The 115343-nt window shown below is 38.2% G+C and carries 88 protein-coding genes, 1 other RNA gene, 1 pseudogene and 1 riboswitch (2 of these 91 only partly in view); of the genes and pseudogenes, 37 read left to right on the forward strand and 53 right to left on the reverse strand.

Features of this window, described 5'->3' with window-relative positions:
• On the forward strand, positions 1 to 904 hold the 3' portion of the coding sequence (locus CXF79_RS20210) for a sulfatase-like hydrolase/transferase (protein WP_101157492.1). It extends 257 nt beyond the left edge of the window; 904 of the gene's 1161 nt are visible here — the last part of the coding sequence; the start codon falls outside the window, past its left edge; it ends in the stop codon at positions 902 to 904.
• Positions 904 to 2040 (forward strand): alkaline phosphatase D family protein, encoded by a 1137-nt coding sequence (locus CXF79_RS20215; RefSeq protein WP_101157493.1) that lies wholly within the window; start codon positions 904 to 906, stop codon positions 2038 to 2040. Before CXF79_RS20210 ends, CXF79_RS20215 begins: the two co-directional genes overlap by 1 nt.
• 155 nt (positions 2041 to 2195) lie before the next feature.
• On the opposite strand, the gene rnpB is transcribed toward CXF79_RS20215, so the two are convergent.
• Together rnpB and rsmI are read right to left on the reverse strand one after the other, a co-directional pair.
• Positions 2196 to 2631: RNase P RNA component class A (gene rnpB / locus CXF79_RS20220), an RNA gene on the reverse strand.
• Positions 2632 to 2684: 53 nt separating this feature from the next.
• Positions 2685 to 3533: a 16S rRNA (cytidine(1402)-2'-O)-methyltransferase gene (gene rsmI, locus CXF79_RS20225; protein WP_101157496.1), complete on the reverse strand. Its 849-nt coding sequence runs from the start codon at positions 3531 to 3533 to the stop codon at positions 2685 to 2687.
• Positions 3534 to 3694: 161 nt separating this feature from the next.
• On the opposite strand from rsmI, the gene CXF79_RS20230 reads away from it, so the two are divergent.
• Genes CXF79_RS20230 through CXF79_RS20245 form a run of 4 tightly spaced genes read left to right on the forward strand, consistent with a single transcriptional unit; the run spans position 3695 to position 7363 of the window.
• Positions 3695 to 5734 (forward strand): penicillin-binding protein activator, encoded by a 2040-nt coding sequence (locus CXF79_RS20230; protein ID WP_101157498.1) that lies wholly within the window; start codon positions 3695 to 3697, stop codon positions 5732 to 5734.
• Positions 5721 to 6110, forward strand: a complete 390-nt coding sequence (locus CXF79_RS20235) for a YraN family protein (RefSeq protein WP_011045162.1) — start codon at positions 5721 to 5723, stop codon at positions 6108 to 6110. The genes CXF79_RS20230 and CXF79_RS20235 overlap by 14 nt, the downstream gene beginning before the upstream one ends.
• 53 nt (positions 6111 to 6163) lie before the next feature.
• Positions 6164 to 6754: a phosphoheptose isomerase gene (locus tag CXF79_RS20240; RefSeq protein ID WP_011045163.1), complete on the forward strand. Its 591-nt coding sequence runs from the start codon at positions 6164 to 6166 to the stop codon at positions 6752 to 6754.
• Positions 6755 to 7363 carry a BON domain-containing protein gene (locus CXF79_RS20245; protein WP_101157500.1) on the forward strand — a complete coding sequence of 203 codons (609 nt, stop codon included), beginning with the start codon at positions 6755 to 6757 and terminating at the stop codon, positions 7361 to 7363.
• Positions 7364 to 7770: 407 nt separating this feature from the next.
• On the opposite strand, the gene CXF79_RS20250 is transcribed toward CXF79_RS20245, so the two are convergent.
• From CXF79_RS20250 to rplM, 7 genes are all read right to left on the reverse strand, one after another.
• The gene (locus tag CXF79_RS20250; protein WP_011045165.1) at positions 7771 to 8250 is read right to left on the reverse strand and encodes a ClpXP protease specificity-enhancing factor; all 480 of its coding nucleotides are present in this window, start codon (positions 8248 to 8250) and stop codon (positions 7771 to 7773) included.
• Positions 8250 to 8891 carry a stringent starvation protein SspA gene (gene sspA, locus CXF79_RS20255; protein WP_011045166.1) on the reverse strand — a complete coding sequence of 214 codons (642 nt, stop codon included), beginning with the start codon at positions 8889 to 8891 and terminating at the stop codon, positions 8250 to 8252. Before sspA ends, CXF79_RS20250 begins: the two co-directional genes overlap by 1 nt.
• Positions 8892 to 8983: 92 nt before the next feature.
• A complete protein-coding gene (locus CXF79_RS20260; RefSeq protein ID WP_011045167.1) occupies positions 8984 to 9742 on the reverse strand; it encodes a cytochrome c1 in 759 nt (252 codons plus the stop codon).
• A complete protein-coding gene (locus CXF79_RS20265) occupies positions 9742 to 11019 on the reverse strand; it encodes a cytochrome b (RefSeq protein WP_198560109.1) in 1278 nt (425 codons plus the stop codon). The genes CXF79_RS20260 and CXF79_RS20265 overlap by 1 nt, the downstream gene beginning before the upstream one ends.
• Positions 11019 to 11609: a ubiquinol-cytochrome c reductase iron-sulfur subunit gene (gene petA, locus CXF79_RS20270; RefSeq protein WP_011045169.1), complete on the reverse strand. Its 591-nt coding sequence runs from the start codon at positions 11607 to 11609 to the stop codon at positions 11019 to 11021. The genes CXF79_RS20265 and petA overlap by 1 nt, the downstream gene beginning before the upstream one ends.
• Before the next feature lie 457 nt (positions 11610 to 12066).
• On the reverse strand, positions 12067 to 12459 hold the full coding sequence (rpsI, locus tag CXF79_RS23540; RefSeq protein ID WP_011045171.1) for a 30S ribosomal protein S9: 393 nt from the start codon (positions 12457 to 12459) through the stop codon (positions 12067 to 12069).
• A 3-nt stretch (positions 12460 to 12462) separates the two neighbouring features.
• On the reverse strand, positions 12463 to 12891 hold the full coding sequence (rplM, locus tag CXF79_RS23545; protein ID WP_011045172.1) for a 50S ribosomal protein L13: 429 nt from the start codon (positions 12889 to 12891) through the stop codon (positions 12463 to 12465).
• A 782-nt stretch (positions 12892 to 13673) separates the two neighbouring features.
• Between rplM and CXF79_RS20280 the strand changes: the two genes are divergently transcribed.
• From CXF79_RS20280 to yacG, 7 genes are all read left to right on the forward strand, one after another.
• Complete coding sequence (locus tag CXF79_RS20280) at positions 13674 to 14138, forward strand: pilin (protein WP_101158270.1); 465 nt, start codon at positions 13674 to 13676, stop codon at positions 14136 to 14138.
• 315 nt (positions 14139 to 14453) lie between these two features.
• Positions 14454 to 16154, forward strand: coding sequence for a type IV-A pilus assembly ATPase PilB (pilB, locus tag CXF79_RS20285; RefSeq protein ID WP_101157502.1), 1701 nt, complete (start codon positions 14454 to 14456; stop codon positions 16152 to 16154).
• Between the two features lie 117 nt (positions 16155 to 16271).
• Positions 16272 to 17531: a type II secretion system F family protein gene (locus CXF79_RS20290; RefSeq protein ID WP_101157504.1), complete on the forward strand. Its 1260-nt coding sequence runs from the start codon at positions 16272 to 16274 to the stop codon at positions 17529 to 17531.
• 93 nt (positions 17532 to 17624) lie between these two features.
• The gene (locus CXF79_RS20295) at positions 17625 to 18533 is read left to right on the forward strand and encodes a prepilin peptidase (RefSeq protein WP_269801489.1); all 909 of its coding nucleotides are present in this window, start codon (positions 17625 to 17627) and stop codon (positions 18531 to 18533) included.
• A 316-nt stretch (positions 18534 to 18849) separates the two neighbouring features.
• Positions 18850 to 19458 carry a dephospho-CoA kinase gene (gene coaE, locus CXF79_RS20300; protein ID WP_101157506.1) on the forward strand — a complete coding sequence of 203 codons (609 nt, stop codon included), beginning with the start codon at positions 18850 to 18852 and terminating at the stop codon, positions 19456 to 19458.
• 60 nt (positions 19459 to 19518) lie between these two features.
• The gene (gene zapD, locus CXF79_RS20305) at positions 19519 to 20271 is read left to right on the forward strand and encodes a cell division protein ZapD (protein WP_101157508.1); all 753 of its coding nucleotides are present in this window, start codon (positions 19519 to 19521) and stop codon (positions 20269 to 20271) included.
• A gap of 108 nt (positions 20272 to 20379) precedes the next feature.
• A complete protein-coding gene (gene yacG / locus CXF79_RS20310) occupies positions 20380 to 20616 on the forward strand; it encodes a DNA gyrase inhibitor YacG (RefSeq protein ID WP_011045181.1) in 237 nt (78 codons plus the stop codon).
• 26 nt (positions 20617 to 20642) lie between these two features.
• Here the strand turns inward: yacG and mutT are convergent, their stop codons facing one another.
• From mutT to CXF79_RS20325, 3 genes are all read right to left on the reverse strand, one after another.
• Positions 20643 to 21077 carry an 8-oxo-dGTP diphosphatase MutT gene (mutT, locus tag CXF79_RS20315; RefSeq protein WP_101157510.1) on the reverse strand — a complete coding sequence of 145 codons (435 nt, stop codon included), beginning with the start codon at positions 21075 to 21077 and terminating at the stop codon, positions 20643 to 20645.
• A 67-nt stretch (positions 21078 to 21144) separates the two neighbouring features.
• The gene (gene secA, locus CXF79_RS20320) at positions 21145 to 23826 is read right to left on the reverse strand and encodes a preprotein translocase subunit SecA (RefSeq protein ID WP_101157512.1); all 2682 of its coding nucleotides are present in this window, start codon (positions 23824 to 23826) and stop codon (positions 21145 to 21147) included.
• A 90-nt stretch (positions 23827 to 23916) separates the two neighbouring features.
• Complete coding sequence (locus tag CXF79_RS20325) at positions 23917 to 24813, reverse strand: M23 family metallopeptidase (RefSeq protein WP_101157515.1); 897 nt, start codon at positions 24811 to 24813, stop codon at positions 23917 to 23919.
• A 69-nt stretch (positions 24814 to 24882) separates the two neighbouring features.
• Here CXF79_RS20325 and CXF79_RS20330 point away from each other — a divergent pair, with 69 nt between their 5' ends.
• On the forward strand, positions 24883 to 25389 hold the full coding sequence (locus tag CXF79_RS20330) for a DUF721 domain-containing protein (protein WP_101157517.1): 507 nt from the start codon (positions 24883 to 24885) through the stop codon (positions 25387 to 25389).
• Positions 25390 to 25738: 349 nt separating this feature from the next.
• Here the strand turns inward: CXF79_RS20330 and lpxC are convergent, their stop codons facing one another.
• The 17 genes from lpxC to CXF79_RS20420 all read right to left on the reverse strand — a co-directional run bounded on the left by lpxC (position 25739) and on the right by CXF79_RS20420 (position 46834).
• Entirely contained in the window at positions 25739 to 26656 is a 918-nt protein-coding gene (lpxC, locus tag CXF79_RS20340) for a UDP-3-O-acyl-N-acetylglucosamine deacetylase (protein ID WP_011045186.1), read from the reverse strand.
• Between the two features lie 270 nt (positions 26657 to 26926).
• Positions 26927 to 28087, reverse strand: coding sequence for a cell division protein FtsZ (ftsZ, locus tag CXF79_RS20345; RefSeq protein ID WP_011045188.1), 1161 nt, complete (start codon positions 28085 to 28087; stop codon positions 26927 to 26929).
• A gap of 125 nt (positions 28088 to 28212) precedes the next feature.
• Positions 28213 to 29448 (reverse strand): cell division protein FtsA, encoded by a 1236-nt coding sequence (gene ftsA / locus CXF79_RS20350; RefSeq protein ID WP_101157520.1) that lies wholly within the window; start codon positions 29446 to 29448, stop codon positions 28213 to 28215.
• A gap of 21 nt (positions 29449 to 29469) precedes the next feature.
• Complete coding sequence (locus CXF79_RS20355; protein WP_101157522.1) at positions 29470 to 30330, reverse strand: cell division protein FtsQ/DivIB; 861 nt, start codon at positions 30328 to 30330, stop codon at positions 29470 to 29472.
• A 9-nt stretch (positions 30331 to 30339) separates the two neighbouring features.
• The gene (locus CXF79_RS20360) at positions 30340 to 31293 is read right to left on the reverse strand and encodes a D-alanine--D-alanine ligase (RefSeq protein WP_101157524.1); all 954 of its coding nucleotides are present in this window, start codon (positions 31291 to 31293) and stop codon (positions 30340 to 30342) included.
• Entirely contained in the window at positions 31293 to 32804 is a 1512-nt protein-coding gene (murC, locus tag CXF79_RS20365; RefSeq protein ID WP_101157527.1) for a UDP-N-acetylmuramate--L-alanine ligase, read from the reverse strand. Before murC ends, CXF79_RS20360 begins: the two co-directional genes overlap by 1 nt.
• Entirely contained in the window at positions 32801 to 33964 is a 1164-nt protein-coding gene (gene murG, locus CXF79_RS20370) for an undecaprenyldiphospho-muramoylpentapeptide beta-N-acetylglucosaminyltransferase (RefSeq protein WP_101157529.1), read from the reverse strand. The genes murC and murG overlap by 4 nt, the downstream gene beginning before the upstream one ends.
• Positions 33964 to 35277 (reverse strand): cell division protein FtsW, encoded by a 1314-nt coding sequence (gene ftsW / locus CXF79_RS20375; protein WP_011045195.1) that lies wholly within the window; start codon positions 35275 to 35277, stop codon positions 33964 to 33966. Before ftsW ends, murG begins: the two co-directional genes overlap by 1 nt.
• Positions 35268 to 36683 (reverse strand): UDP-N-acetylmuramoyl-L-alanine--D-glutamate ligase, encoded by a 1416-nt coding sequence (gene murD / locus CXF79_RS20380; RefSeq protein WP_101157531.1) that lies wholly within the window; start codon positions 36681 to 36683, stop codon positions 35268 to 35270. Before murD ends, ftsW begins: the two co-directional genes overlap by 10 nt.
• 52 nt (positions 36684 to 36735) lie before the next feature.
• The gene (mraY, locus tag CXF79_RS20385; RefSeq protein WP_101157533.1) at positions 36736 to 37818 is read right to left on the reverse strand and encodes a phospho-N-acetylmuramoyl-pentapeptide-transferase; all 1083 of its coding nucleotides are present in this window, start codon (positions 37816 to 37818) and stop codon (positions 36736 to 36738) included.
• Positions 37818 to 39374, reverse strand: a complete 1557-nt coding sequence (locus tag CXF79_RS20390; RefSeq protein ID WP_101157535.1) for a UDP-N-acetylmuramoyl-tripeptide--D-alanyl-D-alanine ligase — start codon at positions 39372 to 39374, stop codon at positions 37818 to 37820. Before CXF79_RS20390 ends, mraY begins: the two co-directional genes overlap by 1 nt.
• Positions 39371 to 40963 (reverse strand): UDP-N-acetylmuramoyl-L-alanyl-D-glutamate--2,6-diaminopimelate ligase, encoded by a 1593-nt coding sequence (locus CXF79_RS20395; RefSeq protein ID WP_101157537.1) that lies wholly within the window; start codon positions 40961 to 40963, stop codon positions 39371 to 39373. Before CXF79_RS20395 ends, CXF79_RS20390 begins: the two co-directional genes overlap by 4 nt.
• Entirely contained in the window at positions 40956 to 42731 is a 1776-nt protein-coding gene (locus CXF79_RS20400; RefSeq protein ID WP_011045200.1) for a peptidoglycan glycosyltransferase FtsI, read from the reverse strand. Before CXF79_RS20400 ends, CXF79_RS20395 begins: the two co-directional genes overlap by 8 nt.
• Positions 42732 to 42869: 138 nt before the next feature.
• Positions 42870 to 43178 carry a cell division protein FtsL gene (ftsL, locus tag CXF79_RS20405; protein ID WP_011045201.1) on the reverse strand — a complete coding sequence of 103 codons (309 nt, stop codon included), beginning with the start codon at positions 43176 to 43178 and terminating at the stop codon, positions 42870 to 42872.
• 2 nt (positions 43179 to 43180) lie between these two features.
• On the reverse strand, positions 43181 to 44131 hold the full coding sequence (rsmH, locus tag CXF79_RS20410) for a 16S rRNA (cytosine(1402)-N(4))-methyltransferase RsmH (RefSeq protein WP_101157539.1): 951 nt from the start codon (positions 44129 to 44131) through the stop codon (positions 43181 to 43183).
• Between the two features lie 59 nt (positions 44132 to 44190).
• Positions 44191 to 44649, reverse strand: a complete 459-nt coding sequence (gene mraZ, locus CXF79_RS20415) for a division/cell wall cluster transcriptional repressor MraZ (RefSeq protein ID WP_011045203.1) — start codon at positions 44647 to 44649, stop codon at positions 44191 to 44193.
• A gap of 376 nt (positions 44650 to 45025) precedes the next feature.
• Positions 45026 to 46834, reverse strand: coding sequence for an acyl-CoA dehydrogenase C-terminal domain-containing protein (locus CXF79_RS20420; RefSeq protein ID WP_101157541.1), 1809 nt, complete (start codon positions 46832 to 46834; stop codon positions 45026 to 45028).
• Between the two features lie 293 nt (positions 46835 to 47127).
• Between CXF79_RS20420 and CXF79_RS20425 the strand changes: the two genes are divergently transcribed.
• A complete protein-coding gene (locus CXF79_RS20425) occupies positions 47128 to 48195 on the forward strand; it encodes a hypothetical protein (RefSeq protein ID WP_101157544.1) in 1068 nt (355 codons plus the stop codon).
• A gap of 71 nt (positions 48196 to 48266) precedes the next feature.
• Here CXF79_RS20425 and CXF79_RS20430 read toward each other — a convergent pair whose 3' ends face one another.
• From CXF79_RS20430 to CXF79_RS20440, 3 genes are all read right to left on the reverse strand, one after another.
• The gene (locus tag CXF79_RS20430) at positions 48267 to 49196 is read right to left on the reverse strand and encodes a Dyp-type peroxidase (protein ID WP_101157546.1); all 930 of its coding nucleotides are present in this window, start codon (positions 49194 to 49196) and stop codon (positions 48267 to 48269) included.
• 213 nt (positions 49197 to 49409) lie between these two features.
• On the reverse strand, positions 49410 to 50330 hold the full coding sequence (locus CXF79_RS20435; RefSeq protein ID WP_101157548.1) for an RT0821/Lpp0805 family surface protein: 921 nt from the start codon (positions 50328 to 50330) through the stop codon (positions 49410 to 49412).
• Between the two features lie 7 nt (positions 50331 to 50337).
• Positions 50338 to 53268 carry an ATP-binding protein gene (locus CXF79_RS20440; protein ID WP_232769263.1) on the reverse strand — a complete coding sequence of 977 codons (2931 nt, stop codon included), beginning with the start codon at positions 53266 to 53268 and terminating at the stop codon, positions 50338 to 50340.
• A gap of 313 nt (positions 53269 to 53581) precedes the next feature.
• Here CXF79_RS20440 and CXF79_RS20445 point away from each other — a divergent pair, with 313 nt between their 5' ends.
• Positions 53582 to 54475 (forward strand): glucosaminidase domain-containing protein, encoded by an 894-nt coding sequence (locus CXF79_RS20445; RefSeq protein WP_011045211.1) that lies wholly within the window; start codon positions 53582 to 53584, stop codon positions 54473 to 54475.
• 162 nt (positions 54476 to 54637) lie between these two features.
• On the opposite strand, the gene CXF79_RS20450 is transcribed toward CXF79_RS20445, so the two are convergent.
• Positions 54638 to 57862, reverse strand: coding sequence for an efflux RND transporter permease subunit (locus CXF79_RS20450; protein ID WP_101157552.1), 3225 nt, complete (start codon positions 57860 to 57862; stop codon positions 54638 to 54640).
• A gap of 2 nt (positions 57863 to 57864) precedes the next feature.
• Positions 57865 to 59097, reverse strand: a complete 1233-nt coding sequence (locus tag CXF79_RS20455) for an efflux RND transporter periplasmic adaptor subunit (RefSeq protein WP_101157554.1) — start codon at positions 59095 to 59097, stop codon at positions 57865 to 57867.
• Positions 59098 to 59825: 728 nt separating this feature from the next.
• On the opposite strand from CXF79_RS20455, the gene CXF79_RS20460 reads away from it, so the two are divergent.
• Positions 59826 to 60680 (forward strand): CvfB family protein, encoded by an 855-nt coding sequence (locus CXF79_RS20460; RefSeq protein ID WP_011045216.1) that lies wholly within the window; start codon positions 59826 to 59828, stop codon positions 60678 to 60680.
• 165 nt (positions 60681 to 60845) lie between these two features.
• Here CXF79_RS20460 and CXF79_RS20465 read toward each other — a convergent pair whose 3' ends face one another.
• Positions 60846 to 63362, reverse strand: coding sequence for a TonB-dependent receptor (locus CXF79_RS20465; RefSeq protein ID WP_101157556.1), 2517 nt, complete (start codon positions 63360 to 63362; stop codon positions 60846 to 60848).
• A gap of 278 nt (positions 63363 to 63640) precedes the next feature.
• Positions 63641 to 63958, reverse strand: coding sequence for a hypothetical protein (locus CXF79_RS20475; protein WP_232769264.1), 318 nt, complete (start codon positions 63956 to 63958; stop codon positions 63641 to 63643).
• Positions 63959 to 64148: 190 nt separating this feature from the next.
• Here CXF79_RS20475 and traF point away from each other — a divergent pair, with 190 nt between their 5' ends.
• Positions 64149 to 65414: a conjugal transfer protein TraF gene (gene traF / locus CXF79_RS20480; RefSeq protein WP_101157562.1), complete on the forward strand. Its 1266-nt coding sequence runs from the start codon at positions 64149 to 64151 to the stop codon at positions 65412 to 65414.
• A 150-nt stretch (positions 65415 to 65564) separates the two neighbouring features.
• On the opposite strand, the gene CXF79_RS20485 is transcribed toward traF, so the two are convergent.
• From CXF79_RS20485 to CXF79_RS20495, 3 genes are all read right to left on the reverse strand, one after another.
• Entirely contained in the window at positions 65565 to 66695 is a 1131-nt protein-coding gene (locus CXF79_RS20485; RefSeq protein WP_101157564.1) for a succinylglutamate desuccinylase/aspartoacylase family protein, read from the reverse strand.
• A gap of 13 nt (positions 66696 to 66708) precedes the next feature.
• Positions 66709 to 67956, reverse strand: coding sequence for a PLP-dependent decarboxylase (locus CXF79_RS20490; RefSeq protein ID WP_101157566.1), 1248 nt, complete (start codon positions 67954 to 67956; stop codon positions 66709 to 66711).
• Between the two features lie 181 nt (positions 67957 to 68137).
• Positions 68138 to 68887: a 2,3,4,5-tetrahydropyridine-2,6-dicarboxylate N-succinyltransferase gene (locus CXF79_RS20495; protein WP_011045222.1), complete on the reverse strand. Its 750-nt coding sequence runs from the start codon at positions 68885 to 68887 to the stop codon at positions 68138 to 68140.
• A gap of 173 nt (positions 68888 to 69060) precedes the next feature.
• Positions 69061 to 69306: riboswitch (Lysine riboswitch) on the reverse strand.
• Between the two features lie 179 nt (positions 69307 to 69485).
• On the opposite strand from CXF79_RS20495, the gene CXF79_RS20500 reads away from it, so the two are divergent.
• The 3 genes from CXF79_RS20500 (at position 69486) to arcA (ending at position 73045) form a co-directional block, all read left to right on the forward strand.
• Positions 69486 to 70547, forward strand: a complete 1062-nt coding sequence (locus CXF79_RS20500) for a methyltransferase (RefSeq protein WP_232769265.1) — start codon at positions 69486 to 69488, stop codon at positions 70545 to 70547.
• Positions 70548 to 70575: 28 nt separating this feature from the next.
• On the forward strand, positions 70576 to 72207 hold the full coding sequence (locus CXF79_RS20505; RefSeq protein ID WP_232769266.1) for a sensor histidine kinase: 1632 nt from the start codon (positions 70576 to 70578) through the stop codon (positions 72205 to 72207).
• A 136-nt stretch (positions 72208 to 72343) separates the two neighbouring features.
• Positions 72344 to 73045, forward strand: coding sequence for a two-component system response regulator ArcA (gene arcA, locus CXF79_RS20510; protein ID WP_011045225.1), 702 nt, complete (start codon positions 72344 to 72346; stop codon positions 73043 to 73045).
• A 70-nt stretch (positions 73046 to 73115) separates the two neighbouring features.
• Here arcA and CXF79_RS20515 read toward each other — a convergent pair whose 3' ends face one another.
• Positions 73116 to 73472 (reverse strand): Hpt domain-containing protein, encoded by a 357-nt coding sequence (locus CXF79_RS20515; protein ID WP_232769267.1) that lies wholly within the window; start codon positions 73470 to 73472, stop codon positions 73116 to 73118.
• Between the two features lie 247 nt (positions 73473 to 73719).
• Between CXF79_RS20515 and folE2 the strand changes: the two genes are divergently transcribed.
• The 3 genes from folE2 (at position 73720) to CXF79_RS20530 (ending at position 81000) form a co-directional block, all read left to right on the forward strand.
• Complete coding sequence (folE2, locus tag CXF79_RS20520) at positions 73720 to 74646, forward strand: GTP cyclohydrolase FolE2 (protein WP_011045227.1); 927 nt, start codon at positions 73720 to 73722, stop codon at positions 74644 to 74646.
• Between the two features lie 440 nt (positions 74647 to 75086).
• Complete coding sequence (gene gltB, locus CXF79_RS20525) at positions 75087 to 79547, forward strand: glutamate synthase large subunit (RefSeq protein ID WP_011045230.1); 4461 nt, start codon at positions 75087 to 75089, stop codon at positions 79545 to 79547.
• 25 nt (positions 79548 to 79572) lie between these two features.
• On the forward strand, positions 79573 to 81000 hold the full coding sequence (locus CXF79_RS20530) for an FAD-dependent oxidoreductase (protein WP_011045231.1): 1428 nt from the start codon (positions 79573 to 79575) through the stop codon (positions 80998 to 81000).
• Between the two features lie 507 nt (positions 81001 to 81507).
• Here CXF79_RS20530 and CXF79_RS20535 read toward each other — a convergent pair.
• From CXF79_RS20535 to rplU, 9 genes are all read right to left on the reverse strand, one after another.
• Entirely contained in the window at positions 81508 to 82815 is a 1308-nt protein-coding gene (locus CXF79_RS20535; protein ID WP_101157568.1) for a hypothetical protein, read from the reverse strand.
• A gap of 967 nt (positions 82816 to 83782) precedes the next feature.
• Positions 83783 to 84295, reverse strand: coding sequence for a type 3 dihydrofolate reductase (gene folA / locus CXF79_RS20540; protein WP_101157570.1), 513 nt, complete (start codon positions 84293 to 84295; stop codon positions 83783 to 83785).
• Positions 84296 to 84396: 101 nt separating this feature from the next.
• Positions 84397 to 86544, reverse strand: a complete 2148-nt coding sequence (locus tag CXF79_RS20545) for a peptidase domain-containing ABC transporter (RefSeq protein ID WP_101157572.1) — start codon at positions 86542 to 86544, stop codon at positions 84397 to 84399.
• Between the two features lie 27 nt (positions 86545 to 86571).
• Positions 86572 to 87300 (reverse strand): CPBP family intramembrane glutamic endopeptidase, encoded by a 729-nt coding sequence (locus tag CXF79_RS20550; protein ID WP_101157574.1) that lies wholly within the window; start codon positions 87298 to 87300, stop codon positions 86572 to 86574.
• Between the two features lie 141 nt (positions 87301 to 87441).
• Positions 87442 to 87603, reverse strand: coding sequence for a hypothetical protein (locus tag CXF79_RS23440; RefSeq protein WP_157825908.1), 162 nt, complete (start codon positions 87601 to 87603; stop codon positions 87442 to 87444).
• A gap of 187 nt (positions 87604 to 87790) precedes the next feature.
• Positions 87791 to 89047, reverse strand: coding sequence for an HlyD family efflux transporter periplasmic adaptor subunit (locus tag CXF79_RS20555; protein WP_101157576.1), 1257 nt, complete (start codon positions 89045 to 89047; stop codon positions 87791 to 87793).
• A 281-nt stretch (positions 89048 to 89328) separates the two neighbouring features.
• Positions 89329 to 90492, reverse strand: a complete 1164-nt coding sequence (gene cgtA, locus CXF79_RS20560; RefSeq protein ID WP_011045239.1) for an Obg family GTPase CgtA — start codon at positions 90490 to 90492, stop codon at positions 89329 to 89331.
• A 152-nt stretch (positions 90493 to 90644) separates the two neighbouring features.
• Positions 90645 to 90902: a 50S ribosomal protein L27 gene (gene rpmA, locus CXF79_RS20565; RefSeq protein WP_011045240.1), complete on the reverse strand. Its 258-nt coding sequence runs from the start codon at positions 90900 to 90902 to the stop codon at positions 90645 to 90647.
• A 15-nt stretch (positions 90903 to 90917) separates the two neighbouring features.
• Positions 90918 to 91229 carry a 50S ribosomal protein L21 gene (gene rplU, locus CXF79_RS20570; RefSeq protein WP_011045241.1) on the reverse strand — a complete coding sequence of 104 codons (312 nt, stop codon included), beginning with the start codon at positions 91227 to 91229 and terminating at the stop codon, positions 90918 to 90920.
• A 273-nt stretch (positions 91230 to 91502) separates the two neighbouring features.
• Between rplU and ispB the strand changes: the two genes are divergently transcribed.
• Positions 91503 to 92486 (forward strand): octaprenyl diphosphate synthase, encoded by a 984-nt coding sequence (gene ispB, locus CXF79_RS20575; RefSeq protein ID WP_011045242.1) that lies wholly within the window; start codon positions 91503 to 91505, stop codon positions 92484 to 92486.
• A gap of 110 nt (positions 92487 to 92596) precedes the next feature.
• Here the strand turns inward: ispB and mdh are convergent, their stop codons facing one another.
• Positions 92597 to 93532, reverse strand: coding sequence for a malate dehydrogenase (mdh, locus tag CXF79_RS20580; protein WP_011045243.1), 936 nt, complete (start codon positions 93530 to 93532; stop codon positions 92597 to 92599).
• Positions 93533 to 93771: 239 nt separating this feature from the next.
• Here mdh and argR point away from each other — a divergent pair, with 239 nt between their 5' ends.
• Entirely contained in the window at positions 93772 to 94245 is a 474-nt protein-coding gene (gene argR, locus CXF79_RS20585) for a transcriptional regulator ArgR (RefSeq protein WP_011045244.1), read from the forward strand.
• A 7-nt stretch (positions 94246 to 94252) separates the two neighbouring features.
• Here the strand turns inward: argR and CXF79_RS20590 are convergent, their stop codons facing one another.
• Complete coding sequence (locus CXF79_RS20590; protein ID WP_101157578.1) at positions 94253 to 97666, reverse strand: PAS domain-containing hybrid sensor histidine kinase/response regulator; 3414 nt, start codon at positions 97664 to 97666, stop codon at positions 94253 to 94255.
• A 181-nt stretch (positions 97667 to 97847) separates the two neighbouring features.
• Here CXF79_RS20590 and CXF79_RS23760 point away from each other — a divergent pair.
• Positions 97848 to 98048 (forward strand): annotated as a pseudogene (locus CXF79_RS23760) (hypothetical protein); the annotation flags it as partial.
• A 28-nt stretch (positions 98049 to 98076) separates the two neighbouring features.
• On the opposite strand, the gene CXF79_RS20600 reads toward CXF79_RS23760, so the two are convergent.
• Entirely contained in the window at positions 98077 to 99498 is a 1422-nt protein-coding gene (locus CXF79_RS20600; protein WP_049758064.1) for a PhoH family protein, read from the reverse strand.
• 274 nt (positions 99499 to 99772) lie between these two features.
• Here CXF79_RS20600 and rapA point away from each other — a divergent pair, with 274 nt between their 5' ends.
• From rapA to CXF79_RS20615, 3 genes are all read left to right on the forward strand, one after another.
• Entirely contained in the window at positions 99773 to 102700 is a 2928-nt protein-coding gene (gene rapA / locus CXF79_RS20605) for an RNA polymerase-associated protein RapA (protein WP_101157582.1), read from the forward strand.
• Between the two features lie 81 nt (positions 102701 to 102781).
• Complete coding sequence (locus tag CXF79_RS20610; RefSeq protein ID WP_101157585.1) at positions 102782 to 103465, forward strand: pseudouridine synthase; 684 nt, start codon at positions 102782 to 102784, stop codon at positions 103463 to 103465.
• Positions 103466 to 103559: 94 nt separating this feature from the next.
• A complete protein-coding gene (locus CXF79_RS20615; protein ID WP_232769268.1) occupies positions 103560 to 104501 on the forward strand; it encodes a DUF3530 family protein in 942 nt (313 codons plus the stop codon).
• 135 nt (positions 104502 to 104636) lie between these two features.
• Here CXF79_RS20615 and djlA read toward each other — a convergent pair whose 3' ends face one another.
• The gene (gene djlA / locus CXF79_RS20620; RefSeq protein ID WP_011045251.1) at positions 104637 to 105464 is read right to left on the reverse strand and encodes a co-chaperone DjlA; all 828 of its coding nucleotides are present in this window, start codon (positions 105462 to 105464) and stop codon (positions 104637 to 104639) included.
• 433 nt (positions 105465 to 105897) lie between these two features.
• Between djlA and CXF79_RS20625 the strand changes: the two genes are divergently transcribed.
• From CXF79_RS20625 to CXF79_RS20655, 7 genes are all read left to right on the forward strand, one after another.
• Positions 105898 to 108213, forward strand: coding sequence for an LPS-assembly protein LptD (locus tag CXF79_RS20625; protein ID WP_101157589.1), 2316 nt, complete (start codon positions 105898 to 105900; stop codon positions 108211 to 108213).
• Positions 108214 to 108235: 22 nt separating this feature from the next.
• On the forward strand, positions 108236 to 109561 hold the full coding sequence (gene surA / locus CXF79_RS20630) for a peptidylprolyl isomerase SurA (RefSeq protein WP_269801500.1): 1326 nt from the start codon (positions 108236 to 108238) through the stop codon (positions 109559 to 109561).
• On the forward strand, positions 109561 to 110541 hold the full coding sequence (pdxA, locus tag CXF79_RS20635) for a 4-hydroxythreonine-4-phosphate dehydrogenase PdxA (protein ID WP_101157591.1): 981 nt from the start codon (positions 109561 to 109563) through the stop codon (positions 110539 to 110541). Before surA ends, pdxA begins: the two co-directional genes overlap by 1 nt.
• A gap of 18 nt (positions 110542 to 110559) precedes the next feature.
• Positions 110560 to 111465 (forward strand): 16S rRNA (adenine(1518)-N(6)/adenine(1519)-N(6))-dimethyltransferase RsmA, encoded by a 906-nt coding sequence (rsmA, locus tag CXF79_RS20640; protein ID WP_101157593.1) that lies wholly within the window; start codon positions 110560 to 110562, stop codon positions 111463 to 111465.
• Between the two features lie 326 nt (positions 111466 to 111791).
• Entirely contained in the window at positions 111792 to 112649 is an 858-nt protein-coding gene (locus tag CXF79_RS20645; RefSeq protein WP_101157595.1) for a symmetrical bis(5'-nucleosyl)-tetraphosphatase, read from the forward strand.
• 143 nt (positions 112650 to 112792) lie between these two features.
• On the forward strand, positions 112793 to 114811 hold the full coding sequence (locus CXF79_RS20650) for a methyl-accepting chemotaxis protein (protein ID WP_011045257.1): 2019 nt from the start codon (positions 112793 to 112795) through the stop codon (positions 114809 to 114811).
• 441 nt (positions 114812 to 115252) lie between these two features.
• Positions 115253 to 115343 carry the start of a cold-shock protein gene (locus tag CXF79_RS20655; protein ID WP_011045258.1) on the forward strand. Its footprint extends 116 nt past the window's final position, so the window shows 91 of its 207 coding nt (coding positions 1-91); the start codon lies at positions 115253 to 115255; its stop codon lies beyond the right edge, outside the window.

Raw genomic sequence — 115343 nt, forward strand, 5'->3', positions numbered from 1 at the left:
ATTAATGCCCTTTTTTTGGAATACCGTGGTAAAAGAAGGCATGGTCATTGGCAATCGTAAGATAGGTTCAAACATGTCGATTGCTAACCAATGGCACTTCTCCTACCCAGGTTACAGTGAGATTTTTACTGGTGTGGTTGATCACTCCATCAATAGCAATAAAAAAAAATTAAACCCACAAATTTCTTTTTTAGAATGGCTTAATACTAAAAATGAATACCAACACAAACTTGCAGCATTTGGCAGTTGGGATGTATTTCCGTATATTTTAAATAAAGATCGTAGCCAGCTTTATATTAATGCAGGATTTGATTCAGCCGAAGGTTATGCTTTGTCAGAGCAGGCCAAGTTACTCAATAATTTACAAACAGAAATTCCCAGCCCTTGGCACAATGTTCGCTTAGATAGTTTCACTTATCGTTACGCTAAAGATTATTTATTAACGGTTAAACCTAAAGTCATGATAATCGCTTTAGGTGAAACAGATGACTTTGCACACGACGGCCATTACGACAGTTACTTAAACTCTGCTCATCAAACGGATAAGTTTATCGCTGACTTATGGCACACCCTACAAACAACGCCAGGCTATCAAGATAATACCGTATTAATGATCACCACGGATCATGGCCGAGGTAGTAATGCCGACGATTGGCAACACCATGCTTCAAAACTAGCAGTACAAGGTTATATGAAAAGTCTCAAAGCGTTTCCAAATGGCATAGTGGGCTCAGAAAATATTTGGTTTGCTGCCATGGGCCCTGGTGTGATTGCACGTGGTGAAATAAAAACCACACAAGAAGTTAAGCAAAAACAAATTGCTGCTACCGCATTGACCTTGTTAGGTGAGGACCCCAAGGTATTCAATCCAAATGCAGGCTCTGTTATTAAGGAGGTTTTTTAATGAAATCATCATCATTTGTTCTACTATGTATGACCAGCTTTAGCCTATTCATAACCGCACAAGCTACGCAATTAAATCAGTTACTTCACTTAGATAGGTCAGACAAGTTAAAGAACTCACCACAAAAAATTCTTTTTGGCTCCTGTTCACATCAAGACAAAGCTATGCCTATTTTAAAGTCTATTAATAATGAGGCTGCAGATTTATTCATTTTTCTGGGTGATAATATTTATGGTGATACAAAAAACATGCAAGACATGGCCGACAAATATCAACGTCTAGGTAATAATCCAGACATACAAGCACTGCGCTCAGCCACACCAACCATCGCCATTTGGGATGACCATGACTTTGGTGAAAATGATGCAGGTGCTGAATATCCTCAAAAAGAACAATCAAGAAAGTTAATGTTAGACTTCTGGCAAGAGCCACAGAATTCAGCCAGATATACTCAAAAAAATGGTATTTACACTGCTTATATGTATGGAGAAGAACACAATAAAGTGCATGTTATTTTACCTGATTTACGCTGGAACAGAGATAAATTGAGCAGTGTCGATAGACTAAATTACCAAACAAAACGTAAGCCGAAGAATATGGGACCTTATAGTCCTAGCTCACTAAAAAACGCCTCAATGATTGGTGAAACTCAATGGCAATGGTTAGAAAAAGAATTACAAAAACCATCAAAAATTAAAGTGATTGCCTCTAGTTTACAGCTATTACCTGAATTTACTGGTTGGGAGTCTTGGGCCAATTTTCCTCATGACAGAGAACGCCTTTTTGCTTTAATTAAAAAGCACCAGGTTAATGGCATCATAATCATTAGTGGTGATACCCATTGGGGAGAAATGTCTAAGGTATCAGACAAGCTAGATTATCCATTATGGGAAGTAACAAGCTCAGGCTTGACGGAGGAATGGAAAGAAGTAAGCCCTAACAAACATCGCATAGGAAACTTTATTAACAAAGTAAATTACGGTGAGTTACTCATTGATTGGCAGCAAGTCGACCCGCAAATAACGCTGAACTTAAAAGACGTAGATGGCAAAGTATTTAGTCAACAAAAAATGCCGTTATCTTCAATTAGTCCTTACGAGAAAAAGTCAAAAACAGCTAGTATGGATCTGCAATAAAAATGATGAAATAACAATAGATATAGTGTAATTCAGAGAGTACTATTTTTGAATTTATCGGCTTGAAGGTAAAGATTTGAGTTTAGCGTTATTCTTTTGAAAGGCTCTAGAAAACCGCTTGTTTTGTAATATAAAAACAAGCGGTCTTACCAAAATAAGTGAGTTGACCACATAAGCCGGGTTTTGTAGCTCCTTTACTAAAAGTAAAAGAGATGACAATCATTCGTCTAGGCTATAAATCGCTCTATAGCTCAAGCAACCTACCCGGTTTCCACGCGAGCCACGCTTATATTATCAAAACTTGCGTTTTAATAATCATGAAACCCTATTTGGTCTTGCTCCAGGTGGAGTTTACCCTGCAATTACTGTTACCAGCAATCCGGTGCGCTCTTACCGCACCCTTTCAGCCTTACCTGTTCCGCAAGCGGCCATCGGCGGTCTTCTCTCTGCTGCACTTGTCGTCGGCTCACGCCGCCCAGGCGTTACCTGGCACCCTGCTCATTGGAGCCCGGACTTTCCTCCCCTCTATCTGTCTAGTTCAAATCGAAATTTAAACTACAACGATAAAGCAGCGATTGTCTGGTCAACTCGGCGCGCATTTTACCTTATTCAATCGAAAAGTCTATAACCTTTGCCAAATGACCTTATTTAAGGCCTAAAGCAACTTCATATAATGCATTTTTCTTCACACCATAAATTTCAGCCGCAATAGCACACGCCTTTTTAGGCTTCATCTCTGCAAGTAGTAATTTCAGCGTATTAATCACCTCTGCTGAAATTTCATTTTCAGTTGCTTTATAACCTTCAATGATCAACACCATTTCCCCCTTTAACTGATTAGCATCTTGTTCCAGCCAAGCAAGTAGGTTTTCAGCGGTGTCGCTGTGAATAGTTTCAAATGTTTTTGTTAATTCTCGAGCGATAACAATATAGCGATCACCGCCCAAAGTCGTAACAATATCTTGAACCGTGTCGATAGCCCTGCGTGGTGCATCATAAAAAACCATAGTGCGAGATTCATCTGCCAACGCAGTTAACGTTGCTTGTCTGGCACCAGACTTAGAAGGTAAAAACCCCTCAAAGCTAAATCTATCCGTTGGTAAACCCGCAACCGATAAAGCAGCTATAGCAGCACAGGCACCTGGGATAGGTGAAACTTGCAAGCCTAGGCTTCGACAATGGCGAACTAGATGAAAACCAGGGTCACTGATTAAGGGTGTTCCTGCATCGGATACAAGCGCAATAGTTTTGCCCTCTTGTAACATACTAGCCACTTGATCCTGGCGTTGACGCTCATTATGGTCATGTAATGACATGGTTTTATTTTTAATAGAAAATGCAGACAGCAATTTCCCCGTGTGTCGAGTATCTTCACACGCAATAACATCAACTTGCGTTAATATATCAATTGCCCTTTGGCTGATATCGCCTAAATTACCAATTGGGGTGGCGACAATATAAAGAGTCGATGGGGTTAGGGTTGTTTCACTCATGTAAACTTACTTCACTTGATTAGGCGGATTTAGTTGTGACTAACTTCGTAGGCGTTTATTATAACCCCATACTGATAGCAATATGCACGGATTTATTTATTGTGTTAAAAACAGCGTGCTTACTTGTAAGATTAAAGCCAACAAAGGTAGATAACTTTTCAATGCATTTTCACCATTTTAAATCTCGAGTATTACCTGCCCTATTGCTTATTTTTCTTGCTAGTTGCAGTACTAAGCAAGCTCCCGATCCTACAACACAGACTCAAGCACCCACTGAAATTAAAGAAATTGATGTCGATGCAGGAGCCTTGTCTGCTGAGCAACACGTTGAACTTGCTAAAACATCAAACACCAACGGCGCAGTAAATGAATTATTGATTGCAACCAAACTATTTTATCAGCAAGAAAATTATGTAAAGGCACTTTGGCTTGCAGATAAAACCATGCCATTGGTCGATGACAATCTAATTAATTATAGTCATGAGAAAGTTCAGTTAGCTCTGATTAAAGCAAGTAGTTTTCAGCAACTCGGTTATTACCCTGAGAGCCATATAGAACTTAATCAACTTGAGCAATACGCTACTAAAAATAGCATTCTACTTACTGCGAGCTATTACCGATTATTAAGTGCTGCGTTCCAAGAGGAGGAGCAACCTATATCTGCTTTAAATGCCCAGTTGTTCGAATTTTCAGTAACTCCAGCTAACACACAGAGCCAACAGCAAATATCGGATATTTGGAATAACTTTCAGACCCTATCCCAATGGCAGCTCAACATGCTTTCGTTGGATAAAGCGCCTGAGAGTAAAGGTTGGTTAATGTTAACTAACTTAGCGAATAAGTTTGGTGGCAATCAAGCACAAATGAAATACCATTTGAGCACATGGCAGAAAAAATTCAAACTCCATCCAGCGAATATCATCGCAAAACAGCTTTCTTCTCAAGCGATCTCAACGAAAGATATAAAAAATATAGCAGTGATTTTGCCCTTAAGTGGTAAACAACAATCTTCTGGGCGAGCAATCCAACAAGGTATTTTGGCCAGCTTTGCCAACGACAACACTAAAAGCCTGCACTTTGTCGATAGTAATACAGTCAACTGGTACGGGTTAACTAATGATTTTACAACATTAAAAATCGATTATGTGATTGGGCCATTACTTAAATCTAATGTTGATAAATACATCAGCCATACCAGCGCACAAACACAATCGAAAAATGATGACTTGCTTAATGCCAGTTCGGGTTTATTTGATATCAATAAAACCGAGGGTGCCTTAGACACATCATCAATTAGCCAAAATAAAACAGCTGATTATATCACTGCTATCGACAGCGATTCTGCGATAAAGAGCTATTTAGAGCCAACACAAGACAGTAAAGCGATAGATACTTTACTGTTAAATATCCCGGCAAAATCTTCTTTAACACGTCATCATACTGTGCTTTCTATGCGCCCAGAAGACGAAGCTAAACAAGCCGCAGCAACGCTGAGTCGTCAAAAATTTCAGCATCCCGTGGTATTAAGCCAAGAAAATATTGTCAGTAAGCGAATTGCTCAAGCTTTTGTCAAACAGTGGCAGCGGATTACAGGTAACACCATTGAGGTTGTCTATTATGATACTGGCGCTCAAATGCAAGAGAATATTAAAGCCAGTTTATCGGTAGATAAAAGTAAGACTCGTATTACTAAACTCAAAAGCCGTTTGAACCAGAGTATTAAAACTAAAACCCGTAATCGACGTGATATAGATATGATTTATCTCGTTGGCACCCCCGAGCAAACGCGCTTAGTAAAGCCGTATATCGAAGTCAACATAAGTGAATTTGCTGAAATAATTCCTGTTTTTGCTAGCTCACGAAGCCACAGTACTCAAACTGATTACAGCAGTAATAGCGACTTACAAGGATTAACGTTTACCGAAATCCCTTGGTTGCTAGCCAGCGAGCAAAACGTAGAATTGGCGGTTCTTAGTCAAGAACTTTGGCCAAAGCGTAGTGATGGCTTATCTCGACTTTTTGCGATGGGATATGACAGCTACCAACTCATTAATAAGATTCCATTAATGCAACAAGCGCCTTATCTCCATCACTGGGGACAAACCGGAGTACTCAAGCTCAATAAAAATAGCATTTTGACACGCAGCTTACTTTGGGGTGTTTACAAGAAAAACAGGGTGGTTTCTATTGTTATGGAATAATAAAACCTCAGCCAAAAATACAAGCAGTACCGATAAAGGACAAGTTACGGAAAGCTATGCACAGCAGTATTTGTCTAAACAAGGCCTAAGGTTTATTGAAAGAAATTTCCACTCTCGCCAAGGTGAAATTGATCTTATTATGCTTGATGGTGATACTTATGTTTTTGTTGAAGTAAAATATCGTAAAAGCAAAGGCTTTGGTGGTGCAATTGCCGCTATTTCAGCGAGTAAACAAAATAAGGTTAAACATTGCATAACATTTTATCTACATCAAAACGGATTAAATGAATATAATACTCCCTGCCGCGTAGATGTGGTAGCGCTTGAAGGTGATATTACTCAGCCACAAGTTACTTGGTTAAAAAATGCCTTTTAGCTTTTTACAATTAACTCATTACTCATTTTAAATAGTCACGGAGTCATTTTTCCATGCTAGAACAGATCAAAAACAATTTTACCGAGAGCATTCAAACACAAATAGCTGCTAGCGAGTTGTTAGGACCATCTATTGAACATGCTGGTATGATGATGGTTCAATGCCTGCTTGGCGGCAATAAAATTATCTCTTGTGGCAATGGTGGCTCTGCTGGCCATGCCCAACATTTTTGTGCCCAATTACTCAACAAATATGAAACTGAACGCCCTAGCCTGCCAGCAATATCTCTAAACAGTGATATATCAACCATTACTTCAATCGCTAATGATTACCAATATGATGAAGTTTTTTCCAAACAGATAAGAGCCCTTGGTCATAATGGCGATGTATTATTAGCTATTTCTACCAGTGGTAACTCACGAAATGTAGTTAAAGCTATTGAGAGTGCAGTATCTCGTGATATTCCAATTATTGCCTTAACAGGATTCGACGGTGGTGATATTTCAGGATTATTAGGTGAGGGCGATGTTGAAATCCGCGTTCCATCAGCAAGAACCTCTAGAATTCAGGAGGTTCATTTAGTTGTATTGCATAGTTTATGTGAGATTATTGATACTACCCTATTCCCTCAAGGTGATTCATAAATGCTTATTCTAAAAAATGGCTTATCTGCATTGGCTAACAGAAAAACTGCACGAATTGCAGGACTTCTCATGCTCGCTTCAACGTTGCAAGGGTGTGCCGTTGCAACGGTAGTTGCCGTTACCGCTGGTGCCACTATGGTGGCAGATAGGAGAACTTTTAGTAAACAAATTGATGATCAAAGTATTGAGTTTATCGCTCATAATGAATTAAATAAACAAAAGGCATTGTCTAATAACACGAACTTACATGTGATTAGTATGAATGGCACTGTTTTAGTTATTGGCCAGGCTCCTAATAGCTACCTGAGAGACCTCGCGATAAAAACCATCCAAGATGTTCCTGACATTGTAACGATACATAATCAGGTCCGTATTGGCTCGACAACAGCGATATCGACACAGAGCAATGATATTTGGCTAACCTCTAAAGTCAAATCAGCTTTGCTTACCAATGGCGAAGTAAATGCCAAAGATATTAAGGTTGTCACTGAAAATTCTGAAGTATTTCTTTTAGGTTTGGTCACTAAGAAAGAAGCGAATATTGTGGTAGAAATCACGCGTAACATCAACGGTGTCAGCCGTGTATTCAAGGCTTTTGAGTATATTTAATACTCATACCAAGTCCATTAAGTTATTTCCCACTCAGCGAGAATTAAAAGGCTTAAAGGCAAGGCATTGATTGAAGAGAATGGTTCTTCAGGAGAATATGCTCCTGCATTCTCTAATAAGCTGCATCCATGCAGCGTCCTTCTCAAAATCAATAACATAGCATACAAGCCTTTTAAACTCGCCCTTGGGAGCTTGTCAGAAAAGCAATAACTGCACAAATTTGTGAGATATAGAATGACTATAATAGCAAAAATTTTGTTTGCTATGACTCTTCTGACATAGCTCTGAGGTGGGAATAAATTTAATGGAATTGGTATTATTTAGTTTATTGAAATTAAAACAAAAAACCCGTAAATATCATTGATATTTACGGGTTTTAAAATTTAATAACACTAACAATATGTAAATTATTTAATAATTTTTAGGCTAGCTTTACTTTTTCCTTTGGGCTTGCTCGACTTTTCTGTCTCACTACCCGTTGAAGCAACACTACTTAAAGTAGACTTTGGTTTTTCAGGAATCACATCAACCACGTCATCTTCATCCTCGACAGGATGTTCGATTGGTAATGAAGTTCCTGCGCCATTTTCTTTAGCGTATATAGCACCTACAGCACCATAAGGTACCGTGATGTGCTCTAACTTACCGCCAAAACGGGCACTAAACTCAATAGCTTTATCACCCAATGCGATAGTACCAACAGCTGAACTGGCAACATTTAAAACAATCTGTCCATCTGCAACGTAACTCATCGGCACTAAGACACCATAAACATTGACGTCTACCATGATGTATGGCGTTAGGTCATTGTCTGAAATCCACTCATAGAAAGCCTTAACTAAATAAGGCTTATTCGAGCTCATTGAGTTAGGTGTTGCGTCATCCATTAGGCTGGATGACCAAAGCGTAATTCACGTTCTTCTTCAGTCAATGAAGCTTGGAATGATTCACGTTCAAATACACGTAACATATAGGTTTTAAGTTCTTTTGAACCTTGACCAGTCAATTCAATACCAAATACAGGCAAACGCCATAATAATGGTGCTAAATAACAATCAACCAAACTGTACTCTTCGCTCATAAAGTATGGTGCTTCGTTTAAAATTGGCGCAATACTTAGTAAGCTCTCTTTTAATTCTTGACGCGCTTTTGCTGCTTCTGTTGCAGTGCCAGACATAATCAATTTAGTAAGGCTATACCAATCTTGCTCCATACGATGCATCAATAAACGGCTACGACCACGTGCTACAGGGTAAACTGGCATCAATGGTGGATGTGGAAAACGTTCATCTAAATATTCAACAATGATTTTAGCTTCATATAGTGCTAATTCACGATCAATTAAAGTCGGTACTGTACCATATGGATTCAAGTCCAATAGGTCTTCAGGCAAGTTAGCTAAATCAACTAAGTTGATGTCTACACCAACACCTTTTTCTGCTAGAACAATGCGTGTCTGATGACTGTACATATCATCGGCATGAGAGAACAACGTCATCACAGAGCGTTTATTTGCTGCTACGGCCATAGAGCCTCCTAAAATCGTTTACTTTAAAAACTAACAAAGGGGAATTCGACATTTGACTATCGAATTCCCCTGAAACTTATTGCAATAATAACTTAGTGTACGTCTTTCCAATATTCTTTCTTAAGGAAATAAGAAATAATAAAGAAGAAGAATAAGAAAGCTAATACCCAATAACCAAGGGCTTTACGCTCAAGTTTATTCGGCTCACCAACATATTCTAAGAAGTTTGTTAAGTCACGTACTACTACATCATACTCTTCAGCAGTTAAACTACCACCCATTGCTGGTGATAAGCTAGAGACTTCGTGCTCTTCGCCATGTTCGTCAAGCTCTTTATGTACAACTAAGGTACTTACACCTTGCAAACTTTGTAAAACGTGCGGCATACCTACATCTTTAAATACTGTGTTATTTACGTCAAATGGACGTGATTCATCAATATAAAAAGAACGTAAGTAAGTATAGATCCAATCAGGACTACGTAAACGTGCTTCCAACGTTAAATCTGGTGGCGCGCTACCAAACCATTTTGCCGCTTCTTTTTCCGGCATGGTATTTAGAATGTGACCACCAACTTTGTCACCTGTAGGCATGAAGTTAGCCACACCATCAGCTTTATCAATACCTAAATCGTCAAAAGTACGATTATAACGTTGGTATTGTAACTGATGACAGCCTAAACAATAGTTCAAATATGTTTTAAAACCTTTTTTCAAAGACTCTTTATCTGATAAATCATTATTCGCTTTATCTAGATGAATACTAGGCCCTGAAGCCACAGCAGTGAACGACAACAGTGTCGTTACGCTGAAAAGTATGCCGAAAGTAGCGGCTATAATTAATTTTTTCATTAGTCTGCAATCCTTTCTGGAACTGGTTTAGTATTTTCATTTTTGCTATAGAACCACAAAGCAATAAAGAAACCAAAATAACCAAAACTAGCAATCACACCAATTAAATTAGCCGTTGGTGTTGCTGGCATAGTACCTAAAGCACCAAGAACAACAAAACAGATAGCGAATTGAATTAAGTTAACTAAATGTAACTTCGAACGATAGCGAACTGATTTAACAACACCACGATCGAACCATGGTAAAGCAAATAACATCACGATAGCGCCAAACATTGCAACCGCACCTAATAACTTATCAGGAACAACACGTAATATTGTATAGAAAGGACCAAAATACCATACAGGTGCAATATGCTCAGGTGTTTTCAAACCATTCGCAGGGGTAAAGTTTGGTGCTTCCATAAAGTAACCACCACCCTCTGGTGCGAAGAACATTACCCAACAGAATAAGAATAAGAAACCAGCAACGCCCATAATATCTTTAACAGAGTAATAAGGGTGGAAAGGAACAGCATCAACAATATCGTATTTTTCACTATATTGTTTATGGAAAGTAAACTTACTTAGTTCTTCAGGTTTAACACTGCCTTTAGGCTTTTTAATGTCAACACCTTCAGGGTTATTTGAACCTACTTCATGCAAGGCAAGAATATGCAAGAACACTAGAACAACCAATACCAATGGCATAGCAATAACGTGTAAAGCGAAGAAACGGTTTAAGGTAGCTCCCGAGATTACGTAATCACCACGTATCCAAAGTGTTAAATCATCACCAATAATTGGTACAGCGCCAAACAAGGAGATAATTACTTGCGCACCCCAATATGACATATTACCCCAAGGTAATAAGTAGCCCATAAAGGCTTCAGCCATTAATACTAAGAAGATCAACATACCGAAGATCCATAGTAATTCACGAGGCTTTTGGTATGAACCGTACATAAGACCACGCATCATGTGCATGTATACGACGACGAAAAAGGCAGATGCACCCGTAGAATGCATGTAACGTAATAACCAACCGAAGTCGACATCACGCATAATATACTCAACAGAGGCGAATGCTCCATCACCAGATGGTTCATAATTCATTGTTAACCAAATGCCGGTAACAATTTGATTTACTAGTACTAACATGGCTAGAGAGCCAAAAAAGTACCAAAAGTTGAAGTTTTTTGGTGCTGGATACTGAGCTAAATGCTTATTCCAAGCATCTGTTACAGGTAAACGTTTGTCTATCCAACCCATGAAATCAGTAGCTAATTTCATTAACATTACGCATCTCCTTGAGCAACACCAATAAGTAAAGTGTCATCATTGATATAAGAATGCTCTGGAACCACTAAATTTAATGGTGCTGGAACGCCTTGAAATACACGACCAGCCATATCAAATTTACTACCATGACATGGACAGAAGAAGCCATTGGGAACGCCTTCAACAAACTGATCGAAATCACCAGCATGGTGAGTAGGAGCACAACCTAAATGAGTACAAACACCTAAGGCAACTAAGAATTCAGGTTTAATTGAACGATAGGCATTAGTTGCATAAACAGGTTGCTGGGCTTTTTCAGAATCAGGATCACGCAACTGGTCATCGTGTTTAGCTAAATTACTAACTGTTTTTTCCGTTCTACGTACTATATAAACGGGTTTACCACGCCATTCAGCACGGATTAATTGACCAGGCTGTATTTTACCTATATTGACTTCAACTGGAGCACCCGCAGCTTTCGCGCGAGCACTTGGATTCCAGGAAGCAATAAAAGGCACAGCAGCCCCAGCCACACCAACACCACCAACAACTGCAGTAGCAGCGGTTAGGAAGCGTCTGCGGCCGTTATTTACAGGCACATTGCTCATTCATACTCTCCAACTAAGACACTAACAAAACAATTATTTTTATGACTAACTAAGCGATAAATTTATAATAACCAGCAAGCACAGCGTTTGTTTTTGTTAGATCAAATTCATACCAAGTGGTATATCGACAAAAAATTTTTACGATCATAAAGAAATAGCGTGTTTTTTACAAGGTAAAAAGGGGCTTAGGCACTGTAAAAACAGAAATAATTTGAAATACTTTGAAATAGAATAAATAAAGTATATTTAGACAGAGTTAATAGGAATTATTAACAAAAAATTAGCTTTAATTAGAACATAAAAAAACCGACACAAGGTCGGTTCTTTAAATGCATATATTCTAGATATTCTGGATTTAGACAAAGCGGTCAAGTTGTGAGCCCCTGAACTTAGGTTAACTAAGTGACTGGGGCGAACAGCGCAGACAATGCTGTATAAATCCTGAATATGACGAATATTAACGTTTTGAAAATTGTGGCTTCTTACGTGCTTTATGAAGACCAACTTTCTTACGCTCAACTTTACGCGCATCACGAGTAACGAATCCAGCTTTACGTAGTTCACCACGTAAAGTTTCATCAAAAACCATTAATGCACGAGTAATACCGTGACGAATCGCGCCAGCTTGACCTGAAATACCACCGCCTACTACAGAGATGTTAAAGTCAAATTTTTCTAACATTTCAACTAACTCTAATGGTTGACGAACAACCATACGAGCAGTTTCACGACCGAAGTACTCAGAAATGTCACGTTTGTTAATTGTGATTGCACCGTTACCAGCTTTCATGAACACACGAGCAGTTGAGCTCTTGCGACGACCAGTACCGTAATATTGATTATCAGCCATTGCTTAAAGCTCCAAAAGTTGTGGTTGTTGTGCTGTATGTGCATGCTCTGGGCCTGCATATACTTTTAATTTGCGGAACATTTCACGACCTAAAGGACCTTTAGGTAACATGCCTTTCACTGCAAATTCAAGAACGCGTGTTGGAGCTTTTTCAATTAACTTTTCAAAGCTAATTTGCTTAAGTCCACCAGGGAATTCAGTATGCGAGTAGTAAATTTTACCTTTCGCTTTGTTACCTGTTACACGTACTTTCTCAGCATTGATAACAACGATATAATCGCCAGTATCTACGTGAGGTGTATATTCTGCTTTATGCTTACCGCGTAAACGGGTTGCAATTTCAGTAGCGATACGACCTAAAGTTTTATCTTCGGCGTCCACTAAGAACCATTCGCGTTGTACGCTTGCTGGTTTTGCTACAAAAGTTTTCATTAAAAAACCCAATCTTAAAAATGTTACTTAAATGATAATTTAAAAATTTAAACTACCGGTTAAATGGACTACGCCATTGCCCCTTCGAGCATCGAGCCCAGCGCCACTATTTATAGGGAACTATTCACATAAAAGTAAAAAGAAACCACCAAATAATAGGCTTTTGTAACGTAGGGAGCGCGGATTATACAGAAAGAACTATCTAAAATCACCTATATTTGTTGAAAAAATAGTTAATTATTTAAATTAGTAACGTCATTGCTATTAATTACTAGGGTTTTAGTCACTTTAATCGTGTAATGGGTAAGTAGCTGACTGATGTAAGCCACTACTATATTATAAGATATATCGCATATATTTACTTTGAATAATAAAATACAAGATTAAGCTTGGGTTTGGTAAAACCTATTCCCGATTATTGAGTTCCATGCGGTGCGTTCAATTAGATTAATAATGAGTACTTACTAAATATTTCAACAGCAATTTCCAACAATCGTTAATACTCATTAAAATTGCTTATCAATTGTAATGCTATTCCTTATAAAAGATAAATTTTCTTCTATATTAAAAAGACTTAGCGTGATTTACGTTAAAAAGTCTAAATTAACAAAAAGGTTAATGCGCAGTTAACAACGGGTTACAAAACAACCACTTGGTGGTTGACCAGCAAAAAAATAAAAAAAAGTCGAAACAAAATTTTACATTTGTGAAGTTTTGTCGCAGTATGAAGTCAGCCCCCGTAAAAATTAAATGGAACTATAAATATGAAAAACTTACAAAAAATGAAGAATAATGCACAGAAAGGTTTTACGTTAATTGAATTAATGATCGTTGTAGCGATTATCGGTATTTTGGCAGCTGTTGCGTTACCTGCTTACCAAGACTATACCAAGCGTGCTGAGTTTACTGAAACAACCTTAGCGGCAGCAAATATAAAAACGGCTATCGCTATCTGTGCCCAAACACAAGGCCTTCCGAATTCTGGCAACTGTGAAAAAGGTAAATTTGGCGTTCCTGCTGATGTAACAGCAGCCGCAGACATTGCTGGTACAGCCTTAACGGGAACTGCTCCAGCTGTTGCAGCAGGTTCTGGTGTTGCGGGTGGTACATTTATTATTACCGCTACTGCAGCAACTAATTCACCAAATACTGCTGAAACTTATACATTAACAGGGACATTACTAGCTAATGGTTCTGTTAGCTGGGCTCCTGGTGTTTGTAGTAATACTAAAGCTAACTTGTGTTAATCATTGTATTTACTTAATTCTTAACTACAACAAACCTAAGAGTTAAGTAGTTATCTGAAAGCTCCTTTATTAGGGGCTTTTTTTTCATCTAATTATCTATAGTACTTAAACATGAGAAATTACCGCTAAACACTTGCTCTATTATATTAAGAATATGAAAAGTCTATGACTTAATCTACATTCAATAAAAGCCGTACTTATTCAAGATTTTCTCGTTTAGAATATAAATCTCTTTGTGCTTTATATTCTGTTATAAGTTACACTGAATCTAATAAATACAATCCCAACATTTCCAAAAGGTTATCTCTAAAAGTTATGAAAGGAAATCACCAGCAAGCGAGTCTGCTATCTGCACTATCAAAGCAGAACCTCATTCCTTTAGCATCAATCGATGATATTACGGCTGACTTCGTTGGTAAGAATATACCTTTTATTCGTTTTTTGATTGAAAACAAAAGTATTGATGGAAATAGTATTGCTAAAGTACTTTCTAAAAGCTTTGGCTACCCACTAATTCAGCTGAAAAGTTACGATACTAGCCTAATTCCGGATGGCATACGAAACGAAAAGCTCATTGCTAAGCATAATGCATTACCGCTGTACTTAAGAGGCAAAGTACTTTTTGTTGCAATGTCAGACCCGACAAATTTAGATGCTTTAGAAGAAATACAATTTAATACCGGTTACAGTACCGAATTAGTATTATGTGACGAGAAGAGTCTACAAGCTTGTATTGAAAAAGTACTAGAAGATGAAAGTGATGCACTAAATATAAGTGACATCGATGCAGATGAGTTAGCTGGTATCGATGTTGAAGATGTTAGGAAAGACGAAGATAACGCTACCGGTGAAGATGATGCGCCTATTGTTGTTTTTATCAATAAAATATTACTTGATGCGATCAAAAAAGGTGCATCCGATTTACATTTTGAACCTTATGAAAAGTCATTTCGTATTCGTTTTCGTATTGATGGCATTTTATCTGAAATAGCTAGGCCGCCAGTAAGTCTGTCTTCTAGAATGGCAGCCCGCTTGAAAGTTATGTCGAAATTGGATATAGCAGAGCGTCGCGTACCACAAGACGGCCGGATAAAGCTCGCATTATCCAAGAAAAAATCTATTGATTTTCGTGTCAGTACTTTACCCACCATGTGGGGTGAAAAAGTAGTTATGCGCATACTAGATTCATCAAGCGCTATGCTGGGTATAGACATGCTGGGTTATGAACCCGCTCAGAAAAAAATATACATGGAAGCATTAGAGCAACCGCAAGGTATGATTTTAGTTACTGGACCAACAGGTTCAGGTAAAACGGTATCACTTTATACCGGTTTAAATATATTAAACACGCAAGAACGTAATATATCTACCGCGGAAGACCCTGTCGAGATCAACCTTGAAGGTATAAACCAAGTACAAATCAATAATCGTGCTGGTTTAACTTTTCCAAGTGCTTTACGTTCATTTTTACGACAAGATCCCGATATTGTCATGGTGGGTGAAATTCGAGATTTAGAAACCGCTGAAATCTCGATAAAAGCAGCACAAACTGGTCACTTGGTTCTATCAACCCTGCATACAAACTCAGCAGCTGAAACACTTACTCGCCTACTTAATATGGGTGTTCCTTCTTATAACGTCGCCAGTTCAGTTTCTATTATCATCGCCCAACGTTTGGCAAGACGATTATGCCCACAGTGTAAAGAAGAAGAGCCTTTATCAGAAATGCAATTAGCCGAGCAAGGTTTTCCTGCAGATAAACTATCTGAAATTAAATTATTTAAGCCAGTAGGCTGTACTCACTGTACCGGTGGTTATAAAGGACGCGTAGGTATTTATGAAGTAATAAAGATTAGCCCCACCATAGCTTCTATCATTATGGAAGGAGGTAACTCTCTAGACATTGCTAAACAATGCCAAAAAGAAGGTTATAACAATTTACGTCAGTCGGGATTAATTAAAGCAATGAACGGAATGACAAGTTTAGAAGAAATTAACAGAGTAACTAGCGCATAAAGTGACTTTCAGTTAATTTACAAACACTAACAAAATAATTTACTTATTACTCATATATTACTTTACTAACTTTATTAAAAGAACAAAAAGTAAAGTATTCATGGATCAGGGTTAACTATGGCTATCACGACAAAAAAAAAACCGGCTAAAGATAAAACTAAAATCAAAGAGCAAGATATCTTTGTTTGGCATGGAGTAAACCGTAAAGGAAAAAAAATTAACGGTGAACTCCCTGCTAATAACATAATCGAACTAAAGTCACAATTACGTAAGCAAGGTATAACCCCAAGTCGTGTGAAGAAGAAAGCTAAAGCATTATTTGGCTTAGGAAGTGGAGATAAAGCAATAACTCCTATGGACATTGCTGTTATTACCAGACAAATAGCCACTATGCTAGGTGCTGGTGTACCATTAGTGCAGACTATTGAAATGATAGGCAAAGGACATAATAACGGAAAAATACGACAACTACTGGGAGATATTGTTACTAAGCTTTCTTCTGGCATCCCTTTATCTGACTGTTTGCGTGATCACCCACTATATTTCGATGACCTTTATTGTGATTTAGTTGCCTCTGGAGAGCAGTCAGGTGCTTTAGAAACCATTTATGGACGTATTGCTACCTATAAAGAAAAAGGCGAAGCACTAAAATCAAAAATAAAAAAAGCAATGACTTATCCTATAGCCGTTTTAGTAATAGCATTTATTGTAACATCTATTTTGCTTATCTTTGTCGTACCCGTCTTTCAGGAAATTTTCTCTAGCTTCGGTGCTGAATTACCAGGGTTCACTCTTTTTGTTATTGGTATATCTGAGTTTATGCAGGCCTATTGGTATTTTGGTTTAGCTGGACTATACCTAGCATTCTTCTTATTTAAGCGTGCCCACAGAAATAGCCAAAAGTTACGTGATAATGTTGATAAAAATATACTTAAAATACCTGTTATTGGGGATTTATTAGAGAAAGCCGCCGTTGCTCGCTACGCGAGAACATTATCAACAACTTTTGCTGCTGGTGTTCCATTGATTGACGCTTTAGATTCTGCTGCTGGCGCCTCAGGCAATGCCGTATTTAGGGATGCAATACTAGAAGTTCGTGCTGAGGTATCTTCAGGTATGCAGATGAACTTAGCCATGAGAAACTGTAACATTTTTCCTGATATGGTTATTCAAATGGTGGCTATTGGTGAAGAGTCAGGAGCAGTTGATGATATGTTATCTAAAGTGGCAAATGTCTATGAGCAGCAAGTTGATGATGCGGTAGATGGTTTAACCGCTCTTTTGGAGCCGATGATTATGGCTGTATTGGGTGTCGTTATTGGTGGTTTGATTATTGCTATGTATTTACCAATTTTTGAAATAGGTAATGTCGTATAATCTATATAAGAATTGAGCTGCTATATACTAATGCAGCTCTATCTTAAATATTCCAAATCATCTATAACTGCAGTTTTAAACATGGAAGCCACTTTGTTATATTCTAATTTTTTATCTTTTTTCGCCAACTTATCCCAGTTATTCATTCAATCACCTGCCTTTTTCTATATTGCGGTTGCCCTAATTTCATTGATCATAGGTAGCTTTCTTAATGTTGTCATTTATCGTACCCCTAAAATGATGGAATATGTCTGGTATCATGATTGCCGAGAGTTTTTAGCTGAGGAAGTTGCTAATGTTAAAGCAAAAAAACTCACTAAAATCACCTTATCTAAACCTGACTCTACCTGCCCCAACTGTGATCATAAAATTCGCTTTTATGAAAACATCCCAGTATTAAGTTGGTTATTACTAAAGGGGAAGTGTAGCCAGTGTACTAATAAAATTTCGGCCCGTTACCCTATAATTGAACTTTCTACCATGTTACTAAGCCTTATTGTTGCTCAGCATTTTGGGGTAACAATATCTACACTGTGGGTTTTGTTACTCACTTGGTGTTTGATTACACTTACCATGATAGATTTTGACCACATGTTATTACCTGATCAAATTACACTACCACTTTTATGGTTAGGTTTACTGATAAACATAAACGGGACTTTTATCCCATTAACCGATGCTGTCATTGGAGCAGTCGTTGGTTACATGAGCCTATTCTCTATCTTTTGGCTCTTTAAAGTAATAACAGGTAAAGAGGGCATGGGTTATGGCGACTTTAAATTGTTTGCTGTTTTTGGTGCTTGGGTCGGTTGGCAATTACTACCTGTTCTGATTTTAATGGCATCCGTTGTTGGAGCAATTGTTGGTATTACTTTAATGCTATTCAAAAACCATCAAAGAGAGCAAGGCATCCCTTTTGGCCCATATTTAGCGGTAGCTGGTTGGATAACTTTATTATGGGGTGATGGTATTTGGTCATGGTATTTACAAAAAATTCTTTAATTCACAAGTTAAGTTATAATACCATTCCATATAAATAAGTGAGCACTTAGAATAGCATGGGCGACATAAGAGCAAACAAAATGTGAGTAGATATAGTTATTCTACATCAAACAAATTTTGTGCAGTTATCATGGTGTCCATGCGTTCCCGAAGGGCGAGTTTTAAAGGCTTATATGCCGCGTTATTGATTTTGACAAGGGAATTCCATTCTCTGCAATCAATGTCTTGCCTCTAAGCCTTTAAACTCTCGCTAAGCGATCACTTTTTTATACGGATTGGTATAAGTTACACTCAACATGTCTGAGCTATTTTAATTATGTCTAAACTAGTTATTGGTCTTACTGGCGGAATAGGTAGTGGTAAAACCACAATTACCAATTACTTTCTAGCATTGGGTATTGAAATTATTGATGCTGATATTATCGCTAGAGAAGTTGTTGCAGTTAACAGCCCTGCATTAAAAGCAATTGCCAAGCACTTCGGCGATGACTATATTCAAGCTGATGGTCACCTGAATAGACCTTTATTACGCAGTCGAATATTTAGCAATAAAGCTGATAAGCTTTGGTTGAATAAGTTATTACACCCCTTAATACGCGTTAAGATTGTGACGCAGACTAAAGAAGCAAAAAGCCCGTATTGTATTTTAGTTGCCCCTTTACTCATTGAAAATAACCTACTTGAATTAGTTGATCGTGTATTAATTGTTGATGTGAGTGAGTCAACTCAGATAACACGCACCCTAGTACGAGATAGTAGTTCTGCACAAGAAATCAAAGCAATAATAGCAAGTCAGACAAGCCGTGCTGCCAGAGTAAATGTTGCCGATGATATTATTAACAATGATGATTCGCCTTTGTCAGAAATCAAAGAGGCTGTTCTATCGCTTGATAAAAAGTATTTAACCTTGACAAAAATGGTTTAAAAATCAACAATGAAATAGTTCTTTATTTACATTTTTGGTTAACTGGTTACAAAACTTTGTATGTCTACGGTCTTATATGAACATCCGCTCAATGAGCGAATACGAAACTACCTAAAACTTGAGCAACTCTTCGCTCAGGCTTACTCATGCCTTAGTGGTGATCTCAGTATACTGACTAGCCATCAAGTTTTTTTTAATGCCTTATTTTCCATATTAGATACCTTAGAGCGGAATGATACCCGTGGTGATTTAATCAAAGATTTAGAGAAGCTAGAGCAAAATCTTGTTGTTTGGTCAAAAGTTCCTGACGTAGACACTAGTGCACTTCAAAAGAATTTGTCTGAAACGGTTAAATTAGTTAGTCACTTGAGAATTCCACGACCCACTTGGTGGTTATTAAAAGAAGATAAATTACTTTCTTGCTTAAAACAACGTTTTGCCATTCAGGGTGGAAGCTCTAGTTTTGACTTGCCACAATTGCACTTCTGGCTTCACCAAAATGAAGTACAAACAAAACAAGAAGTTCAGCAATGGCTCAATCTATTAAGTGATATATCGTCTGCTCTAGCAATAGTGCTTAAATTTATCCGACTACGCGCTGAGTTTGAGTTAATAGAAGTGGATAGTGGTTTTTATCAAGATAACGGTGAAGGGCTTTTATTATTGCGAATAAAGTTAGCAAAGGATGCTGCATATTATCCAACAGTTAGTGGTAACAAATTCCGCTATTCCATCCGCTTTATGTTGCCTTGTCAACATACTGGGCGCAGGTACGCTAACCAAGCTACTGCCTTTCAATTAGCTCGCTGCTAGCCAATTATCCTTTACTGCTTTATATACACTACCAGCCTTCAAATGATTCCATGCAACTAGCTTTCGTGTATAATTAGAAATACTTTAAAATTTAAATAAAATACGACCATGACCTTAAAAGTTCCTTGCCCGCAATGTCAAAAAACTGTTGTATGGCAAGCAAGTAGCGAATTTAGACCTTTTTGTAGTAAACGCTGTCAACTCATTGATCTTGGAGAGTGGGCAGAAGAAAGTCATAAAATCAGCCAAAACATTCAAGTTGATACTGTTTTATCAGAAGAAATGCTGGATGCAATGGAAGACGAATTTTTACTTAATAACAAATTTTTTGTTGAGCCAGAATAAACCATAGCCGAACGAGAAAGGCCTCACTAGAGAGACCTTTCTACGAGCTTATCAATAATGGTTTTATTGGCTTCTGGAAAGTCTAGCTTCTCAAGTTCATTCAAACTATACCAGCCCTGACCTTGCCCCTCTTGTGCACTTGGTTCACCGGTGAAGTTATCAACGATAAAAACATCCAAACAAACACTCTTATCTCCTTTGTCTTCTCCCTCTTTACTTCGGTATGTATGCTCAATTTTAATGAGTGGCTGACAAGATAACACGTCAATCGCTACTTCCTCTTTAAGCTCCCTAGCAAGTGCTTGAGCAACTGTTTCGTTGTTTTCCACCTTACCACCTGGAAACTCCCACTTTCCGCCTTGATGGGCCTTTTCTAGTCGCTTAGTTAAGAAATATTGACAACTTTCATCTTCACTTGCCCTTGTGATAACTCCTACCGCAACGTGCACAACTTTACTCATAAATTCATTTCTCTAAAATAAAAATGCCAGTCTTATGACTGGCATTTATTAATAACTAGGCTAGCAACTAGGCAAGCTTGCCATGACATTGTTTATACTTTTTACCTGAGCCACATGGACAAGGTTCATTACGACCCACGCGAGGAGTTTGTGCTTGCTCACTAGGGCTTGATGCTGATTGGTGTTGGAAATCCATTGGCACTTCTTCAGACTTTCTATGTTGCTCTTCTACCGCTTCAACATCAGACTCAGCACGAATTTGTACTTTAGATAAAATACCTACAACGTCATACTTTAAGTTATCTAACATTTCAGTAAATAATTCAAAGGATTCACGCTTGAATTCTTGTTTAGGATTCTTTTGTGCGTGAGCACGCAACCCGATACCTTGACGCAGGTGATCCATGGCTGATAAATGCTCTTTCCAATGTGAATCTAAGCTTTGTAACATCACTGCTTTTTCAAACTGACGTAAAACATCTACGCCAACAGCTTCTTCTTTATCTTTATAAGCTTGTTCAAATTCAGTAATGATTTTTTCGCGTAAGCTTTCTTCATGAAGTTTACTATCATCTTCAAGCCATTTAGCGATGGTCAGTTCAGTTGCATACTCACCCTTTAATTGTTCTTCAAGGCCTTCGATATCCCACATTTCGTCTAATGATTGACGCGGAATGTGCTGATCGATTACACCATTAATCACATCACTGCGAATTGCTTCAACAACTGAACCAATTTCTTCATTATCAAGTAATTCATTACGTTGCTCATAGATAACACCACGTTGATCATTAGCAACATCATCATATTCTAATAATTGCTTACGCATATCAAAGTTACGGCCTTCAACTTTACGCTGTGCATTTTCAATACTACGAGTAACCCAAGGGTGCTCAATAGCCTCACCCTTTTCCATGCCTAACTTACGCATCATATTTGAAATACGTTCTGAAGCAAATATACGCATCAATGAATCTTCCATTGATAGATAAAAACGCGTTGAACCTTCATCACCTTGTCGACCTGAACGTCCACGAAGTTGATTATCGATTCGTCTAGACTCATGACGTTCTGTAGCAACTATATGTAAACCACCCAACTCAAGTACACGTTCATGGTCAATTTTCCACTGAGCTTTAGCTTTAGCGATATCATCTTCGCTAGGGTTAGTTAATTTAGCGATAGTGGCATCTAAATTGCCACCTAAAACGATATCAGTACCACGGCCAGCCATGTTGGTTGCTATTGTGACTGCATTTTCTTTACCTGCATCAGCGACAATTTCAGCTTCTTGCTGATGAAATTTAGCATTAAGTACTTTGTGCTTAATTTTTGCCTTTTTCAAGAAATCAGATAAGAACTCAGAAGTTTCAATCGCAATAGTGCCGACAAGAACAGGCTGCCCTCGTTTCACGCAATCTTGTATATCAGCTAAAATAGCTTCAAATTTTTCTTCTGTAGTTAAGTAAATCAAATCAGACAAATCTTTACGAACCATTGGCTGGTTAGTAGGAATAATAACAGTCTCTAGACCATAGATATGATTGAACTCGAAAGCCTCAGTATCTGCTGTTCCGGTCATACCAGATAATTTTTCATAAATTCTGAAATAATTTTGAAAGGTGATAGAAGCTAGCGTCTGATTTTCATTTTGAATATTAACGCCTTCTTTGGCTTCTACTGCCTGATGGAGACCTTCAGACCAACGACGACCTTCCATTGTTCGACCCGTATGCTCATCAACAATAACTATCTCATCATCTTTTACGATATAATCGACATCTTTTTGAAACAATTTATGAGCACGAAGTGCTGCCATAACATGGTGTAATAACGTTATATTGGCCGCTGAAAATAAAGTATCACCCGCAGTGAGTAACTCTTTTTCAACCATGATCTCTTCAATATGAATTTGACCACGCTCTGTTAAATAAACTTGCTTGGCTTTTTCATCAATAGTGAAATCACCCGTGCTTTCTTCACCTTCTTTATCTTCTTCTTCTTGCTGTTCAAGCGTCGGTACTAAAGTATTAATTGTCTTATAAAGTGCAGAGCTATCTTCAGCTTGACCTGAAATAATCAGTGGCGTTCTAGCTTCATCAATTAGGATTGAATCTACTTCATCTATAATGGCAAAGTGTAGTGGTTTTTGAGAGCGCTCTTGCGGTGAGAACACCATATTGTCACGTAAATAATCAAAACCAAATTCATTATTTGTGCCGTAGGTGATATCTGATTGATAGGCAGCTTGTTTATCTTGAGTTGTCATTCCGGCAACATTACAGCCAACAGTTAAGCCAAGAAATTCAAATAAAGGACGACTCCAATCTGCATCACGAGTAGCTAGGTAATCATTGACAGTAATAACGTGAACACCTTTATCGGTTAACGCATTAAGGTATGACGGCAAAGTTGCCGTTAATGTTTTACCTTCACCAGTACGCATTTCGGCAATCTTGCCTTCATTTAGTACCATGCCACCAATCATTTGCACATCGAAATGACGCATGCCAAACACTCGTTTACTGGCTTCTCTAACGACAGCAAAAGCTTCAACTAACAATTGTTCTACTGTTTCGCCTTGAGTAAATCGTTCCTTAAACTCTGTGGTTTTGGCTTTTAATTCTTCATCACTTAACGCTTCTAATACCGGTTCAAGTGCATTTATTTTAGTTACTTCTTTGCTCATTTGTTTTAGTAATCTATCATTTCGACTACCAAACATTTTTGTTAACAAATTTCCAAACATCTTATTTAAACCATTTAGTGAGAATTATTAGTAGCTACGTTCGCCACCTTTCGTGAATGTATAATGATAACCGCTTAATGTCTTTGTCGGTTATTTCCCTTTGCGATAAACAAATTTAATTGGATTAATTTGTTTATTATTTCTTAATATTTCATAGTGAACATGCGGGCCTGTTGAGCGGCCAGTACTGCCCATACGCGCAATATTTTGCCCTTTATTTACAACATCACCAACATTTACCAGTAAATCTTTATTATGACCATAGCGAGTAGTTAATCCCCCACCGTGGTTTATTTCAATGAGTTGCCCATAGCCGTAGCGTTTACTTGCCCAAGTAACTACGCCTGAAGCAGTCGCAATAATAGCGGTATTTTCTTTCCCAGCAAAATCAACGCCTTTGTGCATTGTAGGTTTACCATTAAATGGGTCTTTACGTACGCCATAATATGAAGATAACCAGCCTTTAGTTATCGGTCTACCTGATAAGTAGCCATTATTTTGTATATGGTGACCAAAAGTCAAAGATTCAAGCATTAGAAGCTGTTTTTCTTCATAATTTATCTCACTTTCAAAACGCTCAATTTCAATAAAGAGTTGTTCTAGTGTTTTATCATTCACTAAAAAAGTATTCGAAGCTGGCCCACCGCTAACGGGGAGCTGGTTGAAGTTAAATTCTTTTTCAGGAATGCTAGCATCATCAGCCAAACGATCACCCAAAGCATTTAAACGTAATACTTGGCTTTGTAATTCAGCTAATTTAATTGTTAGTGCGGTAATTTGTTGATCTTTCACCTGAATCGGAGCTAGATGATTTTGAGATAAAACTTGGTACTTATCGCCATTAGGTTGTGATTTATTACTGGCAATCAGATGAACAATTAACCCAGAAATTAGTGCAAAGGCACATACCGCTGACAACCAATGCAATTTAGTAAGCCGCATTGAAAATCGGACGTTCTTTCCTCGGTATAGTAGTGTTAAACTCATAGGTATCTATTTCGGTTAATTTATTCAATAAGCATTATTATTGAATTTTGCTAATTTTTGGTGACAACAATGGCTAGAAAATCAAAAGTCCCTATTAATATGTCAGCGCTATTGCAAACAACGACTGGCACTTTGGCACATATTCAGACAAAAACCAACTCTTTGACCATCTTAGCGGACATTGTACGGCAAATTTGCCCTGATTTGCCAGCAGATGCTTGGCATATTGCAAATTGCCGAAAAGATACTCTAATTATAGAAGTGAAGTCTCCTGTTTGGGGACAAAGATTACAGTTTGAACGCAATACTATTTGTAATGCATTAACGAGTAGCACTGAAGGTAACTTTCATAAAATAGAAATTAAAGTCAATCCACAGGGCTTTCGTCAGCAACGCCACGAAGTTACCGAAAAAACACGCACTGATCTTTTACAATCAGTACCTGTAAGATCTCCCCAAAGTAATACTGTTGTTAACGAGAAAACCGCTAAGCAATTTTTAGAGATCGCAAAAAATGCCCCTAAAGGCTTAAAAGAAAAATTAGAGAAATTAGCACGGGTTGCAGGAAGAAAGTAAGCTGGGCAACAAATTAAAATATGCGAACACTCTACCCTAAAGGGTTATATACCCGCTCCACCTGAAGATGCTCGTTTCAGGAAGTCTGAGCGATTCATAATTAAGGCACATTTTTTTATTAAGGGTTATTCCCTTAAAAAGAAATGTAACGCAGAGTATGATTTGCCCAGCCTTCCCCAAGGGGCTGGTTTAGAAACGTTTTATGCTACCTTATTGATTTCGACAAGGGAACAACCATTCTCTTCAATCAATACCTTGCCTAAAAGGCGTTTCTAATTCCAGCTGAATCATGCCTCTTCAAGTGGAACGGGTATAGATCAATGTCCGCATTTCGTGAAGCGTGGAAGATTTAAAATGCAGTGGCGTTAACTTCTTGATATTCTATCGGTGAAGTTTTATCACCTTCATAGGTTACCCATTCCCAGGAATCAGTCCGTTTAAAGACTTCTCTAAGCAACAGATTATTTAAACCATGGCCTGATTTAAAAGCGTTTAATTCACCCAAAATACTGGCACTGCCCATATAAAGATCACCAATAGCATCAAGTATTTTATGCTTTACAAATTCATCATCATAACGCAATTCATTTTTATTAAGCATTCTATAATTATCAAGTACTATGGCATTTTCTAAACTGCCACCCAACGCCAAATTATGAGAGCGTAAGAACTCAATGTCTTTCATAAAACCAAAGGTTCTAGCACGACTAATTTCTTTAATAAAAGAACAACTAGAAAAGTCCATACTCATGGTTTGACAAGTTTTCTCAATAACGGGGTGTTCAAATTCAATAGAAAAATTGACCCTAAAACCTTCATAAGGCAATAACTCTGCCCATTTATCGCCTTCTTCAACACGAATAGGTTTCTTAATACGCAAAAAGCGTTTTGGCGCATTTAATGTCTCAATACCTACCGATTGAATTAAGTAAACAAAAGGTAAGGCACTACCATCCATAATAGGAATTTCAGCTGAATCCACATCAATAATTAAATTATCGATGCCTAAGCCTGCAACAGCTGAAAGTAAATGCTCAACTGTTGAAACCTTAACTTGCTGTTCATTAACTAAACAGGTACATAACGTTGTTTCGCCCACAGCTTCTGGTGACGCTTTGATATCAACCACAGGGTCAAGATCAACACGACGGAAAACAATACCGGTGTTTGCTGGCGCAGGACGGAGAGTAACCTGCACTTTTTCACCTTTATGTAAACCAACACCTACTGTTGAAACACTCGTTTTTAATGTACGTTGCTTAATCATATCAGCCTCGCTTACTTTGCTTTTTATTGGTTAATAAATGCAATTGCTTTTATAAATATTTTACTTAGCGCGAGGCCAAATAAAGTCATTTACATGCAGCATTTTATCCCATTATTAAAATGAACTACCTACTCCCTATTAAATCTAAGCATGGATTTAGGAATAAAAGTAGCTAAGCTCTTTTCAGGGCGCATAATATATCAAAAAAAAGCGCTAAAATCAAAAATACCAATAACAGTTAAACTTAATTCAGATCTAATACCTAGAGAATTAATCCGCTTGCTTACGTAAAAAAGCAGGAATATCTAAATAAGTATCCAAGTCGGTTGCTGCTGCTTTCTGCGCATTGCTATCAGTCATAGCTATTGCTTCAGTCGCTAAATTTGCCTGTGGTGCAGCTGGTGTATAATCCCCACCGACAACTTTTGCTTCAGCCATTGGCATAGGATTTACTAACGTAATGTCAGGCTTACTTTCAGCGCCAATACCCGTAGCAACAACAGTCACACGAAGCTCATCTGTCATATCCATATCAATAACAGCACCAACAACAACAGTCGCATTTTCAGAAGCGAAAGCTTTGACGGCATTACCAACAGTTTCAAACTCATCGATACTAATATCCATACCTGCGGTAATATTAACTAAGATACCGCGTGCACCAGCTAAATCGACATCCTCTAATAAAGGACTTGAAATAGCAGCATCAGCAGCTTCTTGTGCTCTATCATCGCCAGAAGCAGTACCAGAACCCATCATGGCAGTACCCATCTCAGACATAACGGTACGTACATCGGCAAAATCGACATTTATCAAACCAGGACGAGTAATTAATTCTGCAATACCCTGCACTGCGCCAAGTAGCACGTTATTTGCTGCTTTAAAGGCATCTAATAAGCTTGTTCCAGGGCCAAGTACTTTCAGTAACTTTTCGTTAGGAATAGTAATAAGTGAATCAACACTTTTAGATAAAAACTCAATACCTTGATCGGCATAGTTCATTCGTTTTTTACCTTCAAATGGGAACGGTTTGGTTACAACAGCAACCGTTAAAATCCCCATTTCTTTTGCAATTTCAGCAACTACAGGCGCCGCACCAGTACCGGTCCCCCCCCCCATACCAGCTGCGATAAATATCATATCGGCACCTTGCAAGGCTTGCTTAATAGTTTCTCGATCTTCTTCAGCTGCACAACGGCCAATTTCAGGGTTTGCGCCAGCGCCTAACCCTTTAGTGACATCAGCGCCAAGTTGTAAAGTGACATCTGCAGAAGAATTACGTAACGCTTGCGAGTCAGTGTTTGCTGTAACAAACTCTACACCTTCAATCGTTTGTGAAACCATGTGTTCAACGGCATTACCACCACCGCCACCAACGCCGATAACTTTAATTATCGCTTCTTCGCTATGGTCTTCCATTAATTCAAACATTTTTCTCTCTCCGTTTTACTTACAATAACTTAAAATATTTAATAAACTGTTGTTATTTGTTACTTTAATTAACAACAATTCGAGATAACTGTTATTTCCATGTAACAGCTCACCACACAATTTTTTTAAAACTCGCCCTTAAACCAGGCGTGTATTCTTGACCAAAAGTCACTAACACTTTCTCGTTTTTTCGCCGAACTATTCACTTCACTCGTCGCCTGCATACCATAATGTAGAAGGCCAACAACTGTGGAGTAAGTAGGATCGTTTACATACTCTTTTAATCCTTGTACTGATAACGGATTAGCTATACGAACTGGCATTTGGAAAATTTCTTCGGCAAATTCAAGTACGCCTTCCATTTTCGCCGTACCACCTGTTAGTACATAACCGGCAGCAATTTGATCTTCTAGACCAGACTCTCTAATTTCGTCTTGAATTAACTCGAATAACTCTTGATACCTAGGTTCAACCACTTCAGATAAGGTATGACGCGACATTGAACGAGCAGGACGACCACCAACACTTGGCACATCAATACTTTCTTCCATGCTAACTAATTGTTTTAAAGCACAGGCGTACTGCACCTTAATATCTTCAGCATGACTTAGTGGTGTTCTAAATATTTTAGAAATATCACTAGTTACCTGATTGCCTGCTACAGGTATTACCGCGGTATGTCGTAAAGTGCCACCAGTAAAGACTGAGATATCCATTGTGCCTGCACCCATATCAACAACACACACACCTAATTCTTTTTCATCATCCGTTAACACTGCATAGCTTGAAGCTAATGCAGAAAAAATCAATTGATCTGCGGTCAAATCACAGCGTTCGACACATTTAACTAAATTTTTAGCCATGTCATTGGCACAAGTAACGATATGAACTTTAGCTTCCATACGTACACCAGACATACCTATCGGACTTTTAATACCGTCTTGACAATCAATGCTGTATTCCTGCGGAAGGACATGCAGCATACGGCGTTCGGCTGAAATAGGTACTGAACGCGCGGTATGAATGACATTATCGACATCTTCTTGAATAACTTCTTTGTCATTAATTGGCACCATGCCATTTTCATTTTGGCAACTAATATGCTTTCCTGAAATGCCTAAATAGATTGAGCTTATTTGGCAATCAGCCATCAATTCAGCTTCATTAATGGCGCGTTGTATTGCTTGAATAACTAAATTCAAGTCGTTAACACCGCCTTTATCCATACCACGAGCAGGTTGATTACCAACACCAATAATACTCAATTGGTTGTCTGGCGTAATCTCTCCTACTGCGACAGATATTTTGGAGGTGCCTATATCAAGGCCAACCACTAATTTTCTTTCTGCTGCTTTAGACATTTAACTTAAACTCTTAACTAATTATGTTAATTTAGGGTGATTTTTATTGTTATTTTTTTGCAATTTAATTTGTGTCTTATGTTGGGTAATACTATCTACAGTTTTCCAACCAACAGCCAATCCCGTATCATACCGCAAATCGATGTAATCAACCGCCTGATTTTGCTGTTTTTCTGTAATTTTTTTTGCCTTTAGCTGTGCTTTAATTATTGGATAAACATCCATAAACCGTTGAATACGTTCAACTCGCTCTTCACGGCCTAAATTTAAGGTCACGCCATCATCCAACGTTAGCTGCCAAGAAAAGCGTTCACTCAGTACTAACTCATCAATTTTTAGTGCTTTATAGTCAAGTAATGCATTGAGATCTCTATAGTTTTCTAAAGCTAACAACTCGCTTCCTTCAGGACCAAAAAAGTTAGGAAGGTAATGATTAATACGTTCAATATCAGCCTGAAACACTTGACCAAGTTGATTGATCAAAAAGTCGCCATTCCATAGTGCTATCGGATTTTGGTCAACCACATATATTTTCAATTCATTAGGCCACTGCTTTCTTACGGCGACTGAGTAAACCCAAGGTAAAGTCAGTACATAACTTTGTACTTCATTAACATCAACTTGAAAGAAATTCCCCATATCAACCTGATCTATCGCATTAATAATATCGCTACGCTTGCTGTAAGGCATTTCTCCAGAGACTACGATTGAAGTTACCGGTGCACTTTCTTGTCCAATAAAATGTTGAGTAAGCCAATAACTGACAGTTATTAGGCTAAACAGCACGACAATAAAAAACACCAAACCCAAACCAAAAGACAAAGTGCTGTCTTGGCCTAGTTGTGCTGTTTTTTTACTATTGTCTTGCTGTTTTTTCGTCATAGTCGTTTATTACTCTTTGACACTAAGCTGTAAAATTTGAGTTACTAACTCACTAAAGTTCAAACCGAAGACTTTTGCTGCTTTTGGCACGAGTGACGTTTCTGTCATCCCTGGTACAGTATTGACTTCTAATATCTGCCATTCGCCAGTTTTATTTCGCATGATATCAACCCGTCCCCAACCCAGAGCACCCGTTGCATTAAATGCTTTCATTGACAAAGATTTTATTTCATTCTCATCACGTTCATTTAAACCACAGGGGCAGTGATATTGTGTACTTGTAGATTGATACTTTGCCTCATAATCATAAAATTCACGTGGCGTTTCCATGTGAATAGCGGGTAAAGCCTTATCTCCTAAAATGGTAACGGTATATTCTGGACCATCAATCCATGCTTCAAGTAAGACTTGGGTGTCAAAACCAAACGCTTCAATTAACGCGTTACGCAATTGTGCGATGGTTTTTGCTTGTGCCATACCAATACTTGAACCTTCATTAGCTGGTTTGACCATCACTCGACCGCCTAAATCAGCGAGAATTTTTTCTAATGATAACGTTGAAAATTCAGCTTTATTAACTACGGTAAAAGGTGCTGTTGGTATGCCGCACGCTTTAAAAATTTGTTTGCTTCTTACTTTATCCATTGAGAGCGAGGAACCTAAAACATTCGAGCCCGTATAAGGAATGTCTAAATACTCAAGTGCACCTTGCAAACAACCATCCTCTCCACCTCTACCATGTAAAGCAATGAAAACTCTGTCTATTTTTTTACTCACTAAATCAGTTAACGGCACTACTTTAGTATCGATTAACACAACATTAAAACCAGCTTCTTCTAAACCTTTGGCAATAGCTTGTCCTGAATTGAGTGAAACTTCACGTTCTGCTGAATTTCCACCATAAAGCACAGCAATATTCTCTTGCTTGAGCAATGCTAGTGAGCTATCCAGTGCCTTAACCATTATTTGTCACCCTTAACTTCAGATTGAGCATCAGGCTGAACTGAACAACTAGTATGCAACAAACTATGATCAGCTAAGTTGCGAGCAACTGCACCAATACTCCCGGCTCCTTGTGTAATAACCATATCGTTATCTTGCAACTGAGTTGCTAATAATTGCGGCAGTTTATCTACATCACTGACATAAACAGGCTCTATTTGACCACGTAGACGAATTGACCGTGCTAAGCTTTTGCTATCAGCAGACGAGATTGGTGTTTCTCCTGCAGCATAAACATCAAGCAAGAATAGACAGTCAACTTCTGACAATACCTCAACAAAATCTTCATATAAATCACGGGTTCGAGAATAACGATGTGGTTGAAAAACCATAACTAAACGTTTATCTGGCCAACCTTGACGCATAGCTAGGATTGTCGCTTTCACTTCACTCGGATGATGACCGTAATCATCAACCAAAACCATATCACCAGCAGCGGTACTAAAATCAGTTAGTTTTTCAAAGCGTCTACCTATACCTTCAAATTCGGTTAATGCTTTACAAATTGCTTCATCATTAACACCCTCATCTTTGGCAACGGCTACACCAGCCAAAGCATTTAAAACATTATGCTGACCAGGTAAATTTACACTCATGTCTAGCGGCTCTTGTCCTTCAACCTCTACGGTGAAATGACTAACGGCACCATTTTGTTGGTAATTTACTGCTCTCACATCCGCATCTTTAGAAAAACCATAGGTGATCACTTGGCGACTAATGCGTGGTAATAGTTCACGGACAACTGGGTTATCAATACAAACAACCGCTAAGCCATAAAAGGGCAAGTTATGTAAAAACTCTATGTAGGTATCTTTAAGTTTTTCAAAGTCACCTTGATATGTTTCCATATGGTCGGCATCGATATTGGTAATAACCGAAACCATAGGTTGTAAATGTAAAAACGATGCATCACTTTCATCGGCCTCTGCAACCAAGTAGCGACTGCTACCTAATCTTGCATTAGTACCTGCACTATTAAGTAAGCCACCAATCACAAACGTTGGATCTAATTTACCCTGTGCAAAAATACTGGCAATCAAACTGGTTGTAGTTGTTTTTCCATGCGTACCCGCAATAGCAATGCCGTGACGAAAACGCATTAATTCAGCTAGCATTTCTGCGCGTCTAACCACAGGAATACGTAATTCTTTTGCCTTAACGAGTTCAGGGTTTTCACTATTTATCGCAGTTGATACTACTATTACGCTGGCTTGAACCACATTTTCTGCTTGGTGGCCAATGACAATGGTCGCCCCTAGAGCTCTCAAGCGTTTAACCACTTGATTTTCACCAATATCTGAACCCGAAATTTGATAACCTTCATTAAGCAATACCTCAGCAATACCGCCCATACCAGCGCCACCTATGCCAACAAAATGGATACGTTTTACCCGGCGCATTTCAGGTACCTGAGCTGCAGTTGAGTTGTTGCTATTAATTGAGCTATTACTTACGTGAGTTTGCTTAATCATATTTTCTCTTCATTATTTCTAAGTTTTGCGCCATTCGATATTGAAAGCTGTTGGCATAATTTTGCTACTTTCTGACTTGCATCACTAGTTGCAGCACTCAAAGAAGCTTTAGCCATGTCAGCTAAAGTTTGAGGCTGATCAAACAGCTCGATTATTAACGACGTGATACTCTCATTATTTAGTTCTGCCTGTGGCAATAACTTTGCTGCATCTCGCTTGACGAGGTACAACGCATTTTTTGTTTGATGATCATCTACTGCATGCGGTAGTGGTACAAAAATGGCTGGTGTTGCTGCCATGGCTAATTCTGAAACGGTTAGCGCTCCCGCACGACAAATCACTATATCAGCCCACTGATATGCAGCAGCAATATCAGTAATAAATTCGGTAACTCTCACTTTTCCAGTATCAATATATTCCTGTTTATAAGATGCGGTGACTTGTGCTTGGTTATTGTCGCCCGTTTGGTGCCATATACAATATTTCTCATCACTTTCTGATAAATCCTTAAAGCTATCCGGCATCACCTTATTTAAGACTTGAGCGCCTAAACTACCACCTACCACGAGAATATTTTTACTACCTTCGTGGCTTTGATCTATATTTTCTGAAACCACTGCTTGCTGACCGATTGACGCGCGTAAAGGATTACCAACCACTTCAACGTCAATTCCGCTAACAAATGCATTAGGAAAGGCGCAGCATACTTTATTGGCGATACGCGCTAACAAGCGATTACTTAATCCGGCAGCAGCATTTTGTTCATGAACGATTAGCGGTATTTTACTTAGCCAAGCGGCCAAACCACCCGGAGCACTTGCATAGCCACCCATGCCTATAACAACATCAGGTTTCACTGTTTTAATCACGCGTCTCGCTTGAAAAAGCGACCTTAACAATTTAAAAGGCATAACAAGCGTTGTTAATAGATTTTTACCACGCAGACCACTTATATTGATAAACGAAATATCATAACCATGCATAGGTACAATTTGAGCTTCCATACGATCGGCAGTTCCCAACCAATGGATTTTCCATCCTTGCGCTTTCAGCTCATCGGCGACCGCAATACCAGGGAATATATGTCCACCGGTGCCACCAGCCATGACTAACAAAGTTTTTGCTAAATCTTTATTACCTTGGCCATGATTAGCGCTCATTATTTATCACCATTTTGCTTAGTTATACTCTTAAGCTCTTTCTTAGTAGCTCTTTTTGAGCTAGTAGCCTGAATACTCTGTAAACGAATTTCATGGTCAATACGTATTAAAAGAACCAGCGCTAAAGTCATGATTATCATCGAGCTACCACCATAACTAATCAGTGGCATGGTCAATCCTTTCGTTGGCACAATACCTGCACTTGCGCCAATGTTTACTGCTGCTTGAAAACACATCCAAATACCGATGGAGTACGCTAAAAACCCTTCAAAGTATTTTTCTTTAGCCAGTGCATAACGCCCTAAAATAAGTGCTTTGTAAACCAAAGTCATACTCAGTAGTAGCACTACACTGATACCGACAAAGCCGAATTCTTCAGCCAAAACAGCCATAACAAAATCGGTATGCGCTTCTGGTAAGTACTCTAATTTTTGTATGCTATTACCTAAGCCCTGACCTAATACTTCACCACGACCATAAGCCATTAATGATTGGGTTAACTGATAACCACTGCCAAACGGGTCTTGCCATGGGTCTAAAAAGCTAGTCACTCGTCGCCAGCGATAGGGTTCAAAATAAGCCAACATTCCCAATGATGTTGCGCCAACTAACGCCATAGCGATAAATTGCCATAACTTAGCACCCGCTAAAAATAACAAACCGAACGTGGTGACAAACATTACGATAACTGTACCTAAATCAGGCTGTAATAATAACAATGCCGCCATAACACCAAATACAATTAACGGTTTAATAAAACCTTTTAGGTTCTCCATTACTTGTTCACGGCGACGTACTAAATAGGCAGATAAATAACAAAAGAAAAACAATTTAGCTGGCTCTGCTGCTTGCACTGTAATTGGGCCAAGCACGATCCAACGTGTTGAACCGTTTACTGAACGACCTATGAGCAACACAGTAACCAGCAAGACAATGGCAAAACCTAATAAGTAACTACTATTTTTATGCCACCAAGACATGGGGATTTGTAAGGCAACCCCTGCAACAGCAAGGCTTAATCCAATATAGATACCGTGGCGAATAACAAAATGGAATGGATTATTAAATAAGCGTTCCGCTACCGGTATAGACGAAGAGGCGACCATGACTAGTCCAACCATATACATGGTCAATCCCAACACGATAAAGCTTCGATCAAAGGCATTTGCACCATATTGATTTGAGCCTGCCATTAGGCGATTAATCCACTCTGGTAGTGGTGGTACAGGCACTTGTGATAGAGTTTTTGTTATTGCCTGAGTTGTCTCTAAAGACATTGTTCTGGCTAAGGTCATGGTTTTTTCTAACGACATGAGTCCTCCTTAGCTTGTACTGCTGCAATGAATTGCTCGCCGCGTACTTGATAATTTTTGAACATATCAATACTGGCGCACGCTGGTGAAAGTAAGACCATGTCACCTGGTTTGGCTATCTGCTTAGCTTGCTCTACTGCTTCCCTAAGGGTATTAACTTGAATAGCATCACTCACTAAACTAGCAATCTCAGCGCCGTCCTTACCTAAAGTAATCAGCTGATTTACATCACAATTTAATATTGTTGTTAGCGCTGAAAAATCAGCACCTTTGCCATCACCGCCAGCAATAAGAATTAACTTATTTTGGCCTGTAAGCGTCGGGACTAAACCAGTAATAGCGGCGAGTGTTGCACCAACATTTGTCGCCTTAGAATCATTAATCCATTGAATGTAATCTTCACTCGCTACGCGCTGGCAACGGTGAGCTAACCCCATAAATCCGGCAAGGTTTTCTGTCATAGCTGATAATGACCAACCAGCGCTATAACCAAGCGCTAAAGCTGCCATATAATTGAGCGCATTATGCATACCGGCAAGAGGTAATTCATCAATTGAAATTAAAGCTTGTTCACCAAACATCATTACCATTTTATTATCAATAGCTTGCAGACCAAAACAGTCTTGCTCTGGTTTATTTAAACCAAAAGAAATTATTTCTTGAGCGGCAACTAAAGTATTTGATGCTTGATCTTCTCGACTCACCACGGCAATTTTTGCTTGTGGATAAATACTTTGTTTAATAGCCTGGTAATTCGCTAAGGTCTTATGCCTGTCAAGGTGATCATCACTTAAATTAAGCACACTCGCAGCAATAGCATGCATACTGGATAACGTTTCTAGTTGGAAACTCGAAAGCTCGACAATGACAATGTCTGGTTGATTAGCAAGCTGAGAGTTATAGACATTTTCTCGATGAAGTAGATTAAGTATTGGCTCTCCGATGTTACCTGCCAAGGCAGCATTAACTCCGATAGCTTTTGCTAGAGAAGCTAATAGTGACACTACGGTAGACTTGCCATTTGAGCCAGTGACTGCCAACATTTTCATCGGGGAGATGCGGCTATTGTTAACTAGGCAAAATAATTCAACGTCACCGATAACCAGACAGTTTTCTGGGATAAGTGCTGTAATTCCTTCACTGACTAAATCAATACCTGGACTGGCAATAATTATATCAGCACTAGAAATTAAACCTTGTTGCCATTGACCGAAAACAAATTTTGCCTTTGGATAATCATTCTCGTATTGAGTTTGTTCATCCGTATTTGCAAAAGGCATAGGTCGTGAATCATTAACAGCAAATGACAAATCTTGTGCGTGCAAAAAACGTAGGCATGACAAACCTGTCATTCCAGCTCCTAGCACGACAATATTTTTATCTTTAAACGCTGTTAACCAAGTCATAACTTATTTAAATTTACCTTATTTAGTTTATCGATCTTTCTTAAAATATTATTTAGCGTAACTTCAATGTGGCTAAACCAATCAGCACTAATATCAATGAGATAATCCAGAAGCGAACAATAACTCGCGGCTCTGGCCAACCTTTTAATTCATAATGGTGATGAATTGGTGCCATACGGAAAATACGCTGACCACGCATTTTATAGGAACCAACCTGTAAAATGACCGAGACGGTTTCCATAACAAAAACACCGCCCATAATAAATAAAACTAACTCTTGGCGAACAAGTATCGCAATTACGCCAAGTGCAGCACCTAAGGCCAGTGAGCCTACATCGCCCATAAAAACTTGTGCTGGATAGGTGTTAAACCATAAGAACCCTAGTCCTGCACCGACAATGGCAGTACAGACAATAACTAGTTCACTTGTTAAGGCGATATGTGGGATATTCAAATAAGCAGAAAAGTTCACATGACCTGTAACATAGGCAAATAAAGCAAACGCTCCTGCGACCATAATGGTAGGTACAATAGCTAAGCCATCAAGACCATCGGTTAAGTTAACCGCATTTGAGGTGCCGACAATAACGAAATAGCTCATCACCACATAAAAAATGCCTAACTGCGGTAACAATTCTTTCACAAAAGGAACTAATAGCGCCGTTTCATTTGGGCCTTGTGCAATAAAATATAAAAATAGCGCCGTGCTTAAACCGATGACGGTTTGCCAAAAGTATTTCCAACGAGCTATTAGACCGTTCGCATCTTTACGAATAACTTTACGATAATCATCTACAAAACCAACAATGCCAAAGCTCACTATTACAAATATCACCACCCAAACATAAATATTGCTTAAATCGGCCCAGAGTAAAACACTAATCACAATAGACGCGAGTATTAACAGACCACCCATGGTGGGCGTACCTGATTTAGATAAATGACTTTCAGGACCATCATCTCTTACCGTTTGACCTATTTGCATTTTTTGCAAATAACGAATAAGTTTGGGACCAAAATACAATGATATAAACAACGCGGTTAGCGTGCTGATAATGGCGCGAAATGTTAAATAAGAGAAAACATTAAACGCTGAATAAAATTGAGTTAAATACTCACCTAACCACAATAACATTAAGCTTTACCTTCTGTACTTTGCTGTTCATTAACTTGAAATTTACTAGCTACATTTTTTTGGCTAGTACTTTGTTCTTGATTCATAGCTTGCTCGGCATTCATTTGTTCAAACCAATCAATAATTTCTGTCACTACATGCTCCATGTGCGCACTTCGAGAGCCTTTAACTAAAATAGCAATATCTTGCTGACCAACAGACAATTGTTGATTCAACATGGTAAATAAATGAGTCATCAAATCAGCTCTTTGATTGAAATGCTGACTTTGATCATTTCTGTGATTGTCTTTGGCAAAAGCATCACTGGCACTTTGACTTAACACACCTAACGACAAGAGAGTATTTAACTGTAAGTGCTTAGCAAATTCACCAACTTCTTGATGATAACTACGCGCTTCACTGCCTAGCTCGCCCATGTCACCTAGAATAAGTAATTGCTTACCTGGATAGCTTGATAATAATTGCGCTGCCGCTTTTGCTGATTCAAGATTTGCGTTATAGCTATCATCAATCAGTTTTACGTTGCAGCCCGTTTTTTTATTTTCTAATTGATGTAAATTTAGTCGACCTTTTACTGGCTGCATTTGGGCTAAACCTAACTGAATGTCCTCAAGACTGGCACCAAATTCTAACGCAATAGCAGCCGCGGCAACCGCATTACAAACATTATGTTTACCTGGTACCGTTAAAGTCATAACACAAGAACCTTGCTCGCTTTGCAAGGTAAAGCTGGCACAGCCATTTTTGTCTAAGCTGACCTTTTCGCTATAACAATTGGCTTTATTAACACAAGAAAAGGTACGAACCGTTTTATCCGTTAAACGCCATTGCCATTTGCTGGTGTACTTGGTGTCTTTGTTATAGAGAGCAACACCATTTTCACCAAGCCCTGAAAATATTTCACCTTTTGCCCGAGCTACGCCACATAAATCGCCAAAACCTTCTAGGTGCGCTGCAGCAATATTATTAATCACGGCAACATCTGGCTGAGTTAACGCTGTGGTATAAGCAATTTCGCCCATATGATTAGCACCCATTTCAATAACAGCAAAATCATGGCTGTTATCTAAGCGAAGTAATGTTAATGGCACGCCAATATCATTATTGAAATTACCATTCGTTGCTAAGACCTTACCTAAACGAGATAATATGGCCGCAACCATTTCTTTAACCGTTGTTTTTCCGCTACTACCGGTAATGCCCACCGTTTTTGGTGCGACTTCTTTTTTAACAAAAGCAGCAATTTTACCTAGCGCTATTCGCGTATCACTCACGATTAATTGCGCGGTATCCGTCACTGCGCTCAAATGATGATCAACGATGAGTAATTGACAGCCTTGTTTGATAACTTGCTCTGCAAAGCGGTGGCCATCAAAATTAGGTCCTTTAAGAGCAAGGAAAGCAGAACACTTGTCAGAATGCTCATTGATAGCACGACTATCAATAACTAAATCGTCGATAACTAATTCATCAAGGCTTAACGCTGTTTGTATTGCTGGAACAATGAGTTCGCCATCAGTAACTTTAACTAAAGTAGTTAGTGAAATAGTAATCATAAGTTTGCCTCATCAGACAATACGGCCAAACCAGCGTGCTTTTGATAAAAATTTTTCACGACTAAACGTTCGTTGTAAGCTAATTTCTGGGTACCAACGATTCCGCCCTGTTCATCATGCTTAGCCACAATGACGTAATCTTCGTGGCCTTTACCTGCCAACAGTACTATATCGCCAGATTTTGCTTTATTCAGAGTTTTCAATACCGCTTGTTCTCTTTCTAAAATAATCGATATTTGCTCTGCATCTGGACAGGTAAAACCGGCAACAATATCATTTGCTATCAACTGGGCATCTTCACTACGCGGGTTATCATTAGTAACGACCAAATGGTCAGCATATTTTTCTGCCGCTTGTGCCATTAAGGGCCTTTTACCTTTATCTCTATCACCGCCACAGCCAAACACAACATAAAGCTCACCTGCACAATGTTGACGACAGGCTTGCAGCGCTTTTTCCAACGCATCAGGCGTGTGAGCATAATCGACCACGGCAGTTGCTAAATTTTTAGCACTGGTTGCTTCCATTCGCCCTGCGATGGCGCTCACCTGAGAAACTAAATGAGGAAGTTCGCTTAATGGTATGCCTTGGATAAGCAGCACACTGATGGCCGCCAATAGATTATCAATATTAAAGTCGCCCAATAATGGACTGGTTATATCGATATCGCCTAAATGACTTGCTAAAGTAAAAGAGACACCATGACTATGACGATTTGTACCTTTAGCCGTTACAAAGTATTTATGGGCGGTTATAGTTTTTTCACGGCCATATAACCAAAGGGTTTGTTGCTTCGGCCAATTCTCTAGCCATTCTTTTGCTTGTTGATCATCAAAGTTCACTACCGCAACTTGGTTACAATCGGCACTGAAAATTTGCTTTTTCGCCTCACCATAACTTGCCATTGAACCATGGTAATCAAGATGGTCTCGGCTTAAATTAGTAAAGATCGCTATGTCGAATAAGTCTGCTTGCACACGTTTTTGTGATAACGCATGAGAAGATACTTCCATCGCTACGTAGCTAAATTGTTCATCGCTAAAACGATTAAACAATTGGTGTAACTCACAAGCACCGGGGGTAGTATTATCTATAGGGTATAAATCATCGATACTACCTGCACCATTAGTACCAATAACAGCACACGTTTTTTGGTAAGCACTAAGCATTTGAGCTAATAACTGACTGGTGGTAGTTTTACCATTAGTGCCGGTAATGCCCACTAGCGTCATATTATCTTGCGGCGCTTGATAGTAATTTTTTGTTAGGGTAAATAAATGCTGGTTAAGTTGATAGAACTTAACAATCGCTACCGTGTTATCGCTTGACGCAAAAGTAACATCACCATGCTCGGTAATATTCTCGCACTCAGCAACTACTAGCTTAGCCCCCTGTTTTATTGCTTGCTCAATATATTGGCGACCGTCTTGATCATGACCAATAATAGCGCAGAAAATGTCACCATCAACAATCGCTCGACTATCGTTGTGAAGATCACCGCAAAAGCCCATTAAATTAATTGAGCTAGGTAGCTCAATGGAAAATCCAGTCAAACAAGTAAACATATTTTGGCTAGCAGGTTTAGGCATGATGCTCTCCTGCTACTGGTTTTTGTGCTGGATGTGTGAGCTTGATATGCTTACTGGCTGTTCTTGATTTTTGTGCATCCGGAGCAACATTAAGAACACGTAAAGCACCTTTCATCACCCGTGAAAATACCGGTGCGGCGACTTCGCCACCATGATAAAGGTCACCACTTGGTTCGTTAATGACCACAACGACAACTATTTCAGGATTAGAAATAGGTGCAATACCGGCAAATAAAGCAACGTAATCATTACCATAACCACCAGCAACAGCTTTAATTGAGGTGCCAGTTTTACCACCGACACGATAACCATCAATTTTTGCTTTTGGTACATGTTCGTCTACCACAGCTTCAAGCATATGAGTAATAGCAAGACTATTCTTGGCAGAAAAAATTCTTTCTTGATCTTCTGGGTCAGTCGTTTTATCACTGCTTTTAACAATAGTTAATTTACGTTTTATTCCACCATTAGCCAGAGCCATGTAAAAACGTGTTAATTGCGCAGGAGTAATAGCAAGTCCCGCGCCCCAAGAGAGGGTCGCTAATTCGAACTTAGACCAACGGCTTCGATCATGCATCATGCCAACGCTCTCACCAACTAGGTTAGTGCCCGTATCATCAGCAAAACCCGCATCAAAAAATTTAGTTAATAAATAATCCTTTGGCACAGAGAGCGCCAATTTAGTGGTACCCATATTTGATGAAGTGACCAAAATTTCTTCAATTGATAACTTACCACGGTTAATAGGATCGCTTACTCGACGTCCGCCTAAACGCATCCAACCAGGGCTGGTATTTATAATAGAATTAGCTTTAGCGGAACCAAACTCTAACGCCGTTAACGCAGTGAGTGGTTTCATGGTAGATCCAGGCTCGTAGATATCAGTAATGGCGCGATTTCTAAAGCGATGAATTGCTGTGTTACGACGGTTATTTGGATTATACGATGGGCTATTCGTCATGGCCAATATCTCACCGGTATGGATATTTGCTACCACTACTGAGCCAGAAGTCGCTTTAAATGCCTGCACAGCACCTTTAAGTTCTTTATAAGCAATCGCTTGAATACGTTGGTCGATACTTAAAGTAATATCTTGCGCTTGTTCTGGCTCTTCAACAGAAATAATTTCAATTTTTCGCCCTTTGGCATCTTTTCTAAAGCGTTTAGCGCCACCTGTCCCCGTGAGTAAGTCATCATACATGCGCTCGATGCCTTCAATGCCTTTATCATCCACATTGGTGAAACCAATAAGGTGAGCACTAATTTCACCGGTAGGGTAAAAACGCTTTGATTCCTTACGTAAATGTATTCCTGGGATTTTTAATTCTTTGATGTAACTCGCCATAGCTGGTGAAATTTTACGTTCGAGATAAATAAAACGTTTACGTGGGTTTTTAACTACACGAGCGATCAATTTATTTATATCTTGATCGAGTACATCTGCGAGGGCTTGCCAATGTTTGGTCATAGCGATGGCATTATTATCCATAATAATCTTAGGATCAGCCCAAACAGTTTCAACCGGTACACTAATAGCGAGTTCAGCACCATTTCGGTCAACAATAGAGCCGCGTTGAACCGTATTAGCGGCAACGCGTAAAGAGCGTAAGTCGCCTTGTTTTTTCAGCATTTCAGGTTCAATAATTTGGATATAAGCGGTTCGCGCCATCAAACTGATGTAAATAAGAGCAACAACAGCCAGCACTAAATAATAACGCCATGGGGCGGTATTTAGTGGGTTATTGTTTTTGGCTGCTTTTTTATTCACACCGCTCCATATATATTATTGTTTTGCTGTTGCCTAACTTATGCTTGGCTTATATCTAACTCAAATTCAGCTAAAGTTTTTCTATCTTTGTTAACTATTAACTTATACTTTTAAGAAACTTGAACCCACATTCTGTTTTTATTCCAAGGTGACAATCACTTCCGAATTCCCATTCGGACGTTTCATATCCAATAAGTTTTTTGCTTTACTCTCAATTGCGCTGTGCTCAGCCAAACTACTTTGTTCTAATAATAAATTGCGCCATTCAATATTTAAGTCATCTTTTTGTGACAATAAGACTTCAAGTTCACTGGTTGTCTGTCTATTAATATGACTGTAATAGATCACAGAAAACGAAGACATCACGACAAACAACAACAAAATATAAGTAACGCTATAACGGACAATATCTTGCCAAATATCAAAAACTAAGGCACGCGCAGCCATAACTAATCAGTGTTTCTTTCTAAACGCTCTGCAACACGTAATACTGAACTGCGAGAGCGAACATTTTCTTCAACTTCCGTTTGACTTGGTTTTAACCTACGCCCAACTAAAGAAAGTTTTTTGCCCTTATTTAATTCAATTTCACTTATAGGTAAGCCACGTGGAACTTTTTTACCTTGGGAATGTTTTTTCATAAACTGTTTAACTAAACGATCTTCAAGTGAATGAAAACTAATAACAACAAGACGTCCGCCTTCTGATAGCACGTCAAGAGAAGCAACAAGGGCTTTCTCTATTTGATCCAATTCACTATTAATATACATACGAATAGCTTGAAAGCTTCGTGTTGCTGGATGCTTTTTTATTTCTCTTTGAGGAGCAGTAGTTTTAATGAGTTTTGCTAATTGACTTGTTCTAGTTAACGGTGTTTCTTCTCGAGTATCAACAATAGCATTGGCTATTCGCCATGCATGTTTTTCTTCACCAAAAGTACGTAAAACCCAAGTGATGTCCTCAACATCGGCAACCGCTAGCCATTCTGCTGCTGTCTGGCCTTTACTGGTATCCATACGCATATCGAGTGGACCATCTTTCATGAAGCTAAAACCGCGTTCAGCTTCGTCAAGTTGAGGAGAAGATACGCCAAGATCAAGCAAAATACCGTCAACCTTACCAGTTAACTCGTGCTTTTCTGCAATTTCGGCCAAAGCAGCAAAGCCTTGGTGCTCAATCAAAAAGCGCTTATCATCTTTGAACTTTTCAGCGGCGGTAATTGCTGTAGGATCACGATCAATGGCGATTAAACGTCCATTGTCTGATAACTTAGAAAGAATGACTGAAGAGTGACCGCCGCGACCGAAAGTACAATCGATATAACAACCGTCATCGGTTATAGCTAAGCCATCAACGGCTTCATTGAGCAACACTGAGATATGAGTGGTGTCTAGTTCCATGTTATATTTTTATAACCCTTGTTAACGCATTTATTTTAAAAAAGTGACTTTGGTAAAAACTAAAGTGATAAATCTAGTAGGCGTTCAGTCAATTCAATTTCACCCGATTGTATTTTGCTAATGCCCTGAAGCATTTGCGATTGCCATGCTGTGTCATGCCAAATTTCAAATTTTTTCAATTGACCAACAAGCATGACATTTTTTTCTAAACTTGCATGCTGTCTTAAAGGACCGTTTATTAATAGTCTGCCGTTTTTATCCATCTCGCAATCACTAGCATTACCTAAAATAACTTGCTGCAATAAACGCTCTTGCGGGTTCATGCTTGATAGATTGCACAGCTTTAATTCAATTTCTTCCCATTCGGGTAGCGGATAAAGTAATAAACACGGATGTTGAATATCAACCGTACAGACCATTTTTCCTTGGCAATCAGCAAATAGCTCTTCACGATACTTAGTAGGTATCGTGATCCTATTTTTGCTGTCAAGCGTAATTGCGCTAGTGCCTCTAAACATATCTGTTGTTACTTCACTCTTTTGAACAATAAATAAACAAGTGATTGATAATGTGATTCCATGATCCACATTTCTCCACATTTCTCCACTTTTTTCCACATTGCTACAGTTTAGTGAAAAAAGCAACGATCTGTCAAGTGAGGAAAACGAAAAACGAATATGGATACACTGGCTATAACACCAGTAAAATTAAGGCTTTCGAGGAAGTAGATGAAATTGTGGACTTTTGTGGCAAGTAATCCCAGAAAAGGGCAAAAAAATAATTTATTTACTGAAATGGTGTCTATTTTTAGCGACAGGGGTGATGAAGGTGCTGTTTAGGGGGCGCTTTTTCCCAAAAAGAAAAAGCGCCCCTAACAGAGCCAATCATAGGTGTTTAAAATAGCTCATCATCAATAGCAAACAAACATTCACAGCCTGATTTTGCTGATGCAATTAATGAAAGTCGACGTGGCAATAATCGAGTAAAGAAATATCGAGCAGTATGCACTTTACTTTGATAAAAATCTTCACCGCTTTCACCGTTGTTCTGTTGCTGTGACAAAGAAACTTGTGCCATTTTTGCCCAAACAAATGCCATCGCGGTATAACCAAAGACGTGTAAATAGTCATTTGCCGATGCGCCTAATTCATTTATGTCATCTTGTGACTTAGACAATAAATCAGTCGTTAACTCAGTTAAATCAGTTACGGCTGCAGCTAAAGGGGTAATAAATTCACTCATGGCTTGATCGTGTGAACAGCTTTCAATGAAAGTATTCACTTCATCAGTAAACACTTTTAGCATAGCACCTTTTGAACCAGCTACTTTGCGCATTAATAAATCCATGGCTTGAATACCATTGGTGCCTTCGTATATTTGGGTAATTCGAGCATCACGTACTAATTGCTCTTGACCCCATTCACGAATGTAACCATGGCCACCAAAAACTTGTTGACCGGCAACTGTATTTTCAAAACCTAAATCAGTGAAAAATGCTTTGGCAATAGGTGTCATCAATGCTGCTAATGTTTCACCTTTAACTTGTTCTTCGCCTTCAGCATAAGTAGCGTAATCCAGTTGCATAGAAATATAACTAGAAAGCGCGCGTGACCCTTCATTCAGTGCTTTCATATTTAAAAGCATACGACGAACATCACCATGAACCATGATAGAGTCGGCTTCTTGATCAGGATTTTTAACACCTTTAGTTTTACTATCAAGTGCTCGACCCTGTAACCTGTCTTTCGCGTACTCTAGCGCATTTTGATAAGAACGTACTGCAGCACTCAAACCTTGGATACCTACACCAATTCGTTCAAAGTTCATCATGGTGAACATACAGGCTAAGCCTTTATTTAGTTCACCAATTAAGAAACCTTTTGAATCATCAAAATTCATGACGCAAGTTGCCGAGGCATGAATACCCATTTTATGTTCTATAGAGCCACAACTAACATTGTTATATTCACCAAGCGTTTCATCATCATTAACATTAAATTTAGGCACTAAAAATAGAGAAATACCACGAGGACCTGCTGGCGCATCCGGTAATTTTGCTAAGACTAAATGAACAATATTTTCAGTAAGATCATGCTCACCGCCCGTGATAAATATTTTGTTACCCGTAATGCTATAACTACCATCATCTTGCGGGATAGCTTTGGTACGGATAATGCCAAGATCAGAGCCAGAATGTGATTCAGTTAAACACATAGATGCAGACCAATCACCCGCATACATGCGCGTTAAATAGCGCTCTTTTAATTCATCACTACCATGTTTTGCTAATGATAGTGCCGCACCTGCGGTAAGTACTGGGTAAAGCGCAAAAGATATATCGGCGCTACACAACATTTCTTCATGCATCGCAGTTAACATTTTTGGCATACCCATGCCGCCATAGTTAACATCACCGCCAAGTGCAGTCCAGCCTCCTTCAGCATAAGTATTAAACGCTTCTTTATAACCAGGAGCAGTGGTAACGACACCATCTTTAAAACTCACACCAATTTCATCACCTTGACGAGCAATAGGATCAAGTTCTTGTTCAGCAATTTTGGCACATTCTTGTAAAATAGCTTGAGCCGTTTCTTTATCAACTTGCTCCGCTAATTTAGGTAGTTTTTGCCACATATCATCCGCTTTAAATACTTCATAAAGCAAAAAACTCATCTCTTTTAACGGAACTTTATACTCAGCCATGATGACTTCCCTTATTAAATTTTTATTTCTGTGTGGTAAATACACAATTAAAACACTTGTTTGAATAATAATGTAAATCATGAAAATGTAAAGCTATATCGAACAATAGCTCGTTATTTTTTACTTAATGGGGAGGTTATTCAGATAAATAATGGTATTTACTGGTTAGAACTTTGATCGCTATTTGTTATCATCTTTAAAACTAAGTTAATGTGTTATTTAGGCTTTATATCCGTTATCAATCGAGATGCATGTTTCAGAATGCGAGAGTGATTCCAATGGTAGGGATAGATATGAAAATTAAGAAAGTGATAATAACTTTACTAACCTCTGTACTAGCGAGTAACAATTACGTGAGCATCGATTTACCTTATGCCTTTTTTAAAAAGCATCATCTTCCGTTAACGATAATGACCTTGCTATTAGTATTTATGACTAAAGCGCAAGCACAGCAATTGAGCTTTAGTAAAACTCAAGTAGACCAAGGGTATAACTTTCAATACCAATGGCTCGATCACACCAAAACCAAACAAGCCATTAGCTTTACCTTAAATCAAGATGGGTTATTTGAGCGCTTTAGGAATTTCAGAACTTACCAAGATAGTTACGCACAAAAAACGATTCTCAAGCGTATTAAGAAAAAAATGCAACAAAGCCCTATTCAGGGCGTGCAAATATTTTATCGACAACAACAAAATAGGTTTGTCATTGAAGCCAAGGGCTCAGATAGAGATAAAGTAGCGAAAGCTTATCAGACATTAGCTAGACTTGAGAATGAAGTCAGGCAACAGTATCTTGAGGATACCTATTATCAAACGTTTACCAATCATGAACAGATAAATGGTATTAAAGTAGATCATGTAAGTATTGCGAATAATTCGGTCATTGATTTAAAACCATTAAAGCCATTAATTTTAGATCATGTCTCAATTAAGAATATTCGAAAGGTCACCAACTACGTATTGGGTTTTGTACAGAATATTCCTTATAACACCTTAGACTCTCGCCTGACTTCTTCCGGTGCGGGTTTTAATCCACCATTACAATTATTGTGGGAAAACCAAGGCGATTGCGATAGTAAAATGACATTAACTGCGGCGTTATTAAGGGCTTTGATGCCACGTATTGATATGGCTTTAATCTATATTGATGGTCATGCTTTTATTGGAATTAATATAGAGGGCGAAGCAGGAGAAGTAACGATTACCCATAATAAAGTAAAGTATTTGTTAGCTGAGCCTACGGGTCCAGCGTTACTGCCTTTAGGTACGCTAGCCCCAGAGTCAGAGTTAGCTATTAATCAAGGGCACTATATTGCCCAAGATTATCATGTAGCTTTAGCTGAGCAGAAAGCTGAATAGACAATGGAGCCTAAAGAACAGTAAGTAGACTAGGACATTTGTTCATAGTAACTACCTAAAAGAATTAAGGTTTAGTCAATATCTGCAACATGAGCAAGAAAGGTCAAACTCGGCGCAAAAAAAGCACTGCCCGTTTCGGCTTGGGTATATTTAAGTAAATGATCTGAATTACCATGTCCATCACCATGAATCATGCTTTTAAGCATAGTTTCAAAGGGCTTAGGTGACTGACAATACGACACAAAAAATAAACCTTTACGCTTCATGTCACCATAAGGCATGCTTTGCCTGACAATTTCAATACTATTTCCTTGCTCATCTTTAAGACTGGTACGTTTAGTATGCGCAGTCAGTGCCTTATCTTCGCTATCATATTCAACGTTATCTAGTTTGGTTCGACCATAAACATCTTCTTGTTCATGTTCAGCCAGCGATCCCCAAAGTGTTAAATTATGTTGATACCTTTGAGTGTGCAAATAACTACCGCCAGTAAAGTTAACATCATCTTGCTCTTTAACCAAAGCGACTTCTCGACGATGTAAACCTTGAGGGTTTTCAGTACCGTCAACAAAACCAGTTAAATCTCTGCCATCTAAAAATCTAAAAGCTTGTACTTGTTCAATTAATTCAACACTATCACCGAGTAACTCACACACCTTAGTGCTGACAATATGATTAACATCAGCGCGATCACTGCGAATTTCAATATAAATATCATAACTATTTGTCGGTGCAACTCTGTCATCACTATGCATTGCAGGAAATGGCGCTAACATTGCTGGACGTGCTTGGGGATAAAATTCATCCCAATAAGCATCACCAATAGCGACAACGCCAATAAGGTTTGCTTCTGAAAACTGATCAGAATAATTATCAAAAAGCTTGGGTAAACGAGAAATTGCCGCACGAATAAATGCATTCTTATCATCGAGTGCGTTAAATAATAGATAATTTCCATGAAGGTTTGGTTCAGCACAAATACCAAATTGTTCTCTAGCCATTTTCCATTCCTATTAGCGTATTTTATATGACAAACTTATATTGTTTGTATTGTACACAATAAATATTATTTTATACTACTTTCATTAAGTTTATGATCTTGTTTTACGTAGAGAAAATAAATTAGAGCGATACTTAGACTTGGATATTTTAATCCGCATAAGCGCACATCAATTTAATAAAAGGGTTATTAGCTTGCCTTAGTCGGTAACCACTTAGATCACCTTCCATAATCCTTTATCATTTATGCACATCAACTCTTTAAGTGTTTCTTTATCGTCGCCAAAGTGATTATTAAAAGTAATATTAATACATTGTTGTTTATTACGAGTAGCCTTTTTCCCCTTTATAATAGTGCCACGATTACCACTTTTAACATTTTGCCAAACCGACTTTGTTTGATTGCTGTCATTGAGTAATGCCACTACTTTTTCCTGCATTAATGCTACATCTTGAGCGGTTAAGTACTTAGCAGAGCGAGAGTCTGCATCGACAATACCTGTTAAGCCAGACACCACTTCAAATGGCAGGTTAATTACGCCTTTAAAAAAGCCAGATACTAAACCGCTACTAGCTTCTGAGCCAACAGTCTTAGCATCAACAATAGTATTTTCAATACGTGATAGGTACTCTGGAATATAACCTCTGGAGAGCTCTATTTCTTCAAGGTAACGTGCGGAATGCGGTCGCCAACGAGCGACTTCTTCAGTGGTGTTATTGGTAGTTTTAACAACAGCATCAACACGTTTAAGCATCGCTGGCATAGACGCCTGTAGTTTTGCTACTTGCTGTTCAATGCTCGCGATTTGACTTAGTAGTGTTGGTAATTGCCTTGAATAATATTCGCTTTCAACTACGACTTGTTGCACCACAGGAAGAGAAGCCTCAACTTGCGATAAGATAGCGGGTGTTTGTTGAGCGACTAATTCCCTCACTTTACCCACTTCAATTCTGACCAAGGCGACTTCACTAACAATATCATCAACTTTCGGACTAACTAAATCGACTGTTTGTGTGGTCTTTTCAATAACGCTGATAATGGCAGGCACATGCAAAGTGAACTTGAATAAAGACAAGGCTAAAAAAGCAATTGCTAAAGCAAGCAATGCCTGAGAATAAGAAAATTGTTTCACCATACGAATACTACTGTTGCTCAATCAAATTAATTTCATCAATCAAACAATGAGTCAATTCACCAATTAATAAGTGTGCTGGCTTATCTGTCATTGATTCTCTCTTAATTATAGTCTCTAACTCTTTTGCTGCTTGATTAAGTTCCACAAAGCCAAACATTTGTGCCGCCCCAGCTAAGCGATGTGCGAGATAAGAAATTTTCTTTATATCATCATTATCGCTATAGAGAATAAGGTCTCGCTTATCGTTACTGAGGTTGGCTTTAAATTCAGCGACTAAATCGCTTAAGTCAACTTGGGATAAGCTTTTATCCACTTTATTAACAACTTCATTTGGTGTCAAAGCATGCTCTGCTGACTTATTTTTTTGGTCAGTAAATGATATTTTTTCATTATGAGCAGTAAAATACTTAGCAATAGTGGCAATAAAGAGTTTTCTTTCAATAGGTTTCTTTAAATGCCCAGTAAAACCTAACCCTAGGTATTGGCTAACTTCATGGGACATAGCGTTAGCGGTTAAAGCATAAATAGGTTGATTACAACCTAAAGCACGTAAGACTTTAAAAGCTTCAACGCCATCCATTTCGGGCATTTGAATATCCAAGAGCACTAAATCGGGTTGATGCTCAACGCAAAGTTTCACTGCTTCCTTACCATTACTGGCGACAATAACTTCTAGACCTAAACTCGTCAATAAACGAGCTATCAACCGTCGATTATCATCATGATCCTCAGCCAATAAGATTTTTCCGCTAAAAAATATTTCACTACTTTCAACAGGCGGTAAATCAGTTAAGGTATTTACACTGTCGTCAGTATCATGTTGATAAGGTAGCGTTAAACAAAAACAACTCCCCTTCCCTAACTCACTGGTTACCTCGATATTTCCTGACATTAATTTTGCTAGCTGGTTTGATAAAGTCAGTCCAAGTCCTGAGCCGCCAAAACGCCTGCTGATGCTATTATCTGCTTGAGTGAAAATTTCAAAGACTTGAGCTAAATGCTCTTCACTTAAGCCTATGCCGGTATCAGTTACCGTAAAAACGAGTTCTTCTTTTTGCTGAGTAATACTTAGCATTACCTGACCGCTTTCAGTGAATTTAATCGCGTTAGCACATAAGTTAAGTAAAATTTGTTTTAACCGTAAACTGTCAATATGAATAATAAAAGGTGCAGGTAATTGATGCTCAATAGTAAAATCCAACTGTTTTTGTTGAGCTTGAGAGGTAAAGGTATGTGACAAATCTTGAATTAATTCAGCCAAATCAAGTGGCTGCACTTCTAGTTCAAATTTATTTGCTTCAATACGGCTTAGGTCCAAAATATCATTAATGAGTTCAAGTAAATGTAAACTATTGCCATGGATTACTTCAATATCTTCATGTACTTTATCTTTATCAATATCGTCATGGATAATGGCTTCCGCATGACCAACAATGGCAGTTAGCGGTGTGCGAATCTCATGACTCATATTAGCTAAAAATTGACTTTTAACTTGATTCGCTTTCTCCAATTCTATGGTCAAATCTTCAAGTTCATGCGTGCGCTGTTTTACCCGCAACTCCAACTCTTGTGTTAAGCGCTTTTCAAGGTAACGGCGATAGATAAAAAAGGCCACCACGAGCACTAATATTAGGGTTAAAATAATAATATTACGTTGCTGCTCGACTTTGGCTGATTGTAATATCTGCAGTTTTCTACGCTGTTCTAAATCGACTATTTTCTGACTAAGCTGCTCTGATTCGAATTCTGCCAACTTGTCATTCAGCATATTGTTCGAGGTAATTAGATAACTTTTTTCATAACGTTGGTGTTCAGAAAGTGCCTTAATAAATTGTTGTTGACTGGCACTTATCAGAGACGAAATTGACAAATTTTCAGTAAGTAATGTTTGATAATCAATTTTTTGCCCTACCGCAATTGAGCGTTCAATGTATTGTTCCGCTTGTACTAGATCTCCAGAATAAAAGTAAGCTTTAGCAAGACTCTGTAAGCTTCCTGCATAGGCTTTTTGATGCCCTACTTCTTTACTAACAATTAACGCCTGTTGAGCATATAAAATGGCTTGTTCAACATCAAAGGTATCATTATATATTTCAGACATATTATGCAACTGTGAAGCGATATCATGCGTATAGTCATGTTTTTGAAAGTACGTTAAAGCCGCTAATATATTTTCCTTACCTAACTTGAATTGTCCTGAATGTTTATAAGCAATACCAATATCAGCTCTTGCTGATGCAATACCATAGCTATCATTCAACTGGATACGCTTATCAATAATTACTTTCAACATATCAATTGCGCTATCGTAACGCCTTAAGCTGATGAGAAGTGAAGCTATGTTGTATCTAACGTCTATTTGGTCAGCTTCATCGCCATATTGTGTATAGAGTGACTCCGCAAATTGATAATTTACTAAAGCTAAATCTGATTCACCCAAATAAGTATAAACAAGGGCAACATTATTAAATAAATTTGCTCGTTCAATCGCAAAATTATTTATATCATCAACTTGGTTCGTCTGATAATAGACTAATGATGCTTGATAAGCCTTTAGTGCTGATTTTAATTCACCCTGATAATAATACAATATACCTAGCATCTTATGGGCTTGTGCTTTTAAGCTGAAATGATTAGATTCATGGGCCAATTCGATGGCGTTATTAACTGCATCAATACCTTGGTCATATTGATGTAAGGTAAACAGTACCTTTCCTTGATTAAGTGAAACTTCAGCCTTCTCACCAGAATCGAGTTCTGCTGATTTATAGAGATTTAATAACGCTTCTAACGCGGCCTTTTTATCTGTTTTTTTGTTAATCTCGATAAGCTTTTTAGTTAATTGGCTATCCTGTGCCCACGTTTTATCAACCGTTGTCAGACTTGCCACCGTTAGTAAAAAAAATAGCAATATTATTTGTGTTAGGCGTTGCATCATCAGGTATTTAAAGCTCAACTTTCGCTATCATGGGATACTGAATCTAATGAGCAGTATTAAGGGACATTATTTATAGCATTAATTGCTATTAAAAAACATCATATCAATAAATCGTCTTTGCAAAACTCATAATTTCACTATAAAAATCAGATCTAAAACAAAGATAATAGGCACTGCTTTTGTAAAAAATCAAGCCATTAGTTGCATTACTTTCAATCCAAATCTATACCTACTTGATAGCATTTATACCAATTGAACTAATTTATTGATCAGATTAGTGTTTACTTCAGTTTTCTCTATTAAGGATAGCTCTATGATTAAAACATCGGTCGCATTGATACTTGTGCTAACAAGTATCACCAGCCTACTTACTGATGCATATGACGGAAAAAATCAATTTGTCGAAGTCGAAATTCGATCTTTAGATGGCTTAATGTCCTTATTTAAAAAACACCATTACACCAGTAACGATTGGAAAAATGGTGATAGAGAAGTACCAAGGTTAACGTTCGAAGGCGTTAGTGAGCAATGGAAAGAAACGTCGAGTAAAATTCCCGTCAAACAAAAGAAGCAGGTGTTTTTTCGCTTAATGGCACCTTTAGTTTTAATGTCTAATGAAAATATTCTCGCAGAACGCAACATTGTAAAGTCAGCGCCGTTGTCATCGAAAACATTGCTTAAAATAGCTAAGAAATATCGTTTAGTTAACAATGAAAGCTTAAGTTTAACGAGCAAACAACGTCAACAATTGTTGCAACAAGTCGATATTATGCCGCCATCTCTTGCATTGGCTCAAGCTGCAGAGGAAAGTGGCTGGGCTACGTCACGCTTTACCGAAGAAGGTAATGCTTTTTTTGGTCAGTGGGATTTTTCTGGAAAAGGCATGACACCTAAACAGCAACGTAAAGAGCTAGGTAATTATGGTTTAGCCCGTTTTGATAGTCCATTAGATTCTGTTGAGGGTTATATGCTTAACATTAATATCACTGGGGCTTATAAAAAGCTGCGTGTATTAAGGGCTCAGTTACGCCAAGAAAATAAAGCTATTACAGGGTTAGAATTAGCAGGAACGTTAGATAAGTATTCTGAACGTGGACAAGCCTATATTGATGGTCTGCGATCGATGATCCGTTATAACAAATTAGAAGATGTAGATGAAGCTTATTTATCTGACACGATATTGATTAAGCTTATAGCCCCCAAATAACGTCAGTGAGTTATTACTAGAAAGAAATACTAAAGCAATTTAAACCGCAATAAAAAAGCAATGTTTGGCAACATTGCTTTTGATTGTTCGAACTTAAAGTTTACTCAAGCTTTAGCTTCATTGTCTAACGTTAGTGCTTAACACTAACGATTAACTCAGCGATTAATTTGAAGCTAGTTCTTTAGCCGTTACAGCACCTTCAACAAGTTTTTTATTTTTATTACGAGAAAATACCTTTTTTATGTCCTCGATAATTAAATACAAACTTGGTATCAGTACTAAAGTAACCACTGTGGCAAATAACACACCAAAGGATAATGATACCGCCATAGGAATCACTATCTGTGCCTGGGCACTGGTTTCAAAGAAAATGATAGGTACTAAACCAATAAAAGTAGTAATTGAGGTTAACATGATAGCGCGAAAACGCTTGGTTCCTGCATGTATTACTGCATCTTTTAAACGCTCACCACGCTGTCTTGCCTTATTAACAAAGTCGACCATGACTAAAGAGTCATTAACTACCACACCTGACGCAGCGGCAATACCAAACATGGATAACACACTTAAATCCAAGCCTAAGATCATATGACCAAATACCGCACCAATAACGCCAAAAGGGATTACGGTTAAGATCATAAGAGCTTGAGAGTATGACTTTAACGGTATAGCCAAAAGCGAAAATATAATCATAATCGAAATCATTAGATCACGCATTTGTTCTGCTGCACCATCCATTTCTTCCTGAATTCGACCGGATACTTCACTTTTTACCGACGGATACTTTCTAAGTAGGTCAGGAATAAAATTATCACGAACATCTTTAGCGACTTCAAAAGGTTCAACCTGCTCAGCATCAACAGATGCCCATACATTAATAGTACGATTACCATTTTCACGACGAATACGAGTAACACCATCGGTCAAATTAATTTCAGCTAACTCAGATAAAGGCAATTCTGCACCATTAGGCGCCTGGATCATAACATCATCAACATGGCCAACACTGCTGCGTTGCTCAAGGGGATAACGCACCATAACCTTAACTTCTTCGCTATCTCGTAAAATACGCTGCGCTTCTAAGCCATAAAAACTATAACTAACTTGCGAAGCAATATCTTCCAGAGTTAAACCTAAGCTATAGGCTAAGGGTTTTAATGAGAACTGCACTTCTTTAGCACTGGTTTGACGAGAGTCATTAACATCACCGACCCCTTTAAGCGAATTAAGTTTAAGCTTCAGCTCTTGTGCTGCAGCCATTAGCTGAGCATCATCCTGACTTTCCAATCTAAAGGCTATATCACCATCATCACGACCACCGCCAAAGAAATTATCACTAATGGTTAGCGACTTAACACCAGGGTAATCAGGAATTGCTTTACGCCATAAATCGGCAAGTTCAAAAGTGTTGATAGCTCTTTCTTTTGGAATAACTAGCTTAACCATCACTTGGCCATTAGTTCTGCTACGTAACTCAACTTGCATATCGGCAATCATTGAATTTCCATACTGCTTTTCAATATCCTGATCTATTTTATGAATAATACTTTCAATATTTAGTAAGGTATTTAAAGTGGATTTTTCTGAAGCATCTATGTTCATTTCCACATTGATGCGAGGAAAATCATGAGGGATTTTAGGCTGACCAACATAACGCACTAAACCACCACCAAATAAACCGGCGCTCAGCAACATCAAACTAATAAAAAACATCAGTACTGCATATCGATATTCAATGAACTTTATTAAAGCGGGGCGATAAACATTTTCGATGAAGTTTTTTAACTTAGTATCAATCCAGGCACGAAGTCTATCCAGAGGGTTTCTCGGGTTAAACTTTTTCACTTTCATTTTAACTAAATGCGCCGGTAAAATAAGTTTGGATTCGATTAGTGAGAATATCAGACATAAAACTACCACCCCGCCAATGGCTTTGCCAAAGGCTGAAGATGGCCCTTCACCAAAGAGGAAAGGTAAAAATACAGCAATAGTAGTTAGTACACCAAAAGTTGCTGGCATAGCGACACGTTTAACACCACGAATAACATTGTCTGTGGTATGACCGTGCTCTTCTATTTCATCATGAGCACTTTCCCCCATAACAATGGCATCATCAACAACAATACCCAATACCAATATAAAAGCAAATAAGCTAATAACATTGATGGTGACACCAATAAACTCCATCGGCATAAATAATAAAGTACCTAAGAAACATACTGGCAAGCCCATCATTACCCAGAAGGCTAAGCGTACCCGCAAAAAGAGGGCCAACATCAAAAAGACTAATACCGCACCACTTTTCATGTTGTCTAACATCATATTCAAACGGCCATTGAGGTAATATGTTAAATCAACCCAGGTTTCCAGCTTGACACCTTGAGGTAAAACCAATGCTTTCTCATCAACATAGTTATTCATAATATCGGCAATCTTTGTAATACTTTGATTCTCTGAGGCACCGACAAAAATAGTGATTGAATTTTCGCCATTAAACTTAGAGTACTGCAACCCTTCTTCGAAACCATCATTGATGGTAGCAACCTCTCCTAACATGACTTTGGTGCCATCTTCTAAAGTAACAACAGGAATTTGTGCAAATTCATGGCCACGATAGGCTTGGTTTTCCACACGTAAGTTGATATATCCATTGGCAGCACGTATCTGTCCCGCTGACATATTGCGGGAAAAGCTGCGTACCGCGTTAGCAACATCTCTGAAACTTAAGCCGTATTCACGTAATTTATCTTTACTTACTTCAACTGATATTTCATAAGCTAAGCCACTATATAGCTCAGAAATACTGATGCCTGGTAGTTGCTGTATTTCATTATGAATTTTACGACCTAGCTCTTTCAACTCACCATTAGTTAAATCACCATAGAGCGAAATATACATCACCTCTTGACGAAATTTCTCTCGTTCGACCTTGATTCTCTCCATTCCTTCAGGAAAACTTGGAATAGCGTCAATAGCTGACTTTACCTCTTCCAGTACAACTTGTGGATCATAATCAAGTTCAACTTCAAACCAGCCGTTGGAGTAATTTCGATTAGAATATGTTATCACTCGCTTAAGACCTTGCACTGATTTAAGTGCTTCCTCAATCTTAATGGTAATACCTTCTTCAACCTCTTGGGGTGCGGCCCCAGGATATGGCGCTGCATATGAAATCCAGTTAAACTCCAGCTGGGGAAACATTTGTTTATTAATGGTTAGTGCCGTTAAACCGCCACCAATTAAGATAAAAACCATAAGTAGGTTGGCAGCGATAGTATTACGTGCAAACCAGGCAATAATGCCTTTATTTGTATCGATATCATCATGGGGACGATTTAAATTTTCACTGTCATTTTTTTCATTTGTTTTCAAGTCACTAGAACTCATCACTACTCTCCTGACTCTATATTATTCGCCATTTGAGTTTCACTTTTCTCAGTTTCGATGTCTTTTTCTTCCAATTGCAGAACATCAGAGGCTACAGCCAATTTCATACCATCTACAGGATAATCTAGCGCAGATACAATAAGTTGGTCACCATCTTGTAGACCATTAGTAACAATAACATCGCTGCCTTGCTGGCGAACAATGTCAATTACAGCATAATGTAATTTTGACTCGTTATCTAAGAGAGCTACTTTACCGTTTACCACTAAATAGCGAGGCACTAAGCTTGCTTGACTGATGTCATAACCCATAATTTTAGCATTCACGTAACTACCAAAGCGTAGCGGTACATCACTGCTATCGCTTGAACTATTTAATAAATAAGGATCGTTAATTTCAGCCACTAAGTAACTCATGCGACTTTTGCTATCAATGACACCTTCACTGCGCGCTATAATTGCTTGCCATTGTGTATCTTGTCCTGCGTAAGTGCCAATAAGGTTAACTGGTGCATTAACACCTTGTTCAGTGGACTCAGTTTTAACTAAAAAGGCTAATTGATTATCCGCAACTGGCAAACGAATTTCTGCAGTTGCGGTACCCAATACATGCCCAATTTTACTACCAACACCAACAAATGAACCCAAACCAATATTCCGACTGTCAATCATTGCATTATACGGCGCACGAATCTCTGTGCGTTCTAAATTACGCTCAGCTCTTAAAACAGAGGCTTGTGCTGCTTTAACTCGAGCTAATTCTTGCGCTAATTGTGGTTTTCGTAAACTCAACTCAGTTGGTGAAGTATTTGTGATTAGTTTCCACTCACGTTCAGCTACTTTACCTTGAGCAAGCTCTGTTTCTAATGCAGCTCTAGCCGTAGCCATTTTAGCTTGAGCATCAATTAAGGCAGCTTGATAATCACTCGGATCAATACGCGCTAATAGTTGACCTTCTTTGACAAAGCCACCCCGAACAAAAACATCATTCAATTCAACAATTTCACCATTAACCTGAGCAACCAATTCTGTTTCATATTTAGGCTTCACCATACCGTATGAGTTTACTTCTAGCGTCATTGGTGCAACGGATATATTTTCAACGGCAACGATAGGAGTTTTATCAACTTTCTCTTTTTCTTCTGGTGGTTTTTTCATATTAGAAAATATTGCCATTGCAGCAATGCCTGCAGCTAATATGACGATAGGTATAATAATTTGTTTTTTAGTGGCCACTTTTAATCCCTTATTTCTCTAAAAGTTTTATATTTTATATTTGCTTTATTGATCGCAAACTTATCTTTATTTTAATAGCGCTAGAATAACCAATTCTTGATTACAAGTATTAACAAAGATGTAACTCAGTATTACAAGATGCACGCCAAAAAAGAGTAAAAAAGTATTACAACACAACTAAAAACACAAAAGACAAATATTACAATGACTTGCAAGTAAAATTTTGTATCTTTATTTTTATAAACTTGTCCTTGGCGACAATTATATTTTTTGTTATTAGTCTTTTTCACTACTTCTTGAGCTGTTTCTCATCAACATTGTTAAAATCGCCACATATGTACCCATCACCATTCAAAGAGCAGTATTTCAGTGGGAATTAGAATCACTTTAGGCAAGGAAGATAATTTAAGCATAGTTATTCTATGGTTTGATTCTTTAACGCCGTATAAAGCGATTTTAAACCCATCGAATAAGCACTCGAGCAACATCACTTCGTCGTTGCTGTGATTTATTATGACGCTACATGGATGGTGTTATTTGAGAATGCAGGAGCAATTCTCCTGAATAACCATTATTTCATCACAGCGCCTTGAATTGAAATAGCTCAAGCACTCTGTAACATGCATAATGATTGGTAACAGGTATAGTAAGTGAAAATCGAATTGAAATCAGTGGGTATAACTTTTTGAATACGTTATAATGAGAAAAATTTCTCCACGGCTTTTTCCATGACAGATTCTCAAAATACAACACCAGCAACACTTGGTAAATTCAACCTACTCAACATTGTTGCCATGTTGGACAAAGGCGCATACCTTGATGGTGGAGACTTAGGTGAGATTCTATTACCTAAACGCGACCTGCCAGAAGCTTGTCAAGTTGGTGAAAAAATTAAGGTATTCCTTTATCTTGATTCCGCTGAAAGGCTTATAGCTACAACGACTACACCTTTAGCCCAAGTTGGTGAATTTGTCTCTTTAAAAGTTGTACAGGTGAATAAAATTGGTGCTTTCCTTGATTGGGGATTACCTAAAGATTTATTAGTACCTTTCACTCAGCAGCACTCTGAAATGGAAGTGGGTAAGTACTATCTAGTTAGAGTTTTTCTTGATCAACTTACTAATCGTATTGCCGCCTCAAGTAAGATAGATAAGTTTCTTGATATCTGGCCCGCAGAATACCAACAAGGCGATAAAGTAAACTTAATTATTGGTGGAAAAACTGATTTGGGTTACAAGGCTATTGTTAATGACCTTCATTGGGGCTTACTTTATGATAATGAAATTTTTCAGCATCTTAGAGTTGGCAAAAAAATTCCTGGCTATATTAAACAAGTACGTGAAGACGGCCGCTTAGATCTTCTTTTAACACGTGGTAGTAAAAATAAAGTTAATGATTTTTCTGAAAAGCTATTAGCGCATATTGCTGATAGAGGTGGTATCACGCCATTAAATGATAAAAGTGCCCCCGAATTAATTCAAAGAACTTTAGGGGTAAGTAAAAAAACCTTTAAAGCAACGGTAGGCAATTTACTAAAAAATGGAAAAATTGCTATTGTTAAAGAAGGTATAAAGTTAGTTTAAATAAATTAACTCGATAACGTTCAAGTAAAAAAAAGAGGCTATAACATTGTTATAGCCTCTTTTTTTTACGCTAACTTTTGCTAAGAATATCAACACTACCAGTCAGCCCAATTTATTATTCCGCTTGGTATTACTAATTATAGCCAACAGCATAATCTATTAGTATTAGAAGCTTCCTCGAATGCCAACGCTGAAATTACGACCTGGTAATGGTGCTACTTCTTTTAGAAATGAAGAATGCACACGAGCGTGCTCATCTGTTAAGTTTTGTGCTTTTACATACACGGTTAAATCATCACCAACACCATTGATGTAATAATTAAAGTTTGCATCAACCATGGTATAACTATCGGTGTTTGTCTCTAACTCTGCAACATCATCTTGCTCGAAGTAATGGCTCACGCTTAGCTCACTATCAAACTTATCGGCTTGGTAATTGAAAATAGCACCCACTCGCATCGGCGGGATGCGTGGCAAGTTATCATTTCCATCTTCATTCACTAAGCGTGCACGAATGTAATCAGCTATTAGGCTTGTTTTAAATGACGATGAAACCTGATAAACAAACTCAGCTTCAGCACCGTACATCTCAACATCATCTTGCTGATACACTAAAATCGGTAGCCCTGCTTCATCTTCATGTTCATCGGCATGGCCGTGTTCCTCAACAAAAAATAAACCGGTATCTCGCTGATAATAATAATCATCTACACGGTTATAAAAAGCACTAATGACGTAGCCAAAATCACCATTAAATTTTCGGAATGTTAAGTCAAAATTAAGTGACGTTTCAACACTCGGTGCTTGCTCGGCTAACTCAACATGTACTTCATCACCTTCTTGGTGCACATCAAACATAGCACCGACTTCAAAGGTATTAGTTCCTATATGTGGACCAAAGGAAAATAACTCTCCCGCAGAGGCCGCTCGTTGTGATAATGCTGTTGAGAACCCTAAATTATAACCTGGTTGGTAATTCCATACTAAGCCTACTGAGGCACTGATTGGCGTAAATGACTGCTGATCGAATGAGACTAATGTTTGATGATGTTCATCGTGTGATGGCTCTGTATGTTGATCCTGATGAGAATCTTCAAAGCCAATTAAGCTATCATCAGCATCTATATTTACCTGCTCGACCCTTGCACCTAACTGCAACAATACCGAACCGAAGTGTTTCTCTTCTAACCAAGCAACAGCAAACATTTCCGATTTAGATGGAGGAGAAAAAGCCTCTTCACCCAGTGCTTTAAAGTCTGATGATTTATAATGAATTGTCCATGCACCCTGCCATCCTGCGGTGTTTTCGTGGAATAGGTCAATGCGTGCTTCGGTACTTTTATTGGTAAAAGTTGTGCCCACTTCACCTGACTCAATCTCTTGATGCTGATAATCACTATAAGCAAATTTTGTTGCTATTTTACTAATAAATTGTTGCTCGAAATTATACTCACCAAGTACTTGCCATCTATCTTGCTTCATTTTGGCATAAACACCGACTTCTTCATCATGATCTGAGTGTTCTTCTTCATGCTCATCATCATGTTCTTCCCCATGACTATGTCCAGGAATGCCGTATTCTCTGTCCATAAAACCATAAGAGAAACCGATGAAGCCATCTTCAAATAAGTAACTTGAACCCAGTGTTGCGCCACTGGAAGTACTTGAGCTATTGGCTAGACGAGTTTCCCCATGCTCTTCATGTTCTTCGTGCTCATCTTCGTGCTCATCTTCATGACCTTCATCATGGTCTTCGTTATGGATATCAGCTTCACCCGCAAGTTTATAGTCTTTAGAGTCACGCCAAAAGGCATCAAGATGAAAAGCAATGTTATCAGTACCCGTTTGGATATTAACAGAGGCCTGCTGCTCATTAGATACATCGTTATATTGTAACAAGTAATCGACTTGATCATCACTACTCGTTGGCACACGTCCATCCACCACGTTAACCACACCACCAATAGCGCCACTGCCATAAAAAAGTGTCGCTGGACCCCGTAAAACTTCTATTTGAGTGGCGGTACTCGTTTCTGTAGCGACAACATGATCAGGCCCGACGCGTGATGCATCGCCAACGTCTAATCCGTTTTGTGTAATAAGTACTCTAGGGCCATCCAAGCCTCTAATAATCGGTGTGCTGGCAACCGGACCATAATAACTAGAATGAACACCAACTTCATTTTTTAAGGTTTCGCCTAACGTTGCCGCTTGTTTCATTTTTAATTCATCTTCACTGAGCACATTAATAGGCAATGCTGACTCGATTGACGAAGTATGTAGTGGTGTTGCATGTACATCAATAACTTCCATTACCGATCTAGGTAACACTACACTTAAGTCAGTAATATCTTCTTCTTTCATTGTAATGTGTTGATTGCTATGACCGTAGTTTTTAGCACTAATGTGAAGTTCAAAAACCCCCTTCTTAACATCGGTAAAATTAAATAGTCCCAGAGAGTTTGTGCGTACTTGCTGTGAATCTCCATTTAACCCTACAGTAGCATTATTAATCGGTTGACCTTGTTTGTTCAGTACAACACCAGATAACTGCTGAGCGAAGGTGTTAGGAACAAAACATAACATTGTACCCAGTGTCGACAGTACCGTAGCACTAACTATTTTTTTCAAAGGTGATTTTACTTGAGCATTAGTGCTCTTTTGAGTCGCAGAGAATGACATAAACTGGTTTCCGATAATTTTAGGAGGTGTATACCGCACTGCAAATTGATATTCGCAGACAGACAACTAATACCAATCAGACTAACTAAGTGATCTTTTTAAATGGTCTAAATATCCAAAAACATTGTTGCTTTCAATAGCAAGCTATTGCTCAATCAATCGCCTTGTTCTTAAAAATTTATCCTCATTAAAATTTGAACCATTAATTAATCTGATTGATATGAGTGAAGTACTTATTTTGACTAAGCACTTCACTATAAAAATACATAATAAGAAAACTACAGAAAGCTTGGCGGCGCTCTTAATGGAGGGTATACGTAAGCTGAGGAAATTAGCTTAAGATTGATAATGCGAATTTTGTCAAAATTAGTGATACCTGAAGATATCGGATATAGCCTTATAGGGCTTGGTGGGGTGTCGATACCTTGTTGACACAAGTTACAGTCATGCTGTTCAAAGCTTGCAAAGGTGTCAAATTCAACTTGTGCATAATGCTCACTATGGACAAACAAAGTGGCGCAAAAAAGCAAGAGCGTTAAAGCACTCTGGCGAATTTGTCGTTCATTCATTTGAAGTTGAGATAATGTAAAGTTCATACTTGTTATAGTATAACACTTAAAAATCAAACTCAATAATTGCTTCTACCTCTGTAAGAGATTTTTTTCACCTTCAACAAAAAAAACAGCAGTGCTGCGCTATACTTTATGCAAGTTCTCCTCTCCTACCATCGCATCGAGTAGTTATTGATTGAATAGTTATGTTGTCTTATTAACCAAGGATATCTTTATGGCACCTTTGACCCACTCCCCATTAAATAAAGCTAGTGCTATACCCCTAAAACAAGCATTATTTTTACTGCCCATAATGCTTGTAACACTTCCAATTTATAGTGAAAGCTTTACCGCAAAGCGAACAGGACAAGGTTTTACTGGCCTAACACAAGACTTTACTTCATCGTTGAGCAACCCCGCCTTACTGACTAAATTCCGTAATGATAATGACGTCTTTGTTTCTTTAAATATAGGCATCATGGCATCTGATAAATATAATGTTATTGATACCGCTGAGGACATTAGTAACGATCTTGATACATTGGCCGACGATATAAACGGTATGTCACTGCAAATTATTCAATCACCCGAGCAAATGAAAAACTACAACGATGATTTAAATCAGCAGGTCGACACTATAATTGCTGACTTTGAAAAAATAGATGGGCAAGTTGTAAAAGTGCGTAATGGCTTGAACTTACAAATTATCATCCCTAATCAATTTTTGAGTTTTGGTCTTTTTACCAACCAATATAGTCGTATTGCTGGAGTAATGGATTATAACGAAAGCGATGAAGAAATATTAAATGATGCCATTTTTTCAGGAGACCTAGATTTAAAAGATCTAAAGTCAGCAACCTCAGCCATCGGTTACTCCATTGCTGAGGCAGGTTTTATGGCTGGTTACCCTGTGGTTACACACACTAACTATGATCTAAGTGTCGGTGCCAAGTTAAAATATCAACGTATTGATCTTTATTATAACCGCGTACAAATTAGTGACTTCGATGACGACGATTTCGAGATTACCAATGATGAGAATATCACCAACAAAAGTGGCGCTAATATAGACTTAGGATTATATGTAAATTGGGGCGAAGAACGTCAATGGCATGCGGCATTGGTCACAAATAATTTAATCAAGCAAACCGTGCATCATGCTGAGCAAAACCTAATTTTCACCTTAGAAAATAGTACTAGCTTTGGTTTAAGCTATCAAAACAGTTGGCTCAATTTAGCAACCGATATTGATTTAACTGATCGTGAACAAATCGCGTCTATTGAGCCATCAAAATATGCTGGCGTGGGAGCTGAGTTTCGTTTCTATGAGCACATTCAATTTCGTTTAGGTTATCGTACTGACTTAAATAATGTTGATGATGATATTTATACTGCGGGTATTGGTATATCACCTTGGGATGTTTTCGCCGTTGATATTGCTGCCTTTACGGGAGGTAGTGACACTATAGGGGCAGCATTACAACTCAGCTTAAAAATATAGCCATCTTAATAGAGAAAAATAAGTGGCTTACTTAAGTAGCAACAAGTGGGGGTTCTGTATGTTGTCGCCTTTCAAGCGCAATAAAAAAGCAGTTATTGATAATATTCAATAACTGCTTTTTTGTAATATATGTATTTTGCTTAATGGATCTTAAAGCTCAAAGTAATTACAAAAGACCTTATATAACTCAGTGCCCTGATTAACACTCGCAGAAGCGAAGTGCAAAATAGGAATAACGTCTTGCTCAAGTGACACATAATGCAATGCCTCACCATCACCGTAATTATCCATACGAAGAATTCGGGCTAACGGCTCACCAGCTGCTAAAGGCTTACCAAATTCCCCAAGGTAATCAACCATTCCACCCATAGGTGAATATAAGGCTTTATAATCTTTCAGATAACAAGCGTATCTAGTCATTTCCTGTGGCTGATACTGTTTATTATCGATAACACCCTGAGATTGCAAATAAGATAAAATACCAAGTGCATCTTGCTTAGCTACATCTAGGTCAATTTGCTCTTGAGAGCCAAGTTCAACGGTAAAGCTTTCTTTCTTAAAAGCTCCTTTGCCCATAGTAAAGTTGCGACCTAAATCTTGATAAGCTTCTTGTAAGCTCCACCATGGACAAAATGTTGCTTCGTCCATGGCGCCATCAAAACCATTTTGAATAAAGATAGTATGCTCAATATCAAAATACTCCGCGCTCGATTTTGCATACTCTGGACAATATAAGTGCTTACTTGAAATAGGTCCTGTGTGTAAGTCTAAAACGATATCGGCTTGATGGGCAAGTCGTTGTAACTGGTAGGCAATACGTTGCCCCGTAGTGATACCCCAAATATTGTGCTCTAATCGTTGATCTATTTCAGTAATCAAAAGTTGCTGGAATTTATCTGCTATTTCTTCTTCACTCGCATCAAGGTATTGCTGCGCAAAGGGGGCAATAACACTTTGATCAAAGTGATACATGCGATTCCAGTTTTCCCCGGTAATGGGGTCAAAACGACCTAAAGTATATTCACCATTTTTATGATTACAGGCTACTGGGTTAGCATAGGGTACTAAGGTAATATTGCCTTGTAAATTACAATGCTGTAGCAGTTCAAGTAACTGAAAGATAACTGCATTACCTTGTACTTCAGCACCATGCATATTAGCCTGAATATAAACACTGGGAGCAGAATTATTTTCAGTTTCAAAAACATATACCGGCACAGTGAGCTTAGCACCACTTGCCATTTCGCCAACGGACATCACTTCTTTGGTAAAATTATTCATCGAAACTCCTCAACTAAGCCAAATAAGATGAAGCAGGCAGAGCTGCTCTGATTTGAGTTAGCGTACCATTTTGGTAAACATATTCAGCCGCTAATTCATGACATAAGAAAAACGGCATGCTTTCAGTAAAGCCATAAGCACCGCAATAACCAAACACGAGTTGTTCACCAACAGCCGTGTCTTTAGGTAACTGTAAATGCCCTAATTTATCCATACTGGTGCATAAAGGGCCATGCAAATCAAAAGCTTGCATAGAGTCGTCTTCAGCTACAAACCCTTCTCGTAGTATCTGTACCGGAAAAGGTTGATCAGTAATAGCAGGACGCAATAAATGATTTATTCCCGCCGCCAACACTAACTGATCTTGGTTGTAATTCATTTTTCTATCAACAACAGGCACGACATAATAGCCATACTCTGCAACCGCAAAACGTCCCAACTCAAGCCATAATTCTTTGACACCAGCTTTTGCTTTGATAATGGCCAAGTCTTCGATAACTTGAGACCAAGACAAAGCTTGTCCCTCGCCTAAATAATCAATACCTAAACCACCACCTAAATCGAGTACATCAAGTGTCATACCAATGCTACTAGCTAAATCAGTCAAGGGAGTTATCATTTGGGACCATAATGAAAACATTTTTTCATTACTGAGCATGTTACCCCATTGGAAAATATGCAAGCCACAAAGATCCAACGCTGGATAGCTATCTACATGAATATTCTGCCATTCAGACACTGATAGACCAAAGGGCGTTAAGCTATTTCCACCCAGTGGGTTTTTCTCGCCTTCATGCCATTGCAGCTGAACTCTCAGTAGTACTTTCGGTTTTTCAACACTCTTGAGTGATTGTTCCTGCTCAAGTACTGCTTCATTTAACCAGTTCAGTTGATTTAGACTCTCAACCACAAAAGTATTAACGCCCTGCTTAATAAATGCAGTCAGTTGTTTTTTTGATTTAGCTGGTCCAGTATTTAAGATCCGACTAGGGTCTATTCCCTGCGCTAAAACTTGAGCTAACTCACCGCTACTAGCAACATCAAAGTTAAAGCCTTCACTATCTAATGTTTGAATTATTTTGGATAGTGGATTCGCTTTAACGGCAAACCATAATTTAATGACATCTTGCTGCTGTAAAGCGGCTAAATGTGCTTTAAGTGCATCAAGTTGATAAACAAAATAGCCTTGTTCATCTTCTGGTGATTCATGTGTAACTAAGGCATTTTCAATGCTGGTGTCAAACCAAGTGGATTTAGTCATCATAATTATCTTTATAGTTTTCTTTTAAGTTTTAAAACGGTAGATAGTTATATCAGGGGTAAATAAACGCTAAGCGGTAACGCTCAAATTAAAGGGTAAAGCACGGAGTTGATGACTATCAATGAGTACTTTTGACGAATAAGTTGAGTGCTACGGCAACGAGGTTATGATCCCCTAAGTATTATCTTAGAATTGATTCTAATTCTAAAGAAGCATCGCTTTGTTCATCGCGATATTTAACGATAAGCGCACAGGCCATACTTAGACCTTGCTCTTGAGCCCATTCACCTTTAACAGGACGGGTACCAGGTACAACAACTGCACGTTCTGGAATTTCAGCACCTTTTTCTCTCATAACTTGATTAACACAGTCATAAACAGGTACTGATTTTGAAAGAGATACGCCTGGTGCTAATACCGCACCTTTTTTAACAACAATGCCTTCAACGACAACGACACCAGCACTTAAAAAGGCACCATCTTCAATGATTACCGGACTAGCGCCTATTGGCTCTAATACGCCACCAATTTGAACGGCTGCTGAAATATGTACATTTTTACCAACTTGTGCACATGAACCAATCAAAGCATGGCTATCAACCATAGTGCCACTATCAACAAAAGCGCCAACATTGATATAAGCTGGTGGCATGATGATAACGCCTTCGGCAACGTAAGCACCTGCGCGTACTGATGAACCACCTGGTACTAAACGAACACCATCTTCAGGTGTAAATTGACGAGCTGGTAAGTTGTGTTTATCAACAAAACCTTGGTAATTATCATCAAAAGCAATGTTTTTACCTGCTTTAAAAGCAGCTAAAATACCTTGTTTCACTTCAATGTTGGCATGCCAGTTACCGGCATCATCTTGGTTTGCCGCTCGTAAACTACCTGATTCTAACTGTGCTAATACATCTTGCCAGTTCATTTATTACTCCGCTTATCTGATAAAAAGTCTATAGAAAGATTATGAGTATTCGTGTTATCAAAGGTATGCTTAAGGCACACTTAATGAATAAAACTAAATACATTGTGCGGAGGACTGGGCATTGACAGAGAAGAGCATAATATCAGCTGAGCCGATATTTGGGCTAATATGCAAAGACCAGAAGCTCCCCACTTAAACAACCCATAGGGTTGTTTTTCAAAGTGACAGTTGTTGGGATTCAGCCCACTACTTTATAAAATATATAAAGTACACAACCGATAAACAGCTTATCAAATAGCCATTTATCTCGGCGTTAATCCCCCTCATTACCATCTACAGATTTTGATATCTGTTTTTGAATTGTTCAAGACAATACAAAACAATAGTAATTACCTGGTTAACGCTCCTCTTCTGGCCCTATTAAAATTTACTGGTTAGTTACTCAACCAATAAATTGGAATTAGGGACACTTACTATTTAAGCATTTTTTTTATCTCGACACAATTAACTTACGGCAAATAACCCTATTCCCTTATACTTATTTACCGTAGAATATAACCATTGTTCTTTCTCTATTTATTGCCCTGTGTCTTGCCCTATGTCATTGTCAAACCCTAGCCAAATATTGTTACGTAATAGTGAATTACTTGTAGCTAAAGTTCCTTTATTTATTAACTTACCTGAAGATGGTTTCATTGAGGCTTATACAGAGATTCATAAACCAGACACTATCCATTGCTTTAATACAAATTTCATTGATTATCAGGCAATTACCAAAAAGCATTGCAGTCCAACAAAGACTAAAAATGTTAAGGCAACTTTTGCCAGCACATATCAAACAACAAGCTGTCATGATCTTGTGATAATAGCGTTTCCTAAAAGTAAAGCTGAACTCAACTTCACGCTTGCTATGATTACTCATTGCATAAATGATGAAACAAAAATAATACTGGTTGGCGAGAAAAAAGGCGGTATACAGTCTGCAGCTAAATTAACTCAACATATATTTTCTTGTTGTCAAAAAGTCGATGCTGCACGCCATTGTCTGCTTTTTGTTGGTCTATTTCAGCCAGAAAGGTTATCAGATGTTTTCAACCTGCAAGATTGGTTCAAAAAATACCAAATTACTGTAGAAGGTATTGAGCTAACAATAGCTTCTTTACCGGGTGTTTTTAGTCAGCAAAAGCTTGATGTTGGTACCGCATTATTACTAAGTAATTTACCGAGTAAAATGACAGGAAAAGTACTCGATTTTGGTTGTGGTGCAGGAGTAATCAGTTGCTTTATTGGCAAGAAATTTAGCGGTACAAACTTATCTCTATTAGATGTTAGCGCTTTGGCATTAACCTCAGCACAAGAGAGTTTAGCTTTAAACGGTCTATCGGGTAATGTATTCCCATCAAATAGTTTATCGGATGTTAACGAACACTATCAACACGTTGTTTCAAACCCTCCATTTCATCAAGGTGTTAAAACGCACTACCAAGCCAGTGAAGACTTTTTAGCCGGAATAAATAAAAAACTTAACAAACAAGGTAACATTACGATAGTAGCCAACAGTTTTTTACGTTATCAACCGATCATGGAAACACACATTGGTAATACTCGCGTGATAACAAAAGACAAAGGGTTTACTATTTACCGAGCTCAGCTATCATAAAGATACAAAATATAATTTATTGGGTACCATGCCACACTTAACCAACACCATATCACTGCACAGTCGCTTAGTTAAAAGTATAATGGGGTTAACCCTATTAATAATCATCGCTGTTTCGATGAGCATTATTAATATGGTCGATGAACATGAGAATAAGACTATCGCTAGTGAAACTCGAGCATGGGCAAATATCCTCGCAAAAAATAGTCGTCAATTTCTAGAAAGTGATAATGATAATAGTCAAACAGCACTGAGCAGCGAACTTAAAAAATTAATCTCAACTCCTCTCATCAATCGTATACATGTGTATCGCTTGAATGAAGATAGCAGCATAGAGTATTTCAGTAGCTATAATAAAAATCATAACTTTCCAGCTATTAGCGACAAAATAGCTCATATATCACAATTAAGTACTATCCAGTTTGAAGAAAATCATCTAGAACTTATTGTAAAAGTCAGCCAAGGTCAGCATACCTTGGGCTACTTATTTATCCAATCTAGCCTGCTTGAAAAGCAAAGTTTCATCAAAAAATTAACCTATATTATGGTTAGCTTTCTTCTCTTTTTTCTTATAATTGCGTTTGGTGTTTCGCAATGGTTATTTAATAAAGCCAATCAGCCCATAGTCAAGCTAATCGAAGATGTTGGACAAATATCACAAAGTAAAAATTTCACCCTTAAATTAGCTAACCAGCCTTACAAAGAGCTTGATATTCTGGCTAAAAACATCAATGTATTATTACTTCGCACTGATAAGCATATCACTAGAATAATTGATGAGCATCAGCATGCTTTATCTCAAAATCAAGCATTAGAGAATAGGCTTAGTGCGAGAACAGATGCATTAAAAGAATCAAATCAAGAGTTATTATCAACCTTAGAAAAACTACATGAATTTCAAGGGCAATTGGTTGAGACTGAAAAGATGGCTTCACTCGGTGACATGGTTGCCGGCATCGCACATGAAGTAAATACCCCTATTGGTTTGGGTGTTACTGCTTCAAGTTTGTTAGCAGATAAGCTAAACGAAATTAAAGCTTCTTTTGAAGATAAAACATTAAAATCTAGCCAATTAAAGAAATTCTTAACTGATGGTGTTGAAAATGTCTCGATAATATTTCGCAATTTAGAACGCGCAGCAAAATTAATATCGAGCTTTAAAAAGGTTGCTGTTGACCAATCTAGTGCTGAGAGTTCTACTTTCAATGTTCATGATTTACTCGATGAAGTATTGCTAACACTTTCAGCTAAACTGATGTCTACTAATGTAACTGTCTCAGTGATCTGTCCAGAAGATCTCAACATAAAGAGTAAACCAGGACCCATCAATCAGATATTAATAAATCTGATTCTAAATTCAATTTATCATGCCTTTGAAGGACTTGAACAAGGTACGATAACGATAAACGTTATGAACCTTAGTGATCAATTGCATATTAATTATAGTGACGATGGTCTTGGTATTGATGATTCGGTGAAGGCAAAAATTTTTGATCCCTTTACAACCACCAAACGCGGCAGTGGTGGTAGTGGTTTAGGTATGCATTTAGTTTACAATTTAGTTACTCAAGCGCTAGATGGTCATATAGTGCTTGATAATGAACCAGAGCATGGTGTGTGTTTTGATATCACTTTTCCGGTAGAATTAGCAGCAACTTAATGAAATAATGGTCTTAAAAATTGTTTTTTCAATTTCACGTGACTAATATAGTTAAATAAATGTAAACATATTACAAATAGTTCACTCATTATAATAATAATTTCAATCACCATTTAAATATTAGGTAAATTCCAACATGCAGACTTATCAAATCTTAGTTGTCGAAGATGAAGACGTCACCCGCTTTAACTTACGCAACTTATTTGAAGCAGAAGGTTACGTTGTTTTCGAAGCTGTTGATGGCAATAGCATGGCTGAGCAGCTCAGACTTCATACCATCAACCTCGTCATTATGGATATTAATTTACCTGGCAAAAATGGCTTGCTATTAGCACGTGAATTAACAGCAAATAAAGACTTAGGGTTAATTTTCCTTACAGGTAGAGATAGCGATATTGATAAAATCCTTGGTTTAGAGATTGGCGCAGATGATTATTTGACCAAACCTTTTAATCCACGCGAGTTGACTATCAGAGCTCGAAATATTTTAAGTCGCATAGGTCAAACGAGTACTGAAGCCGAACAAAGCATAGTAAGCTTCAATCAATGGACTTTAGATGGTAATTCTCGTCAAATGACCAGCCCAGAAGGTGAAGTCATTGCTATTCCTCGCGGTGAATTTCGTGCATTAAGTTTACTTATAAAAAATGCAGGTAAAATAATTTCACGCCAAGAATTAATTAAAGAGATGACAGGTAGAGATTTACGTTCAAATGATCGTACCGTCGATGTCACCATAAGGCGCCTTCGTAAGCACTTTGAATTGAACCAAGAAACTCCAGAGCTTATTAATACCATTCATGGTGAAGGTTATCGTTTTGTCGGTATACTAGATTAAGTTATAATATATTAGCAGCCCTATCTTGGGCTGCTTTATTAGTTGAATCAAATAAAAATGTAATTACAGCTTAGATAGTTTCCAACCAGTTTTTAAAAGCAAATACTGCTTGATCATTCAATAACCTCAACTCTTTTAACAATACCGATTTTTTCTCTTTTGACACCTCAGCTTTTTCTATTAACTTCAATTGTCCATGTAATTGGTACATACCAACACTTGCTGCAGCGCCTTTCATTTTATGGCAATGATTTTGCCAGCCAGAAAGTGAATCATTGAGTTGTGCATTTTCAATATCGTTAAGGTAAATCTCAACTTGCTGGCAATATAAAGCAAACATCTGCTCAACAATGACTTTACCTAAACTATCTAAATAACCTTGAAGTAACTCCAGATCTAAATCAGGATTCGATTGTTTAGTTTCCACAAACACGCCTTTTTCTGTAAGGAATATAGGATGCCTCTATATTACCGCAGTAATAAAAATCAGACAAACATATTGAAACTTATGAAAAAACATATCATATAGCTATATTTTTTATCTCTTGTGCAACAACAGTAATGATTACCATTAAAAAATAAGCTAGAATGTGCGCCCTTAGATCTACTCTTCGTCCTTATCTCAAGAAGAACTCGAAGATTAGTTAGTAACTATCGTTTAAAGTGGAGTCGAAATGACGACATCAATGCCAGATATCGCCAACCATACAACAGCTCAAACCGAAGGTACACTTGACTGGGTCGGCATGAGTAACATTGAAATGCCTATTATGGTTGCCTCAAAAGGTGAAAGTGAGCGTATGGTCTCTGCTCATATTGATGCCTTTGTGAACTTAAAAGATGCACAAGCTAAAGGCATACATATGTCGCGTCTTTATCTACTTATCGATGAATTATCTACAAGTAATATACTTAACTATCAAAGTTTAGTGAGTTTGCTTGATGGATTTATTAGTAGTCACCAAGAATTAAGTGACCAAGCTAAAGTACAATTTTGCTTTGATTATCATTTACGTAGAAAATCATTAATCAGTGGTAAAGAAGGTTGGAAAGCTTACCCGGTAACGCTAACAGGAAACCTAAATCAAGGTAAACTCACTATCGAGCTAACTATTGATGTACCCTATTCTTCAACTTGTCCATGCTCTGCGGCCCTTGCAAGGCAGTTGATACAAAAAGCTTTTCAAGATAAGTTTGCTCAACAAAGCGAACTGGCATTAACTGATGTTCATGATTGGTTAGGCACAACAGAAGGAATCGTAGCAACTCCTCATTCTCAACGTTCTGTTGCCGAAGTAAAAGTAAAACTAAATTCTAGTATTAATGACTTTCCTATTACCGAGATAGTTGACCTGGTTGAAAACTCTCTAAAAACACCGGTACAAGCTGCAGTCAAACGCGAAGATGAGCAAGAGTTTGCTCGCCTAAATGGTCAAAACTTAATGTTTTGTGAAGATGCTGCTCGTCGTTTACAGCATAGTCTGAATCAAACAGATCAATTTGATGACTTCTGGTTACGGATAAATCATTTAGAGTCTCTTCATGCCCATGACGCTGTTAGTGTAACGACCAAGGGTATCAAGGATGGCTATCAGCCATAGCGATAACTAAGCTCTATTATAAAACTTAAAGCCAATAGTGATTTCACTATTGGCTTTTTTGTGTCACTTATTTAACTGTTAGCAGAACATCAACTTCAGAAGTCACTTAGACAGAATCTCCTTTTGCTATATCACACGCCTATAAACGATGTTTATTTCATTATTTTTTGCTCGATAAAGATATAAGCACTTATCAAAAATAACAATCACAGCAAAAACAATCTGTTGATATAAGCACTTTTCATTATTCAATTAATACTCAGTACAGCCGTCAAGATGACTGACGAGCAAAAGCTCTATTTAAATTGACCTTTACCAAAGAACTGGGTAGTGTTGATAGTTCCACTTACTTAAAAAGAGGTGTATTTATGCATTTTTTCCATGCCTTTATTCTTTTTACCTGTCCTGTAAGTAAGTTGGTTTATTATTAGGAGAAAAATATGCAACTTTATGATCATAGCGTCCAAAAGGACAACTGTGGTTTTGGTCTAATTGCCCATCAACAGGGTGAAACCAGTCACAAACTAATTAAGACCGCTATTTCCGCTTTAGATCGTATGCAACATCGTGGTGGTATCGCCAGCGATGGTAAAACAGGTGACGGTTGTGGCCTACTATTACAAAAACCAGACAGCTTTTTTCGCGCCGTAGCCGCCGACAATAAATGGAAGCTAGGTAAAAAATATGCTGTCGGCATGATTTTCCTAAGCCCTGATCCCGTTGAAGCTGCACTTTCTAAAAAAGTATTAGAAGAAGAGTTAGCAAATGAATGCTTAACATTAATAGGCTGGCGCACTGTACCTATCGACACATCGGTATTAGGTGAAATTGCGATAGGCAATTTACCAACGATAGAACAAGTCTTTGTTGATGCTCCTCCAGGATGGAGAAACCTAGAGTTAGAGCGACGTTTATATATGGCGCGTCGTCGCGCTGAAAAGCGTATTACCGACGAAAAATTTTATGTTGCCAGTTTGTCTTGTCTAGTAACAATCTACAAAGGGCTAATGATGCCTGTAGATTTACCTAATTTTTATTTAGATTTAGCTGATATTCGCATGCAAAGTGCTATCTGTGTATTCCATCAGCGCTTTTCAACCAATACCTCGCCACAATGGCATTTAGCACAACCTTTCCGCTATCTAGCGCACAATGGTGAAATCAACACCATTAACGGTAACCGTCAATGGAGTCGGGCGAGAACTCACCGCTTTAAATCACCATTATTGCCTGACTTACAAGATGCTGCTCCTTTTGTTGGCCAGACAGGCTCCGATTCATCATCTTTAGATAACATGCTTGAACTCTTTTTAGCTGGTGGTATGGATTTATACCGTGCAATGCGCTTATTGATGCCGCCTGCATGGCAAAACAGTCCGTTAATGGATGATGATTTACGTGCCTTCTATGAATTCAACTCTATGCACATGGAACCATGGGATGGCCCCGCTGGCGTAGTAATGACTAACGGCCGCCATGTTGCCTGTAACCTTGATAGAAACGGTTTACGCCCTGCCCGTTATGTTATTACTCGTAATGGTTTTATTACCCTCGCTTCAGAAGTAGGTATTTGGGATTACGGTGAAGATGAAGTGGTGGAAAAAGGCCGTGTTGGCCCTGGTGAAATGCTCGCCATTGATACCTACACAGGTAAAATATCTCATTCAGCCGATATTGATAATAATTTAAAGGAACGTCACCCTTATAGAGAGTGGTTAACTAAAAATATTCGCCGACTAGTCCCCTTTGATCAACTTGAAGCTAACTTGATTGGTCAACGTGTATTTACTGATGCAGAGATGAATCAGTACCACAAAATGTTCAATTACAGCTATGAAGAAATTCAGCAAGTCATTCGAACATTAGCCGAAAATGGCCAAGAAGCGACGGGTTCTATGGGTGATGATACTCCTATGGCAGTATTATCGAGTCAAACGCGTACTTTATATGACTATTTCCGTCAGCAATTCGCGCAAGTAACAAACCCGCCAATAGACCCTTTACGTGAACGTTATGTGATGTCACTAGGTACCTGCATTGGTCGTGAACATAATGTATTTAACGAAACGTCGGGTCATGCCGATCGCATGTTGTTTTCAACGCCAGTGCTTATGTATACCGGCTTGAAACAATTACGAGATTTAGATCCTGAGCATTATCGCTCAGATACATTAACGCTAAGTTTTGATGCAAAAGAAGGTTTAGAAGCCGCTATTAGACGCTTGTGTAATGAAGCAGAAACACTTGTTCGCGATAGCAGCACTGTTATTTTGGTGTTATCAGATAGAAATATCCAACCAGGTTTACTCGTTATTCCTGCGGCAATGGCTGTCGGCGCGGTACAGAAACGTTTAGTTGATCAACAGTTACGTTGCGACTCTAATATTATTGTAGAAACGGGTTCAGTGCGTGACTCGCATCAGTATGCGGTATTACTTGGCTTAGGTGCTACCGCTATATATCCTTATTTAGCGTTTGAAACGATTGAGCAATTAGTTGAACAAAAGCAAATAGATTTATCAGCCCGTGATGCCATCGTTAATTATCGAGAAGGTATCAATAAAGGGCTATTGAAAATACTCTCTAAAATGGGTATTTCAACCATTGCCAGTTACCGCTGTGCCGGATTATTTGAAGTTATCGGCTTAAATGAAGATATTATGGAGCTTTGTTTTAGTGACTTACCAAGTCGCATTAAAGGAGCTGATTTCAGTGATATTCAACAAGATGCAGCTAACCTTGCACGCAAAGCATTTTTACCTCATCAAAAAGTTAATCATGGCGGTTTATTAAAGTACGTTCATGGTGGTGAGTACCATGCCTTTAATCCTAATGTGGTTAATTATTTACAACGTGCAGTGCAAAACGGTGATTATAATGATTATCGTACTTTCGCCGATGAAGTTAATCAGCGCCCAGTAGCCACCCTGCGAGATTTATTAAAACTTAGGGATGACTGCGAGCCGATTGAACTTGACCAAGTAGAGTCTGAAGGAGAAATGTTCAAACGTTTCGATAGCGCCGCCATGTCAATTGGTGCGCTTAGCCCTGAAGCACATGAAGCACTGGCTATTGCCATGAACCGTTTAGGTGGTTTTTCAAATTCTGGTGAAGGTGGTGAAGATGAGCGTCGTTTTGGTACCGTTAAAAATTCTCGTATTAAACAAATTGCCTCAGGGCGCTTTGGCGTAACCCCACACTACTTAGTCAATGCAGATGTCTTACAAATTAAAGTAGCGCAAGGGGCAAAACCTGGTGAAGGTGGGCAGTTGCCTGGTGATAAAGTATCGCCATTAATTGCTAAATTACGTTACTCAGTACCTGGTGTTACCTTAATTTCTCCGCCGCCGCATCATGACATTTATTCTATTGAAGATTTAGCTCAGCTTATTTTTGACTTAAAACAAGTGAATCCAAAAGCGGTTATATCAGTGAAATTGGTCTCTGGACCAGGCGTTGGTACCATTGCGTCGGGTGTTGCTAAAGCGTATGCCGATTTTATTACCATCTCAGGTTACGACGGTGGTACTGCCGCCAGCCCACTTAGTTCAGTAAAATATGCAGGTTGTCCTTGGGAACTAGGTTTAGCAGAAGCTCATCAGTCATTGGTAACCAATGGTTTGCGCCATAAAGTGCGTCTACAAGTTGACGGTGGTTTAAAAACCGGTGTTGATATTGTTAAAGCGGCTATTTTAGGCGCTGAAAGCTTCGGCTTTGGTACTGCACCTATGGTAGCACTAGGCTGTAAATTTCTCCGTATATGTCACCTAAATAACTGTGCTACTGGCGTTGCAACGCAAGATGAGGTTTTACGCGAGCAGTTCTTTAAAGGCTTACCTGATCAAGTAATGAATTATTTTAAATTTATTGCCCGTGAAGTACGTGAAATTCTTGCCGGTCTTGGTGTAAAAAGTTTAACTGAGATCATAGGCAGAACTGACTTATTAATACAGATTGATGGACTTACGTCTAAACAAAGTAAATTAGATTTATCACCGATAATCGCACCTGTTGTTGCCGGTGAAAATACGGCACTTCATCAGACAGAAGAAAACACTGCATTTGATAAAGGTCAGTTAAATCAGAAAATTTTAGCTGCCACCAGTGATTCGGTGTCTCATAGTAAAGGCGGTGAATATCGTTTTACTATTCAAAATACTGACCGCTCTGTTGGAGCAACCTTATCCGGTGAAATTGCTCGTCATCATGGCGATCAAGGAATGGCGTCTTCTCCGATTACAATACATCTATCAGGTACTGCAGGACAAAGTTTTGGTGTTTGGAATGCTGGTGGTTTGAACATGATTTTAACCGGTGATGCCAACGATTATGTCGGTAAAGGTATGGCGGGAGGTAAACTCACGATCAAGCCCCCTGTTGGTGTTGAATACGCTAGCCATAAAACGATGATTATGGGCAATACTTGTCTATATGGTGCTACTGGCGGGGTGTTATTCTCTTCAGGTCGTGCTGGTGAACGTTTTGCTGTACGAAATTCAGGTTGTCATGCAGTTGTCGAAGGCACTGGTGATCATGCCTGTGAATATATGACTGGCGGTATAGTTACTATACTAGGAGATACAGGTGTTAACTTTGGTGCAGGAATGACCGGCGGTTTCGCATACATATTAGATGAAACAGGTGACTTAGATGTTCGTCTGAACAAAGAATCTATTGAAATGTTGGCTATTGAAGATTTAACCATTCACCAAGAACATTTACGTGGCATCATCAATCAACATTTTGAAGAAACGGGTAGCTTGCGCGCTCATGAAATGCTTCATGACTTTGATCGATATGCACCCTTATTTAAACTGATTAAACCGACAGCTACCGATGTAAAGACCTTATTAGGTCACCGTAGTCGTTCAAGTGCTGAACTTCGTGTCCAAGCACAATAATTGGTAAGAATTGAGGATTTAAATAATGAGCAAAAATGTTTATCAATTTATTGATGTAAAACGAATAGACCCAGCAAAGAAGTCGATTAGTGAACGTAAAATTAACTTCGTTGAAATTTACCAACCGATGGGTAATGAACAAAGTGCGGGTCAAGCTGACCGCTGTCTGGACTGCGGTAACCCATATTGTGAATGGAAATGCCCCGTGCATAATTACATTCCACAATGGCTTGAACTAGTCACTGAAAATCGTATCTTTGAAGCAGCTGATTTATGTCATGAAACCAACAGCTTGCCAGAGATGTGTGGTCGAGTTTGCCCACAAGATAGGCTTTGTGAATCGGCTTGTACCTTAAATGATGAGTTTGGTGCGGTAACCATAGGTAATATCGAAAAACATATTACTGATACTGCCATTGCACAGGGTTGGAAGCCCAATTTATCTCACGTAGTAAAAACAGGTAAACGTGTAGCCGTTATTGGTGCAGGTCCCGCAGGAATTGGCTGTGCTGACGTATTAACTCGTAATGGTGTTGATGTTGTGGTTTATGACAGACACGCACAAATTGGTGGTTTACTTACTTTTGGTATTCCATCGTTCAAACTAGAAAAAAGTGTTATTCAAACGCGCCGTGAAATTTTAGAAGGCATGGGTATAGAGTTTCGCTTAAATATTAATGTTGGCACTGATATTAGTTTTAAAGATATCAGTGATGAATATGATGCCGTTTTCTTAGGCTTAGGTACTTATACCGATATGAGTGGCGGCTTTGACAATGAAGGAGCTCAGGGCGTTTATAACGCATTAGATTTTTTGATTGGTAATACTCAGAATTTAATGGGATTTACTAAAGCGGACAATGCTCAAGTTAAGCCTTATGTAAATTTCAAAGATAAAAAGGTTATTGTACTGGGTGGTGGTGATACTGCCATGGATTGTGTACGTACTTCCATTAGGCAAGATGCAACAAGCGTGACGTGTGCATATCGTCGTGATGAAGCCAATATGCCTGGTTCTCCTCGCGAAGTTCAAAATGCCAAAGAAGAAGGTGTTAATTTCGAGTTTAACCTTCAGCCGCTCGACATTGCCGTGAACGAACAAGGTGTTGCTATTGGTGTTAAGTTTGTTAAAACTCAACTCGGCTCACCAGATGCTAACGGTAGACGCAACCCAGAGCCTATAGCCGACAGTGAGTTTATTATGGAAGCTGATGCCGTTGTTATTGCTTTTGGCTTTTTACCAAGCCCACCTCAATGGATGGTCGATGCTGGCGTAGAGTTAGACTCTCGTGGTCGTGTTGTTGCTGTGGATAGCTCTGACTTTGCCCTGCAAACAAGTAAGCAGAATGTCTTCGCCGGTGGTGATATGGTTCTTGGATCTGACTTAGTCGTTACTGCCATTGACCAAGGTCAAAAAGCAGCTATGGGTATCTTAGATTACGTGACTCAATAGTTAACAACTAGATAAATAATTCACCGTAATAATCTGAAAAGCTGCGCGTTTATAACGTGCAGCTTTTTTATTATCGCTATGCAACTGTAAGCTCAATCACGGAAAACTTCCGCTCTTTGCATACAGAACTCCCTTAAACATTTATTAGAAACCCTTGACGGTCTGTCATACGATAAATAATAAGCCCTGCCTTAGTGGCAAAAGTGACGGTTAAAGACCCCCCCCCCTCAAACATCGTAGTTTTTTAGCACCAATAAATATTGGCGCTGATGTTCCCTTGGTGCGCTAAGCGGAAGTTACACCGAAGTAATCCCTAACGTCCGCTTGAAGCTCATAGTTACCGTTGGATTTCACATCTGGACGCTAACTTTACGTCACGAAAATAAGCTTAATTACTCACTAGTCGCAATACTTCATAATATTAGTTTAAGTAAATGAACTGACATAAATCAGCACCTTACTACATCCAATAATAAGAGTTCTGACCTGAGCCAGCATTCTTATTGTTTAGTTTGTTTCGATCGTAACATCCGCTCGACCACCTCTGCGAGGGTCAGTGCACTGACCATGTACATAACGGCCATTAGCAGAGAACGGCCCTGAGTTACTTATATTAATGAAATCCCCAATTATAAACTGATCGACAACACCTGTGGTAATTGACACATCGGTGAGTTTTGACGAACCCTTAGATTTATTAGGATGCCACCAATGGTGCCCTTGTTTGCTATCTATCCACCAGATCAAATAGAGATCAACTGGCTCATCTTCTTTAACAAAAAAGATATCATTATTTTTGTAATGCCTGGACAATTCGCCGGTTTGATCTGCCAGACAGGCTTCAAAATCATCAATGCATTGAATGACAGAATCTGGCGCCAATAACCACCCATTTTGAGCAAAACCACTTGCGTACCCCTTACGTGGGTTATTTTTTGTAGGATAAAACTCCTCTGGTCTCTTAACCCTGATCCCATATCCGTCAGGCAATTTTTGTTTAATTTCACGTGGCAATTTACCGACCTTTGATAGCTGTTCAAAGAGAAGTTCACCTGATCTCGCATCCACCATATCAATTGGACCCGCGTAAGCAAACGTCACAAAACTCGTTAAATTTTCTTTACAAGCAGGTACTTGAGATGCCCCGACAATGGGTTGCTCATCATAAACAGGATCATATCTGTAGACTCCCCAATCCACATCCTTTGGACCCGTTAACGTACTAAATAACACTGAGCTTTCGCGGGGTCGTGGGGCTCCGGGAAGGAGCGCACAATGGTAATCTAAATCAGGAAAATCTGAAGCACTAGGATCTCCCGGCTGTCCAAGATCAACACACTGACCCGGCAAATTAATAACAGATCCATCCATAGGGTTATTTATTTGCCGTGGGCACTGGAAAGGATTTGGGTTATCAGGGAAACAAGGGATATACCCTTCTTCCAGCTCGAGCCCCAAACTAGAAGGATCAGGGACTGGAGTTCGCGATATTTCAATAATATCGACAGGGAATTCAAAACTCCAATCATCCTGACTAGTGAAACCACAGAAAAAGTTTGGTGGTGTATTATCTGTACCCAAGTATATATTTGCTGATCCTGCTTTAGGGTCGGTTGAACCTACCGCAGTAAAATCACACTCACCTCTAACCGGCTCAGCAAAACCGTTCTTGGTAAAATGATTGTCATTGCGAACACGCTCTCCTTCGTAGGCCGGTAAGTGAGCAAAAAGATTACTACTAGCAAAAAACAAACTAGAGGTTAAAAATACCAAAAAGAATTTTATATAGCTTAACTTGCTTAAGTATTGTCGCATAAGAACTCCTAACTAAAAGCTTGGGATAATTACATGATACTCTCAACAATTTTGAGACAGTCCAGATAATTGACCTCCCTACTAAAGCTTCAGAGATGTCCAATACTGCATCTATAAATTTGCCTAATTGTTCTTTATTGTCTTGGAATTAATTCACAATAATACAAGGGTAATAATGAGTATCCGATATAACGATTAACTCATTTTCAGTATCAATGGCCTGATTTTAATAGTAGCTACTACCTTTCGTTAAGTAAAGTTTAACTAAGATGCCCACTACGCTACTATCATTGCGATATATAAATTCCCTGAAAATGTTACTTGTTTGATTATTTAATGCCTCAGATAGGAGGCAGAGAAGGAAAGAAATATTTTCTCTTGTTAGTTATTAATACAGCATTTAAAAAGTCACCTTCAAACGAAAATAGTATCATGAGGTATATTTTCTTGTTTAATACAAAATGTTTGAGTATGAGACAGGTACATACCTAAGTTGTAAAGATAGACCAACATCAGTGTTAAAAGACTATATTAGTGGTTTAGTTCACATTCAGGCTGAACGACTCAACGACGAAAGTCATCATTAAAAGACTCATGTTTTTATCTATGGGGAACTTCCGCTATTAGGAGACTGTTAACCTAAAGTGATTGTTCAGTCATGTTCGCTGTTGATCAAAACATACTAAAAATTTCAGTATAAATTTCCAAATGCTAATGACCGCAGTGTGGCATTAGTGATCATGATTAATTTCAATCTAATTCAGTGATTGGTAATATCAAAAGTGATGCGTAGTAACAGATATCTCAGATTACGTAATTCACTAACTCATAGCTATATAAATAATTACCTTAATACGTAGTTATCTGAACAACAAAAAAGATACGTTCAAAACGTACCTTATTTATTATCTTTCTCAACTTGGTGTATATCTTATCAAGTTTAATAACTGCTCTTACTCAAGTATTTCTAGCTAGCTATTCGCTCGTAAACACAAAAGTCTAATTGATGAATATTCTTTTCATCGCTCTCTCTAAGCTCACTACTTACTTTTTCCCAACTGCCGTCCTCATAATTGGGAAATTTAGTATCGCCATCAATAGCAGCTTTAATATGAGTAATGTATAAACGGTCTGCTTTTGGTAAACAATGCGCATAAATTGCACCACCACCAATCACCATAATCTCTTCAGCGCCTTCACTACCGTCGCTGCCATCAACTAAAGCCAGAGCTTGTTCTACAGAAGTCACACTATCAATGCCCTTTGCTTGATAGTTTTCATCACGAGAAATAACAATATTACGTCGACCTGGTAAAGGTCTACCAATGGATTCAAACGTTTTACGACCCATAATAATAGGCTTACCTAAGGTAACTTTTTTGAAATAGGCTAAATCTGCAGGCAAATGCCAAGGCATGTCATTATCTTTGCCAATTATATTGTTATCAGCCGTCGCAACTATCATCGATAAAATGGTCATACAAAACTCTCAAAATTATTTTCTATATTATCGCTAAAAAAAAGATAAAAAAAAGCACTTGTTTATAAAAATTTACAAGTGCACGATATCTGCATAAAAATCTAGATTACAGCTTTTGAATAACTTTCATCTAAGTCCATTAATACACCATCCTTCAATATGTAAACTTGCTCAGCCATGATAATTGTTTCCTGTCGGTGAGCAATCATGATCCGAGTAATCGGTAAATGCTGAATCTGTTCACTAATTTTAGTTTCATTATCTTTATCTAAATGACTTGTGGCTTCATCTAAAAATAAAACGCATGGTGATTGATAGAGCGCACGAGCAAGTAATAAGCGCTGAATTTGACCGCCCGATAAATTAGATCCCATATCACCCACTAACGAGTTATAACCCATTGTCATTTTGTTAATATCATCATAAATAGCAGCCAAGTGAGCACACTGTTCAATTTTCAAGTAGTTTGGTTGAGGGTCAAAGAAGCTAATATTATCAGCAATAGACCCTGCTAATAGAGTATCGTCCTGCATAACTGCTGCGATTTTTTTACGATAATTTTTAAGCCCACCTTGAGTAATATCTTTACCATCAAGACAAACCTTACCTGAAGTGGGTTGCAATAAACCCAGCATAATTTTCATCAGAGTTGTTTTTCCTGATCCTGATGGACCAGTTATAGCAATTGAGTCCCCAACTTCTAATGACAAGTTAATATTACTTAATATTGGTGCTTGATCATCATTATAACTAAAGCAGATATTTTCTAACGTTAATTGTCCTGCTGGTTCATGGGTATCACTATTTGAAAAAAAGGCTTCACCTTCTCGATTAGCTTCTTGTTCAGTCAAAGCAATATCTGCAATACGGTCAAGGTGTAAACGCATCATTTTAAATTGAATTATTTGTTCTATTAAATTAGCAAACCTATTTGTTAATTGTCCTTTATAGGCGATAAAAGCCAACACCATACCTACGGACAAACTATTAGCCATTACCATGGTGGCAGCGAAATAAATAACTAAGACATTTTCTAAACCAAATAACAGTTTGTTAAATGAGTCAAAGCTGATATTTAATCTCCCTAAACTGATTTCACTATTAATGACATCGGCATAATGATTTTGCCAAACACCTTGGCGTTGTAACTCATTACCAAAGAGTTTGATGGTTTGCATACCACGAATATTTTCTAAAAAATTAGATTGTTCCTTGGCAGAGCTTTGAATCAACTCTTCGGTAGCTTGATGCAGTGGGCGATATAGTGCCAAACGCACTATGGTATATAACGCTATCGCAAAAAGTACCACCGCAGTAAGCTTCAAAGAGTAAAGAGCCATCACTATCAATACAGTAATGGACATAAAACCATCAACTAAAGTTTCGACAAATCCTGTGGTAATTCGCTCACGTATTTGAGCAAGAGATCCAAAACGAGAAACAATATCTCCTATATGTCGAGACTCAAAATAGTTCATAGGCAAACGTAATAAATGCCTAAGCAAATTAACTCCCATTTGCATATTAAGTAAGCTAGAAAGTCGTAATATCAGCCAACTACGCACCGCATTTGTTACCACAGAAATTACGGCTATTAAGGCGAAACCAGTAGCTAATACCATAAGTAAGGGTTTATCAAAACTTATCAGTACTTCATCGACTACCCATTGCATATAATAAGGGGTCATTAGTGCAAACAATTGCAGAACGAAAGATAAGCCAATCAACTTGACTAGCCCAGCCTTCAAGCCTGACATTGAACTCCACAGCTGCGAGAACTTCATTTGTGATTTTTCTTGTTTTACTTCAAATTTGCTTGTTGGCGTAAGCTCCAAGCAAATACCTGTAAAATGTTTACTAAATTCTTCCGTGCTTAATGTGCATTTTCCAACGGCTGGATCATTTATATAATACTTAGCTGATTTTTCTTTTCCTGATACTTGGGTCAATACAACAAAATGATTTAAATTCCAATGTAAAATACAAGGTGTCGCTAAGTTATGCATTTCATCAATAGGACATTGTAACGCTCGACTGGCCAAACATAGGCTGTCACCTAATTCAATTAACTGCTGAAGATTCATGCCTTTCAAATTAGCAGAAAAATGCCTTCGCATTTCTTGCATATCAAGTTTATGACCATGATAACCGGCGATCATTCCCATGCAAGCTAGACCGCATTCGGCTACTTCTGATTGAAAAATTATCGGTGTCGACTTACCTATTGAAAAGTTTAATTTAGTTTCCATTACAAGCTCTTTTAAAATAGCTAGTTATCATGAGTGTAAATAAAACAATTGAAATGTTGATAGTGAATTAAAAAGAATATGAAGGGCAATACAGTATGTTACGTTTTCCGTTTTATAGCGGACAAAACCATATAAAAGAGCCATCGGGAATAAAAATACAAAAAGAATTAACTCATATTGAATATGTAATACGGAAAAAATTAGACTAGTTATAATAATAGCCCCAACAGGCCCAAATTTACTATATTGGAGCCTTGAAAAAGCCAAACCTCGAAAAACAACTTCTTCGAAAACAGGTGCTATAATACAAACAGTTGAAATTAGTAATATAAAATCCAGAGTTGAGTTTACTTGAGATTTCGCATCCAGCATGTATTGTGGAGTATCAATATTAAGTAAGTGCATAAACATTGACATAAGGCAGTAATACATCGTACCAAGTACAAGGGTTTTCAGTAAAGTAGCTTGATTTATTTGCTTAACCGCTAAAAAATGAAATGGAAAAGCCTTATCAGATGCAAGTGTTGCTTTTTTTATTAAAGGAATAGAAATTATTACTGTCATTATCATCCCTAACAGCATAATCTCCGGACGAAACCATAATGATAAACCGTTGAATTTAAATAATTTAACTACCAACTCTATAATTACACCAACTCCTACCTGAACTCCGATCATAATTAAAATAAGCCATGAAATTGTACCCATAATTGAAAATTCTTGACGCTTTTCATAATTACTAGTTGATCTGATCATGTAACCTCCTTTTTTTGCGGGGGCAGGGATGCCAACCTTAATTAGATTCGTGGATAAAAATTAGTTGAAATTCATTCTATTCTCCTGAATAGAAACTTTAAATATGGCTCAGATAGAGCCATATTACTTGCAAGTAATTACTTAAGGAGCCAATCTCGTGTCATCAAACTCTGTGTAACCAGATGCTCCACGCCAATGAAAAACTGCTGAATTCATTGCTTCACCTCCTAACCAGCCACCTAAAAACTGCAAAATCCAGCCACCATTAACTTCTTTTATTTCTTTTACGTTTAGTTCACGCATAATGTTACACTCCGTATACCCGACATTTAATTGTCGGATTATTGATTTGCAAACTTCAATATTGAAGTTGCGACTAATAGGCTGGCTTTAATTGCTCTTGCTAAAGTTATATTAAAGTTAGCCACTCCATTTTCCACCTAAGACTGTTGTAATTAAACAAACAATCTCATTTGAAAAATTATTTATTCTAACTTACTCTACCCCGCAAGCTGTAAATAGGCTCAAGTAACCATTCAATTAATGTTCTTTGCTCCAACATTATATCGGCCTCAAACAACATACCGCTTTTTAAGTCAAACGATTTACCAAAAGCCTTCATTTGTTGTTGATTTAATTTTGCTCGTAAACGGTAAACAGGCTCCTGTAATACAATAGGTAATTGTATTTCACTGGGTGTAATCAGTGTCTGATCAATACGAATAATTTCACTATTTATAAAGCCAAAACGTTGATAAGGAAAAGCGTCAAAACGTAAACGGGTATTATTACCCACTTGAATAAATCCAGCAGAACGTGTTGGCAGTAACAACTCAGCAATAAGTTCAGAGCCTTCAGGTAATATGTGCAATAGCGGTTTAGATTGTGCTTTTGATTGCGATAAGGTTTCACCTTCGACTACTTGAACACCCGTTACTACTCCATCATTACTCGCAGTAATGGTATATTTATAATTACTCGCTACTTGGGCTAATTGACGTTGAAGATCTGCTTGTTGGCGTTTAAGGTTGTTAATACGTAAAATATATTGCTGAGGAATATTTTTAATATTAAAGGCAAGCTGGTTGAATTGGTTTTGCTGCTGAAGCAACAGTCGGGCTATATTTTGTTTTTCTTGTTTAGCTTCAAGTAGTGTTTGCTGTTGGCGATCTTTTTCTAAGTTAGATACATAACCATTTTTGTTAAGTTGATTGAAATCTAACTGTTGCTCACTCAAAAGCGTTAACTTTTCCTCAGCCAAAGCTAGCTGATCTTCCAGTGCAATTTTTTCATTATCTAACGCTATATCTTGAGCGTGGAGATTCGATAATTCTTGCATTTTCAAAGTTTGATGTTGCGATATTTCATCAATTAGTAAATTTGCTTGAGCATTCAGTTGTTCGGCAAGTTGTGTACTTAAATCAATACCATTTCTATTATTTTGTTGAACGATAATAGTTGCAAGTGATTGACCTTTTAAAACCTTATCACCTTCTTTTACCCATAATTTTTCTATGGTGCCGCCTTGATTAGCAAAACTTTTAATAACACCTTTATTTGGCATTAAAAAGCCACGGACGGTTTCTTTACGAGAGTATTCAGCACTAAAAAGGAATGTAATAATGGCGATAGCAATTGAGACTAAAATGAGTACAGTTAGTTTGATAGATAATGGTTGAGCTAAGGTAATAGCACCTGTTAAACGCTCACTTTGATGGGAAATAGCTTCCTTTCTAAATAGTGACATATCAATCCTTTGAATATGTAGTCGATAAAGTTACATCTGTTAAAAAACCTCGTCTAGTAATTACATTAGCTAAAAATAGATATAAATAAAGCCAGATTTGCAGAAAATTAAAACTTGTAAATAAAGTCAATTAGTATCAGCAACTTAAAACAACAAATATTGTTTAGCATTTAAAAGCGATCCTCAAGTCGATTTCAATCAGAGTTAGGTAAGCTAAAAACAAGACAAAAAAAAGCACTTGTTTATAAAAATAAACAAGTGCTTAGTATCAACATGGTATGTTATTGACGATATTCTACTTCAACATCGTAATCATCTTCATCCCAGTCGTCATCATCTAGGTCGTCATCTTGAGAATGAGCAGCGATAGTTTCTTCATGGTAAGTATCCCATTTAAACTCAACGGTTTTACCATCAATCACTTCTTCTTCTTCAGGCGGTAATTCTTCAATAAAGGTCATCACTTTTTGTGTTAACTCTTTAGTACCTGAACGATTAAAGGCAGAAATGCTATGCACCTCACCTTTCCAATCAAGACCGGCTATAATAGCATCAGTAATTTCTTTTGCTTCTTCTTCAAGTACTAAATCAAGTTTATTGAAGACAACCCAACGAGGCTTACCTGCCAGTTTTTCATTATGCTGTTCTAGCTCGCTGATAATTACTTTAGCGTTTTCTAATGGGTCTGAGCCATCAACAGGCATAATATCAATAACGTGTAATAATATACGACAACGTTCAAGATGTTTTAAGAACTGTGTTCCTAAACCTGCACCGTCAGCTGCACCTTCGATAATTCCTGGGATATCAGCAATAACAAAACTACGCTGTGTATCTAAACGTACTACACCTAAATTAGGTACTAAGGTAGTAAATGGGTAATCAGCTACTTTCGGTGTTGCTGCTGAAACACTGCGTATTAAAGTAGACTTACCTGCATTAGGTAGACCTAACAGGCCAACATCAGCAAGTAACAATAATTCAAGCTTAAGGCTACGAATTTCACCTGGCGTACCATCAGTTCTTTGACGAGGTGAACGGTTAGTACTACTTTTAAAACGTAAATTTCCTAAACCATGCCAGCCGCCTTTAGCAACAAGCATCTTTTGGCCTTTATAGGTTAAATCACCGATTTGCTCACCGGTATCTTGATCGACAGCGCGTGTTCCAACAGGTACTTTTAACACTAAATCTTCAGAGCCTTTACCTGTACAATTCTGCGGTTGACCATTTTGTCCACGTTTAGCACGATGAAAACGTTCAAAACGGTAATCGATTAAGGTATTTAAACCTTCGTCAGCCATTAAATAAACATCGCCGCCATCGCCGCCATCACCACCATTAGGGCCGCCATACTCAATAAATTTTTCTTTACGGAAACTGACACAGCCGTTGCCGCCATCACCCGCTTCAACTCTGATCTCAACTTCATCAACAAATTTCATGGAATCTCAATAACCCTAATATGGTAATTCTTGTTCAATTATGATTAGTATAAACTATTTTTGACCGACTAAAAATGAATCTCTACTCAGTCAAAAAAAAACTAAAAAAAAACCTCGCTATGAAGCGAGGTTTTTATAAATCGAAGCTTATATTAGTCAGCGATAATGCTAACAAACTTACGACTCTTTGGACCTTTAACTTCAAATTGTACTTTACCGTCAGATAAAGCAAATAAAGTATGATCTTTACCGATACCCATGTTGCTACCAGCGTGGAAACGAGTACCACGTTGACGAACAATAATGTTACCAGCTAAAACAGATTCGCCACCAAAGCGCTTAACACCTAGGCGTTTTGCTTCTGAATCGCGACCATTTCGAGTACTACCCGCAGCTTTCTTATGTGCCATGTCTAAATGCTCCTATTAGCCGTTAATACCAGTAATCTTCACTTCAGTGAACCATTGACGATGGCCCGCTTGCTTACGTGAATGCTTACGACGTTTAAATTTAACGATAGTAATTTTAGGAGCACGAGCTTGTGTAACAACCTCAGCAACTACTTTACCACCAGCAACGTAAGGCGCGCCTACATTGATGTTATCGCCATTAGCGATCATTAAAACGTTATCAAATTCTACTGTTGCGCCTACTTCAAGCTCAAGCTTTTCTAGACGAACTGTTTGTCCTTCGGTTACACGATGCTGTTTACCACCGCTTTGGAATACCGCGTACATAGCTACTCCGTACTGCGTCATTATATATGTGACGCTAATTTTAAAAAATATAGGTCGCGAATTCTACTCGAAGAAACTACCTAGGGCAAGTCTAAAAGTGATCATTTATTAACTTTATTGACCATTTATGCTTTTTAATTACTTTTGCTCTAAGAAATTAGAACAAAGCCAGCAGAAAGCTACTTTTGCCTAAAATTTAGTGTAAACTTTCCCATATCAACTAATTGAATACATTTGATTATTAACTAATCAAAATAGCTAAAGAAAAGTGGTATGGGCAATAAAGACAGTATTAAAGCAATACAGGCATTAGCGCAAAGCGATATGGCGGCAGTAAATGATCTTATTTATGATCAATTACAATCTGATGTCGCACTCATTAATCAACTCGGTATATATATTGTTAACGGTGGCGGCAAGCGTATGCGCCCTATGTTAACAGTGTTGGCCGCTAGAGCATTCGCATACCAAGGTGACAAACATTTGGAAATTGCGGCAATTATTGAGTTTATTCATACTGCAACCCTACTCCATGATGATGTCGTCGATGAGTCGAATATGCGTCGTGGCAGAGAAACAGCTAATGCTTTATTTGGTAATAGCGCCAGCGTACTAGTCGGTGATTTTCTTTATACTCGTTCTTTCCAGATGATGACTAAATTGGGTGATATGCGCATTATGGATATTTTATCTGAGGCCACTAATATAGTTGCTGAAGGTGAAGTATTACAGTTAATGAACTGCAATGATGCAAGCACCACCGAAGAAAGTTATATGCAGGTCATTTATTGTAAAACGGCGAAATTGTTTGAAGCCGCAACACGCCTTGCTGCCGTTATAGCGAAGCAAGATGCTAAAATAGAGCAAGCCATGGCTGACTATGGTAAGTATTTAGGTACTGCATTCCAGTTAGTTGATGATATTATGGATTATACTGCTGATGCTAAAGAAATGGGCAAAAATGTCGGTGATGATCTTGCTGAAGGTAAACCAACGTTACCATTATTATATGCTATGAAGCACGGTAATGAAGCTCAACAGAAATTAATTAAAGAAGCTATTGAGCTTGGTAATGGCATGGATAACCTTGAGTTGATTCTTCAAGCGATGGAAGAAACAGGATCTTTACGTTATACCCAGAAACAAGCTGAAATTGAAGCTGATAAAGCCATCAAGGCACTCAACGTCATTGCAGATAGTGAACACAAACAAGCGCTTATTTCTTTAGCACATATCGCTGCTAATCGAAGCCATTAATGTTGTAGCCATTATGAATTAATTTGTTAATTCGCTATCAAAATTAACACATAAAAAAACGCTGTTATCAATCGATAACAGCGTTTTTTTATTGTCGGTTTTAAGGCTGCTTAGCTAGCCATAAAATCAACACCTTCTTGAATATCTTTTTTCAAGGTAGCAAGCATATCTTCTTTAGCTTTTTGTTCAAAAGCGCTTAACTCACCGTAAGGTAAAATTTCACTTACACCGTTAACGCCTAAACGTACAGGTTGTGCGAAAAACTGTGCATCAGCACCGTTACCTTCAACATAAGCGTAATCTACAACATCTTCACCTTGTAGACCTTTAACTAAAGACATACAAAAACGTGCTGCTGCTGCGCCCATTGAAAGTGTAGCTGAACCGCCACCCGCTTTAGCTTCAACTACTTCAGTACCTGCATTCTGGATGCGAGGAGTAAGTGCTGCAACTTCTTCATCTGAGAAAGTAGCGCCTTCAACTTGAGATAGTAATGGTAAAATAGTTGTTCCTGAGTGACCACCAATAACTGGTACTTTAACAGTAGCAACATCTAAGCCTTTAAGTTCAGCAACAAAAGCTTCACTGCGGATAACATCTAATGTAGTAACACCGAAAAGACGAGCTGCATCATAAGTGCCAGCTTTTTTGAATACTTCAGCAACAATTGGAACAGTACCGTTAACTGGGTTAGTAATTACACCTACCAATGCTTTAGGACAGCTAGCAACAATGCCTTCAGCCAATACTTTAATAATACCAGCATTTACGTTGAATAAATCAGCACGGTCCATACCTGGCTTACGCGGCATACCAGCTGGAATTAAAACGATATCAGCACCTGTTAATGCACCGTTAAGGTCGTCACGACCAAAACCAGCAACTTTAACGTCAGTTGGGATGTGTGATAAATCTACAGCAACACCTGGAACAACAGGCGCAACATCATATAAAGATAACTCAGAACCTGCTGGTAATTGAGTTTTTAATAGTAATGATAATGCTTGACCAATACCGCCTGCGGCGCCTAAAACAGCTACTTTCATGTGATTTCTCCGAAACTAAGTGGGTTTAATTAGTGTAAAATTTGTTATTAAAATATTATTCGAGTAAATACGTTAATTTTTTGCTGACCAAAAGATATAGCATAAGCCAGTAAAAAACAATTGTTATACTCTATTACTCAGATATTAACTTTCAGTATTCTGATGCGATGACGTATACTATCTTTATTTATACTGATTACAAACGCCACTTTAGTCTACTACAGGGTTGATTACGCATTATGAGCGGTTTACAAAAACAAGAAGCACTCGTACAAGAATTTAAAGATTTACTTAAACAAGAACAGTTTGGCTCTCAAGGTGAAATCGTTGATGCACTGAAAGCCAATGGTTTTGACAATATCAGTCAATCAAAAATATCTCGTATGCTCAGTAAGTTTGGCGCAGTAAGAACACGAAATGCTCGCCAAGAGATGGTCTATTGTTTACCTGCCGAATTGGGCGTACCTACCGCACAAAGCCCTCTTAAGCAGCTAGTATTAGAAATAGAGCACAACGAAGTTATGATCATCATTCAAACTAGCCCAGGTGCTGCGCAATTAATTGCCAGACTTCTTGATAGTTTAAGTAAAAGTGATGGCGTACTTGGTACTATTGCTGGTGATGATACTATTTTCATTGCTCCTAGCGATGTCAGTAAAATTAATGAAACCATCAAAAAATTAGAACAGCTATTCTCTAAAAACTTAACCTAAACTTTATTTAAACAGCGCTTAGGTTAGTTAGAACTTTCTTTATACTGCTTAGTAACGCTTGTCCTGTAACAGGCTTAGGCATATGCAAGTTCATTCCCGCCGCTAGACTTAGCTGTTTATCTTCTTCTCGGGCATGAGCTGTCATAGCAATGATGGGTAGGTATTGATAGTTACTTTGCGCTCTAATATGTTTAGCTGCGGTGAGTCCATCCATAATCGGCATTTGAATATCCATTAACACCACATCAAAATCTTGCTCTGCTAACAGATCTAAAGCCTCTTGACCATTATCAGCTATCGTCACTTTAGCCTGCATGTTCAATAACAACTCTTTAGCGACTAGTTGGTTAACTAAATTGTCTTCCACCAATAAAACTGACACGTCTTTTAGATTGTGCTTATCATGAGTAATTGCACATTCTTGCCTATTAGTGGTTTCTGTTTTTTTAGCTACTATCCCCTGAGAACCCTGAGAATATTCAGCGATCACGCTTAAATTTTTATCCTTTTGTGCTGAATGCTCGACTTTATAAAATAGTGCTTGTGATATTTGATCAAGCGCATAACGGAACAAAGGCATGTCAACTAATAGATAAGGCACAGACAGTTGATCTAAATAGTTACAAGTATTGTTATTCAATTGAGTTAATGCCGGCTGACACAAACAGAGTAATCTAAACTCATTTAAAGGTGCTATTAACTCTTGTTCCCTTTGTTGCTTAACAAAGTCTGCTTCACCGATCAGTAAGATACTATTATCCGCAATATCTAACTGACATAACGCTTCAACACTATTAACGCCATGCAACAGCCAGTTCATTTTAGCAATACTTTGAGTAAAGCTAGCTGAGAGTGTTTGATCAACCGCATAAATAGTAATATCCGATAATAGCGGCTGACTTAGCTCTGCAGGTAAAGTAGTCATAAACTCTTCAGTAACTTTTTGAGCGGTATTATTAGCTCTCGCTGAGTCTTGCTGCGCCAATGTATCGAGTTGAACTATTTGAAAGGGTAATACAAAGCTAAGCTCACTGCCTTGACCTAATTGGCTTGTCAGTTTTATCTTACCGCCGAGTAGCTTAATGATTTGCTGGCAAATAGATAGACCTAAGCCTGACCCACCGTATTTACGAGTCATTGATTCATCGGCTTGACTAAAGGCATTAAACAAATGACTTTGATTATTACTAGCAATACCGATACCAGTATCGCTCATTCGAAAGCGTAATTTAGCTACGGTATCGTCTATAGAAAGCACATCAATAGTTAATTTAATCTGGCCTTGTTCAGTAAACTTGATAGCATTATTAAATAAATTAGCTAGCACTTGAACTAGACGCATTTCATCACTAATTACATTGCTAGGCACATCTGCACTCATATCAACAATGATCTTGACGCGTTGATGATCGACATTGGTGATATTGAGTTTTAACGCCTTATTAATAATGATTGGCAGGTTGACGGCATCTTGGCTGACAATCATTTTACCCGCTTCTATTTTAGATAAGTCCAACAGTTCATCAACAAGATGAAGCAAGGTTGATGAGGCACTTTGCGCATTTACTAAATAATGTTGCTGACGGGTATCTAGGGAAGTATGAGCTAATAAGTCCATCATGCCCTGCATAGCATTGATTGGTGTTCTAACTTCATGGCTCATATTTGCCAGAAACTGAATCTTCACTCGGTTAGCATACTCAGCTTGATCTCTTGCTTTTACCAGTGCTGATTGTGTTGCCTGCTGTGACGTTACGTCATGAAAAATACTGATAGTGCCGAGAATATTACCTTGTTCATCGGTAAACTGATTACAAAAACCTTGATAGATAAACTCCCCTGCTTTAATTAAAGCTTGCTGAGGGTAAACATTATTATTCAGAGCATTTAAAATTTTAATTTCTTCTGCCAAAGGAACCGGCATAAAACTGGCTGAGTTACTTCCTAACATTTGTTCTACAGAATGATTAGCCAAGCGCTCAAAAGCCTTGTTACACCCCATTAATGAACCATCAGGATCATTAAAGACGATCAATTCAGGGATGGCATTCATCACCGAGCGCAATAGGGCGTAATCACGTTGGTGCTTAGTACTTGTTTCTTGTAGCGCTTTAGTCTTTTCAATGACACGGCTATCTAATACATCATTTTGCTCGGTTAGTTGTAATAATAAACTACGGTTCTGAGCAAATATATCTTCAACCACTTGAAACCAATGCAACCAATCCGCTGCTGGGGTAACTTTCCCAGGGTCTCCTTGAGCGCAATATTCAATATGACTTATAAATTCAGTAGTTGGCTTAATAAAGGTACGCTTTGTCATGGTATTAACTAACATCAAAAATGCGAATAAGCCAATGAATAGCATCGCAAAAACAAAAATAAAATCACTATACTGAGGCGCTGAAAAATCCTCATATTGTTGATATTTAAGTAAGGTCCAACCATTAGCGGTGAGCTGCTGTTTTTCAATAAACCAATCACCTAAGCGCTCGGTATCTCCCATTGTGGCTAAATGCTTAGCACTAAGGTACTGGAGTGATTCAGGTAACAGATCTTGCCAAGAAGCACGGTAGCTTAACGACTCTTTCCCCAGACGTTTTGAAAGTAAAACATCATTATTTTCATTATATAAAACAAAGCCTTGATTGTTTGATTCTAATTCAGGCAAACTGGCATGTAAACGCGATAAATTGATATCAATAACTACTGAGCCTAACAACTTGTCCTGATGAAAAACACCTGTGCCTAATGAAGCGTTCATACCGCCGCCCGCGGCATCTAGATATGGTGGAGACCAGATAACATGATTGTTTTTTGCAGTTAATACTCGCATAGCTTTATTATGTTGGCTATCGAGGGCTTTTTCACTAAACTGCCATATTTCGCGATCAACCCAAGGGTATATATTCACAAAATTATCCAAAGAAATATAATAAAACCATGTAGCTTCTTTGAGGATATTTTGCGAAGCAATGAATGCAGGGGTTAGTGCATTAGCCATGGCAATTTCTTGTTTTTTAAGCTCTCCAAACTTACTTATTTGTCCTATACCTGTAATATTACTACTCAAGCGTTTACCCTGTTTAATAACATCATGCTGAGGCTTATTTAAATAAAACAGGTTTTCTTGTTGTAACAAGGAAGGCATGGGAATGTTTATTTCATTGGGATGCTTCAGAATATATTCGGCAAGTTCTTGTATGCCAACTACCGCTTGCACACTTTGCTCTAGCATAAAATTTAACTGTTGCGCTTCTTGCTGGAGCTCAAGCAAACTTTGCTTTTTATGCTGTGAAATTTGATTGAAATAACGTACTGAGGCGGCAGAGAAGGCAATAAGAATAATGACAATAAAGGCAACTACAACGGTGATATTATAGCGCCTAAAAACTGTATTTATACCTGCTTGGAAATACACTAAAACGCCTTAATTTTTTGTTTAAATAACTAGATAACTTGATAAGTTAAAGCAGTCACCTCATTTAAACAAGCGTTAAACAAGGAAAGTAGCGTATTTAACTAGGGTCTGTTGATTCTTTCGCGGTTAAATTTTGTTCGCCTTTTTTAAAGAGAATAAAGCGTTTTAATCTCGGCGAGTAGTGTGTAGCTTAATCACTCTAAGCAAATACTACTCAACAAAGAGTAAAACGCTTTTAGCCGAATCCTTCGGACAGCGTTTGTTGGACATTTTTACGGCGTTATCACCTTTTTATGTGGAACAACCACATGACAAAGGCTCTGCCTTGTATAAATCCCCAACAAAACTCTGTAAAAACAATCTCGAAAGTTCAACAGGCCCTGAGCTACTGTTCCAAGTGCATTTGCAAACTATAAATTTTCCTCTGCAAAGGAAGCAAGTCGGCTTCGTACCACGCCGTTTAAGTTAACCGTAGCAGAGCCTGGAAAGTCTTTAAAACGCTCGACAATATAAGTCAGCCCAGAAGTTACTGCAGTCAAATAGTTACTATCAATTTGCGCCAAATTTCCCGAGCAAACGAGTTTAGTTCCTTCACCACAGCGAGTGATAATGGTTTTTAGCTGAGCCGCTGTTAAGTTTTGACACTCATCAAGCAGTACTAGGGCATTTTGAATACTCCGCCCACGCATAAAGTTCACTGACTTAAATTGGATATTGGCTTTATCCATAATGTAGTTCAAGCTGCCATGCATGCTTTCATCTTGTTGATGTAACACTTCAAGTGAATCAGTGATTGCGGCGAGCCAAGGCGCCATTTTCTCTTCTTCGGTACCTGGTAAAAAGCCAATGGACTCTGCAATTTCAGGAGTACTACGTGTAACAATTATTTTATCATAAAGACCACGTTCTATTACTTGTTCTAACGCCGAAGCTAAGGCTAACAAGGTTTTACCGCTACCTGCTGGTCCGGTAAGGATAACTAAATCAATAGTAGGGTCCAATAATGCATCCATCGCCATACCTTGATAAATATTTTTAGGATGAATGCCCCAAGCATTCTTCGCTAACAGTCGTTCACGTCCAAGATCTAAAATAGCGAGTTTATCGTCATCCCAACCGGTAACCTTACCAGCAAAAGTGCCACTGTCATCAAGTAAGTATTCATTGATGTAAGTTGAGGGTACTGTTTCTCGAGAAACATAATGGGTAGTATTTCTTCCTTCCGTCTCGCTATCAACGGATTGAATTTGTTGCCAAAAGTCTCCCTCAAATTTATGGTAGCCTTTCGTTAAAAATTGGATATCATCAATGAGCTGATCAGTTCTATAATCCTCTACGTGTGCCAGACCTGCTCCCTTGGCTTTCAAGCGCATATTGATATCTTTAGTGACCAAGACTATTTTTTTATTTGGAGTTTTCTTTTGAATATGCAAAGCCGCGTTAATGATACGGTTATCATTTTCATTGAAAGATAAGGTGTGTGCAGTTTTCTCAAGGGCATAATCATTAATAATGGCGAGGCTGCCACTGGGATGTTGGTCATCGTTTTGAGGTAGTTTTACGCCAGCAAGTACTTGCTCTGGACTGGCATCTCGTAACGTATCTTCAAGCGCTCGTATAGCTACTCTAGCATCACGGCTGACATCTTTTCGCCTATCTTTAATTGAGTCGAGTTCTTCCAGCACTGTCATGGGTACAACGACATCGTGCTCTTTAAAAGATAAAAAAGCGAAAGGTTCGTGCAAAAGGATATTGGTATCTAATATATAGATAATAGGTTGGTCAATTGTCTCGTTGATTTGAGACGTTTGGGTTGAATTATCACTTAACATATTCTCATTATTCATATTCTCTTTAGTCATGGCTAATCTCCGTGATTCACTGACAAAACAAATATAAAAGAGCAATCCGTAATCAATACCTATAAAAGTATAGCTTATTCACAATAATATCTTACTTATCACTAAGCAAGCATAATTTTTTAATGATTCCGTCTATGATTAGGAGTACTATAGCGCTTTTTTTTTACCCCTAGTTTTTAATGTTTAGTATCGCGCTTAATCAAATATAAAGTAATAACTAAGCAATCGTTGGAGAAGTAAGTTTATGCCATTTCAGGTAGGTCAGCGTTGGATCAGTGACAGTGAATCAGATCAAGGATTAGGTACAGTAACAGGGGTTGAACACCGCTTTGTTAATATTGTTTTCACTGCTACAGGTGAATCCCGCAAATATGCTAAAGATAATGCCCCACTAACGCGTGTTATATTTAATAAAGATGACCTTATTCCTAGCCACGAAGGCTGGTCTTTAAAGGTAATTTCACATAGTGAAGCCCAAGGTATCATCAGCTATGAAGGTATACGCCAAGATACCAATGAGCAAATCATCCTAAAAGAAGTGATGATAGATCACTTTATTAAATTCAATAAACCTCACGACCGCTTACTTAATAGCCAAGTTGATCGTTTAGACTGGTTCCGCTTGCGCAAAGATTGTTTACAACATCAGTATCAACAGCAGCAATCTGATTTAACAGGTTTGACGGGCGGTCGAGTCAGCTTAATACCACACCAGCTTTACATTGCCGATGAAGTCGGTAATCGCTTTGCTCCGAGAGTTTTACTTGCCGATGAAGTTGGCTTAGGTAAAACAATTGAAGCCGGTTTAATAATCCACCAGCAATTAGTCACTGGTCGTGCAAAAAGAATTTTGATCATCGTGCCGGAATCTTTAATGCATCAATGGCTGGTTGAAATGCTACGCCGATTTAACCTTAACTTTAGCATTTTTGATAATGAACGCTGTGTTGAAACCAGCCAGGATAACTATGTTGATGGTAAGAAAGCTAATCCTTTTAGTTCAGAACAATTGGTATTGGTTAATCTAGGCTTTATCACTAATAATCCACAATGGTTCGACGCACTGGTTAGTGAAGATTGGGATTTGATGGTTGTCGATGAGGCGCATCACTTAAACTGGCAACAAGATAAACCTAGTATTGAATACCAATGTATTGAACAACTCGCGCAAGTTATTCCTGGAGTTTTATTATTAACCGCTACCCCTGACCAATTAGGTCATGAAAGTCACTTTGCTCGTTTGCGTTTACTTGATGCTGACCGTTTTTATGATTATCAAAAATTTACCGAAGAAGAGTCCCACTATAGTGAAGTTGCTGATGCCGCCAATGCGTTAGTTGAAGGTAACCAGCTTTCTAGTGAGCAAGAAACAACACTCTCTGATTTATTGAAAGAAACTGATATCAGCATTCAACTGACTGAGTTAAACCAAGCAGACAGTATAGAATCAGCAAAAGTACGCCAAGGTTTATTAAAACAGTTACTGGACAGACACGGCACAGGTCGTATCTTGTTTAGAAACTCTCGCAATACGATTAAGGGCTTCCCTGCCCGCCAAGTAGTGCCTACAGCACTTATTATGCCCGAGCAATATCAAGAAAATATTAATGAGTTTATGCTCAGTGACTGCCCAGAAGCCCTAGCTAAATCAAAGCAGGCTAAATATATTTTCACTCCAGAAATGCTACACGGCTTGGATCAACGAAATGATTCGTGGACTGATTTTGATCCTAGAGTTGATTATTTAATTGATCTATTACAGTCGCTTAAAAGAGAAAAAGTCTTAGTCATTTGTGCAAACGCCCAAACAGCTATTGATTTAGAAGCCGTTCTTCGTATTAAAGAAGGTATCCGCAGTGCTGTTTTCCATGAAGGTCTATCGATATTTGAACGCGATAAGGCTGCCGCCTATTTTGCCCAAGACGAAGATAGTGCTCAATTATTGCTTTGTTCTGAGATTGGTAGTGAAGGGCGTAATTTTCAATTTGCTCATCATCTAGTACTTTTTGACTTACCAAGTAACCCTGATTTATTAGAGCAACGCATTGGCCGCTTAGACAGGATCGGACAAACAGAGATAATCCGTATTCATGTGCCTTACTTTGCAGATTCGGCACAGCAGTTATTATTTGATTGGTACCAACAAGGTATGCAAGCATTTGAACATACTTGTATTACGGGTCGAGTGGTTTTTGAAACCTTCGGTGAGCAATTACTCTCATTAGCATTAAGCTGCCAGCAGCAGTCAGTTGAGGCAGAATCACTCATCAGTGATAGTTGGCAGAAACATTTATCTATTAAAGCGGAATTAGAATCTGGCCGAGATAAGTTATTAGAGCTGAACTCATCTGGCCAAGGTCGTGCACATGAGTTAGTTGAAAAAATCCAACAAGTTGATAACGACATAAACTTGCCTCAATTTATGTTTCAAGCACTAGATGTTTTTGGTGTGCAGCAAGATGATAAAGCCGATAATGCTATTGCCTTAAATCAAAGCGAGCATATGCTTAATAGTAACTTCCCTTGCTTACCTGAAGATGGCACTACGGTTACTTTTGATAGAGAAACAGCCTTAGTTAATGAGAATTATCAATTATTAACGTGGGATCATCCTATGGTTCGTGGGGTAATGGATTTGGTCTTGAGCGATGAAATTGGTAACGCCAGTATTGGTTTATTAAAAAATGAAGCGTTACCAGTAGGCACATTTTTCCTTGAATGCTTATTTACTGTTGAAGCTACCGCCCCTGCTCATTTACAGTTAGGCCGTTATTTACCTACTACGCCAATTCGTATTCTGGTAGACAAAAATGGCAATAATTTAGCCGACAAAGTCAGTGAAAAAGTACTTGATAAACAATTATCACCGGTTAAAAAGCAAATGGCATTACAACTTATCAAAGCACTTAAGACCCAAATAACGCCTTTAGTGGCAAAAGCAGAAGTGCACGGCGAGCAACATATTGTTGAAATTCAAAAGAAATCTTTAGCTGCTATGCAAAGTAAACTCTCATTAGAGCATCATAGGTTAACCGCATTAAAAGCGATTAACCCAAGTGTGCGCCAAGAAGAGATTGACTTTATTAGCCAACAACAAGATGAATTGAGCCACTATATTGATAAAGCGCAATTGACCTTTGAAGCCATTCGCATGATAGTAGTTACTCACTAATGCTTAAACGTTAACTGGCTACCCACTAATAAATTATAGGGCTATGTTCATTAGAGCATAGCCCTCTATTTTGAGAAATTAATGAGCGCAAACCCTGATTTTATTTATCTCCCCCCTATGTCACCTTACCTTGATATTATTTACCAAGATGACGATATTGTTGTCTTAAACAAAGCAAGTGGTATTTTAAGCGTGCCAGGTCGCTTACCTGAACATCAAGATTGTTTACAAAATCGTGTACAACGAGTGTTACCTACCGCAACTATCGTGCATAGGTTAGATATGGCCACATCAGGCATAATGATTATGGCGTTGAACAAACCAGCACATGTTGCTATTAGCCGTCAATTTGAGCAAAGAAAAACTCAAAAAAGCTACCTTGCCCGAGTCTGGGGTTTAGTCGAACTAAATGAAGGCAGTGTTGATTTACCATTAATATCAGACTGGCCCAATCGACCAAAGCAAAAAGTTGATCATGAGAACGGCAAAAAATCATTAACACATTATCGGGTACTTAGTCATAATGATTCAATAGATGAACAAGCTAACACCTTGCTTGAACTAACACCTATTACCGGGCGTTCTCATCAACTTAGAGTCCATATGTTAGCGTTAGGTCATCCCATTTTAGGGGATAGGCTTTATGCGCCTGAAGAAGCATTAACGATGAGAAACAGATTACAATTACATGCGTTGAAATTAAGCTTATTCCATCCAAGTACTGAACAAGCGATTACTTTTGATGCGCCGTGCCCTTTCATTTAATTCTTTTTATGTCGCGCTTTTTATTCTATGGTCGATATAGAATTATTGGTAAAGGGTAATACCCATGAGGCTTAAGAGCTTTAAGGAAAAACAGTTGCATACGACAAGTCCACATAACGTAACTCGAAATAAAATCAGCTCAACACCATTGGTTTTATTTCTCTGTATGCTTACTTTTATTTGCTCCCCCCTGACCTTTGCAGAAGAACAGAAAACTGACGCGTCAGCAGAGAATACTCAAAAGACTGCGAATAAAGTTACTCCAATAAAAAAGCCTATCGAATTAACTCAACAGTATAAAGAAGACCTTAAGCATTACCTAACAGATGAACAAGTAAAGCCATTACTCGCGGGACCTGATGATTATCTGACTTTAGTGAAAAGATATACCAGTGCGAACAGTAAAGGCGTTGTGATTTTATTACCTGAATGGCAGCAAGGCGCCACCAATCCAAAAGCTATTAATTACTTACGTAATGCCCTTCCAGCTAAAGGTTGGAGCACTATTGCCATACAGCCGAGTAATAAACCAGAGAATTATCCCTCAACGGAAATTACGGTTGCAGAACAGAAAAAAGAAAATCAATTAGTCCTCAAAGAGTATAAAAGTAAACTAAATAGCATGCTCAATGCTGTTATGAATACCGCAAGAGAGTATCCCGGCATAGTGCTAGTGATTGCTCAAGGAAATAATGCCGCCTTATTAGTCGATATATACAGCCAAGATGATAGTCAGCAGCCCAATGCACTCATCATGCTAAGTAGTTATCGACAAAGTAATCATGCACTTATTAATGGTGTAAATGAAAACTTTGCACGTCAGGTGGCTTCAACAGAATTACCTATACTCGACCTTTACCTTAAACACGATAATCCACTAGTGCTAAACAAGGCAGCACAAAGAAGGGTCTTTTCGAAGCAAGAAATGAAAGTATATTACCGCCAACGTCAGTTAAACAATACCGTTACCGGTTATTATCCAGAAGAAGAATTATTGAGCCAAATTAATAGCTGGCTAAAAGCTATTGGTTGGTAAAGTTCCCCCCTAAAGCGATTTAACATCAAATGGTTTGATGGTTTGATGGTTTGATGGTTTGATGGTTTGATGGTTTGATGGTTTCTAATCAGAGTACAGAATTTAAAAGTAATGCACTCTGATTTTTATTTTTGGCTATTTATTCTGTTTCTCAATCAAGTCGTATGCGGCTTGAATTTCTTGTGTTTTTTCTTTAGCACTTTCCATCATTTCTGGTGGTAAACCCTTAGCCATTAATTTATCTGGGTGATGTTGAGACATTAATTTTTTATAAGCCTTTTTGATTACTCGCATTTCTGAGTTTTTATCAATCCCCAGAACTTTAAAAGCATTATCTAATTGCTGACCGCTAGCGGGTATATTTCCTGATCCCTGCTGATGATAACCTCGGCCGCCTTGTTGTTGATGGAAATTAGCGCCAGCAATAATCATTTCTAATAATTTATCAAGTTCACCAGCTGAATAACCTAACAGTTTTGCTATGGTGTGCAAAACAGACCGCTCTGCGTCATCTAATTCGCCATCACTAAAGGCAACTTGAACTTGTATTTCTAAAAACATTAGCAACAAATCATGTCTATTGCCCATCAAACGTTTAAATTTAACAAGGCGATCTTTGAGCGGAAAACCTGTTGACTTTCCTTCGCGAAAAGCATCTTGTGCTTGTTCACGTAATTCACTACTTAGTCCCAGTTTGTCCATATAAGCACTAGCGAACATAATTTCATGACTAGTCACTTTCCCTTTAGCTTTGGCAACATGTCCCATCACAGAAAAAGTGGTATAGAAAAAAGCAGCTTGTCGAGCTATCTCATCTTCTTTACCGCCGGCTAACCCATTGAAATTAAAACCTCGGCCACGATCAAACATATGACCTAGCCAAAGACCTAATAAAGCCCCAAACAGGTTTTTACTGAGCATAAAACCAAACAAAAAACCTAAAATCTTACCCCAAATATGCATTTTTTTAAGCATTCCTTACAATAATATCTAACCAATAGATGAACCTATAGCAAGTTGATTAAGTTCTTCCCACTCAGCGAGAATTAAAAGGCTTAGAGGTAAGGCATTGATTGCGGAGAATGGTTATTCCCTTGCCAAAATCAATAACACTGCATATAAGCCTTTTAAACTCGCCCTTCAGGAGTTCACTAAATACCCACTAACATCGTTAAATTCATTTAATTTAGAATAACTAAACCTAAAAAAACTTGCCTTGTTAAAGTATATTAAGCATAACTCTGAGTTGGAAAGAAATTTATTCAAATTGCTATTCGACATAAGAAGTTAGTCCAACTGAAAAAATTGCTATATCATAAAGCAATTAGTCGTTAAAATACTTGATTCATCGCTATAAAATCAATTTATAAATACTTTCACCATTTTCGGACAATAAATGTTTTTTTCCCGTACATTAAGTTTTACCCTAGTTGCACTGTTAGTAGTTTGCCTTTCACAGAAGGCTCACGCTAACGTCGAACAAAAAAGTCAATCCCCTGAAACTAGATTGATGCAGTGCCCATTACCTGAATTTGATGATATTGCCATTGGTATACCTGAAGTTGTTGATAGCACTATCCGTATATCCTCTTCACAAGCAAGTATACAACAAGACCAAATCGCACTATTCAACGGCTCTGTTATTCTGGTAGATAAGGGTCAGAAAATCATTGCCGACCAACTTTCCTTTAATCGCTTAAAAATGCAAATAGAAGCCATTGGGAATATTCATTACCAAGGCAAACAAATCAATATTTTTGCCGATAAGCTAAGTGCAAGTAAAATTGATAAGTCAACAGAGATGACCGCTGCTTCATACCAACTTGATGGCAATCCAGGCCATGGTAAAGCAGGGAAATTGTCAATTAACAGTGATGGCATGATGAGTTTAGTCGACTCAACTTTTACCACCTGTTTACAAGAAGTGCCTGATTGGCAAATAAAGGCTTCTGAGATTAACCTCTCTGCAAAGGGAGATTTTGGTGAAGCTTATCATGCCCAATTTAGAGTACTCGATGTACCTGTTTTTTATGTGCCCTACTTTTCTTTTCCAATATCTAAAGAACGCTTAACTGGCTTTTTGTATCCTGAACTGAGTACGTCTAGCAGCTTAGGCATAGAGTTTACAGCCCCTTTTTATTGGAATATTGCCGAGAATTATGATGCCACGATCACTCCGCGCTATATGTCTGAACGCGGTACGCAATTACAAACTGAATTTCGTTATTTAATGGACCAACAATCGGGTAAAATTGATCTTGAATATTTAAATAAAGATAAAAAAATTAAAACCAATGACGATCCTCGATATTTAGCGCGATTTCAACATATAGGCACTTTTTCTGAAGATTTCCGCGCTTATATTGATTACACCACCATTAGTGATGATAACTATTTAGTTGATATTGGCAGTAAACAGTATAATTCAAACGATGCTTATCTTTATCAAATTGGAGAATTAGCTTACTTTGGCGAACAGTGGCAAGCGACATTGCAATTACAAGATTTTGAAGTACTCGGTGATCATCAGTCGAGCTATAAAACATTACCTCACCTTGAACTATCAGCCCAGCAACCATTAAATTTTTTATCTGGCCAATTTGAACTTTATTCTGAAATGACTAATTTTCAACCCTCAGAGAAAGATCAAGTATCGGCAAATCGCTACCATGTTGAAGCGGGTTTTACTTTCCCAATTACTAGACCCGCTTGGTTTATAAACTCTGAAGTAAAGTTAATGCATACCTATTATCAACAAGATAATATTTCGGCAGGCAGCTCATTAGAAGAAACAGTAGACAGAACCCTACCTAAGGTACGTATCCATGCAGGTGTTAATTTTGATAGACAACTTCTCGCTTTTGGACAAAGCTATCGCCATACCTTAGAGCCACAATTACAATACCTTTATGTGCCAGATGAAGATCAATCCAATATTGGCTTATATGACACCACCATTTTACAAGATGATTTCCACGGGATTTTTCGTGATACTCGTTACAGTGGTTTAGATAGAATCGCGGCAGCTAATCAGTTTACTTGGGGTATTACCAGTCGATTACTTGATGAAGAGAACTTGGAAATAATTCGTGTTAGTCTTGGTCGTATTCAATATCTTGGTGAAAATAATACCGACCTTGCCAATGATGCCTTGTTAACTGATAATGGCGGCATTGACAATAAACAGTCTTCTGTTGCAGCAGATTTATTCTACCGAATAAATCATCAGTGGCAGGTCAGTGGAGATATTCAATATAACACCCTAGAGGACTTTACTAATAAAGGGCAAGTTAATCTTGATTATCAAATTAATAAATATAATCTAATTCAATTGAACCATCGCTATACTCGTAATGTCTCAGGAGATAGCTTAGAACAAGCTTCCCTCTTAACAAGTATTGCTATTAACGAAAACTGGGCGTTTGTCGGTCGTTTAACACAAGACTTACAGCAAGATAGAAGTTTAGAATCATATGCGGGCTTTCAATATGAAAGTTGTTGTTGGGCGGTGCGTATAGCCTACCAGCGCCATATTAACTCTAACTTAGATGCCGCCAGTTTTGTTAGTGAGGGTCGTGAACAGTTTGATACAGGCATTAGTATCAAACTAATCATTAAAGGCTTAGACGGCAAACAATCAGCCATCGGTACGCAAGAGATGTTTGATAAGAGCATATTTGGTTATAAACGCCCTTATTACTTACAGAATTAGCACCATACGCAATATTAAAAATATAAAACAAGATATAAAAAATATGAAATATAGAATTAAAGCATTACTGTTAGCCTCTAGCCTTATTATTACTACTACTATCACGTCAGTGCAAGCTAAAGAAGAACTGCTTGATAGAGTAGCAGCCATTGTTAATACTGGTGTTGTACTTGAGTCTGAAGTTAACGACCTACTTGTCAATATTAAGCAACAAGCTAAAAAAAATAATCAGAGCTTACCCTCTGATAAAGCTTTACGTATTCAAGTGATGGATAAATTAATTAATGACAGCCTACTCAGTCAAATGGGTCAGCGCATGGGCATCCAAATTAGTGATGCACAACTTGACCAAACCTTAAATAACATGGCCAGAGAAGATAAATTAACTTTAGCTCAATTTCGCCAACAGGTGATTGATGAGGGTACTAGTTATGAGAAATACCGTGAGAATGTCCGCATAGAACTTGTTTCAGGTGAAGTTAGCCGTAATAGTGTTAGGCGTCGAATATTTGTTTCTCCACAAGAAGTGGACAATTTACTTAAAGTAATGAAAGAGCAAAGCAGTAATAATGTCGAATATCATTTAGGCCACATCTTAATAGAATTCCCTGCTGATGCTAGCCAAGAAGATTTAGCCGCAGCTAAGACTCGCGCAACAAAGGTAGTAGAGTTACTTAATGATGGTTCAGACTTTGCTAAAATTGCAATAACCTCTTCAGGTGATGCTAACGCGTTAAAAGGCGGAGATTTAGGTTGGAAAAATATCAATGAAATGCCAACACTGTTCTCAGAACTAATTAACGATAAACCTAAAGACACTATTGTTGGCCCCATCAGAACTGGCTTAGGTTATAGCATAGTTAAAGTATTGGATATTCGCGGTAGAAAAGTAGTTGAGGTGGAAGAAGTAAAAGCTAGCCATATATTAATTAAGCCATCAATTATTTTAAGTGATGAAAAGGCCAAGAGTTTATTACAAGGATTTTTAAATCAGATAGATGCTGGAGAAGCTACCTTTGAAGAGTTAGCTAAAGAACATTCTGAAGGGCCAACGTCAGTTCGCGGTGGAGATTTAGGCTGGGCAGATCCTAAGAACTATGACCCTGCTTTTACAGAAGCACTCGCAACCATGAAAAAAGGTGGCTACCATAAACCATTTCGTTCATCTTTTGGTTGGCATATTATTAAGTTAGAAGATCGCCGTATGGTTGATGCCACTTCACAATTGAACGAAAACCGTGCTTATCAAATTCTTTTTAATCGTAAATATGGTATGGAAAGTACCCGTTGGTTAAAAGAAACACGCGATGAAGCTTATATTGAAATATTTGAACAGGATAACAAGTAATGACACAACGCATTGCCATTACCCCCGGTGAACCTGCTGGTGTTGGTCCCGACTTAATAATTACTATCGCTCAGCAAGATTGGCCTGTTGAAATGGTTGTCATTGCTTCAAAAGCATTATTACAAGAAAGAGCAAAAGCGCTTTCTTTACCGCTAACCATAATCGATTATGATCAACATGCTCCAGCGAAATCTCAAAAATCAGGCAGTTTAACAGTACTTGATGTTGAGCTAACTGAACCTTGCGTACCCGGAACACTAAATAGTGCAAATGGCTCATACGTGGTAGAAACTTTAAGAATTGCCAGTGAAAAAAATATATCTGGTGAATTTGATGCAATCGTTACCGGTCCTGTTCACAAAGGACTAATAAATAAAGCGGGTATTGCATTTAGTGGACACACCGAATACTTTGCAACTCAAGCCAACTGCAGTGATGTTGTAATGATGCTTGCGACTAAAGGCCTTCGAGTCGCATTAGTTACAACACATATACCATTAGCCTATGTATCTAAAGCAATTACCTATGAACGCTTGCAGAAAGTCACTAGAATTTTACATAAAGACTTGCAAGAAAAATTTGGTATCAAATCACCTAAAATATATGCTTGTGGTATTAACCCTCATGCAGGTGAGGATGGCCATCTTGGCCGTGAAGAAATAGAAATCATGGAACCAGCTTTTGCTGAACTTCGCGCTGATGGCATAGATATTATTGGTCCTTTACCAGCCGATACCATTTTTCAAGAAAAGTACTTGGCTGAAGCGGATGCGATTTTAGCTATGTATCACGACCAAGGCCTTCCTGTGCTGAAGTACAAAGGCTTTGGCTCTTCAGTAAATATAACGCTAGGTTTACCGTTTATTCGTACTTCTGTTGATCACGGGACAGCGCTTGAACTTGCAGGTAAAGGTACCGCAGACTCAGGCAGTTTTATTGAAGCAATGAACAACGCCATCAACTTAGCTAGTAACAAATAGTTTAACAAAGAAGTAGTTATGAACGACAAAAAACATTTAGGCCATCAAGCTAAAAAACGCTTTGGACAGAACTTTCTCCATAATGATGCTGTTATCAGCGACATTGTCGATGCCATTAACCCTGAGCCAGGTGAAAACTTAATAGAAATTGGTCCAGGTTTAGGTGCCTTAACAGAACCTGTTATCGAACGCGCAGGTAAATTATCAGTCGTTGAATTGGACAGAGATCTTGCCCATAGACTGCGTCATCATCCATTCTTAGCTAAGGATTTAACTATCTATGAGACCGATGCACTGAAGTTTGATTTTTCCGAGTTAGCGACTGAAGAACAGCCACTGCGAATTTTTGGTAATTTACCCTATAACATTTCAACACCACTTATTTTTCATCTTTTAACTTTTAAAGATAAAGTGAAAGATATGCATTTCATGCTGCAAAAAGAAGTGGTAGAACGTATGGCTGCAGGACCACACTGCAAAGCCTATGGTCGTTTGTCAATAATGACTCAATATCAATGCCAAGTGTTTCCCGTAATGGAAATTGGGCCCGAGGCTTTTAAACCTGCGCCCAAAGTAGATTCAGCGATAGTACGTTTAATTCCTCATGCACATATTGAGAACCCTGTAAAAGACATAAATGCACTAAACACCGTTTGTTTAGCCGCATTTAACCAACGCAGAAAAACTATTCGAAATACGTTTAAGAAATTAATTACTGAAGCACAGTTAGCTGAATTAAACATTGATGCTAATTTACGCCCAGAAAACTTATCTCTTGATGAGTATAAAAAACTTGCCGATTTTATTGTTGATAATCCGCCAGAAGCTGCTCCAATAAAAGAAAAAAGACGTATGGCAAAAAACAAAATGACTGAACCAGCAAATAATAATTTAAACGAGGGTTCTGCACCCGAAGTAGATTAGTACCAATTTGACTAAGGTTGTTCCCACTCAGAGCTTGTCAGCGGTTTGAGAACAAATTGAATTTTTACATTATAGTTATTCTATATGAAAGGAATTCAGTACGGTTATCGAATCGCTGACAAACTCCCGAAAGGCGAGTACCTAATAAAAGGTAAAGGCTTAGATACTACGTTATTGATTTTGACAAGGACACTACACGGATGTAGCTTATTAGAGAATGCAGAAGCATATTCTCCTGAATAACCATTCTCTTCAATCAATGCCTTGCCTCTAAGCCTTTTAACTCTCGCTGAGTGAAAAGAAACTTAATCAAAATGGTATAGTTTATGGCAATCTATCTGGTAGGCGATATTCAGGGTTGCTTTAACGAGTTATCCTCTTTGTTATTACAGGTCAATTTCGACCGTAACAACGATGTTCTTTACCTTGCGGGCGATCTAGTCGCTCGCGGTCCAAACTCTCTTGAAACCCTACGCTTTGTAAAATCTCTTGGAGAAAGCGCCAAAGTAGTTTTAGGTAACCACGACTTACATTTACTCTCAGTGCACGCTGGTATTAAAAAAGCTAAAAAATCAGATAACTTATTTGCGCTATTAGCAGCCCCAGATGTTAATGAGCTTATGGACTGGTTAGCGGCACAGCCTTTATTACAAGAAATACCTAATACTTGCTCGAATTCAAATGCTATAAATCAAGCGAATAGTAACAGTGCCTATATGAGCCATGCCGGAATTTCACCTCAGTGGCAACTATCCGTTGCATTAGAGCAAGCAAAATTTATTCAAACTAAATTAGCCAGTAGTGATCGTAATACTTGGTTAGCACTTATGTATGGTGAAAAACCAAACGATTGGCATCAAGCAATAACTGAAATTGAAAGGTTTCGTTATAGTATTAATGCCTTTACCCGTATGCGATTTTGTTTTACTGATGGGACTCTGGAGTTTGAACAGAAAGACTCTCCTGAAAATATCACGCTTACTAACATAGTCCCTTGGTATGAACTATCTCAAACTATCAATAATACAAGTTGGGTGTTTGGCCACTGGGCTTCGCTTATGGGCAAAAGTTCGCATCCTAATATTTATCCCTTAGATACTGGCTGTGTTTGGGGTAATCAATTGACCATGCTTCGCTGGCATGATAAAAAATACTTTATACAAAGCTCTGAACTGAGTGATTAACAATAACTATTTCTCACTGAGTATAATAAAAAGTTATTGGCAATTAAGTATTTCCTAATACCTGCCGATACAAACATAGCTTGATATATCAAAACTAACTAACGTATTAACAAGGCAAGTAGCCTTTCAATTGGGTGGATTCAATGAATTTAACTGTAGCTGTAAAAATAATTGGTGGCTTTGCCATCATCTCAACTTTACTGATAGTCATTAGTACCATATCGTTATCTAATTTAAGCACCATCAGCGAGTCGACTCAGCAGCAGAACACATTAGCTATTCCAACACTCAAAGCCAGTAATAAACTTGCTATTGAGATCAGTCAGATGAGTAACTTAACCTTGAAAGGTTATTACCAAGAGGATCATGCTCTATTAGCCGGTAACCTTAATAATTATAAAAAGATAGAAACAGTATTCGCGCAGCAATTATCAGAATTAAAACAAATTGTCGCCTCTGAACAAGATTTATTGACGAACTTGACTCAAGTAGACCAGCTATATTCGAATTTTAATAATGCGAGTATTGAATTGTTTAACAATCGTAAAATTTCTATTGAACAAAAGCAGCTATTGACTGAGAAGATTGATATTTTAGAAGAAAAAGCCGATAACACTATTATGTTACTGCTAGATTTGGCTGACCATGAACTCGCAGATACCAAGCTTCAGCGGGCAATTAATTTAAGTGACTACTTCGAGAATCAGTTGAACTCGATTGTTTCTTCCGCTCTAGAGTATCGTGATATCTTGAATGAAAGCACAGCAGAGTTTATTGGTAGTGAGCTTACACGTAGTATTAGTGATGCAAGACAATCAGTTGATAATATTACCTTTGAATTAAATAGCCATGAAATTAAAGACATCTCAGAGCAAGTGACCTTAGCGTTCAATGAAATAGAAAGTCTTTTATCACAAGAAAATGGCATCATAGCCCACAAAAACAAGCAGTTAAAATCTAATCGACAAGCTTCTCTTATGCTCTCACAGGAAGAAAAGGTAGCTAAGCAAGTAAATAGAATATTAGATAAGCAACTTGAACTAGCTAACCAAACAACGATAACTTCCAGTCAACTAATCGAAGACTCAGTAAGCAATGGCACAACTCATACAACCATTATTATGCTCATATCAATTGCTGTTGCGCTCATAATTGCTCGAATTACACTTATTGGTATTACACGTCCGTTAGCACGAGTTAATGAAATGCTAAGTATTGTGGCCTCTGGTGATCTTTCGTTGAAACTAGATGAAAGTGGTAAAGATGAATTCGCTCAGTTATCAAAAAATTGTAATTTATTAATCGATAGTTTACGTAACCTGATTGAAAGTATAGTCAATCGCTCAGCGCAGTTAGCTGCTGCTGCAGAACAAACCTCAGCAGTTACTGCACAAAGTACCACTGCAATTGAAGAACAGCGTAATCAAGTAGAACAAGCCGCTTCGGCGACAACAGAAATGAGCAGTACCTCACAAAGTGTACTTTCTAGTGCAAATGATGCTTTAAGCGAAATTAAACATGCAGATGAAGAAGCTGAACGTGTTAAAGGTATTTCAGCTAGGAACCGTCAGACCATTGAAATGCTTGCTAATGAAGTAGAATCCGCCTCTCAAGTTATCAATCAATTACAACAAGACAGTGCCTCAATTGGCGGAATATTAGATGTAATTCGTGGTATTGCTGAACAAACTAACTTACTGGCATTGAATGCTGCTATTGAAGCAGCAAGAGCTGGTGAGCAAGGACGAGGCTTCGCTGTCGTTGCAGATGAAGTTCGTACACTAGCAAGTAGAACACAAGAATCAACGTCTGAAATCCAAACAATGATAGAAGCACTACAAACGGGCGCTGGAAAAGCTGTAACCGTAATGGATGCAGGTAAATCTAAAGCCAGTGATTGTGTAAATCAAAGTGAGGAAGCTGACCAAGCTCTCGAAACAATTACTCATGCTGTACACGAGGCATTCGATCGCAGCTCGCAAATTGCAACAGCCGCTGAAGAGCAAAGTGTTGTTGCCCATGAAATCAGTGAAAACCTTGAGTCCATTGTGACTATTGCCGAGCAAACAACCGCGGGTTCACAACAAACAGCAGCATCAAGTAGTGAAGTTGCTCGTTTAGCTGAAGAGTTACAGCAATCAGTACAAAAATTTAAATTATAGTAATCAATCTAAACGGCAAGTCTAAACTTACCTTTAACTTGCCATTTAGATTACAGTTATACTAATCTCATTAAGTTTTTTATTTTGTTTACGAAGGGTTAATAGATCAAAGTTAGGCACTCTATTGAGCAATAGCGAGCTATTAGGATTAAAAGTGATGCAATCTTGGAGTATTTTAGCCAGTACAAGGGATCAATAACTTAATGAAATAGGTATTATAGTTGACAAGAATTATTCAAGCTATATAATGCACCCAGCTTGAAGTTAGTTTTATTTTTTTGTACACCATTTCGATGTTATCTCATGCTTACCTTAGATAAGATATCTGTAACACGTCCTGATTTATAAGTAATAGCAACTCTTTTTAGCAAACCCCTAACAGCTTAGCTTTATGCCAAGATTGTTAGCACAATTACTCTTAAATATTTATAGGATACACATATGTCTACTACAACTGGTACAGTAAAATGGTTTAACGAAGCTAAAGGTTTTGGTTTCATCGAGCAAGAAAATGGTCCAGACGTTTTTGCTC

This window comes from Colwellia sp. Bg11-28 (assembly GCF_002836245.1).
Lineage (GTDB): Bacteria > Pseudomonadota > Gammaproteobacteria > Enterobacterales > Alteromonadaceae > Colwellia > Colwellia psychrerythraea_A.

Excerpts from the sequence above, each read along its gene's own strand:
- rsmH (WP_101157539.1), bottom strand. The coding sequence starts at position 44,131 with ATGGAACTAGACACCACTCATATCTCAGTGTTGCTCAATGAAGCCGTT.
- zapD (WP_101157508.1), top strand. The coding sequence starts at position 19,519 with ATGTCTACGGTCTTATATGAACATCCGCTCAATGAGCGAATACGAAAC.
- CXF79_RS20440 (WP_232769263.1), bottom strand. The coding sequence starts at position 53,268 with ATGATGCAACGCCTAACACAAATAATATTGCTATTTTTTTTACTAACG.
- gltB (WP_011045230.1), top strand. The coding sequence starts at position 75,087 with ATGCAACTTTATGATCATAGCGTCCAAAAGGACAACTGTGGTTTTGGT.
- folA (WP_101157570.1), bottom strand. The coding sequence starts at position 84,295 with ATGACCATTTTATCGATGATAGTTGCGACGGCTGATAACAATATAATT.
- mutT (WP_101157510.1), bottom strand. The coding sequence starts at position 21,077 with ATGAGTAAAGTTGTGCACGTTGCGGTAGGAGTTATCACAAGGGCAAGT.
- CXF79_RS20430 (WP_101157546.1), bottom strand. The coding sequence starts at position 49,196 with ATGGCTAGAGAACAATTTGGTATTTGTGCTGAACCAAACCTTCATGGA.
- mdh (WP_011045243.1), bottom strand. The coding sequence starts at position 93,532 with ATGAAAGTAGCTGTTTTAGGCGCCGCAGGCGGTATTGGTCAAGCATTA.
- CXF79_RS20420 (WP_101157541.1), bottom strand. The coding sequence starts at position 46,834 with ATGGCTGAGTATAAAGTTCCGTTAAAAGAGATGAGTTTTTTGCTTTAT.
- secA (WP_101157512.1), bottom strand. The coding sequence starts at position 23,826 with ATGTTTGGAAATTTGTTAACAAAAATGTTTGGTAGTCGAAATGATAGA.
- pdxA (WP_101157591.1), top strand. The coding sequence starts at position 109,561 with ATGACACAACGCATTGCCATTACCCCCGGTGAACCTGCTGGTGTTGGT.
- CXF79_RS20625 (WP_101157589.1), top strand. The coding sequence starts at position 105,898 with ATGTTTTTTTCCCGTACATTAAGTTTTACCCTAGTTGCACTGTTAGTA.
- ispB (WP_011045242.1), top strand. The coding sequence starts at position 91,503 with ATGGGCAATAAAGACAGTATTAAAGCAATACAGGCATTAGCGCAAAGC.
- CXF79_RS20495 (WP_011045222.1), bottom strand. The coding sequence starts at position 68,887 with ATGAACTGGCAAGATGTATTAGCACAGTTAGAATCAGGTAGTTTACGA.
- CXF79_RS20460 (WP_011045216.1), top strand. The coding sequence starts at position 59,826 with ATGACAGATTCTCAAAATACAACACCAGCAACACTTGGTAAATTCAAC.
- CXF79_RS20435 (WP_101157548.1), bottom strand. The coding sequence starts at position 50,330 with ATGGTGAAACAATTTTCTTATTCTCAGGCATTGCTTGCTTTAGCAATT.
- petA (WP_011045169.1), bottom strand. The coding sequence starts at position 11,609 with ATGAGCAATGTGCCTGTAAATAACGGCCGCAGACGCTTCCTAACCGCT.
- CXF79_RS20395 (WP_101157537.1), bottom strand. The coding sequence starts at position 40,963 with ATGCCTAAACCTGCTAGCCAAAATATGTTTACTTGTTTGACTGGATTT.
- lpxC (WP_011045186.1), bottom strand. The coding sequence starts at position 26,656 with ATGATTAAGCAACGTACATTAAAAACGAGTGTTTCAACAGTAGGTGTT.
- rapA (WP_101157582.1), top strand. The coding sequence starts at position 99,773 with ATGCCATTTCAGGTAGGTCAGCGTTGGATCAGTGACAGTGAATCAGAT.
- CXF79_RS20355 (WP_101157522.1), bottom strand. The coding sequence starts at position 30,330 with ATGACGAAAAAACAGCAAGACAATAGTAAAAAAACAGCACAACTAGGC.
- CXF79_RS20445 (WP_011045211.1), top strand. The coding sequence starts at position 53,582 with ATGATTAAAACATCGGTCGCATTGATACTTGTGCTAACAAGTATCACC.
- argR (WP_011045244.1), top strand. The coding sequence starts at position 93,772 with ATGAGCGGTTTACAAAAACAAGAAGCACTCGTACAAGAATTTAAAGAT.
- CXF79_RS20465 (WP_101157556.1), bottom strand. The coding sequence starts at position 63,362 with ATGTCATTCTCTGCGACTCAAAAGAGCACTAATGCTCAAGTAAAATCA.
- murG (WP_101157529.1), bottom strand. The coding sequence starts at position 33,964 with ATGAGCGCTAATCATGGCCAAGGTAATAAAGATTTAGCAAAAACTTTG.
- djlA (WP_011045251.1), bottom strand. The coding sequence starts at position 105,464 with ATGCATATTTGGGGTAAGATTTTAGGTTTTTTGTTTGGTTTTATGCTC.
- CXF79_RS20485 (WP_101157564.1), bottom strand. The coding sequence starts at position 66,695 with ATGAATAATTTTACCAAAGAAGTGATGTCCGTTGGCGAAATGGCAAGT.
- CXF79_RS20240 (WP_011045163.1), top strand. The coding sequence starts at position 6,164 with ATGCTAGAACAGATCAAAAACAATTTTACCGAGAGCATTCAAACACAA.
- traF (WP_101157562.1), top strand. The coding sequence starts at position 64,149 with ATGGCACCTTTGACCCACTCCCCATTAAATAAAGCTAGTGCTATACCC.
- CXF79_RS20535 (WP_101157568.1), bottom strand. The coding sequence starts at position 82,815 with ATGCGACAATACTTAAGCAAGTTAAGCTATATAAAATTCTTTTTGGTA.
- CXF79_RS20250 (WP_011045165.1), bottom strand. The coding sequence starts at position 8,250 with ATGGATGACGCAACACCTAACTCAATGAGCTCGAATAAGCCTTATTTA.
- folE2 (WP_011045227.1), top strand. The coding sequence starts at position 73,720 with ATGACGACATCAATGCCAGATATCGCCAACCATACAACAGCTCAAACC.
- CXF79_RS20610 (WP_101157585.1), top strand. The coding sequence starts at position 102,782 with ATGAGCGCAAACCCTGATTTTATTTATCTCCCCCCTATGTCACCTTAC.
- arcA (WP_011045225.1), top strand. The coding sequence starts at position 72,344 with ATGCAGACTTATCAAATCTTAGTTGTCGAAGATGAAGACGTCACCCGC.
- CXF79_RS20505 (WP_232769266.1), top strand. The coding sequence starts at position 70,576 with ATGCCACACTTAACCAACACCATATCACTGCACAGTCGCTTAGTTAAA.
- rsmA (WP_101157593.1), top strand. The coding sequence starts at position 110,560 with ATGAACGACAAAAAACATTTAGGCCATCAAGCTAAAAAACGCTTTGGA.
- CXF79_RS20330 (WP_101157517.1), top strand. The coding sequence starts at position 24,883 with ATGGCTAGAAAATCAAAAGTCCCTATTAATATGTCAGCGCTATTGCAA.
- mraZ (WP_011045203.1), bottom strand. The coding sequence starts at position 44,649 with ATGTTTAGAGGCACTAGCGCAATTACGCTTGACAGCAAAAATAGGATC.
- CXF79_RS20215 (WP_101157493.1), top strand. The coding sequence starts at position 904 with ATGAAATCATCATCATTTGTTCTACTATGTATGACCAGCTTTAGCCTA.
- CXF79_RS20265 (WP_198560109.1), bottom strand. The coding sequence starts at position 11,019 with ATGTTAATGAAATTAGCTACTGATTTCATGGGTTGGATAGACAAACGT.
- rpmA (WP_011045240.1), bottom strand. The coding sequence starts at position 90,902 with ATGGCACATAAGAAAGCTGCGGGTAGTACTCGAAATGGTCGCGATTCA.
- CXF79_RS20230 (WP_101157498.1), top strand. The coding sequence starts at position 3,695 with ATGCATTTTCACCATTTTAAATCTCGAGTATTACCTGCCCTATTGCTT.
- yacG (WP_011045181.1), top strand. The coding sequence starts at position 20,380 with ATGACCTTAAAAGTTCCTTGCCCGCAATGTCAAAAAACTGTTGTATGG.
- CXF79_RS20555 (WP_101157576.1), bottom strand. The coding sequence starts at position 89,047 with ATGTCACTATTTAGAAAGGAAGCTATTTCCCATCAAAGTGAGCGTTTA.
- pilB (WP_101157502.1), top strand. The coding sequence starts at position 14,454 with ATGAAAGGAAATCACCAGCAAGCGAGTCTGCTATCTGCACTATCAAAG.
- sspA (WP_011045166.1), bottom strand. The coding sequence starts at position 8,891 with ATGGCCGTAGCAGCAAATAAACGCTCTGTGATGACGTTGTTCTCTCAT.
- ftsZ (WP_011045188.1), bottom strand. The coding sequence starts at position 28,087 with ATGTTTGAATTAATGGAAGACCATAGCGAAGAAGCGATAATTAAAGTT.
- mraY (WP_101157533.1), bottom strand. The coding sequence starts at position 37,818 with ATGTTATTGTGGTTAGGTGAGTATTTAACTCAATTTTATTCAGCGTTT.
- ftsA (WP_101157520.1), bottom strand. The coding sequence starts at position 29,448 with ATGTCTAAAGCAGCAGAAAGAAAATTAGTGGTTGGCCTTGATATAGGC.
- CXF79_RS20530 (WP_011045231.1), top strand. The coding sequence starts at position 79,573 with ATGAGCAAAAATGTTTATCAATTTATTGATGTAAAACGAATAGACCCA.
- CXF79_RS20290 (WP_101157504.1), top strand. The coding sequence starts at position 16,272 with ATGGCTATCACGACAAAAAAAAAACCGGCTAAAGATAAAACTAAAATC.
- rplU (WP_011045241.1), bottom strand. The coding sequence starts at position 91,229 with ATGTACGCGGTATTCCAAAGCGGTGGTAAACAGCATCGTGTAACCGAA.
- CXF79_RS20645 (WP_101157595.1), top strand. The coding sequence starts at position 111,792 with ATGGCAATCTATCTGGTAGGCGATATTCAGGGTTGCTTTAACGAGTTA.
- ftsL (WP_011045201.1), bottom strand. The coding sequence starts at position 43,178 with ATGGCTGCGCGTGCCTTAGTTTTTGATATTTGGCAAGATATTGTCCGT.
- murC (WP_101157527.1), bottom strand. The coding sequence starts at position 32,804 with ATGATTAAGCAAACTCACGTAAGTAATAGCTCAATTAATAGCAACAAC.
- CXF79_RS20545 (WP_101157572.1), bottom strand. The coding sequence starts at position 86,544 with ATGGAAACTAAATTAAACTTTTCAATAGGTAAGTCGACACCGATAATT.
- murD (WP_101157531.1), bottom strand. The coding sequence starts at position 36,683 with ATGACTTGGTTAACAGCGTTTAAAGATAAAAATATTGTCGTGCTAGGA.
- CXF79_RS20475 (WP_232769264.1), bottom strand. The coding sequence starts at position 63,958 with ATGAACTTTACATTATCTCAACTTCAAATGAATGAACGACAAATTCGC.
- rsmI (WP_101157496.1), bottom strand. The coding sequence starts at position 3,533 with ATGAGTGAAACAACCCTAACCCCATCGACTCTTTATATTGTCGCCACC.
- ftsW (WP_011045195.1), bottom strand. The coding sequence starts at position 35,277 with ATGTCGTTAGAAAAAACCATGACCTTAGCCAGAACAATGTCTTTAGAG.
- coaE (WP_101157506.1), top strand. The coding sequence starts at position 18,850 with ATGTCTAAACTAGTTATTGGTCTTACTGGCGGAATAGGTAGTGGTAAA.
- CXF79_RS20500 (WP_232769265.1), top strand. The coding sequence starts at position 69,486 with ATGTCATTGTCAAACCCTAGCCAAATATTGTTACGTAATAGTGAATTA.
- CXF79_RS20360 (WP_101157524.1), bottom strand. The coding sequence starts at position 31,293 with ATGGTTAAGGCACTGGATAGCTCACTAGCATTGCTCAAGCAAGAGAAT.
- CXF79_RS20550 (WP_101157574.1), bottom strand. The coding sequence starts at position 87,300 with ATGATCAGATCAACTAGTAATTATGAAAAGCGTCAAGAATTTTCAATT.
- CXF79_RS23440 (WP_157825908.1), bottom strand. The coding sequence starts at position 87,603 with ATGCGTGAACTAAACGTAAAAGAAATAAAAGAAGTTAATGGTGGCTGG.
- rplM (WP_011045172.1), bottom strand. The coding sequence starts at position 12,891 with ATGAAAACTTTTGTAGCAAAACCAGCAAGCGTACAACGCGAATGGTTC.
- CXF79_RS20280 (WP_101158270.1), top strand. The coding sequence starts at position 13,674 with ATGAAGAATAATGCACAGAAAGGTTTTACGTTAATTGAATTAATGATC.
- CXF79_RS20260 (WP_011045167.1), bottom strand. The coding sequence starts at position 9,742 with ATGAAAAAATTAATTATAGCCGCTACTTTCGGCATACTTTTCAGCGTA.
- CXF79_RS20425 (WP_101157544.1), top strand. The coding sequence starts at position 47,128 with ATGAAAATTAAGAAAGTGATAATAACTTTACTAACCTCTGTACTAGCG.
- CXF79_RS20450 (WP_101157552.1), bottom strand. The coding sequence starts at position 57,862 with ATGAGTTCTAGTGACTTGAAAACAAATGAAAAAAATGACAGTGAAAAT.
- CXF79_RS20245 (WP_101157500.1), top strand. The coding sequence starts at position 6,755 with ATGCTTATTCTAAAAAATGGCTTATCTGCATTGGCTAACAGAAAAACT.
- CXF79_RS20490 (WP_101157566.1), bottom strand. The coding sequence starts at position 67,956 with ATGACTAAATCCACTTGGTTTGACACCAGCATTGAAAATGCCTTAGTT.
- cgtA (WP_011045239.1), bottom strand. The coding sequence starts at position 90,492 with ATGAAATTTGTTGATGAAGTTGAGATCAGAGTTGAAGCGGGTGATGGC.
- CXF79_RS20650 (WP_011045257.1), top strand. The coding sequence starts at position 112,793 with ATGAATTTAACTGTAGCTGTAAAAATAATTGGTGGCTTTGCCATCATC.
- CXF79_RS20390 (WP_101157535.1), bottom strand. The coding sequence starts at position 39,374 with ATGATTACTATTTCACTAACTACTTTAGTTAAAGTTACTGATGGCGAA.
- rpsI (WP_011045171.1), bottom strand. The coding sequence starts at position 12,459 with ATGGCTGATAATCAATATTACGGTACTGGTCGTCGCAAGAGCTCAACT.
- CXF79_RS20600 (WP_049758064.1), bottom strand. The coding sequence starts at position 99,498 with ATGTTAAGTGATAATTCAACCCAAACGTCTCAAATCAACGAGACAATT.
- CXF79_RS20325 (WP_101157515.1), bottom strand. The coding sequence starts at position 24,813 with ATGAGTTTAACACTACTATACCGAGGAAAGAACGTCCGATTTTCAATG.